The organism is Desulforhopalus glucosivorans (assembly GCF_054397165.1).
Map to the genome: position 1 here is coordinate 403,701 of NZ_AP044854.1, position 115,343 is coordinate 519,043.

Sequence of the window (115,343 nt, forward strand, 5' to 3'; positions counted from 1 at the left end):
AATGTGAAGTCTGTGGAGTGATATTTGAGAGATATATCAAATTCCAGAAGAAAAAGAAGGAACAGGAAGCAGCAGCAACTGAGAAAATGAAGAGTGATAAAGGTGGCGCTTCGGTATCAAAAATCATACAGCTTGTGCTACTTGTTGTTGCTGTCGCTGGGGGTACTTACTATTTTACCGGCTATAAACCTCAGCAAAAACAGCAGATTACTCAGTCAGAACAAATTGTGGTTCAAGATCCTGAAAATACAATTGCAAAAGCTAGCAGGCCGCAGAAAAGGTCAGTTGGCGTGCAACCAGCAGTAATAAAATCCAAATATAACACAATTGAGAAGGCACGTAATGCCACTGTCTCAATCGAAACCCCCTGGGGGACTGGGTCAGGTTTTTTTATTAGTAAAGACTATATTGTGACCAATAAACATGTGGTTGAAATTGATAAAGGTAAAATTGACGAGTTCAGGAATCAGGTCGTTAAATTCCGCAAGCTGATAAAGCTAGAAAAACAAAAGATCGCTGGATATCGGCGTGATATGCTGTCTATGCCTCTGGGCCCTCAACGCAGCCAACTCAAAATTATTATCAAAGATCTTGAAACCCAACTGGCTGAATTCATGCCAAAGTATGAAGAGATGGAGGAGCGACTGTCTAAGATGGAGGAGCGGGTTACTGCATCAAGCATTAAAATAATCTTAGCTGATGGAGCTGAGCATTATGCCAACTATCTTCTGGTGAGCCCCGACCATGATCTTGCCCTTATGTCGCTTTATACACAGCAGTCAGATTATTTAAAAAAAGCACCGGGGGGAAATAGTCTCCATCAGGGCGATAAAGTTTTTGCAATAGGTAGTCCTGTGGGGCTCCGCCATACGGTAACCTCAGGAATATTCTCCAGTTATAGGCAGGTTGGAGAGGATGGTCCAGTCTACCTTCAAACTGATGCTGCAATTAACCCGGGTAACAGTGGAGGCCCACTGGTTGATGAAAACGGCTATGTTTGGGGTGTTAACACAATGATTCTCCTCAACACGGAAGGAATTGGTTTTGCCATACCCATGACCACAGTGTACGAAGAGTTCAGTTCCTCCATTTACTGATGCATTAATTATAACTCCGATAAACGGGATACGTGCCTTGTTGGCAACAATCAACGTCACGATTTTAAATATTGTTCCTGAGTTTCTTGGAGTCTACGTTACCTGTTTTTTTGCTGAAGTTCAGGAGTAGGGCACTCATCATAAGGTTGAGGTGTCATTTGGATGGATGCAGATCTCTGACATTGTAATTGTAAAATATCGGTGATATGTGCAACGCTTGACATTGATTCTTGCTTCAACTATGTTCACCTATTAATACTTGCAGGGGTGGCCATGGGCCTGAGATGATACCCGTTGAACCTGAACTGGCTCGAATCAGCGTAGGGAATTGCAGGAAATAACTTTCTTCTGATAGTTTTCTCCCCACTCATCTTCAATCCATTACCAGTCTCTGTTTTTCTGTAATTCTATTGTCAGAAAGGGGACTGTTTCATGACGAATCTAGTCGAACAAACTACTGAAAACATAATCAAAATACGCTCAAGCAAACCTCTTGTACATAATATCACTAATTTTGTCGTGATGAACTTTACAGCCAATGTTCTTCTGGCGACAGGGGCGTCACCTGTGATGGCTCACGCCATTAATGAAGTGGAAGAGATGGTTGGTTTTGCAGGGGCTCTGGTTCTTAATATTGGGACTTTAACTGATACCTGGGTTGATTCCATGGTGGTTGCGGGACAAAAAGCTGCTTCCACTGGAACTCCAGTTGTCCTTGACCCTGTTGGAGCAGGAGCCACGGCACTGCGCACTGATGCGGCAAAAAGGATTCTCCATGAGGCAAGAGTCAGTATTCTTCGGGGGAATAGCTCTGAGATACTTGCCCTTGCTGGAAGTGAAAGTGAGACCCGCGGCGTTGATGCCGGTAACTCTGTTGATGAGGCTACAGGGGCTGCCAAACTGCTGGCAAAAGAGCTCGGAACTACCCTTGCCATAACCGGCCCCGTTGATTGCATTACCGATGGTGATCGTGTTGTTGAAGTTGCTAATGGCCATGAGTTGATGCCCTATGTTACGGGGACAGGATGTTCTGCAACAGCCATGATTGGAGCCTTTGCTGCAGTAGAAACTGATATGGTCGCAGCAGCGGCAGGTGCTCTTGCATTTTTTGGTTTAGCTGGCGAAAAGGCCGCTGCAAAGGCGGGAGGTCCTGGTACGTTTATGATCGAACTCCTTGACGCTTTGTATAATTTGTCACCGGACGAGTTCAAAGCAGGTGCCAGGATTACTCAGCAATAGATGATGTCCCCAGACTATTCATTATATCTTGTAACTGATAGAACTCTTTCGCTAGGACGCACCAATACCGCTATTGTGGAACAGGCTGTTGCCGGTGGTGTTACCTGTGTGCAGCTTCGGGAAAAAGACTGTTCAACAAGAGAGTTTGTTCAACAAGGACTTGCCCTGCGAGAGCTTCTTACACCCCTTGGTATTCCTCTTATTATTAATGACCGTTTGGATGTGGCGCTTGCGGTTGGGGCACAGGGCGTCCATCTTGGTCAGGATGATATGCATATAGTGGATGCCCGTTGTATCTTAGGGGCAGATGCTATTATTGGTATTTCTGTGGAGAGTCCTACTGACGCTAAAGATGCAGCTGTTGCAGGGGCTGATTACTTAGGTATAAGTCCTGTTTTTAGTACTCCAACGAAAACTGATACGGCCCCTCCTCTAGGGCTTGAGGGCGTTCGTTTGATACGGCAGGAAGTCGATCTTCCTCTTGTTGCAATAGGTGGCATTAACGAGGGTAACTGCGCCGCTGTTATTGATGCCGGAGCTGATGGGCTCGCAGTGGTTTCGGCACTGGTGAGTTCTGCTTCTCCCAAAGATGCTGCCATTCGCCTGCGGCTTGCTGCAGGCTTACCAGATAAAAGGATATGATTATGGAAAAGGAAATGAACAAAACATATAACCGTGTCCTGACCATCGCTGGGTCAGATAGCGGTGGTGGTGCTGGTATTCAGGCTGACCTTAAGGCCATCGCGGCCAATGGTTGTTATGGGATGTCTGTTATTACAGCCCTCACTGCCCAGAACACTCAGGGTGTTTTTGGTATTCATCCCGTCCCCGTAACCTTTGTTCGGGATCAGCTACAGGCAGTGCTCTCAGATATTGGTAGTGATGCCATTAAAATAGGGATGCTGTTTTCTTCTGAACTCATCGAGATGATCGCAGCAGAACTTAAAAGTCTTGCCACAGGGAATATTGTTCTTGATCCTGTTATGGTTGCAACAAGTGGCGATAAATTATTAAAAGATGAGGCGGTTACTTCTCTTAAAGAGAGTCTTATTCCAATGGCAAATCTTATTACCCCTAATCTTCCCGAAGCATCTGTGCTTTTGGGACGGGAGATTACCACAAATAAAGAGTTAGGTGATGCTGCCGCAGAACTTAGTGAACTGGGCTGCCCCAATGTCCTTATTAAGGGTGGACACCTCGAAGAGGGTGATTGTGATGATCTACTTTATATGGCCGGCAGTAAAGAGGTGCGAACCTATCCCGTAAAACGGATTGAAACCCAAAATAGTCATGGTACAGGCTGTACGCTTTCTTCTGCAATTGCCGCAGGGCTTGCAAAGGGTTTACCCATTGAGGCCGCGGTTGCTGCTGGAAAAGAATATATCACAGGAGCCATAGAGTCGGGTGCAAAGTACAAGATTGGAGAAGGGCACGGGCCTGTGGATCACTTCTATACGTTCTTTTAATGGTTTGTATTTCAGAAGAATCCCAAGAGTATGGTGTGTCATGTCGAAATATTAATGTTTCCTATGACACGACTCCTCTTTTTCAGAATTTTTCCCTGAATTTTCCTCCTGGTAAATGCACCTGTCTGCTTGGGGCAAGCGGTTGTGGTAAGTCTACGCTTATTCGTATTATATCGGGGACTAAGGCCATAGCGCATACGGGTGAAGTACGGTTTCATGGCAATAGTGGTAGCGGGCAAGCAGTCGCCTGGATGAGTCAAAAAGACCTGCTTCTTCCCTGGCTTACAGTAATCGATAATATCTTACTGGGGGCAAATCTCCGTGGTCAGGTTGATGAAATTCTCCGGTCAAATGCACTACAGATGTTACGAGATGCAGGGATGGAAAAATATGGTGATAAGTATCCGGCTGTTCTCTCCGGTGGAATGCGTCAGCGTGTAGCACTTCTGAGAACACTCATGGAAGAGAGGCAAGTCATTCTGATGGATGAACCGTTCTCAGCCCTTGATGCCCTGACCCGTCTTAAATTACAAGATCTTTCTGCGACACTTACCCGTGGTAAAACGGTCATTATGGTCACCCATGATCCCATGGAGGCACTGCGGCTCGGTGACAGGATTATTGTCCTTGGTGGCAGTCCGGCTACGATCGTAGCAGACATGACTCCCGAGGGCCCTGTACCAAGAAAGACTGATAGTGGAATCCTCACTGAGGAATATCCCCGATTGCTCAAAACCCTAATGAATGGGGCAACTACATGAGGGTTTTGAGAGGCCTTGTTCTATTTTTTTCTCTTCTCATCTTATGGGAGGTTCTTGTCCGTCTGACCGGGGTGCCGCATTATATCCTGCCAGGCCCCGTCAAGGTGTACCATGCACTGTGTGAGCAATGGTCCGTTCTTCTTGGCCATATGCTTGTTACCACAACTGAGATACTACTTGGGCTTATTATAGGAACACTGCTCGGCTGTATCTCTGCACTTATTATGATTTTATCACCTGTATTGAAAAGGTGGCTATTGCCGGTTCTGGTCATGAGTCAGGCGATACCGGTTTTTGCCCTGGCCCCAATACTTGTCCTCTGGCTTGGTTATGGTATGGCGTCAAAGGTCGCCATGGCTGTTCTTATAATTTTCTTCCCGGTCACTTCTTCCTTTTATCATGGCATGCAGCGAACTGAAGAAGATCTGTTGGAGCTTTCCCGGATCATGGGTGCGGGATATCTCTCTATTTTACGATTTATTGTAATTCCAAATGCAATGCCCTCTTTTGCAGGTGGTCTTCGAGTAGCTGCTGCGGTGGCCCCCATTGGAGCGATAGTAGGGGAGTGGGTTGGCTCGAGTAAGGGGCTCGGTTTTTATATGCTTCACGCCAATGCGAGAATGCAGGTGGACAGAATGTTTGCCGCACTTTTTCTCCTCGCAGTCGCCTCTGTGGCGTTGTATTTTATTGTCGATTATCTACTGCTAAAAATTATTTATTGGGAGAAACCCAAGGAGCTGTATCATGAATAAATTCTTAAAGAAATGTTGTTGTGCGTTCATTCTCTGCCTGCTTTGCTCTTCAAGTGGTATTGCTGCAACCAAAATGACCGTATTGCTGGATTGGTTTGTTAATCCAGATCACGCACCACTGTTCGTTGCCCTTGAAAAAGGATACTTCACCGAGCGCGGACTTGATGTCGAGTTTATTGCTCCTGCCAATCCAAATGATCCTCCCAAACTAGTGGCTGCCGGAAAGGCTGACATCGCTGTTTCTTATCAGCCGCAGCACCATATGCAGGTGGATCAGGGACTTCCACTTGTGCGCATTGCTACCCTTGTTGCAACACCTCTTAATTCTCTGGTTGTGCTTGAGGATAGCGATATAAAGACAATTGCTGATCTTAAGGGTAAGACAGTGGGCTACTCTGTGGGAGGCTTTGAGACGGTGCTTCTTAAGGTGATGCTCGAAAAGGAAGGTCTAACCCTTGAAGATGTAAAACTTGTTAATGTCAACTTTTCGCTTTCTCCATCACTGTTTACGGGAAATGCGGATGCGGTGATAGGGGCTTTTCGAAATTTTGAACTGAATCAGATGGATATCGAAAAACGTCCCGGCCGGCCATTTTTTGTTGAAGAACTTGGGGTCCCTGCCTATGACGAGCTGATTCTTGTGGCCCATAAGGATAGAGTGGCAGATGAGAACCTGCGGAAATTTGTTGATGCTGTAGAAGCTGGAGTACAGTTTCTGGTAAATCACCCTGATGAAAGCTGGAAACTTTTTGTCAGTAAGGATCGAAAAGACCTTGATGATGAACTGAATCGTCGTGCCTGGAGAGACACCCTGCCGCGCTTTGCTCTCCGCCCAGGTGCCCTTGATCAGAACAGATATCTGAAATTTGCTGAGTTTTTACAGGAGCAAAAGGTTGTGGAGAAGATCGGAAAACTGAGTGATTTTGCAGTGGAGCTGCAATGAGCTCAAATTGAGCTGAAATTGACCTTAGATGAAAGAGTAAGCGGGGAACCTGCTGGTTCCCCTCCTATAATCTGTAACTATGATGTATAACAATGCATCTGGAGTCTTTACTGCGTAATGGGGGATGGAGGCTGTTTTTGAGAAGACTTCTTGAAAACATATTATCCATATCATACAATTGAGTATGGATAGCGTGTTACGTACTTCCTGCCACAACTCTTGAGGCAACTGTGATCTGAGTAATAGCTCCAGTGAGTCTATCTCCTTTGTAGGAAATGGGAGATAATTTTTGCAAGAGTTACCAAGCCTATTTTGGGTGCTAATTTCTTGAAGGTGAGAAGCCTATGTCATCTCAAAAAACATCCCCGACTATTTCCGCAGAACAACTCCAGCAACAAACGAAGAATGAACTGTTCAGCGACATAGAGAAGGCGATTCATAGTAAAAAATTTCAGGAAGCTATAATCCTTCGGGATAAACTGCTCGAAGTTGATCCCATGGCCCTGAGTGAGGTGATTAAAGCAGCTGAGTTGATTGAAAATGCTATGGCAGCAGCAATTGATAAGGATCATGTAACGACATGGCCCGAACTCTATGAGCCGCTTTCTAAGGAAGAAAAAAATTGTCTTTTCCATAGCATGACGAGCCATCGTATACAGGAAAAGCGGGCATTACTCAAATATGGTGCACTGAACAATAGATTGTTTTTTATTGAGAAGGGCACTGTCGTGGTTGCCATCCCCCAGGAGGGGAGCGAAAAACTTAAGGTGTTTACCGAACTCAACAGGGGAGATGTCCTGGGTGAATATAGTTTTGCCACCCCTGCTCTCTGTTCAGCCACTGCAGTAACTAAAACTCCGGTGCAACTTCGCTGTCTTGAAGGAAAGGTCGCCGAAAGCTGGAATGATACGCATCCGGGGCTTTACGCAAAAGTACTGGATTTTTGTCAAAAACATGGTCAGATTGATCAGATTACAAAGAGAAAGGAGCAGGAGGTCCATCCTAATCCTCGTTACTTTGTGGAAGGGCGGGTAAAGGCTACCTTGCTTAATAAGGACGGACAGGATGATGACCTTGTCTTTCATGGAGAAGTGGGGGAAATATCTCGGTCAGGATGTTCTTTTGTTATTCACTGTAATCAAAAGGAAACTATAAGAAATCTGTTAACCAGATCATTCTCTTTGGATTTTACCTGCACAAACAAAGAAGAAGATGTGGTTTTTTCAAGTGTTGGTCGGGTGGTCCGTGTTTCAGTACTCCTCCACAGTGACTATCTGCTCCATATAGGCTTCCATACGTTTCTATCAAAAGAGCTGGACGAACAGTTAGCCCCTTGAATGGTGATAATCACCTTAAAGAGGAAGCAGCAAGCCACCCCGTAGAAAAAGCCGCCTGGAGATTAAAGCCTCCGGTATCGGCGTGAAGATCCAGAACCTCTCCTACGATATATAGACCTTTGATGAGTTTGGACTCCATTGTTCTCGGATCGACTTCTTTCAGGCTGATACCGCCTGCAGTTACAATTGCCTCATTCCAGGATCGGTAACCGCTGACTTCAAAATGAAGTTCCTTGCACCAGCGGACCAGTTTCTTCCTTGCCTTACCGGGAAAGGCTTTGGTATCGATATTTTCAGGAATCTGGCAGGCATCAAGGCATACAGGAATACACTCTTTGGGTAATAAACCACGAAGAATGGAGGTAATAGATTCTCCACGCCGTTGTTCAAGGTCCCGTATGAGTCGTGCATCGAGTTTCTTATCATCAAGTGCAGGCTTGAGGTCAACAGTGATATGTACTTTTTGGCCATTATCTAACGCTACCACAGCTTGTTCACTAAGGCTCAGTACCGTGGGGCCTGTGAGACCATGGGCTGTAAAGGCTATCTCTCCAAAGTCCTGCGCTTTTTTCTTTCCATCGACAAAGAGGTGTATCTGAACATTTCGTAACTCAAGTCCTTTGAGTTGGCTCAAGCATGGTTCAGGGCTTGATAGCGGAACAAGGGCTGGTCTAAGGGCTGTGATTGTATGGCCCAATTTTCTCGCAAGTTTATAGCCATCGCCACTGGAACCTGTGCGGGGATAGGATTTTCCACCGGTTGCGAGAATAACGTTGCCTGCCATAATTTTTCGATCGTTACAGACAACACCTGTGACGACTCCGTCCTGGACAAGGATTCTACTCACATGGGATCTTTTTCTGAGTTCAACACCCTGGTTTTCAAGCCACCCATTAAACACTTTAACAACGTCAAGCGCTCGGCCGCTCTCAGGGAAGTATCTGCCTCCACGCTCTAAAGTGAGTGGTAGATTATGATCTTCAAAAAAACTCAGCAATTCACCACTAAAATAGTGCTGAAAACATTGACGCAGAAATTTCCCATTCTTGCCAAAGTGGCTCATGAACTCGGTTAATTCGGCGCTGTTGGTGACGTTGCAGCGACCTTTACCGCTGATGCCGATCTTTCTGCCATTTTTTTCCATTTTCTCAAGCAGCAGCACTTCTCCACCTAATTGGGCTGCTCGACCTGCCGCCATAAGGCCAGCGGCTCCTCCACCTATAATTATAGTCTTACTGTTTTTCATATTGTGTCTGCAGTTGAAGTGTCTTGCTTAAATTTTCGATACGTTGAAAAGATTAAAATATAAGTCCATTGTGCTTAAATCGAATCTTGTACCAGGTCTCAGACCCTACTATAGGGATCTTTAAAGAAAAAGTGTAAAAGAGTCATGCAATCTCTTTAACTGTCCGATGGAACTGAATGAGCACGAGCCATGTTTCATTGGGAGCAGTAGCTCTTTGAGTTTGTATATTTGAGCTTGTATATTTATGTTTGATGTTTATTAGTACCGCCTGAGTTTGTAATTTCAAAATCCTTTGCCACAGGTCGTTGGCTGGGGACGCTATATGTTAATGATTAAGGGCAGCTTTAGCCCGGAGGGTGACCATGACTGAAGTAAGAAGAGGCGATAATGTAAAAGTGCACTATACTGGAACCCTGGAAGATGGTTCTGTATTTGATAGCTCAGAAGGTGCTGAGCCTCTCTCTTTTGCAGTGGGCAGTGGACAGGTTATTGTTGGTTTTGACGAAGCAGTAATGGGCATGAAGGTTGGTGATACTAAAACTGTCGATATTCCTTGTGCTAAGGCCTATGGAGAGCGAAATGATGAGATGATTATTCAGGCCCCTATAGATCAGGTTCCACCTGATATGGATCTTGAAATTGGAATGCGTCTTGAAATGGGGGGAGCCAACGGAGAGATTCTTCGTGTTGTGGTTGCTGAAATTGAAGAAACCCACGTCACTCTTGATGCTAATCCACCCCTTGCTGGGAAAGATCTGAAGTTCAAGCTTGAATTAGTGGAATGTACAACTCCATAATTGAGTTGTATTCTGCTGAAAATAAAAACCCCCAAGTATATTAAATATACATGGGGGTTTTTTTTATTCAAAAAAAAGGATTATGCTGCTTGTTCCATCTCTTCTTCTTGTCGCTCCAGGTACTGCTCAAAGGTCATCATCAAATCAGTGTAACCATCTGGCTCAAGTTCTATAATTCTATTGGCAATAGTAGAGACAAATTGATGATCATGGGATGCAAAGAGCATCACTTCACTAAAGGCCATGAGTCCGTTGTTGAGTGAAGTAATTGACTCGAGATCAAGGTGGTTCGTTGGTTCATCAAGGATCAGAACGTTGGCATGGGCCAGCATCATCTTTGAAAGCATACAGCGAACTCTTTCCCCACCAGAGAGAACCTTTGTCTTTTTGGTTGCTTCTTCGCCAGAAAAAAGCATTTTCCCGAGAAAGCCACGGATAAATGACTCGTCGGATTTGGGCGGAGCAAATTCCCGCAGCCAGCCGATGAGGTCAATTTCGTCCTTTTCAAAGTACTCTTTGTTTTCGAGTGGGAAATAGGCATTACTAATGGTAACACCCCAGCGAAAATTCCCCTCATCTGGGTCCATTTCTCCTGCCAGTATCTGAAAAAGAACTGTTTTGGCTAGGCTGTTTGAGCCAAGAAAGGCGATCTTGTCACCTTTATTGACAGTGAAGGTGAGATCTTTAAACATCACCTCGCCTTCAATCGTTTTAGAGAGACCTTCTACTTCAAGGATGATGTCACCACAGGGGCGTTCTGGATTGAAGACAATGTAAGGGTATTTCCTGGACGAGGTCGGCATCTGGTCGATGGTGAGCTTGTCCAATAATTTTTTTCGTGAAGTAGCTTGTTTTGCTTTAGAGGCATTTGAGCTAAAGCGCCTGATAAATTCTTTAAGTTCTTCGGCCTTTGCTTTGGCCTTTTTGCTTTCGGTTTCTTTTTGTCTGAAATGGAGTTGACTGGCTTCATACCAGAAGTCATAATTACCTACATAGACCTGAATTTTACCGTAGTCAATATCCGCCATGTGGGTGCAGACCTGATTGAGGAAGTGCCTGTCATGGGATACGATGATGACGGTGTTATGAAACCGTGAAAGAAAGTGCTCAAGCCACTGTATAGATTTAATATCAAGATGGTTAGTGGGCTCATCGAGCAGCAGGATGTCCGGGTTGCCAAAAAGAGCCTGTGCAAGAAGGACACGAACTTTTTCTCCACCTTCTAGTTCTTTCATTTTTTTTTGCAGCATCTCTTCAGTGATACCAAGACCATTGAGAAGAACTGCGGCCTCGGCTTCAGCCTCATAGCCATTCATCTCACCAAATTTAACCTCCAGCTCTCCGGATCTGATCCCATCTTCTTCTGAGAAATCCGGTTTTGCGTAGAGTGCATCTCGCTCTGACATAACCTTATAGAGCTTTTTGTGGCCCATGATGACTGTATTAAAGACAGTGTGTTCGTCAAAAGCAAACTGGTCCTGATTCAACATGGCCAGGCGTTGGCCGGGGCCCTTGCTGACTTCGCCTTTATCTGGATCGAGTTTTCCAGCTAGAATTTTAAGAAAAGTCGATTTTCCTGCACCGTTAGCACCGATAAGGCCATAGCAATTGCCCGGGGTGAACTTGATGTTTACATCTTGGAAGATGACTCGTTTGCCATAGGCGAGAGCGACATTGGTTGCGGTGATCATGAGATGAGTTCCCTCAAAAAAAGCCAAAGGAAATAACCCATGGCAACTACTATTGAAATTGTTCTTTACCATTCCCCGTGAGTCGGGATGGTGAAAAACAGCTTAAACAAAAAAAGCCCCCGCTAAAAAGCGGGGGCTTAGGACAATCAAAAGCGGGTCTTACTGCTGAACTACGTTCGCTGCAGCAGGACCTTTAGGACCATCTACGATTTCGAAGGTTACTCGAGCACCTTCTTCAAGAGATTTGAAACCATCTGCTTGAATTGCTGTGTGGTGAACAAATACATCGTTTCCACCATCTTGCTCGATAAAACCAAAACCTTTCGCGTCATTAAACCACTTAACTGTACCTTCAGCCATCTTGTACTACTCCTTTGTGCTTGGCTCAAATATGAGCCACTTTGTTATAAAGCCGAACTCGCCTTTTTGACAGTCCGACGGGTCATCTGGGGTTCCAGAAATTACTATAATTGTTTTCTACTGTTATTAATACCAAAATCGAAGCCTTGACTCTTTTTTTGGTTATTTTTTTTCCGAGGTCTCGAAATACCCTTGTTTTTAGGGGCTTCAGGACTGTGAAACTTTTTTTCGCCAGCGTGCTGTGAATCATTTACAGAGGCAGGTGCCTCGGCTCTAACCATTTTCTTGCCAAGATTTCTTTCAATTTGAGAAATCATTTTAAGATCATCTCGATCTGCAAAGGTTATTGCCATGCCGCTTTTTTCAGCCCGGCCAGTACGGCCCGTTCTGTGGGTGTAGGTTTCTGCAGTATCAGGCACGTCGTAATTAATGACATGTGAGATGTCAGAAACATCAATTCCACGGGCTGCAATATCTGTTGCTACAAGAACAGAGAAGGTTCCATCACGGAAGCCATCCATTGCTCTTTGTCTGTTATTTTGTGATAGGTTACCTTGCAAGGATGCTGCTTTGTGTCCAGCTTTCTGCAACTGTATTGCAAGACTTCTGGCCTTATGCTTAGTCCTTGTGAATACCACAGTACTTGTCATCTCTTGATCCACAATAATCTTCTTGAGAAGTGCAGTCTTTTGAGGACGGCCTACTTGAAAAAGAGTGTGTGATATCGTTGGAGCTGGCAGGGTGTGGTTAATCTGCACTTTAACAGGCCTATATAGAATCTCTTCTGCTAAGTGAGAGATTTCCTTAGGCATTGTTGCAGAAAATACCAGTGATTGTCGTTTACGTGGAAGTTGTTTAACTATCCGTTTGATGTCAGGGAGAAACCCTTTATCAAACATATGGTCTGCTTCATCCAGTACCAGTGTCTCTACTGTCTTTATACTCACACCTTTTTCTGTGAGAATGTCGAGTAGACGACCAGGGCAGGCGACAACGAGTTCAACGCCAGAGCGAAGTGCCTTAATTTGAGGATTGCGGCCAACTCCGCCATAGACCACTGTACTTCTCAGGTCGGTCTTGGCAGACATTGTTACAATATTCTCGTGTATCTGCTCGGCAAGCTCCCTTGTTGGAGCAATGATGAGAGCGCGTATTTGTTTTCGAGGACCATCCAATAACCGCTGAAGAATAGGAAGTACAAAAGCTGCGGTTTTTCCGGTTCCGGTCTGTGCAAGACCTAAAATATCATTTCCGGCAATAATTTGAGGGATTGTCTGCTGTTGAATAGGGGTGGGGCAACTGTATCCGCAGGAATTAATACCCGCTTCTACTTTGGGGTGAAACTTAAACTCTTTAAAACTCATTAAAACTCCGATGTAATTCATCTAAATGACCCGGTTGGTAACGAGAATCATTTAGGCTGTAAAATCATAGCTGATTGTACAGTTAAATACACTGCTATGTAGAGCATTTTGCAATATGTTCTACAGAAGTCGCTCTAAGGTTCTGCAGTAGCTAATGTGGTATTCACATCAGTTATACGTTATATGTGTTCCTGTCAATGTAAGCTGCATGGACTTCTATGGAATTAATGACACTCGATAACGATGAAGTTAATGAGGACAACCTGAAGGACTACGCTTTCATGGAGTTGGTCTACATGTGAGCGAGACAATAACCTATTGCCGAGAATGTGCAATGTTTTTGTTTAGTAAAATATAAAATAGTTTTGTGTAACCACTTTTGAAGTAGTGTATTTAGCTGTAAAATTATGGGGATAGACGGATTGTTTGCTATTTGCTCAGGACTTGTTTTTTCTGGAACCATTACCTTCTCGATTTACTTCGTCCATGATTATGGTAAGGAATTGTTCAAAAAACATTGATTGCTGGCAGAGTGACTTGTGTTTACTTATAGTAGATAGGCGATGATGAGTAATGAATCTGAATTGTACCAGAAGTTAAACAGGGTAAGTGCAATATAAGCACAAGGTAGTGCGTAAGTTTTGAACTTTAACTTTTTCAGGAAGATTATGCTTTCAATAATGCGGGTTACTAAAGCTTTTTTGAACACAGTTTACACTCTGCTTTTTATTACTTTTATAACGCTTTTTACCGTATCAGCAGGTAGTGCCGGTGAGGTCTCCCAGGTTTCAGGTGAAATTAAGTCTGGTTTTAGAGTTTTAGAGATAGACCCGGCAGTGAGTACCCATAGCTTTGTTGTGTATAGGGGGGATTATATTAAATTTCGTTATCCACAAAGTCTAGGTCAATTACCTTTTGAGATGGATTCTCTTCACTATTCAGGTGTTTTGTTTCCTGATCCTGATAAAGCTCCTTTTTATAAAATGAAAAAGGCTGGGACCTATTCATTTACACTTGGTGAAGGTGGAGGCTCCATTAAGGTTATTGAGCTTATACGTCCAAACTATATTGAAGTTACAGCTGATGAGGCCTTTGAACTCTTAAATAACCGTAAACTATTTATACTTGATGTAAGGACTCAAAAAGAATATGAGCAGCTTCATTTGGCGAATACTCACTTGATCCCCATCCAGGAGTTACAGCAGCGCATCGGAGAGCTTGAAGAGCAGAAACATGAAGATATTTTTGTCTATTGTGCCACCGGAAACAGATCTACTGTGGCAGCAAGATTCCTTGCGGACTCGGGTTTTAAGCGTATCTATAATTTACGGTACGGGGTGTATGATTGGGCCAAAAAAGGGCACCCTTATGAAACAGGTAAATAAAGGTTACAAAAAACACTGTTTTTTATCACACCATAAATTTTCTATCCAAAAACTGCATCTTAGCGTATAGCCGCTTGCTAATATCTTAATAATAAGTTGTTTTTTATAAAATTTGACTCCATGGAGTATGTACTGATCTGTACTGAACAGCTCCTTGGGAACAATATAAAAAAATTATAAAAACAGTTTGCTACTACCAAAGCACTGACGGTACCACGATGTGGCATGTTTTTGAATCTCGGTTTAGGTCCTACCAAGATCCAAGGCGGCAATTTTCGCCATCTTGTTATTTTTTAGTAACTACTATATTGTTCCTCCAAAAGCACATTAAAATAGTATCTTGTGTAGGTCGCGAGGTAGTGTGCTGATGCTCAAATATTGATTGGTGCAAGATGATTTTGTGGTTTTTGTTGTGCCATGTGGAGTTTTGGAGGAATTATGCGTTTTGCAGTGTTGCAGTTAACCGGTTGTGCGGGGTGTGAAGTTTCCCTGCTCAATGCTGGCGAGGATCTTGATTTGGCTGGCCTTGCTTATATGCCGCTGGTCGTAACAGCCCATGATGTTCCAGAGGTGGACATTTTACTCGTTACGGGTGGGATACGGACCGATGAAGATTTATTGAAATTAAGAGAATCGGCTAGCAGGGTCAAAATTATTGTGGCGGTAGGAACCTGTGCTATTTCCGGAGGAGTTGCTGGACTTGGTGACCGGACAGATATCAGGGAACATTTTCTGGCCCACGCAAATCAGGGGAGGGTGCCTCGAATGCTCCCGACCTGTAGTCCCATCGATACAGAAGTAAAGATAGATTACTATCTGCCAGGATGTCCTCCCGTTCCTCAGTTGTATGTTTCCTTGCTCAAAGACCCGAAGGCGATGAAGACGACAAGCATTGTTTGTAAAGAATGCGGTCGGCGTAAGCCCAAAGACATTCGCCCGAATACTCTTTCTGAGGTATCCCATAGTGATATTGACCCTGAACTTTGTCTTGTTAAGCAAGGTCAGCTTTGTGTGGGCACCTCCACTCGGAATGGTTGTGGTGCCATTTGTCCAAGGGCAGGATTTCCATGTGTGGGGTGTCGTGGTCCTTCCAATAACCTGATTGAGAAAGATGCAAATGCATGGTTTGAGAGCTTGATACGTGTGTTTGAGAGGATGACCGACATCGAACCCGAAGAGATCAGCACGGCATTAAAGTCTCCACATCTTGCCATGTTTTTGTTCCAATTTTCCGACTATTCTGACACTGAGATGGAAAGTCGCCCCAAAGAGAAGGTGCTGTAAAGATGACAACGACAATTCAATTTCCCATATCAAGAATAGAAGGCCACGCCAAGGTTGTGGTTGATATTGACAAGGGAGCAGTACGTAATGCACGGTTTTTAGCCCAGGAATATCGTGGTTTTGAACAATTCTTAAAAGGTATGCCCGCAGATCAGATGCCTGTGATTGTGCCACGGGTGTGTGGGGTCTGTTCTACCTCCCATCATCTGGCAGCTGTGGAAGCCTTAGAGGATGCTTACGGAATTACAGCTCCTTCTTTATCAAAGAAAATTCGTCATTTAATGATGGTTGGACAACTTGTTCAAAATCAGGCGACGTCACTGTTTTTCTTTACCCTGCCGGACAAGGTCAAGGCGGACTCTATTTTTGCTGTGGATGAGAAGTCAGGCAAGGACACGATGTCCGATATCACCCGAAAGGCAATGGCTGTTCGTAAGATTGGTACGGAGTTAATTTCTGTTGCTGGTGGCCAGTTTATTCATCCTGTTAAGGCAGTTGTCGGCGGTGTTGTCTCAGGAATTGAGACAAGCGCTGCCGAAAAAATGAGGGAAAAGATCAAAGAAGCACTGCCTCTTGCGTGTAGTCTTTTTGATGAGTATTGGCAGCTTACCCAGAAAATGAAGAAAGCAGTTGGCGATTGGGAAGGTGATAATCCTTTTTACTATATGTCCGCTGTGGATAAGAATGATCCGACCCTTCCATTGGATGAAATAACCATGCAACGTTCTGATGGTTCGGAGACGGTAACGTTTAAACCATCAGAATATAAGAAATATCTTGAGTTTCACAGAGTTCAGGATAGCTACTCAGGAAAGACCAGTTTTAATAGCTTACCCATACGGGCCAACAGTCTTTCCCGCATTAACCTTGCAGAATCTATGGGTACACCAATTGCCGATGGGTATCTTCAGCGATTTAAAGTTGAATTTGGGGATCCAGCGCATCATGTTATTTTGTTTGATCTGTGCAGAGGGATTGAACTTATTAATGGACTGGAGAGGGCGGATGCAATCCTTTCTGAAAATCTAATGGATGGAGAAATGAACGTTCCGGTTGTGCCTCGAGATGGTTATGGGTTTGGGTTGGTTGAGGCACCTCGCGGTCCACTAATTCACCATTATCAGATAGAGAATGGGCTTATTGCCAGAGCGGAGTTCGTTATTCCCACAGTTCACAATAACTACTCCATTGAACAGGCACTCACCACAATGGCTAAGCGTTATGTTCATTCCGGGAAAATCGATCTCGGTCTTGATGCGGCCATGGGGTGGGTAGTTCGTGCCTTTGATCCTTGTATTGCCTGTGCAACTCACTGATCTGCAATTACCGGGTAAAGTTGAGAGGTATAAGGTGATTTTGCCCAAGCGTTCAAGCGAATTGTCACACTCTTAATAAGAAGATACTATGCATGAAGCGTGTTTGTCTCGCTTCATGCATCTTTCATGGCAATAAGAGCAACGCTTTTTTCAAATTTTCCTGAACCCGGAATGTCACTTTCTGCATAATAGACAATGTGCAGTGAGGAGAAGGCTTGGAGTAACTCATTGGGGCCAAGGCAGTATTTGGATGTTTTTGCTCCAGTAAAAGATTCAAAGATGAGAAGACCACCCGTTTGTAATCCCGAAATAATATAAGGAAATAATCTTCGATCCAGAAAATTTGCATTAAGGATCAGATTATAGTGTTCCTCCTCGATAGTGAATTCATCAAGGTCCCTGCACATTGCGTTTATCTCGGGGGCTTTTTCTCTAAGGTTTTCTATGGCAACCGACGAGATGTCCACAGCATCCATGTCGAAACCTTGTTGCGCAAGAAATATACTGTTTTTGCCATTTCCGCAGGCGATGTCAAGGGCCCGGCCAACCGTTGCCTGATGTATATGTTTTTTGAGTAGGCTTGACGGCGTGAGGTTACCGAGGTCTTGACTGTACCTGTCATCCCATTTCTTTTTATCTGTTTCTGCCATACTGTTTTGTCTTTTTCCTCGTTGTTCAAGATCTATTTTATATAACTAAGTTTCTTCTCTATGTGTGACGGGAGTATGTAGGGAGAATAGTCTGAAGGAGATGGAGTTGACATAAGGGAGGTAAATTCAGTTATAATTTTTTAGTTATACAAATGATTAATAGACATTATAACCAGACCAAAAACTATAAAAATCGACGCATTTTTGTCAGGGTGACTCGTTTTTTTGAGTGGGATATTGTATAGAGGTGGGTGTCGATAAATGATACAGATTGAGAAATGACAGTAATGCTTTCCTAACCCAGATAAACGGGATATGTACCTTGTGAATTACTCGAAACAATGAATGTACCATAACTCAGTTTCTTGGAGTCTATGCTACCTGTTTTTTATGACAGGCATTCAGGAATAAGGCACTCATGAGTATGGGCTCTCTTGTAAGTTAGGAAACTCTATTCAACTTTTACCTTGATAATCGCATGAAACTCAGCATCATCATCCCCTGCTATAATGAAGAAGGAACCATAGAGAAAATCATCGAAGCGGTCCATAGTGCGCCTTACCCAGATAAAGAAATAATAGTTGTCAACGATTGCTCTATGGACTCAACCCCTGAAAAGCTAGAAGTATTGTTGGGGCAAAAGAAAATAGACAAGGTTTTTCATCATAGTATTAACAAGGGTAAAGGCGCTGCATTACGTTCTGGGATAGAAGCTGCCACTGGAGATATTGTCATAATTCAAGACGCGGATCTGGAATATGATCCTCAAGAATATGAACGCCTTGTACAGCCAATAGTAAATGGTGTTGCAGATGTTGTGTATGGTTCCCGATTTGTTAGTGCAGGGCCGCATCGGGTTCTTTATTTTTGGCACAAGGTTGGCAATAATGTACTTACACTTTTGTCAAATATGTTTACCAACCTCAACCTCACAGACATGGAGACCTGCTACAAGGTTTTTCGTCGCGAAATTATTCAATCAATTGAAATTAATGAAAACCGTTTTGGTTTCGAACCAGAAATAACTGCAAAAGTAGCCAGAAGAAAATGTCGGATATATGAAGTAGGTATCTCTTATTATGGTCGCACCTATGAGGATGGGAAAAAAATTGGTTGGCGTGATGGAGTGAGGGCAATTTATTGTATAATTAAATACGCTTTCATAAAATAAGTGAGATTACTACATATGCGAGCGGTGTATGAAACAAAATGGTTCCTTGTCATTTTTCTCTTTCCTATCGCTATCACTTCTGTTTTAGCGTGGATTTTCTTTATTTCGTTACCCATTGCTGATTACTGGGACGTTTTAGCGAGTGCTCTCACACTCAAAGATCCATCGGGTTCTGAATTGCTTCAATATGCCTGGGTGCCATTTGTTGATCAGAAAATGGTGTTTCCAAAGTTGTTAATCAGATATCTTGCTGCTGCGACTGACAATAATCATTATGGTATTGAAATTCTACTAGGCATTGCAGGGCAACTATTAATACTTTTTCTTATGAGTTTTTTGCTTAAAAAGACTCCACGGTTATCTTCTTCTGCCAGAAGAGGGTTACTACTCACATTTTCGTGGCTTCTCTTCTGGCCAAATATCCTGGTCCGTTTTCAACATCATTGGTACTCGACCCAGTACACATTTGTTCTTGTCTTTGCCTTGCTGTCAATTGTAGTGTCTGTACATTTTTGGGGAACATGGAGGGGAGTTGTTTTGTCCTTTCTTTTTGCTGTTTTTTCTTCTTTGTCCCATGGTACAGGGCTGATTTATCTTCTGTGCTATATTTGTGCCATAGCTGTGGTAAGCGGGTGGTCCAGGTTGAAAAAAATCGTTGTAATCATCGCTGGTATTATCATTGTGTCGATAATAGTATCTCAAATGCCCTCAAGGGAAAACATGAACCTCCCGCCTATGAACTGGTTTTCTCAGGATCCTATTGGAGAACTTGTTTTTATGTTTCGATGTTTTGGGCCAGATGGCGTTCTGAGAGCACAGACAGGTTTTCTTACTTTGATATTAGGGCTATTGAGTTGCTGGAAGCTCTTTACTATGAAAAAGTTGTTAACCAGAGATTATTTTGGATGGTTGCTGATTTTTTTCTGGGGTGGGAGTGTTGCGTTTTTAACTGGTGTTGCGAGGTCATCTCTTTCAAGTAGTCCATTTCGAGTGTATTTTTATTTTTTTGTCATTGTGCTGATCAGCGTCGTTGTGCTGGTTGTTGTGGTCTATCCTGAGTTATGGTTGGCACGAAAACAACGTAATTGGAAGTTTGTAGGAATTGTGGTTGTTGTGTTGTATCTTGTGGGCTGTGCTGATGGTGTGCATGATGCTGCCAAGCTTCATACTCGTAATGCTATTTCAGAAAGTAGGTTGTTGTACTTCCCACTATTAGCACCCGGTGATTACCATTATCTTTATCCAGATATCCGAATTAAAAAAATCATTAATGATCTGCATAAACAAAAATTTCTGCCACAAGTTGACAATCGTCCTTTTAGCCCAAGGGAAAAAGTCCACTTTTCCAAAGTAATTCAGCAGGACACAATATTTCTGACTCCTGATAATGTAATTGAGTCAGGGGATGTGCTTGCCTTTCCAGCGAATGAGTACGATCAATTACCGGCAACATGTTCATGGAATTCAGGGGATGGTTGGGTTGACGAACAATCCCAAGCACTCGAGACTCGATTGAGTGATGGAAAGTATTGGGTCCTTTTCATCAGTGAGTCAGGAGAAGATACAAGTGCAGATATTAAAGAGATTAGGATAGAGTTTTCTGAGCCAGTAGATGATAAGCGAATTGCTGATCTTTCTCTACCCACAATCTGGTCACGGTAAGAACGAAGTTTTTTAGTCTCTCAGCCCTGGAAAATAAAAAACTTTCTAACCGCATAGTTGATCATTACTGCCGTAATTATGTTAGTTCCAAAGGCGTAGGTGGTCATTACTCCAAAGCGTTTTATGAGAAGCCCCATAAAGCTGGTGCCAATAACCATGCTTATTCCGGAGACCGCGTAAAAGAGCAGAATTTCGATGAAGAAGCTATGTCTTCCTCCTTCAAAGACCCATAATATATTAGTGATATATGCCACAAGGTTTGCGACCATAAAAGCGAGGAAGTTGCTGATCATAGAGTTGCGTGCTCGATGGAAGTCGTTGATTGGTGCGATGTTAATATGGAGCAATTTTACAACTGGATCATTTGCTTGCAGGGCTGGGAACATTTTCCAGGCAAGAAGGTTAAATAACAATATATGACAAAGCGTTGCCAGGCCACCGGCAAGTGCGTATTTAATAAACTGGATCAGGTTTTCGTTTTCAAGTAGGAGAGACATGTTTACCTTTTGACGGTTAAAAAAAAGTGGAATATACTATTTATTTCCCATATAGGGAAATAAAAGGGGCGTGGTTGGATGTGAAAAATGGTGGATCATTTTTCATTATAGGTGCAATGTCTGGAGACCTTTTGAAAGATGAATCAAGAAAACGCCTGATCTTTCCCCTGTTCCATCCTTTTGGGTGTTCAAAGTTTGAGTATATAGAGAGATCTCCCTCGTAAAAGCTGGATATTGTCAGCTGTTTTGTCTGTTCGCTGCAAACAGGAAGGTTGAAGATTGCAAGATTAAGGTAGTTGATTGCGTGATGGTGTTGCTCTACAAAATCCTGGGTTTTAAATGCAGACTCATGATCTTCTGCCGGGGTGCCAAAGAGCAGGTAGATATACGTTGCGATTCCAACCTCCTGAAGGTTTTTCAGAACTGTTGATGCAAGCTGAAGATCAATTCCTTTATTCATGGTATCAAGGACCTGCTGGTCTCCTGACTCAAGACCCAGCTTAAGCATGGTACATCCCGATAGCTTCAGCTTATTGCAGAAATCTTTATCTGCCAGATGTTGACTGAATCGTGCAAAACCGTACCAGGGAGTGCGGAGAACTGAGTCTTGTATTGCCTTAAAAGTAGAAGAGCTTACGGCATTGTCCAGAAGGTGGATTAGGCCAGGTTGTGTCTCGCCCAAAAGAGCCGTGAGATCTTGGGTGGTTCTGGCAGGCGGATTATGCTCGTAAGGGTTATCTTCGCTGGTTTCAGGGCAGAAGTTACATTTTTTCCAGAAACACCCCCGAGACGTTGTGTATGGAAGAACAAAGCCGGGAGAGAGATAACTGTTGTTGAGCTGTTGATACTGGGGGCGTGTCTCTTCGTTTGTCGGTTTTAGACCTAAAACGTTAAGGAGCTGTTGTTCTCCTTTACCTCCAATAAACGTGTCAATCAGGGTGTCAAAGGGTTGGGTCCAGCCGGGATGACTCAGCCATGTGGTAATCAGGCCGCCCCCTGTAATAATTTTGAGTTTGGGGTGATATTTTCGTAGATAGCCGATTATTGCAAAACTGCAGATTGCCTGACTTAAATAATTAATTGAGATCCCGATATGACCGGTGTGGCTTGCCTCGAGTAGTTCTTCCAAGCGTTTAGAAAAATAGGGATAAAATATATTATCAGAAAAATGTAGAGCCGCATCCCTGAGGTCACTACTTTTTTGTGGTGAGTATCTCTCATCCACATAATTGGCAAGACTCAGGTCAATTCCGTGTCGCTTCCCCGCAATTTCCAGTACACGGTTTACATCGGCCACAGCTCTTTTGTATTTATCTCTGTTTTGGTATGTTGTACTTGTCTGCAGGGCTTCTATATTTCTCGATACATTTTTAATGGCCCGTCTGCTCCAGGTATCGTCCCCATTGGTTGTGTTCTCCATCAGGTAATGAAACCCTTCAATGTTCATGTCACATACTGTGGTGTTTACCCCGTGGGATACAAGCGCTCCAGCTAGATAGGCAAGGGCTGCCGGTGGCTCGCAGGGCTTAGTGAGAGGGGGATGGATGATGAGCATAAAATTTGTTTTGTTAATTGTTTGTAGTTCTTCTGGCATCTGCAACAAGGTGTACTATAATGTAGCCGTGAATTACCTTTAATCAATATGATGATCTGGGGATATGCACTGCTTTTTCCTGGACCATCTTAACTTTTTGAACATACTCCTGGTGGGGGATGTCAATTTTACAATGGATATGAGGATTATGAAGAGACTGTATACAACATTAGCACCGGTTTTTTTACTGCTTATTGCGTTTAGTTTTGTTGGTGCCGGAATATCAACGGACCTTGCGGAAGCACGATCTATGAAGGGTGGGCGTTCCTTCAAGATGGCTCCGTCGTATAAAAAAACAACTCCAAAGACCAATAAGGCAACTACCAGTCAACAAAAGAAGAACAGTTCCGGAATGGGACGCGGTCTCATGGGAGGACTTATTGGCGGGGCTCTTGGTGGTCTTCTTTTTGGCTCTCTTTTTGGTGCAGGAGGTTCCGGTATGGGAATTTTACCGATTCTTCTCCTGGGAGGTGTTGCATTTTTCCTTTATAAAAAATTTACCAGCGTAAATCAGGGCCAGGGTGCCTATTCTTCCCCAAGGCCAGCGGCTGGTGGTATGCCTAATAATATGTTTGGTGGCGGTGCGTCAGCTGCTCCTGAGTACGAAGAGCCCGAAATAGAGATCGGCGGTAACCTCCTTGAAGACGGTTTCGAGCAGATACGAGAGCACGACAGAGGATTTGATGTAAACTACTTTAAAGAAGTTGCTTCAGATGTGTTCTTTCAGATCCAGGCTGGATGGATGCGAAGGGATTTAGATTCCTATAAACATCTTCTTGGAACTGAACTTGCCGCTGAGTATGACCAGCATTTTAATGAGATGCGGGAAAAAGGGCATATTAATAAGCTTGAGTCCATTGCCATCCGTACTGTAGAAGTTACCCAGGCAGGCAGTGATGGAAAGGAAGATTTCATTACTGTTTTATTCAAGGCAAATCTGCTTGATTATACAGTGGATGACAAGAGTGGTGATCTGATCGATGGCAGTATGACGAACCCCGTTAAGTTTGAAGAAGAATGGACCTGGGCACGGCCAGCTGGAACCCAGGATTGGAAGCTTGAAGGGATTAAAGAACCATAAACCCACTCATCATGGTCTAGATTGTAATAGTAATCCCGGTAAATGGAAAAAAGCTGGGATTGGTGTTTAAACGAAATTCATTGACTACAATCAGCGGATAAAGAAGGTTTTCTTAGGTGCTTCTGTGATATGTAAGGAGAACATGTTGTGGATTTAAGTGATTTTCGACGGGAATATTTAAAGGGTGGGCTGACACGTTCAGATCTTAATCAAGATCCAATTCTTCAGTTTACCCAGTGGTTTGAACAGGCACAAAAAACTGATATTCCCGATTCAACCGCCATGATTTTAGCGACGGTGAATGGGAAAGGTCAGCCTAGTCAACGCACCGTACTGCTAAAGTATTATGATGAAAAGGGTTTTGTTTTTTTCACTAATTTTTCAAGCCGTAAGGCCCAGGAAATTAAAGAAAATCAGCAGGTAAGTTTGATTTTTGTCTGGTTGGAACTTGAGCGACAGATCATTATAAATGGTACTGCTGAAAAGGTGTCGACGGCAGAGTCTGCGAAGTATTTTATGAGTCGGCCTAAAGACAGTCAAATGGCTGCCTGGGTTTCCAGCCAGAGCCATCCCGTTTCATCACGACAGATGCTTATGCAGAAGTTTAATGAGATGAAGACTAAGATCGGCGAAGGTAAGGTGCCTCTACCTTCATTTTGGGGTGGGTACCGGGTTCATCCTGCTGAAATTGAGTTTTGGCAGGGCAGGAAAAATAGACTGCACGACCGTTTTCTCTATACCAAAGATAGTAGTAGTGGGCTCTGGGCCAGCGAAAGATTAGCCCCCTGATTATCTCTTGCAAAAGCGATTTCCCAAGTTATTGGAACATCGCTTTTTTGCTTGTGAGATCCTTGTGCATTGTATAACAATGGACGTTTAGCTCTACCTCGTTTTACACAATTGCTGTAATATTATTGTCATAGACTCATCTTCAGGCAACCTGCTTTTACTGAGTATGGCAGCGTTGTAATATATAAAATTAAAAAATTCCTCCTCCTATGTCTTCCTCCACTGCGTTACAAAAGAAAAGTCTGCTTCATAAAAGATGGTTTCAGGTTTGTGGGGTCTGTCTGCTCCTGTTGCCGGTTCTTTTTATTGCTGGTCTCTACGGCGTTAAGTCGTATCTGGTCGATTGGCTTAAACAAAATGGTGCTGAAACCGCCTCAATTGAGAAATTGAGTTTAAATCCATTTATTGGTCGTCTCACCTTAAATGGCCTTGATGTGCAGGTGGAGGGCAACTCTCTGTTGAAAAATGCAGAGATGGTGGTGAATGTTGGCTTTACATCCCTTTTGAGTAAAAATATTGAGGTGCAAAGTGCACTCTACTCAGGCTTTGTCCTGGATCTTGAGCAGTTTGAAGACGGCAGCCTGCGCATTGGCTCCTACACTATTGAAAAAAGTGGGGAAGAAAAAGCCGCTGAGGTAACTGAGGAGAAAGTATCGAGCTGGGCATTTTTAGCAGATAACGTCGATCTTAAGAATTGTCTGGTGAAGGTTAAAACGCCTGACCTTGATCTGCAGCTCATGGTAGAAAAGGCGGAGCTACGACAATTTACCACAAGAGAAGGTCAGGCCAGTGCGACCTTTCTGCTTATTGGGCAATTGGATGAACAACCGATCAGGATAGAACTCAGTGAACTACAGGTGATCCCTTCGCTGCAACTTAAAGGGGATGTGGAGGTGACTCAATTCCCATTGAGTGAAATTGCAAGTTTTCTAAAAGATACCTTACCTGTTTTTGCAGGAGATATTGGACTCGATGGAGCCGTTGAGTTTTCAACTGGTGGAAGCGAAGGCATGGTGGTTGATTACACTGGTTTGATAAAGGCTGTGCAGCCGGATATTGGTTCCGGGGACTTTGCAACTCGCGCAGAGGAGCTGAGCTGGCAGGGTGCTGTTCACTTTAGCAGTGCAGATGGCAAGCCAATGAGTGTTGTCACGGATGGTGTGCTTGCAGCTGCAAATTATGCACTTGAAGTACCTGGAGCTGATTTTAGTACCAGTGAATCACTCATCGAGCTACAGGGTAAAAATACGGTGACCATTGCAGAGAATGTCCTTGTTGAAAATGATGGAAGGCTATTCATTGAGAAAAGTGAAATACTTGTTCCAGGTAGTGAAATTCGTCCTGATGAATTTCTCTGGCAGGGGACGGTGACATATGACTCAAATCATTCAGGTGAAGGGCAGTATGTTGCAGCTAAGGGTGAATTACAACTTGGACCACTTGCGTTTATCTCAGGTGAAGCTGATAGTAAGAATATCATTCAGAGCCAGGATCTTGGTTGGACTGGAGATATAACTTATGGTCTGGGTTCTGAAAGGAAAGGCTCATATGTTCAACTTGCAGGTGAATTGAGTGGCAGTGATGTTGGTGCCGACCTGTCCAGTGCGATGAAAATTGCTCAGCAGACAGTTCAACTTACGACCGATTCTACGATAAATTTTGGCGATAGTTTCGACATTAAAGGAACAAACTCAGTTGTACTTGGCAGCTTTAGCTTTGATGGAGGAACAGATGGTCCCAAGGTTGCCTTGGAAAAACTTCAGATACAAGATCTTGAAGGTCTTGGGAACCAGAACCTTCGTCTTAAACAATTAACATCAGAAGGACTGGCCATCACTCTGGCCGGGAACCTTCCCCTTGATATCACTGTTCCTGCAATAGAGCTTAATGGTTTTGCAACAGAAGATCTTGCAAGTTTTAACGTGGAGTCAATTGGACTTGAAAAGCCTAAAATTGTAGCAAGCCATAATGGAGAGGATTTTCTCCAACTAGATGAAATCAAGGCAAGTGAATTACTCATTGATGAATCGCAACAGGTCTCAGCTGGCAGTTTTAACCTTGTAAACCTCATATTTCTTGGCGGGGAAAAAGCAGCGAATATTGAACCGTTTCTGAGTCTTGGAGAGGCAAAGTTGTCAGGCATCAAGTGGGCTGGAGTTGATGGTTTTACTGGAGAAACCTTACATTTCAATGACCTTGTGACCACCGTTATTAAAGATAAAGAAGGTGAACTGAATATAAGTAAACGTTTAGCTGCAATGCAGGTACCGGGTGGTGAAGGAGTAGCCCAGGAAGAGGTTGAAGAAGCTGCAGAAGAGGGTGATGAAGCAATGCCAATTCGCCTGGGTGAGATTGCTGTAACTGGAGAGAGTCATGTGAATTTTGAAGATCACACCTTGGCCGTTCCCTATATTACTGATCTTGCCATCACAAAAATGGAGTTGAGCGATCTTGATTCCACAAGGCCTGAGACCAAAAGTCCATTTGTGCTTAATGCGAAACTCGAGGAGCGGGCTCCATTTGATGTGACTGGCGATATATCACCATTCATGGCTCCAATAGCTCTAAAATTAAAGCTTAAACTTAAAAACTATCCACTTTCCAGGCTCTCTGCTTACACCGTGCAGTCGGTTGGTACGGCCCTTGCCAGTGGTCAGCTCAAACTAAAAACTAAAATTGATCTTGAAAATGATAATCTTGATATGGACAACGAGATTATCCTTAAAAAACTTGAGACCGAAACAATTTCACCGGAGCTTGCCCAGGAGCTCAATAACCAACTGCCAATTCCACTTGATGCCGCACTTTCCATTCTCCGTGACAGTGACCGGAATATTACCCTTGATATTCCCCTAAGCGGGCCTGTTAGTGATCTCAGCGTTGGGATTTCAGATGTGTTGATCACGGCACTCAGTAAGGCCATTGTGCCTGCAGCTTCAGGCTATCTCATGTATACCTTAGGGCCATATGGGGCGCTTGCCTATGTTGGAATGAAGGTTGGCGAGAAGATGTTAAAAGTAGAACTTCCCCCGGTAGAGTTTACCCCCGGGGAGACTACGATTACCGATGAGCATAAGAAATATCTTGAAAAGGTGGCTGAAATATTAAAGGGCAGACCAGAGACGGATGTGACACTTTGTCCACAAGTCACCTCATGGGAATTTATGGATGAGAAGGCGATTTCTGAGGTGGAAGGTAAGTCCATTGAAGTGAGTGAGGATGATAAGGAAAAGCTTATTGAACTGGGACAAAAAAGAGCAAAGGTCGTTCAGGACTACATGGCAACTACCTACGAACTTGAAACCTCAAGACTACTTATTTGTGACACACTGATAGTTAATGAGAAATCTGATAAACCGCTGTTAATGCTCAATCTATAATAGGTACATATCCCAGGTTATATGCGTATAACCTGGGCTTGTTGTTACAGTGAAGTGACTCTGTTTTTTGCCTGTTCCAGATCAAAAACGGCAGGGTCAAAGTCAGGCCTGCCCGTTATTTCATAGAGCCTGTGATAGTCTTTGTTGTTGGGATCTTCAAAGGCTGTAATGAGGTGATGATATTCGTGTATGTCACCCACATCTTCCGGGGGGCAGGCCCGCTCTCCAGCAAGGACCAAAGGTGCTTGTAGTGGGGTGGAAGGTGGTACAACTTCTTCCAGATGTATCTCGTGTTCCCAGCCTTCTCCTGCATCATATATATAGGAAAATAAAAACCTCATACCTTCTTCCAGGGTGTGGAGCTGATACTTGTCTTCGTCAAAACGTTTTGAGACTCTTGGTGCATTGGTTTTAATAGTGGGTTCATAACTAATTTTTCCAACGATGAACTGGTGTTGGTGAGAGTCACTCCAGCCCATGCTTTTCTGAATTACTTCATGAAGATCAGCAAGAGTACTTGTGCCGGGAATCTGAATGCGTCGCCAAATCAAAGGTTCTGAGAAGGTAATTGAGATCTGGAGAATATAACTTGGAACGGGCTTGTCGTCTGTTGCAGGACCTTCTTTTTTTTTCGTCGGAAAAACGCCTTGTATAACTTCTGCCATAGAGGGCTCCTTTATCGATAGACACCAGGGTTTGGAGGAGTACTATTGGTTCTTTGTGTTAAAGGCAAAACAATAATGCAGGTACCTTGTTCTGGCTAGCCTGCAAATTTCAATCGTTCTAGCTACGCCTATCTTATCGTACTATTTTCCCATGGTTTCTTTCAAGGCCTCTAGGAGCAATTCTCGAAAATCATCATTGGCTTTGAGATTTGTACTACTTTCTTTTTGGATTGTTTTAAAAAACGAATGACACACCTTTATACGGCTGGCATGCCAGTTTCTCGTGAACCCCTGAGTATTTACTCCAGTAACTTCCTGTTCAAGTGTTTCGTAATCTCTTCGGCCATGGGCCCAGTTGCTCGTGTATTGATAAAACAAAAGTGCTCGGTTAAGAAGGACGAATAACAACTCTATGGATTTGCTTGGTCCTATTTGAATCTGGTTGCCACCAAGGGACAATCCAAGAATCTCGGCCTGGCGTGAAAACTTTTCGCCTCCCAAAAAAGCACCGAGGGCTCCAGCCATGCTTCCGACGGCGGTGAACATGCCCAGTCCATGGCCAAGGGCTGCAATATCCAGGCTTGCACCAAGGGCTGCCCCACCAATTCCTCCAGCTACGACAACCTGCTTTTTGGTCAGTCCCATCAACTGCCATGTTTTTTCGTTGAATAAATCTTCATGGAGCAGGGAGTGGGGTGGTAACTGATAATTGAATATATTATGCTTAAACAGCTGCTTGATCTGTTTTTGGCAGTGCATTTCCTGCTGTCTAATTTTTTCACTATAGCGGATGAACAGTTTTTCCTGGGCTTGTTTACTGTTGGTGGTGGGGCTTATGTTCTCGCTGATTTTGAGACTAAGGGAAGCTCGGATAAGATCTGCAATAAGGTCAACGGTGACATTGTTTCTGTTTTGCCAGTCCTTTTTGAACACAGAGACAACCTCACTTAAGGGTTCCTGCCAGTCCTGATCGATGGATTTCAAGGCCTCTAAAAGAGAAATCCTTTCTATGTAGTTTGCTCTGTGGGCATTAAATTTTCTGTTGGAATTAAAATTTTTACGAAACTCGATTTTCCATGATTCCAGGTACTGTTCATCGTCGTCTTTGCAGTTGATAATGGCCATTCGGGGTCTGCCTGAGAGACGAAGGATTTCCATTTCTGCACGGTCGACGTTGCGCACGGGCCTTGAGCCATCAACGATATAAATAATCCCTGCTCCCCGTTCAAGGGGTTCGAGTAATTCGTAATCATCATGGAGTTCGGTAATAGACGATGCGTAGGTACGGAAATCTTTTATGGGATTTTGAGTTTCTGAAAAACGATTTTTTAGTTCGCTCAGAACTCTACCAGGATTTTGAAATCCTGGAGTATCTGTAAAACGGAGCATCTCCCGACCATCAATGATCACCGGAAAGGTGCGGCAAATTGTGGTTTCACCAGGGGTGGCGCTAACCCGTACAGAATCATCTTCGGCAAGGGTCGACAGAACAGACGATTTACCTTCGTTGGGGTGACCAAGTATTGCAAACTCAGGTATCATATTCATTTACGTATTCCAGTAATTGGCAAGACCTGTATATAGGGATCACCTAAGGATTCAATTTTTTTTCGCCATATATCCATATCTGATGCCTGAACTGATGCAAAGCAGGTCTCAGTCGATTTCCCTGTGAGACCTATCTCTATGTTTGTCATTGGGTCTGATATTTTCCGAAGTTCTCGTAAAAAGACAAGAAAACTGACAAGAGGCACCATCCATGATTCCATTATGATAAATATCCCTTCTCCATTGGTCCAATGTCTTTTAGCAAGTTGTGCGAGGATTTCCAGATCTTCATCATATCCTAGCATAAAATCGTACTGCTCAATGGCTTCTAAGCCTTTAAGACGTAACATCGTATCAAACTCTGTGTCGGGAAAAGAGTCGTGAAGTTCACCTGGAATAAGAAGAACTTGTGGTTCAGGGATTTCCTCATTGGTCTCGTTTTCTATACAGACAGAACTGTTCTGGATGGATTCTCTACTGTCAACTTCTGGTTCTGCCTGGGTTGTAATAACTGGAGTGGACATACGGCGAATCAGTGCGCGGGATTCAGGTGATTGGAATTGCACCTGGCTTAGAGAATAATGTTCCATCAGTCTGCCGCAGATATAAAATAGGAGCCTGGTAAGAAGGCCGTACACCAGGAGACAGAGAAGGAGAAAAGGCCACCAGGCAATGAGGTCAGCTGTTGTCAGGTGGTAGATACCATCTTTTAAGATGATGTGACTGCCTTCAATTTGTAAAAGAGTCGGTGTTCCAACTCCCTCAGGTAGTAACCATGTCCAGGGAGTGGCCAGAAACTGCACCATATTGTTAATGGCACTGCTGGTGAATTGCAGGGTCGATTGCCAGCCAAATGCAAGGTCACTGGTTATGATCTTTAGAAAACTGCTGCCAAGGAGGCCAATGTTAAAAGCGATACCAAAGAGCTGGGCAAGAGAAAAAAGTACCCAGTAGAATAGAGAACCATAGAGCCTGTGGTTTCGTTGAATAACTCCAAAAGCATGACGGAGAGAATCATGTTTTTCCCTTGGAAAGTTTGAAAGCCATTTTTTATGTATGAAGACAAATGTTTTCTTCCCCATTGTGTACAGCATATAAAAACTGGAGCTAGGAAGTTTTAGGGCAGGGACGACTCTTCTTGCGAGTAGTCCGAGGAGCAATAGTAGTACGATGAATATCTGGGAAAAAACAAAAAAAATGAGAAACTCTAGTACGTTGATTGGTGTTGTTCCAGCGTAGGCAAAGAAGGCAAAACCTGTAAAAAGACCGGCGAGCAAGCCTTTAACTATGGTTAATGTGGATGCAAGGGATCGGCTCTTTAAGAAAATTGTGCCGGGGCTATCCAGGTTTTTCTCTGAAAATAGATCATTTCTGCGACTCAAGGTCCAGCCAGAAATTAATTCAGATTTTGTCGGTTGTTCACTGCTGTCACTGGTGAGTTGAAGCCCGATTTCACGGTCGCGCAGATGCAGCTCTTCTGGGGATTTTGTAGCATCTTCATGGAGAAAATACTCAAGATCTATAATCTGGTCTATGGAATGTGCTGTTTTCATGTGTGTACTATAGCAGAAGACTCAAATGAAAACATCGTAGTGTAATAATTTTTAAGGAAGTTTTTTCACAATTAATAACCGCTCTGTATTGGAGCTGTAAAAAGATGGGCAGGTAATAGCAGAGAAAAGAGCCGGAGAGAATGAAGACGTGAAAAAGCCCGAAAAAGATATGCTTTTCCGGGCCCTTGAAAACTTACTGCTTTACAACGTTTTGTGCAGCTGGACCTTTCTGTCCATCTACGATATCAAAAGTAACACGCTCGCCTTCTGAAAGAGATTTGAATCCCTCAGCTTGAATAGCGGAGTGGTGTACAAAAACATCTTGTCCCCCATCTTGCTCAATAAAGCCAAAACCCTTAGCATCATTAAACCACTTTACTGTTCCTTCTGCCATTGCTACTACTCCATGTGTAATGGGGGTACTCCCCTTTTTCTATAACCTGAAAGTAAAAATTCAGGTGATCCGGTTTTTTGTCGAACCGGGTTTTTGCCAGAGAAAGGTTCCCCAGCACAAATCTACTATAAGAGTTATTAATGAAAAATCATGTAAAATCAAGTTTTTTAGCTCAGATATACTTAAAATACGTTCAACGGACAGTAGAGCTACAATCGACTTCAAGGAGAAGTAAGGCGCAGAAATACAGTGCAGGTACGTATTTATTTTTTATCAATAACTTTAAGCTACAATATAAAACTGATGAATACAACAAATATCCAGAAATATTAGTAGCGCAGGCGTTTTTACGAAAGTATTGCCTGGTAGGGTTTGCGCCTATTTTGATAACGTGAAAATGAGGGATTAGTTAAAATTATTCGGTTCTATATATCTTTTGAGTGGTTAGGTGAAAGACCACGTAGTTTTTGTTTGACCTCCCACCTTATTTTTTCTAGTTGGACGTTTCCCGCAGGTAGTAGTCGTAGTTCCCTTCATAAATGCGGAGCTCTCCGTGGCTTATTTCAAATACTCGAGTGACAAGGGAACGGAGGAAATGACGATCATGGCTTACAAGAATTACAGTACCCTCAAACTTCTGTAGAGCGGTGAGGAGGACGTCTCGGGATTGAATGTCAAGGTGGTTTGTCGGTTCATCGAGTACCAAAAAGTTAAGCGGTCTTCCAAGGAGTTTGGCCAGAACCACTCTGCTTTTTTCTCCTCCGGAGAGGTTTTCTATTTTTTTATCCACATCATCACCTTGAAACAGAAAAGAGGCGAGCAGGTTGCGGATGGTACCGATATTCTCTGTAGGCAAAATTTCCTGAAGGGCATCAAAAACAGTCTGCTGTGGTGAGAGGGTGTCCATGGCATGCTGACTGAAGTAGCCGGTGGTAACTGAGGCCCCTGTGACGATTTTTCCATCTGTGGGCTCGGTTTCTCCGGTGATGGTTTTAAGTAGAGTCGATTTACCTGCACCGTTTACACCAACCACAGCAATTTTTTCAAGACGCCTGATCGTGCCCGATAGCCCTGAAAAGACGGGAATCAGTCTTCCATCATGGCCGGTCCACTCTTTTTTAAGATTTTGCAGATGCAGCACATCATCGCCGCTTCGAGGGGGGACGGGAAATTCAAATTTTATTTTTCGTTGTTCAGGGGGGAGGATAATACGCTCAATCTTGTCCAGTTTCTTTATCCGTGACTGCACCTGTGCGGCATGGGAGGCTCTGGCGGCAAATCTTGCGATAAATTCTTCTTCTTTTGCAAGCATATCCTGCTGCCTGCGGTAGCTTGCCTGGAGCTGTGTTCTGCGGATTTCCCTTTCTTTCAGGTGAAAGTCGTAATCTCCATTATAGGTGGTAGTGCCACCGTTGGCGACCTCGATAATACGTGAGACAATCCTGTTCATGAACTCCCGGTCATGGCAGGTCATGAGCAGAGCACCTTTAAAATCGTTTTGTAACCAGTTCTCAAGCCACAGTATGGATTCTATATCAAGATGGTTAGTTGGTTCATCAAGCAGCAGTACGTCCGGGTTGATGGTGAGAATTTTTGCAAGGGCAATACGCATTTTCCAGCCACCACTAAAGCTTTCAACAGGGGTAGAAAAATCGGCGGGATCAATACCAAGGCCTGTAAGAATTGCCTGTGCCCGAGGCTCAAGGTCGTATCCACCACGTTGCTCGAAAATTTCAACCTTTTCCCCATATTTTTCAAGAAGATCAGCCATGGCGTCGTCCTCCATGGGCTCGCCCATGGCAGCTTCCATCGTGGCAATTTCTGCACCGAGTTCTACTATGTCTCCGGCAGCTGACATGACTTCGGTGAGAACAGTACGTCCAGCCATCTCTCCGACATCCTGAGAAAAATATCCGATAACCGTCTTGCTGGAACAGGAGACATCCCCTTTGTCCGGAATTTCCTCCCCGGTGATGATACGGAACACAGTGGTTTTCCCTGCACCGTTTGGACCAACGAGTCCTGTTCTTGTATTGGGTAACACCTGTAGGCTCGCATTATGGAAAATAATCTGTGAGCCGTGCTGTAGCTTAATATTTGTTAAATGTATCATTATATTGTGATTCTGATAGGTACTTTGAAGGTTGTCTCAGTTGCGGGGGATGATTGTATTAAATAATCTGTTGGAGGTTCTTTGTAGCAAAAAGTAGTCATTAACAACAGGAGAAAAAGCAGATTACCTCATTTTGTTGATGTTTTGCTCATGCATCTACATTAGTGTAGGGCGCATATATTACCTTATCCATGAAAATCGTAACCGAAATAATGTCCCATGCCTACCTTATCTCCCCTCACTGCGGAAGAGTTTAACGCTCTTTTTGTACAAGCCTGTGAAGACCACCAAAATAAGAAATATCAGGAAGCCCTGACAGGTTATAGCACGCTCATAAGCTATTTTACCGACGCCCCGATATTACATTATAATCTTGGTTTACTCCTCTTTGAAGTAGAGCAGTATGATGATGCTGTGAAGTCATTTGAAATGGCAGTGAAATTAAGTCCGGAGGACGCTGATATTGTTTTTAACCTGGCGCTCTCCTATAGACGAAATGGTAATATTGATTCTGCAATCAAGAGCTATATCAGGGCGCTGGAGATAGAGCCGAACAGCCTCGATGCAATGTACAATCTTGCAGGCTGTTACCGGGACCAGAAGAATTACCAGTCAGCTATTCAGATGTATGAAAAGGTTCTGCAAGGGGACAGCGAGCATCTGGCGGCAACCAATAGTCTTGCCTATGTGTATCAGCGCCACGGGGATAATGATAAGGCAGTTCTATTTTATCAAAAGGTTCTGCAACTGAATCCTGAACATCAGGCAGCAGCACATATGCTTGCCTCCCTCACAGGGGCAGAGGTCACGTCATCACCTGATGATTATGTGCAGGAGGTTTTTGATAACTACTCAGATCACTATGAAGATAGTCTTGTAAAAGAGTTGGAGTACGCTGTTCCTGAAAAGATTCAAGAAATTGTAATAACAGGGACGACGTGGAAAAAGAAGTTTCACTATGGACTCGATCTTGGTTGCGGGACCGGGCTGAGCGGAGAGGCCTTTTTACAGAATGTTGCAGGGTTCGATGGTGTTGATCTGGCACCTAAAATGGTTGAAATAGCACGAAGAAAGGAAATCTATAGTTCCTTATATGTTTCTGGGATTAACGAGTTCCTTTCTCAAAATGTTGGGCCCTATGATTTTGTTCTCGCAGCCGATGTTTTTGGTTATCTAGGGGATCTTGAAGAGACGTTTTCTCTCTTATACAACAGAACCACAGAAGATGTGCTCTTCTGTTTTTCAACAGAGGCAACAGCAGGTGATAGCTATACACTGCGGCAAACAGGACGATTCGCCCATAGTGAAGCCTATATTAAAAATCTGGCGGGAAAAACTGGCTGGACGATTAGTGGCAGTCATCCCACTTCTCTAAGAAAAGAGCAGGGAGAGTGGATTCAGGGCAATCTCTGGTTTCTAGGAAAGTAGTATCAGAGCAGATACGTTCCATTCTAGCATTATTACCCTTTGTAATCCTGCAGCCCGCAGAGCATAAAACCGAGGATGGGGGCACATTTTTCAAGGCAGGGGGAAGAGAAGTCCCCATGTTTATGGCTGCCTGATTTTGTCTGTCTCCCGTAAAAAAACTCACATATCCCTGTGGGGATGAGGCCGTTTTTAGCGGCATGATTGAGGAGTTTTGGTGCGCAGCAGTCCCCTGTGCCTGTAGGGATGTTTTTACTTGCCTTAAACACCTCCTGGAGCGTCTTCGTCTCCCCTCTAAAATTTGTTAGTCTGTAAAGTGAGTGTATATCTATCATGAGCTGGCGGGATTTGTTCCTCCGCAGTTTTCTCAAATCAAGCCATCGCTCGGTTTGAGCAGTAGTTTGTTCAATTTCATAAGTGAGAGCTTTTATCTCTTTTTCTCTCTGGTCGTTTAATGCATGAAAATCATCCACATTAAAAAGAGGTGGTACCCAACCGTCAACCTGCCACTGGCCATTAAATTGTCCTGAAAAAGCGTAGAGCAGAACAGGTTTTTTCTTCGCTGTAACACATTCAAGTATGCCAAACATCTTTCCCCGTGGTTCCCCCCAGAGTGGTTGAGTGGATGCGAGGTTATTCTCTCTGCTTGACCCCTGTGACAGATGAATAGTCTCATTTTGGGAAAGCTGTTGTATAAGCTCAAGGGCGCGGGTATTACTTGTGCCCATGGGTAGATGATGTGTACAATTACAGGCAGGGCAATGGCCGCTTGCGCCTGCGTGATCTGCTGTTGATGGGGTTGTGGGCATGGGCTGATGGGAAGGGATTTTCTTTGGGTGATTTATAGTGTTAGCTCAATTCAAAGATACACCCATGGCCGATAATTATATAGAATTATTTATTCCATCATTGGAATTTGCCGGTGAACAGTATAGAAAAGACTGGCTAGGTTTTTTATACAAACTAATCTGTAGTGCATGAATATCTTATCATAAATTGTGTGAAAAATATGACAAAAATAAGACGACTGCTTCCCTTTGTATTCCCCTTGCTTGGCTTTGTTTTGATCATTATTGCAATAAATGGTTACCAGTACTTCAAGCTTAAGCGTGAGGTGAGTGAAGGTCTTATAAAAGGTATTGGAGAGGCTGAATTAAGTGATCTGAAACAGTTCTTTACTGAGACCGAAGATATGCTGCTGCTGCTTCGCGACTGGGGGCAAAATGACGTTTTACTGGGAAAAGGAGTAGAGCCGCTCAATAAAAAATTAATTCCACTGCTGAGTCGGCAGCCTATGATTAGTGCTATCTCCATTGCAGGTGATAGTGGAGGAGAATATCTCCTCTATCACACTGACGATCATTTTGTTTCCCGCTACTCAATGGTTGATGAAGGACAAGATAGTCAAAATTATAGAGAGTGGGATAGGGATACTGTTGAAATTCGCAGTTGGGAAGAAAAGAAACCATATGATCCGAGGAAGACAGACTGGTATCAAAATGCAGGTTCGGGGGAGAGGGTATATTGGACTGAGGTGTATAAGCTACCAGTAATCGGAAAACCTGGGCTGACCGGTTCTATTGCCTGGGAAAAAGAAGGAGACGGGGCAAGGCATATTGTGAGTGCCTTACATGTATCTTTTTCGAGGATTGAGAAAATTCTCAGTGCGAGACGGGAGGAACGACCGGGGCAGCTTTTTCTTGTGCGTCCCGATAAAAGTTTTCTTGTTCTGAGCGCCACAGATACGCTGAAGGATACGCCGTCAGTGACGCTTGAAGCAATAGAAAAGGTGATTGCCAAGTGGGATGAGAAAGGACAGCCAATTAAGGATATGGTCCGGCTCCATAGAGATACAGAAAACTGGGTCGCATCTTTTTATGATGTTGGACGAGATGAAAACCTCTTCTGGGTGGGAGTGGTTGCAAAGGATAAGGAGCTTGTTGGCTGGTTAGACCGCTCACTCATCTCTGTTGACATAGTAGAGTTCTTAGCAGCTATCTCAGGTGGTGTTATAATACTGTTATTTATGCGTCGGCATGGCATGATTCGGCTGGGCAAGGCCAGGAAGACTCGGTTGATACGTCTTATGGAATATATCGAGCGTGGGGAAGGGGCTGGTGTTGAATTTAAGTCCACCATCCGTATGAATCTTAAAAGTGGCAAGGTCGGAAAGGAAATTGAATTTGCCTGGTTAAAGGCTGTTGTGGCCTTTCTGAACAGTGACGGAGGTAGTTTGGTACTTGGGGTAAATGATAGGGGCGAGATATGTGGTGTAGATGCGGACGGTTTTGAAAATAACGACCGTTGTCTGCTCCATGTGAAAAACCTGTTTAATCAATATGTGGGCGTTGAATTTTCAAGTTGTATTAATATTTCTCCAGTGGAACTGTCGGAGGGAACTGTTGTAATGATCGAGTGCCAAAAAGCGCCGGATCCTGTGTTTCTAAAAATTGGAAAAAATGAAGAGTTTTATATACGTTCCGGTCCATCATCGGTTAAGTTGAGTCCGAGTCAGATTGTGAACTTTGTCCAGAAGAGTGCATAAGGTTGGGACAAGCCACTTAAATAGTAGCACACACACTTGGAGAAAATTTCTTGGATGAAATGATAGATACACCAGATAATGATTTTCAGCAGTTGACCCCGGATAGGGTTCTGACCCTCATAGAACAGCGAATGGGGGTACGCTGCAATAATCTGTTTCGTCCAATGAACAGCTATATCAACAGGGTTTTTGAAGTCGAAACAACTGACCAGACCCGTCTCATAGCTAAGTTTTACCGACCCAACCGGTGGACGAAAGAGGCGATTTTGGATGAACACCAGTTCCTTCTAGACCTCAAAGAGCAGGAAATTCCTGTTATTGCACCGCTCACGGCAGAAGACGGTTCTACATTAGGGACAATTGGTGACCTGCATTTTACCGTTTTTCCAAAATGTGGGGGAAGGAGTGTTGATGAATTTACCGACGATCAGTGGCTTCAGCTGGGCCGCCTTATAGGAAGAATGCACCAGGTAGGTGAGACAGCTGTAGCGAAACATAGAGTCACAATGGGACCGGAGTACTCTTCAGCCCAGCAGTTGCAATATCTTTTGGCATCACGCTGTGTGCCTGAGGATTTAAAACGCTCTCTGGAACAGGCTGTGACCTCTATTTTAGGCGACATAAACCCTCTTTTTGCCAAGCGTAAAAATATAAGAATTCACGGGGACTGCCATTTTGCAAATTTCATCCACCGGCCCGGGGAATCCCTCTATATCATTGATTTTGATGATATGGTGATGGGGCCCCCTGTCCAGGATATTTGGATGCTCTTACCCGGTGGACTCGAGGACACCTTTGTTGAGCTTGATCTTTTTCTTGAAGGGTATGAAACTTTTCGACCTTTTGACCAGAGTTCGTTACGGCTTGTTGAGCCTCTCCGGGCAATGCGATTTATACATTATATGGCGTGGTGTGCTCATCAGGTTGAGGAAGATGGCGAGACCAGGGCCATTGATGGTTTTGGCTCAAGGGAGTATTGGCAACAGGAAATAGCCGATCTGCTTGATCAAGCTGATCGGATCGCTAAAATGCCTACCTCTTTTGGCGGAAACTGTTAAGTTACATTGTGACTAACGACGCCCCCTAAATAACGATTTGAGCAGAGTCTTGAGGTGTCCATTATTCTGCTTAGCAACTCTTATTAGTTGACTGAAATTAAGCCCCAGGCGGGTTGAGATAGCTTGAATATCGGTTTGGGGTGGATCTATTTTTTCCCAGGGAGTTTTTTGGTTCATGGTGACAGCGATCACGTTGCCACGGTCTGGTACAGGAAGGAACAGACAGCTTGTAAAAGTGTTCACAAGACTCTTTTTGATATTGCTGAAAATTGTCTTATCTGAGCTCCAAAGGTTGAAACTGATGGAGCCATCGTCTTTTAACATTGTCTGTACCCTTTCAAAAAATGATACATTATAGATTGTTGGAGCCATGCCAATGGCATCAAAGGCGTCTACAAGTATCAGGTCATACTTTCTGCTGGCCTGATGACGCACAAAATGAGCGCCATCTGCGCAGGAGATTGTAATGTTCTTTGTCTCAGGAAGTCTGAAATAGCCCTTAGCCAGATCTATAATGTGTTGAGAGTAATCCACCCCATCAATATGGCAGTGAGGGTAGTAGTGGTTGAAGAATCGCACAAATGATCCAGAACCAAGGCCTATGATAAGAATATCCTGTGGCTGGTCATTAATAAGCAATCCTAGGAGCATATAGCGGGTGTAGGATAGAATAAGTTCCTGAGGGTCAAGAAATGACATAGCGCTCTGCAGGTGTTGCTTATCAAAGAAGAGGGAGCGCTGAATTGCCGTGTCTCGTATTTCTATGAGGTGATCATTATGAAATTCACTATGAACTATGCCAGTTTTTTGTTTATTCATGCCTAATATTGGGGAGATTATAACAATTTGGATTAGTAAAAATATTCTAGCCAAACAAACTATATTGTACAATGTTTTGCTTCTTTTGCTCTAATCCCTTGACTGTTAACTTTTCTTTTTGGCATACTAGAAGTAGTGTATTGAACGATCAAAAAGATATGAGGAAATTTGGAGGCTTTATCTTTGAGTAACGATGAAACAAGAAAGAAGATTCTCATCATGGATGATGAAGATATGGTGGGGGAGATAGCCTGCCAGATGCTCGATTATCTTGGATATGATTCATTACATGTCTTTGATGGTAAGGCGGCTCTTCAGGAGTTTCAGGTGCAGAGAGAAAAAGGTGATCCGTATAGTGCTGTTATTATGGATCTGACTATTCCTGGTGGCATGGGCGGTAAAGAGGCTGTTAAAGAGATTCTTGCCATTGATGAAACTGCTCAGGTTTTTGTTTCCAGTGGTTACTCAACCGATCCTGCAATGGTGAACTATAAAGACTTCGGTTTCTCAGGGGTGATTGTCAAACCATTTGATTTGGCGGCGATTCAACAAATTCTTGATAAACTACTCTAAATATCAGCTGATATAAGGTACATGGGGCACCTGTGGTGGCAGATTTTTCAGGAAGGTCCATCTATTTTGCCACAGCAGTAACATTTTGTTCTCTCTACGCTGCCCAACCTATTCAACCGCTCTTCCAGACTGAGTTTGGACTCTCTGGCTTTCAGGCCATTCTTTTTACAACCCTAATGATGGCTCCCCTTGGAGTCGCACCTCTGTTTTACGGTTTCCTGCTTGAAGCAGTTTCTGCACGGAAGATGGTGCGCTGGGCACTCTTGCTTCTTGGCCTGCTGGAAATCCTTTTTGCTTTATCAGAAAGCTACATGACACTGCTTGCTATTCGGGCTGTTCAGGGATTGATGATTCCTGCAATCCTCACCTCAATTATGAGCTATATCAGTTACAGTAGTCGTGATGATAACGTTCAGCAGGCTATTGCTTCCTATATAGCAGCAACTATAGCGGGTGGTTTTCTTGGGCGGCTACTCTCTGGTCTTTTTACAGATCTCTTTGGTTGGCGGTTCTTTTTCTTCTTTCTCGGTGCGCTTCTTCTTCTCTGCTCGTTTCTATTGAGATCCATGGTTCGTGATGTGAAACTGAACTATGTGCGGCCGGGGCGCCGTGATGTGAGCAATATTCTCAGAAAGCCGGCGTTTATATGGCTGTACCTGAGTATATTCTGTCTGTTTTTTGTGTTTGCAGCGCTGATGAATTTCCTCCCCTTTGAGCTCAAAATAATCAGTCCGTTAAAGGGGGAGACATCAGTTGGGTTGCTTTATCTCGGCTATAGCATGGGGATTCTGGTATCCCTTAATACAAAACGGCTTATCACATTTTTTGGAGGGGAGATAAATGCCATTCAGGGAGGGATTGTTGTCTTTGCTCTGGGGGCAATGCTCTTTTTTATAGAGAGTTATGGCGTGATGTTTATGTCGATGTTTGTTTTTTGTGCAGGCCTGTTCACTGCCCATTCGTTACTCTCAGGCTATTTGAGTACTCTTGCGAAAACCAATAAGGCCATAGCCAATGGATTGTATATTTGCTTTTACTACACCGGTGGTACCCTTGGTTCGATATTACCCGGTGCTGTGTATGAAGCGTGGGGCTGGAGTGCCTTTTTATACTTTTTACTCTTGATGATAGCCGTTGCTGCCGGCTGTACATTCTTTCTTAAGCGTTGTGTTCTAAAAAATAGTTAGACAGTCTCCTCAATGACTAGCATTTTCTTCCACTTCCCCTGGCGATACCGCATCCAGGAAACGAGGTTGAGGGTGCCTATGAAAAACAGTATCCATAACCAGGCTCCACTTACTGAAATAGCAAAATATTCAATTCCGATATAGACAGGAAAAACCAGGCAGACGGGTGCTGCTACAGTGGCTGCAATCATCATAAAACGGGTATCTCCCGCACCACGCAGCGCACCAGTATACATCATGTAAAGAACATCGCAGAAGAGATATACAGCAACTATTTTCAGAATATCCCGCGCATGGGCGAGAACGGTAGGATCGACACCACTTCCTGTTTCATGGAAAAAAGGAGCAAGCACAAAATCGGGTGCCAATATGAACATCAGATCAATAATGAAGGTGTAGAAGAGCAGCATCTGTACACCTGAACGCACATATGTTGTGGCAAGTTCCGGGGATTTTCTGCCAAGGGCCTGACCGACCAGAACACTGATTCCCTGGGAGGCACCCATGGATGGCATAAAGGTAAGGGCGTTGATGGACAGGACAATGTTGGTCGCTGCGAGTTCTGCTGTACCAATACGTCCAACCAGCAGGACAAAAAGGGTAAATGCCAGTATATCCATGGTGAACTGAAAGGCGGCAGGTACTCCAAATCGCAAGAGTCGTTTCAGTAATGCCCACTGAATTTGAATTTGTGTAAGTACATAGTATTTCTCCTCATGTTTTTTTGTGAATATTAGAACTATCAGAAGAACCACATTGATGGTCCAGGCAATTACAGTTGCAATGGCTGCTCCACGTATTCCCATCTCGGGCAGTCCCCATACCCCAAAGATAAGTGCATAATCAAGAGGGATGTTAACAAGAACTCCCACAAAGGTAATGATCATCACCGGTCGTGTGAGTCCTCTTCCTGTAAAGAATGTGGATAGAGTGGCCATGGCAACATGGAGGATACCGCCTTTGCAGAGGATCGAAAAATAAATCGCTTCAAGTCGTTGTACCTCATGTTCGTGGCCTGCCAGCATAAAGATGGCATCGGTTGCAAAGACGGCAATCAGATACATGATAAGACCAGCAAGCAAGGTAAAATAGATCGCCTGCCAAAGCACAGCGCCGATTTTTTTATGGTCTCCTTTGCCACTGTACTGGGCTATGAAAACTCCTGCATAACTTCCAATACCACCAAAAAAAGAGAGGAAGAGATACGCAGTTATACCTGCAGGAAGGGATGCGGAGATGGCCTCAATGGAGTAGTTTGCAAGGAAGACTCGATCTGTGAACTCCATGAGTGTTGTCGCAGAAAGGCTGAGTACAAGCGGTAGGCAGACCCGCAATACTTCTCTGTAGTGATTTTCTGCCAGTAGTTTCTTTATAATTTGCATGGAGTGGTGGCTGAACTCAGTTATGGTTCATTGTCTGATTTTTATAGGGACAGAAGTATTACACCACAATAATATCTTCGAAAAGAATAAAGCGCGTGAACGCATTTTTAAGAGGCGGTTACCTCTTTTATACACTTAACATCTGTAACTACAATGAAACCAGTAATCATAAATAAAGAACTATGCACAGGGTGTGGGATCTGCGTCGTGGTCTGCCCATACAAAGCGATTGAAGTTGAAGGTGGCAGTGCAGAGTACCTGCTCGACAATTGTTTTTGCTGCGGCCATTGTCAATCTGTATGCCCTGAAGGTGCGGTGAGTGTTCCGGGACTTCATTCTCCTGTAGATACGCTGAAAACCTTTGAAGGTGAACAGAGTATTGAGTCAGAATCTGCGAGATCACTTATACGTCTTATGGCAGGACGCAGGTCGTGCAGGAATTACAGGGATAAAGAGGTGCCTGTGGAGATTCTGAACGACTTGATTCAGATTGGTATTACTGCACCATCAGGGACCAACTGTCAGGATTGGAATTTTGTTATTCTTCCGAGCCGTGGTGATGTGATGGAGTTTGGTTCACTTGTCGGACGCTACTTTAAAAGGCTCAATAGACTTGCAGAGAGCGGATTACTTCGGTTTTTCACTGGTTTGTTTACAGATGGAGGACTGAATCGATACTATGAAAATCACTATGATAGTGTAAAAGAAGCAATGGAGGACTGGGACAAGAAGGGCGAGGATCGTTTGTTTCATGGGGCAAAGTCTGCAATACTGGTGACGGCAAAGAAACATTCAAGCTGTCCCGCCGAAGATGCAATGCTTGCTACCGGTAATATAGTACTAGCTGCCCATTCCATGGGGCTTGGAACCTGCCTGATTGGTTTTGCTGTTGAAGCTATGCGCAGGGACAAGAATATTGGCAAAAAGCTGTTGATCCCAGATGATGAACAACTCTACGCTGTCATTGCACTGGGATATCCGAAGATCTCCTATCTTCGTCCCGCAGGTCGAAAAAAAGTTACTCCACGGATTTTCAGGTTTGACAAAGCGGAGGAAAGTTAAGAAGATGGCAGGGCGATGACAACGACCAATCACACGTTTATATGAAATGATCTTTTATCTCTATGGAGAGTAGAAAATGAGCACCGGGGAAGCACTGCATATTGTACTATTTTCATTCGGTTTTAAGTATGGGACTCCGGTGGATGTTAATTATCTAATGGACATGAGGTTTTTGCCAAACCCCTACTGGGTTCCGGAGTTAAAAGAAAAGACGGGTACAGAATCCGGTGTTGCAGACTATGTTCTTCAGAGTGAGGCCGGTAAGGCAACGGTGGCTCAGCTCACGTCATATTTTGATTTTATAATTGCGCAAAACCTAGCCGCAGGCAAGAAGACACTACGTATAGGTATCGGCTGTACAGGAGGCAGGCATCGATCAGTGGCCATTACCGAAGAACTGGGTCGGTATCTGCGTGCCGAGGGTACAACGCTCAGAGTCTTTCATAGAGATATGTATAAGGATGGTCCTGTAACCGATTGTTAAAATACGGAATTAACATCTTAATAATTACAGGCTTCAGATTATTGTGCAGAGTGGAGCTAAAGAGGGTAATGTTGAATGTGCTGTGGCCCCTACAACTGCTCGTATGGCCAGTGTTGATAAAGAATTTTAGGAGATAATTATGCATAGCCGTTTTATGATGACCGCGTTTGGAAAAGACAGAGTTGGTATAGTTGCCGATGTAACCAGCCTGCTGTATGAATACGATTGTAACCTTGAAGACACAACAATGAATATGTTGTCCGATGAGTTTACCCTCAACCTACTCTTTTCAAGCAAGAAAGATAATATTGAAGATTCACTACTTCGTGAATGTCGTCGGCTCGAACTTGAAAAAGGTGTCTCAGCTTTTGTGAGACCTCTACCCGATGTTGAGCAAAAAGGAGCCAACGGTTATAAAGCATGCACGTTGCGTATAGAGTGTCTGGATCAGGTTGGGATTGTTTATAAAACCAGCAGATTTCTTGCGGACAATAAATTTAATATCGTGCATCTCAATTCTACTGCAAAACCTTCCCCGGAGAGTGGTGCGACAATCCACTGTATGGATATTCACATCCAGATTCCTGCCGACGTTTCTTTTGATAAGGTCGAAGAGGATCTTGGTGTGATGGCGGACGAATTACAAGTGGATATCAATATCTCTCACTGATCCTATATTTCCCATGCACATTTTGTGAACAGATAAAGTGTTCATGGGAATTGAAGTTAGCCCATGATCTATGTGGTCATTGGATGCAGAAAATCAGCGATGTGCAGGAAGCGTCTTACCCTGAGTGAACTTGCGACCGTTTCTTATGGGCAATGCAAATCTCAAATCCAAGGGGGGAAGGTGATCTCGTGCTATCTTCTTTCCCAATGCAAAGTTTAAAGCCCCCTAACTCTAATTCTTTAAATAAGTTTTTTAAGTATAATCGGCTCAGTAACAAGGTTGAATGTAAGGTAATACCTATAAATCAACCTTGTTGTTGAGTTGTACCCAGGGGCCTTTGACAACAGAAAGAAATTGGCAACTGGTTATCACCATAATTACAGATATGGATCAAATCTCATCCGCAATATCTACTGTACAACGGCTCTTTAATTTCGTCGAAGGTTTGGAAAAGCTGATATCTTAATTTCCGATAATTTTTGCTTCTGCCATTTTTATTACATCATTTAACTCTCCACTTGCCTTCATATCTTGAATAGCTGCATCTACCTTCGGTACAATATCCTTGCGACTTTCATGGATATAATTAAATAAATCTAAAACAGCTAAGGGCTTATCTATCGGTACAATATCTGTTATTCCCATTTTTTTGAGGACAAGCAAGCCATCAACTGTATTAGTTAATGCAACATCAGCCCTTCCCGATTGCAGAAATTTCATCATTAATTCTGTATTGTTGATATTATGCACATTGGGCATTCCAACAGAAATATTATTCGTATGCTTGACACCTGCCACCTTAACAAGCTTATACTTCGCTAGATCTTCTTTGCTATTTATCACAATTCCACTACCTTTCTTTATGAAAGCCATTGTTTCTAATTGGTAGTAAGGGGTTGGTACTCTAATGGTGGTGGGATTCTCCTCGCCATACGTCCATATTCGCATGATCTCACCATCTTTTTTTCCTGTCGTGGCTTCCTGTTGTGCTCGCTTACCCGGAACTGGAGTGATGGTAACTGTTGCACCAATTTTTTTGTATATTTCAGGAATAATCAGCTGGCCAACCTCCTGTTCGATTAAGCCTTTTATCGATACGAAATTGTATTCCTCTGCCAAGCCTGAGATGGGAAAAGTTAATATCAAAATTAATAATCCTATAATTCTCATGATTCACCGACCTCCATCTGTTGCATATTTTTACTATATTACCTACAAAATTCTGCACTATTACAGAATCACTAATTGTCTCACATGAGTTATTGAGGTACAAGAAAAAAAGTATTGGGGTCGGAATGAGTCAATTTCAGGTTGTCATTGATTCACGCAAGCATATCGGAACTCAGCGATTCTGAAATAGTTAAGCATGTCGATGGTTGGGACGCGGTAGCTTCCTGTTTGGGACACAGTCTGAATTTCCAAGGTACTTATCCCGTTTATCGGGGCTAGCTTAAAAAAGCTTACGGATTCGTTCATAACCGGCTTTGATTTCATCTGCAGCAAGTCCCAGGGCTGCTCCTGCATTCTTAGCTGTCGTTTCTGCTTCTGAAAGAACAGGTTTATATTCAGAAAGAAAACCCTCCCATTTTTTCTCAAGTCGAGCAAGTTCATCTTTTGTTTCCTGTTCCCCAAGATGTGCTTTCAGTTTAATCTCATCTCGAAGTTGTTCGATGGATGTTTTGATATCATCAAGTGCATTTGTTGCTTTTTTCATCTTTTCCTCCATGAATTTCTGCTATGAGTCTAATAGCCTGGGGTATCGTGCGGGCTTGTTTCTAACAAGAAAAATATGCATTTTTTGCAGTAATGCGAGAAGGAACATCAGGCTTTTCTTATATATTTTTGTTTTTTCAGCTATAATAAAAATAAACATTATTTGAAATGAGACAATTCTTCTCCCATTGCCTGGGCTTATTTACGATCCTCTTTGTTGTTGCTGGCAGTTTTGTAACCAGTGTAACAGCAGAAGAATATCATTTTACCTCTATTGAAGGACTGCTTGAGCAGGAGATAGGTAGGCTTATCCTGCCAGAGGTGTATAGCAGACTTGGTCTTACTATTACGATCACTCCTATGCCGGGGAAGCGTGCGGAAAAAGAGGTGACTTCAGGTCGTATGGATGGCGAAGTAATGCGGATCTGGAGCTATGGGGAAGAGAATACAACAACTATAAGAGTTCCTACTCCCTACTATCAACTGGAAACCAGAGCCTTTATTAAAAGAGTCAGCACCATTGAAGTAAATACCAAAGAAGAGTTAGCAAACTATTCTCTGGTTAAGGTGCGCGGAGTAAAACACACCAACAATATTACGAAAGGGCTTGCCAATGTCCAGGATGTCGAGAACACTGCTCAGTTGATGGGCTTTTTGCGGGCTGGACGGGCTGAGATTGCTCTTACCAATACTGCCGATGGTCAGTATGAGTTACAAAAGACTGGTGCAACGGACATTGTTGCGATGCCTGCTCCCCTAGCTGTTTTGGATCTATATCACTATCTCCATGTGGATCACAAGGATCTGGTTGGGAGGGTTGATGCTGTAATTAAGGATATGATTGATAGTGGAGAAATGAAGTCTCTTGTACAGCAAGCAGAATTAACAGTTAAAGGTCATCGCTGATACGGTTTACCCCAACTGGGGAGTTTTTACCGTAACACCTCTTTTACCTGGGTAATAATTACCTAGTTGGTCTCACTTATATTTCTTTCTCAATTGTGTTTGTTCTTTTTATCTGTTTTAAAAACAGTACTATAGGTCTGTTGTGAGTGGTTTGGCACGTCTGTTGCTTCAATAAAAGTACAACTGATGAGACAAGAGTGTAGCGCTCTCGAGGTCTCAAACCTATTAAGAGCAGTGAGATAACCAACATAAGGAGACGTGATCATGAAAAAGAAGATTGCAGCAACAGTATTGATATTAGGTTTGACTATGACAACCGCAGCAACCGCAAACTGGAACGGTCAACGAGGTAATTGCTACCTGAATCAGATGCAGACAATGCAAAATGTTGACCCGGCTATTCAGGAAAAAGTAAAACAATTTCATCTTGATAATCAGGCTATTTTTAAAGAGATGGCGATGAAGCGCGCTGAGAAAAGGGCATTTATGCGGAGCAACAATCCTGATCCAAAAGCGGCTGCACAACTGGCAGGTGAACTGTTTGACCTGAGAACTACTATACAGTTGAAGGCTGAGGAGGCTGGTATTGCACAGTACATAGGACCAATGAACATGGGTAATGGTAAGAGTGGTCGCGGGAAAAATGGTGGAAGAGGACAACAGGGACAGCAGGGACAAATGGTAAATTAAGCTCTTTTTTACAACCCAATTTCTAGAAATCTCTCTAACCTCGATTGCTCCCTGCTAAGCTTTGGCAGCGGAGTAGTCGAGGTTTTTTTTTGAGTTCTCTTTTTTTGTTGTGATTCTGTGTTACTGTTCTTTTATCTGCAATACAAATGATGCAAAGTACAAGTTGATTGAGAATGTAAAACGAGAGAGGATAGCAATGAAGGTTGAAATTATTCCATGTCATTTCGATAATTTTTCCTACCTGCTCATTTGTGAAGAGACGGGTACGGGGGCCATAGTTGATCCTGCTGAGTACTACCCTGTATCGAGAAAGATCAGTGAGTTGAATATTGATGTTGTTGCCATATACTGCACCCACCACCATGCTGACCATATTGGGGGACTGGAGGAGATGTATAAGGAATATCCAGGAATTGAGGTGGCTGGTTTTGTATCGGATGCCGCCCGAATCCCTCATTTGACAACTCAACTCAAAGATGGCGATAGTGTACAGTTTGGTAATGTTAAAGGTAGTGTAAAACACACGCCCGGGCACACCTCAGGAGGAATCTGTTATCTTTTTGGCGATCATCTTTTTACTGGTGACACGCTTTTTGGTGGTGGTTGTGGCAGGCTCTTTGAGGGCACACCTGAGCAGATGTATAATTCACTCCATGGTGTAACAGACGGTCTTGCTGAAGATGTGAAGATCTACTTTGGTCATGAGTATACTATTTCAAATCTTAAATTTGCTCAGTTCATTGAGCCTGAAAATGAAGATATTGCCTGCCGTTTTAAAGAGGCCAATGCTACACTTGAAAAAGGAGGGGCAACAACTCCATCAACGGTAGGTCTTGAAAGACAGACTAATCCTTTTCTACGCAGCAGGATTGATTCAGTGCGGAAAGGACTGATTGATAAATTACTACTGGAAGACAGTGATCCTGTCTCGGTGTTTACCGCAATACGACGTTTAAAAGATAGTTACTAAACGGTCTTTAGTTCTGACAATCAGGAACAATAAACGAATACCAGACAAACACTGACCGGCTTCTGTGGTGCTTGAATTTCCCATATTACCCATAACAGTCGACGATCGTATGGACTGCCCATAGGACTTATTAAAAAAGGTTCGTTGACCTATTAATAATTTTCGGCTAGATGTCTTCTAACCCCGATAAAAGGGATAAGTGCCTTGTGGATTACTCGAAACAATGAATTGACCTTAATTCAGTTTGTTGTTTTTTATGACTGGTTTTCCTGAGTAAGGTACTCAACTTCATTTGTTTCATACTGCTGCATGCTGTGGGCAGGACTAATAAAGAGCATTTTTTAAGGAGAAGACAATGTTGAAAAAACTATTACTTCCAACACTCGTTGCTATCGCTTTGATGGTGCAGGCAGTAACTGTCCAGAGTGCCACAATTTCTGTCAGTCAGTTTGTGGAGCATCCTGCTCTTGACGCTGTGCTTAAGGGGTTTCAGGATTACCTGAAAGAAAAAAACATAGATGTAAAATACAATGTCCACAATGCCCAGGCAAATATGGGGACAGCGACCCAAATTGCACAGCAGATGGTCGGTGAAAAAGCGGACCTGCTCGTTGCCATTGCCACACCTTCAGCCCAGACCTGTGCCCAGGCTCTGAGCAAGGCTCCTGCAGATTTAAAACGTCCCTTTCTCTTTACCGCTGTAACCGATCCTGTGGCGGCAGGTCTTGTTAAGGATCTGCAAAAACCTGCAAACGGAATTACGGGTGTATCTGATCTCCTTCCGGTTGAAGAGCACATTAAAATGGTGCTTGCGTATGATAGCAATATCAAAACCCTGGGAGTTCTTTATAATTCAGGCGAAGCAAACTCCAAGGCAACGGTAGCATCTATAAAAGCTCTGAGCCCAAAGCTTGGTATAAAAGTGGTTGATGCAACTGCGTCTAAGACCGCAGATGTGTTCCAGGCAGCCAAAAGCCTTGTTGGGAAAGTTGATGCCGTATTTATCCCCACCGATAACACTATTATTTCCGCACTTGAATCGGTGATCAAGGTGGGCGTACAGAATAAATTACCTATCTTTGCAGCAGATGTTGACTCTGTAAAACGAGGTGCTGTGGCAGCCATGGGTTTTGATTATTATAAGCATGGCTATCAGACCGGTGCCCTGGCGGAGAAAATTTTAGCTGGAACCGCACCTGAGGATATCCCCGTTGAATTTCAGAAAGATCTGCAGTTGCATATCAATGCCAACTACTCAAAACAGATGGGGCTTACTCCACCCGAAGCACTGCTGAAAAAGGCAACACAGGTTTACGAATAAGGCTACGAAACTGTTATGACATTATATGCTGCATTAGGTGCCGTAGAGCAGGGGCTTGTCTACGGCATTATGGTGATTGGAGTTTATCTCACCTTTCGAATACTTGATTTCCCAGACCTTACCGTTGATGGTTCCTTACCCCTTGGCGCGGCCATCTCTGCCGTTGCAATAACAAATGGTGTGAATCCATATGTTTCTTTACTGCTTGCATTGGCTGGCGGTTTTATTGCCGGTATGGTAACAGCCTTTCTCAATACCAAGTTTAAAATCCTGCATCTGCTGGCCTCTATCCTTACCATGATTGCCCTCTATTCGATTAATATTCGAATAATGTCAGGGCCTAATGTGGCACTTCTTGGGGTGGATACTGTTTTTGATTCGGTGATTGCATTAGGTGTTCCCGCCCACTATGCAGGGCTTATTATCTTCGGTAGTTTTGCAGCCCTGGTGCTGTTGTTTATTATCTGGTTTCTCTCAACAGAGATTGGACAGGCGATCCTCGCCACCGGGGACAACCAGCAAATGATCAGGAGTCTTGGAGTAAATACCCACACCATAATTATTTTAGGTGTAGGTTTATCCAACGGTCTCGTTGCACTAAGTGGCGCACTGGTGGCTCAGAATCAGGGCGCGGCGGATGTCGGCATGGGGATCGGTACCATTGTAGCAGGTCTTGCATCGGTCATTATTGGTGAGACGGTGTTTGGCCATAAAACTATGGCAAGAGCCTTTATTGCGGCACTTCTTGGTTCTATTGTTTATCGCCTGGCCATTGCACTGGCCCTCGGTCTTGAGTTTGGTGATTTTCGTTTTAACCCAAGTGATCTAAACCTGATAACAGCACTGCTGGTTATTACAGCTCTGATTGCTCCCAACCTTAAAAAGAGATTGATTGAACGGTGATTAGTTTAGAGAACATTACAAAGTATTTTCACAAGGGCAGTGTTAATGAAGTCTTTGCTCTGGATTCAATCAGCCTGAACATTGCTGAAGGTGATTTTGTGACGGTTATCGGTTCAAATGGTGCCGGGAAATCGACGCTACTTAACTGCATAGCGGGTGGTTTTTTTCCTGATACGGGTACTTTGACCATTGCAGGTAATGACGTGACCGCCTGGCCTGAGCATAAGCGCGCTTCACTTATCTCAAGGGTTTTTCAGGACCCTCTCTTGGGGACCTGCCCGTCAGCAACCATTGAGCAGAACATGGCCCTTGCAAGTCTAAGGGGTAAGCGTCGCGGCTTTGGTAGAGGTGTAAAGGCGAAGGATCGTACCCGTTTTAGAGTAGAGCTCAAAAAATTGAGCTTAGGGCTCGATGAAAGGCTGCTTGATAAGGTCGGTCTACTTTCAGGTGGTCAACGGCAGGCACTCACCATGCTTATGGCCACCATGATTAAACCTGAAGTTCTGCTGCTTGATGAACATATCGCGGCTCTCGATCCCAAGACGGCTAGCCAAATACTCCACCTGACGCAGGATATTGTCGGAGAACAGAAACTGACGACCCTGATGATTACCCATAATATGAAACATGCGATATCTTTTGGTAACAGGCTGATCATGTTACACCAGGGCAGGATATTGCTTGATGTTCAGGGGGAGGAGAAGAAAAACCTCACGGTCAAAGATCTTCTTGAGCAGTTCTATAGGGCACAGGGAGAAGAGCTGGCTATGGATTCAATGTTGTTGAGCTGATTGTAATGTAGTCTCAAAGGGGCACTCACCCCGATAAAAGGGATATGTGCCTCGAAGGTCTCCCTTCGGTCGCTATCTGGAAATGGTGTGATATCAGCAAGTTTTCCAACACTCAATTTCTTGGCGTCTCTGCTCACCTGGTCTGTTGTCTGTAGCAGGCCCTTTTTTTGTCCATCAGTTTAGAGCGTAGCAAAAATGATTGAGCACGCTCTATCAACGGAAGCACCTTCAATTATTTTTACCTTTATAAGCGGGCCCATCGAAGATATAATTAGAGACCGATTGCGATGCTGACGATTTCATCATCAAAGAAAAATGATTGTAAAGAGGTCTGAAGAGGAACTGGAGGAAATTTCAAAATTGATCATACCTAACTATTTGTTGCCTAAACTATCTGTGGACAGGTGATCGCGTGAATGATAGTCGTGACATACGTAAATTATCTGCCTACGGCGACATCTCAAAAGGAGACTTTCTGTTTGAAAACAGCATAACGGCCATGATGCTGGTAGATGAGAATCGTAGGATTATTGTTGTAAATAAAAGGTTCTGCAGATTGTTTGGTTATGTCTCAGGAGAAGTTATCGGCCTTCAAACCTCTATTTTGACACCAAGTTTGTCTCATTTTGAGGAATATAAAAAGTTCTTCGAAAGAACGAGAAGCGGTTCAATAGAAAGCAGTGAATTGCAGTATAAAAAGAAGACCGGTGAGCTGTTTTGGGCAAAGCTTACAGGAGTCTCTCTTTCTAATAAATCCGAAAAATATATTCTCTGGTCCTTTGATGATATTACTGCAGAGGTAGAGGCTCGTATGGAAATACAGGACCGCTACCATGAGCTTGATATTATTTTTAATAAGGTTCCATCCGGCCTTATTTATGTGGTTGGTAATGTGATTGAGCGTGTTAACCCATCCTTTTTAGGCATGGTAAATAAGCCGATACAGAGTGTGCTTGGGAGGCTTATCTCTGATTTTTTAGAAGATTTTGAACAGGAAAAAAAGCGTAAGACAAAGAAACTTGTCATGTTTTATAACGGTCGTGAATCAATAACCGTAGAACGGGAAATCGAAGAAGTCTCAGAAGACAGTTATATTGTACTTCTAATGAATGTTACAAAGCATATACAAGAGAAAAAGGTACTGTTGACATTAGCCCAGACCGACGGCTTAACCAAGATATTCAACCGCAGTGCATTTCTTGAAATGGTGCAGGAAATGATAACTGATCCATCACGTGAATCTACAACACTCGTGATGTTTGATATAGATAATTTCAAGCAGGTAAATGATACCTATGGGCATAATATCGGTGATAATGTGCTTGTTGAGTTGTCAGATTTATTCAAAGGCCATTTGCGTGAAGATGAAATATTTGGTCGTTTGGGTGGTGAAGAATTTGGTATCGCCTTCCCCGTTTCAAAAGAAAAAACGATACTGATCTGCAGGCGATTGCTTAAACTGATTCGGAGTCAGCTATTCACAAGTAAAAAAATTAATGTAACCATAAGTATGGGCGTGTCGGATAGTACCTTCTCAAACGTGTTAGAGTCGGTGTATGAGGAGGCGGATCGTCTTCTATATCGTGCAAAGCGTGCAGGTCGTGATCGTTTAGAATTTTGAAGTAACAGCTCCTTATATGGGGATCAGAATACATATTACATCTGTTCTGGCGGGACAAGGGTCGATAATAAAACTGTAGGGTCGAGTAGGCTTTTCCAGTCTAACTGATAGAAGCTGTTATGCAGCATATGATCGTCATCACATATCCAGGTTATGGGATCAGAGAAGGTCCTGGCGGCAAGGCCGAGTACAGGATCCATGGGGGTGATATCATCATGTCGGCCGATAACTATTAAGACGGGAATATCCAGAGGCTTCGTTGGTGGAGTGTACTCCCCAAAATTGAGAGCTGGTGCCATGAGGATGAGTCTTGTAACTTTTTGTCTGTTCTTTTCAGCAAAACAACAGGCCATTAGTCCGCCAAAGCTTGAGCCTACTAGAATCAATTCGTTCTGATTCTCACACATGAACTCAAGCTGGGTAAGCCTCTCTTCTAAACTTCCTGAAAAGTCAGGACATTTCATTAAGGGAAAGTGTTCTGAAAAGTATTGTCCCTTCGTTCCTTTTCCTGAAGATTCCAGGCCATGTAAAAAAAAGTGACTTTGCTCGATCTGTTCCATACGTAGCTCCAGTTCTATTACCCTTTGGGGGGAAGAAAGAAACGTGTCTTTAAAAAGACCCAGGCGATAGGATAACGTCGTTTACCGAAATCTTCTCCCACAAGCGTAACTGAGTAGTCACTGAGACTTTTTTGCAGAGGAGCCAGGTCAATTGTTGGATATTCGCTGTTGTTGTCAAAATTGGAAAGCCCGCAGACATGGGCCTTTCCTTCAATTGAAGTGGGAGTTCCATATGTTCTGCAGTTGATGGGACGAAATTCATGGGCCAGGCAGAGATCAGCATCACCCAGTAATGGACAGCGAATTCGTGCCTTGGAAAGATCTGACTTTTCCTGGAGGAGTTGTTCAAATTCCACGGCAGCCTTTGTTGCATGTTCTTTTTGTTGCTCCAGGATTTCTTTATGTTCTGAAAGGTGCTGTGCCAGGTAGGCGGCTTCAATAAATGATATATCAAATACAGCGTGGCAACAATCGGCACAGCCCGGCACGCAGAGGACCTGTTTGGGAAACTGGTCTTGAATTTTTGAAACAGTGTTGTCAACAAATTGGTACAGTTCTATAAGTCTTGAAAACATATTTATTCCGAAAAAAATAGTGTTGGTATCTTGGTTACAATATGGTTTCCAAACTACTGAATATTATGGATGTGGGCAATGACTTTTCTCTGGAGATGTGATGCCTCAGAACAAAAATAGGGTGGTGGCACAACGCCACCACCCTTGAGCAATACATTCACTGAGTTTTTTTGTTTTTTTAGTGCCTTACTCCTGAAAGCCTGTCATAAAAAACAAGAAACTCAGGAATTGAATCTGAAATAGTAAGTATAGTCGTACCACCAGATAGTGAGAGTAGTGAGACCTTCGAGGCACTTATCCCGTTCATCGGCATTAGTTTATAGTGATCTTCTTTGCAACCTGAGTTTCAGGTTTGGTTATCGTTAGTGTAAGGACTCCGTTATTAAAGTTTGCGCTGATGTTCTCAGCCTCTGCCTCAAAAGGAAGGCTGAACTTTCTCTCAAACGTTCCATAACTTCTTTCTTTGCGATATCGATTCTCTTCAGCCACCTCCTCATTATGTTTTCGTTCAGCACCCAGGGTTAGAATCTTTCCCTTAATATCAACTGTGATGTCTTCTTTTTGTACCCCTGCAAGCTCAGCTTCAATGATGATGTTCTCATCCTTTTCAAAGATATCCACCTTAAGACTGTGTGTTTCACGATTGTTCAGCACATTGTTTGCAAAAGATAGTGGGTTGAAAAATCCATCAAAAATATCAGCTGAAGGACGATTGGTAACTGCGGTTCTACATTGTGGGTTATATCGTACGAGGTTCATGGTAAATTCTCCTTTTAGATTATTTTTTCACTTATGAGTACATCGTGTCCTTGTTGTCTCTTTGTGCTTGATATGGTAATGATGAATGTAGTGGTGTCAATAAAAAAATATTACTAAAAATATAAAATATAAAAAGTAACAGAAAGAGGTGGGGAATGTGTGCAAAAAGAAGAACCTTGATTCGGTTTGAGATTACTGAAGCATCTACCGTGGATTTACGGGGAAGGCAGTCTGTCAGAACAACGTTCAAGCTCTCAGAGCGAGCAATAGATGCTCTGGGGGTGTTAGCTGTTCAGCTTGGTATCAAACAGAAGTCGCTTTTTGATCATTTAATGGAAGACGTGGATACTCTGCGCCATATAGCACGGGAGTTTGATGAATTTGACTCCAGGCTGCAACGGGTTGCAAAAACCTTTGTTATATCGAGAAAAACTCTGGAAAATCTAGAGCGAATTTCTCTACAGTATGGAACTCCAAGGGACGCTCTGGTGGAATACTCAATAGAGAGAATCCTGCCGCTTCTCAAAAAGGAAAAGATAAAACACCAAAAACGAAAAGAAGTAGATGAGCTTATTCAACACTATCTTAAAGATGGTTTAGCTCTCATGAATAAGGTTGAGGAAGAACTCGGCGAGGATGATCCGGTGTTTCTGGAACTCCTAGCCATGATGCGTAGTGTTAAAAATTGCGCCGATAATATTTCTGATCAGGTCGAGCGGGGGCGGAAAATTGAAGATTTTTAGATAAAGGGGGGCTTTTCTTAAGCTAGTATCCTTAGGCATGAAATTATACAGTTTCCAAATTTTTCTTTTTAAAGAATTTGTGCTAACATTTTTACAATACACTGTATAACAGGCAATATTCACAGGTAAAATATTAAATGGATGTTTCTCCACCATTAGCGGCTCTCACACGGTTACCAAAAGCCTCAACAGCAAAAATCTTTCGAAGGTTTGCTGTAATTTTTCCTGCTGGTTTTCTTCTTATTTTCATTCTCTGCTACACGGTCGCTCAGCTCGAATTTAAAAGAGTGACAGCAACAACAATGCAGGAAGAGCTCGGTAATATCGAATTGTTACGGTTTGTTGTACGTAATGATCTTGAAATCCTTGCCTCGGATTTACTACTGCTTGCTAATAATGAATCCCTTGAGCACTACTTTGAAGAAGAGTCCGATGAAAATTTACAAGCCTTGGCTGAGCGGTTTAAGAACTTTTCAAGGGATAAAAAAATCTACACCCAGGTTCGCTATTTTGATGTTGATGGACACGAAGTTGTTCGTGTTAATATGGAAAAGATGCTGCCTACAATTGTTCCTGAAGGTGAATTACAGGATAAGAGTAAACGATATTACTTTCGTAAGACCATGGAACAGGGGTGGGGAGAGGTCTTTGTTTCTCCTCTTGATCTTAATATAGAAAACGGAGAAGTGTATCAACCGTTTTCACCGGTTATTCGTGTCGGAAGCCCGGTGGTTGATCGCCATGGTCATAAAAAAGGTATAGTACTTCTTAATTGTAATGCCGAACAAATTCTGGATAGATATTCCCACGCCTTTCCTGGTAAGGATGCAAGTCGCTTTAGTTTTCTAAATAAAGACGGCTATTGGCTGCGTTCAGGGAATCCTGAAGATGAGTGGGGTTTTATGTTCGGCAACAAAGTGACCCTGAAATCCAGATTACCTCAGTTATGGGAAAAAGTTCGTACAGAGGACGTGGGACAGATGCGCCTGGCTGAAGGCCTTTATACCTATAGTACAATCCATGCTGAAGATGAGGTAAAGAGAAGCGCAAATTTTTCTGGCGACAATGGGCTTTTTGCAGATCATTCCCATGGGGATGATAAGGTGATTTGGCATCTTATTCTTCATATTCCTGATGAAGAACTCTCTTTCTCATTTTTTATTCGGACCTACTCCCATCTGTTCTGGTTATTTCCATTACTGTTCTGTGCACTTATCGCTGCCAGCTTGTATCTAGCCATTATCAGGGCTAACAAAGATATTAATGCACGTAGCTTACTACTACTCTCTGCAGGTATTGAGCAGAGTCCTGCAGCTATTGTTATCACCGATACAGACGGTACTATTGAATATGTTAATCCTAAGTTTGCCGAGATGAGCGGCTATGATAGTCGTGACATTATCGGAGAAAATCCCAGGATATTAAAATCGGGAACAACGAGTGATGATACCTATAAAGATCTCTGGTCAACTCTCGGGCAGGGGGAGGTGTGGGAAGGATCGTTTGAGAATAAAAGAGGGGATGGGGCGTCATATTTTGTTTTTGCTTCAATTTCGCCAATTATCAATAAGGCTGGTGTCATAACTCACTTTATTGGTATCCAGGAGGATGTGACGGAAAAGAAGCGAATGCAGGAGGAACTGGAGAAACTGGCCACCACCGATGCTCTTACAGGAGTGAGTAATCGCAGCCATTTCATGACCTGTTTCGAGCGTGAAGTTCGAAGAACAATTCGATATAAGCATGCCATGACTGTTCTTGCCTTTGATCTTGATTTTTTTAAAAAGGTGAATGACACCTATGGCCATCATGGAGGCGATCTCGCTCTGATTGGTTTTACTGACGTGGTGAAAAAAGAGCTCCGTGACAGTGATTTTCTTGGAAGACTTGGTGGCGAAGAGTTCAGTGCAGTCCTTGTGCAGACCGATGAGGCGGGCGCAGTTCTGCTGGCAGAACGATTGCGTCAGGCTGTTGAGCAACTGAAAGTTACCTGTGATGATAGAATAATACAAATCACTGTGAGCATAGGTGTTGCAGAGTGGCGTGCTGATGATAAGGACACAGAAGATCTCCTTAAGCGAGCGGACAGGGCATTGTATGCTGCTAAAAATGCAGGACGTAATCAGGTAAAGGTTTCCGGTAGAGAGTCATATAAGGTGTGATCTGTTAATTACTCTTCCAGCAAAAGAAAGATTGCATCAAAGATCTCTTTTCGTTAGGTTTTCCATCAAACCTTTGTGCCCTTGTGGTGCCTATTTCCAACTGTTTAGGAGAATGTAATGAACTATCGTCTGCTCTTTTTACTCGTCTGTGTAATCGCCCTGGGAGGTTGTGCAGATAAGCCTATGCCTCCTGTGGCCTTTGAGGCGCCCGCGCGAAATATCGACTACCTCACCGAGGTAAAACCTATTCTGGAAAAGCGGTGTGTTGTATGTCACAGTTGCTACAACTCACCCTGTCAACTTAAGTTGAGTTCCTATGAGGGGCTTGATAGAGGTGCGACCAAAATGGCCGTTTACAATGCTTCCCGTCTTTCAACCATGGAGCCTACACGACTCTTTATGGATGCTGAGACCACCGCGCAGTGGCGGGGTAAAAGTTTTCATAGTGTAACTGAAAACAGTGCTCCAACTGGTCAGAACGATTCCCTTATGATGCAGTTGATATCCCACAAGATAGATAATCCAATTCAACATAGAGATGAGTTTTACCCCGAAGCAGCTGATCTTACCTGTCCTGAAAATAGTAGTGAAATTGGTGCATATCTCAAAAAACATCCCAATAGAGGAATGCCCTTTGGCTTTCCTCCCTTAACCGATGAGGAGTTTACATCAATAGGAGGGTGGCTGGTGCAGGGGGCCAAAGGCCCGACTGCTGAGGAACAGGTGATGCTTAAGGCGATTCCTGCCAGTGATCTTGAAAAAATCAAGGCATGGGAAAGCTTTCTTAATAGAGATGACGCCAAGCATAAAATGACAGCAAGGTATCTGTATGAACATCTCTTTCTGGCCCATCTGAACTTTGGTACGGGAGAAAAGAACTTTTATGAACTGGTTCGATCAACCACTCCAGCCGGTCAGCCTATTAAGGTCATCGCGACGACTCTCCCCTATGACAGTCCCGGTGATGCACCTTTTTACTATAGGATGCGTAAGATCCATTCGACCATTGTGCATAAAACTCATATGGTTTTTGACATGTCGGATGCACAGCTAGCCAGGTTTAAAGAACTTTTTATTGAACCGGACTGGCTTATAGAACCAACGGTAATGAGTTATGAACAAGGTATTAGTGCAAATCCATTTAAACTGTATGAGCAGATTCCACCTAAATCCAGATATCAGTTTTTACTCGATAATAGCCACTATATCTTAATGACATTTATCCGTGGCCCGGTTTGTAAGGGGCAGGTTGCGCTGAATGTAATACAGGACCATTTCTGGGCAATGTTTCTTGACCCGGAGTATGATTTGAGTGTTCAATATCCTGGGTTTTTGCAAACCTTCAGTCATCTTCTTGAGATGCCTCTGGTTGAAGAGAGTGATAGAGATTTAGCAAAGAGTGTGTTCACTAGAAAATACAGAAAAAAGACCACTCAATTTGTTGAGAATCGCAGTCGGTTCTACTCAATGAATTACAGGTACCAGGAGCTGGACGATACGGCAATCTGGACTGGTAATAAAGATGCAGATACGCCGCTGTTGACTGTATTTAGACATTTTGACAGTGCGACTGTTATGGCAGGAGCCATCGGGAATCTGCCCAAGACTGTCTGGGTGATCGATTATCCATTACTTGAACGTATTTATTACTCACTTGTGGCCGGTTTTAATGTGTATGGCACTGCAATGCATCAGCTCACAATCAGGACCTATATGGATGAGCTGCGTCAGGAAGGTGAAACGTATTTTCTTGATTTTATGCCCCGTGAAAAGCGAAGCGACATGATGCAGGAATGGTATGGTGAGATGGATATCCACAGTACCAATATTAACTACTATCCTTCAGATCTTGAACCCGGATTCAGCTATAAGACAAGTGAACCAAAGCGGGAATTTATTGAGACCCTGGTCAAGAATCGCTTCAAACCAGAACATAATATCAGTTTTGATATGAATTATCTGCATGAGGGTGAAGCTTTCCCCCCCCTGCCAGAGAAATATGAGACCACAGCCGATTATATGCTGGGTTTCAAATCAGTTTCAAGACCTGGCTCCTCTTTTTTCACCCACGTTCTGGATCATAATGCAAATCTTGCATATGTGAGGATCATGAAAAATGATGATCCGAAAGATGATGTGTATATTTCCATCGTGATTAACAGGTGGCACGATGATGTCACCACGCTTTTTGGTGAATCGAATAAGCTGCGACCGGAAAAAGATAACGCCACCTTTATTAAAGGATTTGTTGGGTCATATCCAAACTATTTTTATCAGGTGCCTCTGGGAGATTTGCCACAGTTTCTCGCTGTGCTTCAAAATTTTGATGGATCACCTGAGTATTGGAATATTTTAAATAATTTCGGTGTAAATAGAATGGATGACAAGTTCTGGGAAGTGTATGACCGTTTTCAGGATCGTTTTAATGACGAAGGCGGACTGCAGGCTGGCTTGTTTGATCTCAATCGCTACTACTATCTGGCGGTGAAAAGAGAGGCGAACTAGACCGCATTTCCCATGACAATTTTGTTAGAGTTTAATATATTTGAGTAAAATCAGATCATTATTGTCACTTTAGCTTCACTGGTGTTTTGACGAAATGTTCACCAAAGGTCAGTCAATACGACGCCATCTTCGTCAGTATTTTGGCAGTAAAAAGAGGACGATGAATTTTCATCGTCCTCTTTTTTTTGAGTGAACAGTGGAACTGGATATCTGTATTACTTCTTCTCTTTTTTACTGCTTCCTGCAAGAAGAGGAAAGGGCTTCCAGTAGAGCTCTGATATCCTAGAGACTACTTTCTGTCGTATTGTGTCCATTCGTTCAAAAGAGTAGTAGAGGGTCGGTACCACAACAAGGGTGAGAAAGGTTGCAACCACCAGACCGAAGACTACCACGATGGCCATTGACTGCCACCACTGACTTGATTCGCTCACCCAGGAAAAGGTCCACTTATGAAAATCAAAGGAGATTCCGGTTATCATGGGAATAAGACCCAGAATCGTTGTAACAGCGGTAAGAAGAACAGGGCGAAGTCTTGTGGCACCTGCAGCAATTACGGCATCTTTCAATGCCATTCCTCTGGATCTAAGGCGATTGGTGTAGTCGATGAGGACGATTGCATTATTTACCACAACTCCTGCAAGAGAAATCACTCCAACCCCTGTCATAATGATACCAAAGGGCGACTTGAAAAGGGCGAGACCTAAGAAAGCGCCCCCAAGAGATAATATGACCGAGGTCATGATAATAAATGGCTGGGTGATAGAGTTGAACATGGAGACCAGAATAAGAAAGATCAGCAGCAGTGCCACCATAAAGGCCTTGCTGAGAAAATCCTCGGACTCCTGCTGAAACTCGAATTCACCAGTGAACGTGATCTTATACCCAGGCGGCAGAGGTAGATCCTTTAAGAATTCAGCAGCCTTTGCCCGTGCCACTGGCCCCGGGACCTTTGTCTCATCAACATTGGCCTGTACTGTCACCACCCGTTCGTTATCGATTCGGTTAATATCTCCCAGGCCTCCTGCAAAGGAAACGTTTGCAATGGTGGATAAGGGTACCATCTGTCCCGAGGGAGTTGGAAGCATTAACTCATGGAGGATATTTACCATTTCACGGTCAGACTCAGCGAGTTGAACAGTTATATCATAGTCGTCGTTTCCATCTCGAAATGATGAAACCTCTATGCCGTTGTAGGCACTTTTCAGGGCAAAACCTATCATGTCTGTGGTCAGGCCAAAGAGAGATGCTTTTTGCCTGTCTATGAGGACCTGCACCGATGGAATACCCTCAACATAATCATCGCGTACATCCTCTACATGGGGTTGCTTGCTGAGAACGTCTTTGATCTCTTTGGCAATTGCTCCAAGAATGGCAAAATTATCCCCGGCAATCTCAATATTGATGGGTGCACCGGTGGGGGGACCTTCTGCTTCCATTGCGATGGTGATTTTACCACCTGGGATGTCAGCCACTCTATTACGAATATCAGCTACCGTATCATGGGTGGATCTGTGTCTGTCTTCAAGGTCGAGAAAGCGGACCCCCACGTGGTTTGGGGTGTTAGCCGAAAAGGCAGAACTTCCACCGGCAGAGACCACTCCCTTCATATAGATATTTTTAATGTTCTTTAGGTCGCTTGGGCCGGAGTACTCCTCACCATCCGGTTTAGTGTAATTCTTGGGACCAAGGGCTTCTGCAAGGGATATTTGCTGACTGCTGTTCGCATCATCATGGCCTGCAAGACCACGCTCAATACGCTGGATTACCTTATCAATGTAACTCAGACCAGCCCCTTCCGGGATATCAATATTGACATACATCCCCTTGGGCTCTATCTCAGGGAAAAATTCCACAGGCTTTTCAAGGCCCACAACTAGCAGCCAACCCTGAACCATAATAATGAGAATACAAAACGCAGTGAGGATAACGGTTATGGGTTTTGAAAGTGCACTACTCAGTAGGACTGAATATCTTTTGAGTAAAAAACCATCTATTCTGGCAGGTTGTTCTACGGCTCTTGCTACTTCTTCCATACTCTTTGCTTCTATGGGGCCGGTTTGCTTTACCTCCATAAACATTGAGGCAATGGCGGGATTAATGACAAGAGCCACAAAGAGGCTTGATGAGAGAGTAATGATGAGAGTAAGCGGCAGGTAGCTCATGAATTCTCCCATGATCCCCGGCCAAAAAAGCATGGGCGAAAAGGCTGCAACCGTTGTGAGTGTTGAGCCAATGACAGGATAGGCCACCTCTGAGGTCGCTTTCATAACCGCCTCTCTTCGCCCGGCCCCCTGTTCCATAAAGCGGTAACAGTTTTCGATGATGACGATGGCGTTATCCACCAGCATACCAAGTGCGAGGGTGAGGCTGAATAGGACGACCATGTTGAGGGTGATCCCCATGAGGTAGAGGATGGTAAACGTCAGCAGCATGGAAAATGGAATTGCCATACTCACAAGAATGGCGTTGCGTATCCCCATGGCAAAGAATATGACAATGAGTACAAGCACCAGTCCCGAGAGAATATTGTTCTCAAGATCCGCCACCATGATGTCGATATCCTTTGCCTTGTTCAGCACCTTGGTGATATCTGTTCCGGTCGGCCAGCTCGGTTTATCCTTATCAATAATCTTATCAACGGCTTTCGAGATGGATAGAATGTTTTCTCCAGAGCGTTTTTTCACGGTGATGTTGACCGCTTCTCTTCCGTCAAGCCGTGAAATAGAAGTTTCCTCCTTAAACCCGTCGACCACTCTTGCCACATCTTTCAGGTAGACCGGTTCTCCGTCGTGGACAGTGAGAACCAGACCGTAGATCTCTTCGGGTGTTGAAAATTCTCCCGGGACTCTTAACTGGAACCGACCATCTCCAAGCTTAATATTTCCACCGGATGTATTGGTGTTTTCACTGCTGACCGCCGACTGAAGGCTGCCGATACTAAGACCATAGTACGCAAGTTTTTCGGTGAACACCTCTATTCGTATTTCCCGCTCAAGGCCGCCGGTAACTTCAACCTCCAGTACCCCGGTCACTCCTTCAATATCATCTTTGAGGTCATCTGCAATATCTTTAAGGCAGGGTAGACCACAGGTTCCGGAGAGGGAGTAGATGACAATGGGCATCTGGGAAAAGTTTACCTCAAAGACCGTCGGGTCGTCTTCAAGATCGCTTGGGAGGGAACCCTTTGCCTCATCCACCTTGTCTTTCACATCCTGAACAGCCTTATCGATGTCTGTACCAGTGACAAATTCAACGCTAATTGAAGATAAACCTTCAGAACTCACCGATTTAATTTCTTTTAATCCATCAAGGCCTTTGAGCTTTTTTTCAATCTCAATGGTCACAGCCGTTTCAATATCAGCCGGGGAAACTCCTCTGTAATCGGTTGAAATAAATACATTAGGAATAGTAATGTCAGGATCACTTTCCCTTGGCAGGGTGATGTAACAGTAGACCCCGAAGATAACGAGCATCACGGCAAGAACCGCCACCGAAACACTCTTTTTGACTGCGGTGTCAGAGACAATCATAGATTCATCTCCTCAATATTCTCAAGGGTTTTGATGATTTTGATTTTTTGTCCGTCTTCAACGTCCCTGTGTCCTTCTACTATGAGATGGTCACCCGGTGTAAGGCCATCTGTCACTTCAACCATCCAGTTCTCCATGATGCCGACGGAAATGGGCCTTTTCGTGGCGATACCATCTTTTTCAAGGAAGACATATTGCTCGTCATTTCTTGAGATAACGGAGTAAAACGGAATGGCGATACTGTTTTCAACCTGTTTTTTAATGATGTCTGCCCGGACAAACATCCCAGTTAATATTTCCCCTTCAGGATTATCGATTTTAAGCTCCAGGTTATAGAGTCTGGCAGTGGTTTCAGGGGCGGGTGAGAGAAAATGTTTTTCTGCCTTAATCGTTGTGTCACCCAGGGCCTGGATGGTTAGGTCTACGGTATCAAGCTTTCTGACTGCACTGACATCTGATTCGGGAATGCCAATGATTGCTTTTACCCTGTCCATGTCGAGAATTTCAGCGATGGGATCTCCAATGGATAATTGTAAGCCGACCTTTGCATCGAGTCTTCGTATGATGCCATCCATGGGAGAGGTAACAACCGTTCGCGAAAGCATCAGCTCTGCATTGTCAAAATCAGCCTTGGATGTTTCCATCTTAGTTCTGTTGATATCGAGAGTCGCGGTGGGGATGACACCTTTTTTGTAAATTTCCCTGTCCCTTTCAAAGTCTCCCTTTGCAAGGTTATAGGCGGCTTTTGCACGGTCCGATGCAATTTTGTAGTCCACATTCTCAATTCGGGCTATGACATCGCCTTTTTTTACCGAGCTTCCGTCTGTGACCATCACTTCTTCAATAGTTCCGGCTATTTTAGCCATGAGTTGCAACCTGGTCCAGGGTTCTATATGTCCAGGTAAATTGATGCGATCGGAGATGGTCGTTGGTCTAAGACCAAGAGTCACCACATTGATTGGTGGTTTTTCAGCTTTAACTTCACTATCTTTTTTAGCAGCAATTGTTTTACTCTGCTCTCCGATTGACATGTAGAGAACAACAATAAAGGCAATCATCAGCATAAGAACAAAGCGAGGGAGATTGTTCCAGATGAAGTAGACAAATGTTCCTCGAAAAGTGTGAGGGGGGATTGGTTTAGTCATTGCTGTTTTCACCTAAAGATTGGGTTGCAGGCGCAGGACGTAGTCCATCAAGAACCTGTGTAAAGAGCATTTCCATGGAGGATTCAACCTCGTCTGTTTTGATTCTTCCGCTGTACCAGGCGTGTATAAGTATAATGAAAAGACTGTAAAAGTGAGCTGTGATATGAAGAGGCTCTAATTCTTTTCGCAGTTCACCACGCTCCTGGCCTCTTTGTAATATAGGAAACAGGACATCAAAATAATTTTCATCCATTTCAGTTACGCTTTGTTGCTCTTTGTCACTGGGGAATAACGCTTCCCGCATATAGAGTCTTCCAAATTCCGGGTTTTGGGTTACGTGGCGAAACTCAGTCATATAAATAAGCAGCATCTGTTCAAGGATGGTTGCATCTGGATTTGTCTGGGCCACGAGCTGGTGGTGAATTGTTTCCAGTTCAAATTCACAAAAACCTTTAATGATCGATTTCTTTGTACTGAAGTAACTGTATACCGTACCTTTTCCCACCCCGGCCTTACGAGCTATTTGCTCAATGGATGTGTTATCGTAGCCGTTTTCGTTAAAAAGCGAAATTGCTGATTCAAGAATGGCCTTTTTATTGTTCTGTTTCTTAGCTTCTCTAAGGGACATGCATGCTTCTCCTGTAAAATTGACCGCAGTCGAAATCTATAACTCTATAATTTAACATGGGCAAGATAAAAACTGACTGCGGTCGAAAATAAAGAGAGGTGGCTTAAATGAGTATCAATTGAGCAGACGGGTGAAAAGTGCTAGAAAAATGGGAATTGGTGTCTTATGGTTGCCTCTGTACTTGTTGGTTACGGAATTACAATAATTTGTTTTTTATAAGGTCGTGAGAATGGAAGCGCAGGTTGAAGTGAGTCAGTGGTTAGGGCAGGTGGCAGAATTACTCCCGTTTGGATATGCCTTTGGTGCCGGAATGGTCTCTGCAGTTAATCCCTGTGGTTTTGCCATGTTACCTGTTTATCTCACCTTATACCTTGGCGCTGAAGACGAAAACTTTAGAAAACAATCGCTTTGGACCAGGTTACTGAAGTCTTTCTGGATTGCTCTTGTGGTAACTGCAGGGTTTGGTCTGCTTTTTGGAGTTGTGGGGGCCATTGTCTCTGCCGGTGGCTCGTTTCTTATGGGACTTATGCCCTGGTTGGCTGTGCTTGTGGGGGCCGGTTTATTTTTACTTGGTATCTATATACTATTAGGAAATACCGTAGCCTTTCACTCCATTGCAAATATTGCTGGTAAAATTGGTGATCCCAGGCAGATGTCTGTTCTTGGGTTTTTCCTTTTTGGTTTGGCCTTTGGCGCAACATCGTTAAGTTGTACTCTGCCTATTTTTCTTATGGTTGTAGGAAGCTCGGTAACAGCAGGAGATTTTTCAGGAGGACTGTTGCAGTTCTTTAGCTATGTCCTTGGTATGGGGGCGATAATGCAGTTGCTTACCCTGGGAATAGCCGTTGTAAAAGAAGGTGTAGTTGTAGGAGCCCTACGTAAGATATTGCCCTATGTTCAGAAGATTTCGGCGATATTTCTCATTGTGGCGGGCGCTTACATCGTTTACTACTGGTTATCGAGTGGACTGTTGTTTTAACTCAAGGGTAGCCTCAGAAGTGTCCCAACTCTTAACTGGGCGAAGATCCTACTTCGATGTATTACCTGCAATTGGAGTAGAAAAAGAAAAGGTCGTGCCGTCAGGCTCTCTCGAGCTAAATGTCACCTTGCCTTTTAGAATATTTTCTCCGAAGTATTTGATCGAATAGGTTCCAAGTCCGCGGCCATCATTCCCCTTTGTACTGAAGTTTCTTTCAAAAACCCTATCTGCCACTTTTTGTGTCATTACTGCTTTATTCCATACCTTAAACGTGAGATTGTCTCCCTCTCTGTTAAACCATATCCGAACAGTATCACCAATATCAGATGCTTCAAGTGCGTTGAGGAGCAGGTTGTGAAGGATTCGCCAGAGTAGAGAGCCATCTGTAACGAACTGAATACGCTCCGGAGTGCATTCTGTAAACTCCACATATCTGTATGTACACAAAGGGTGCATGGCAAAAAAATGTTTAAGATCATCAAGGATATCTTTGGCGGAAATCGTTTTCCAGGCTGGGGTATAGGTGCTGGAATCCGTTTTTGACAGACAGCGCTGAATTGCGATTTCATCCTGAAGGCGAAGAGATGCCTGATAAATGGTTTGGGGTAGTGGGGATTTATCTTGGGATGCAAGGAGTTCGCTTGCTCCGACAAGCATCTGCAACATGTTGTTCACATCATGGAAAAATGTCCGCTCCAGTGCGGCACGTTGTTGGGCAGCTGTAATGTCTTGAAGAAAGAGAAGTACAAACTGTTTTTTTTGGAGTTTTAGCGGATGGGCCTTTACTGAAAAAAACAGATCATTTTTCGTGCCATTTACCTCGGTGGAAATGGAGCATGTCTGTTCAACAGGTATCCCTTTTTCAAGTGAAGCAACTATGGCAATGACTGCCCCGCAGGTTGAACAATATTTTGATGTACCGCAACCTGCCTTTTCCTTTCTTGCATGGATACAGTGAACCGCCTCGCCGGGCCGCAAACCAAAAACAGTTCCCGCATCTTCTACGCCAAGAATTTCAAGGAAGGTGTCGTTTAAAGCAACGATCTGTCGATTTTCGTCAAGTACTGCGAGTAAGCCTCCAACCGACTTCAGCATCTTTGTCACAACCTGACTCTTACCTACCAGGTCAATTTCTATACTTAAATTTTCTGCTGTTGCTCTTGAAGGTGAAGCAAAATGGGTTTGCATTATCAACGAGTCCTATATGCAAAAAAATGGGTTGGTTTTTTATATTACCATGCTAGTATTTTACCAGTAGAGAAATTCATATGCAAAGGAAAATAAATCTTAGATGTCTCCTGTTTTTTTGTGGTGATAATTGTTGTTAATATAGAATGTTAGGTTATTATGGTCAGGTGTGTGTATGGGTTAGGCTATCTGCCTGTACCTTTTGTGGTTTTCGCATTGAATATAAAATACTAATAAAACAGTCGCTGCAATAAAATGTTATGTTGATGGAGGGAGAGTGACTAAAGAAAAGGATGTGAACAATGATGTGACAAAAAAACCAAGTTATGGAGAGTTAGAAGCATACGGTGCTGAACTTGAAAAACAATGCAGTCGCATGAGAAAAAATGAATGTGGAACAAACGATAAGAATAACCATTGTTTGACGTTGTCCCCGCTACTTCGATTGACACTTGATAATATACCGGATCTTATTTGGGCTAAAGACATGGATGACAGGTATATTTTTGCGAATCAGGCGGCCTGCGACGTATTGTATAAATGTGAACGTACACAAGATGTTATAGGGAAAGATGATTTATACTTTGCAGAGCGAGAACGTTCTGCAGGTTATGAGCATACCTTTGGGGAGCTTTGTCTTGATTCTGATATAGTTGTAAAACGTACAGGGAAATCCGGTCGTTTTAGGGAGTTTGGTAAGGTAAGGGGTGAAGAACTCGTTCTTGATGTGACAAAAACTCCTATCATTAACGCTGACGGGGTCATGGTGGGAACTGTCGGTTGCGCACGAGATATAACAAGGGCAGAAAAAACGGAACAGGCTCTGAAAAGTGCAGCTACTTTTATTCGCGATCTCAGTGATGAAATCGTTGGAGTGGCCGTATATGGATACAATCAGGATAGGGTCGTGACCCTCTGGAACAAGGCAAGTGAAACCCTTTTCGGTTACAGTAAGGAAGAAGCAATTGGTAAAAAGTTAGAAAACCTGATTATCCCAGCTGATCTGAAGGAACATGTGGTCCGAGAGCACAAACGATGTTTGAAGTTGGGTGAAAAAATGCCTTCGGGGGAGTTGACTTTATGCAATAAGCAAGGAGACCCTGTTCAGGTTTTTTCCTCCCACATCGTAAAAGAGACATCATGTGGTATTGAAATTATCTCTGTTGAGTTTGACGTTACTCCACTAAAAGAAGCAGAGGAAAAACGGAGAGCATTAGAACTCCAACTGCAGCATGCTCAGAAGATGGAAGCAGTTGGGGCTCTGGCTGGTGGTATAGCCCACGATTTTAACAATATACTTGGTGTCGTGCTAGGGTATGCTGATATCGGTCTTGAAAAATGTGGGAATGATCCTTCTTGTGCCGAGGAGTTCGAGCAGATACTTGTGGCAGGGGAACGGGCTAAAAAACTGGTGACTCAGATTCTTGATTTTAGCAGGCAAAAAGAGGTGGATGTTGTCCCTGTCTTGCCGGGCCTTGTTGTTAAAGAAGCGCTTGGAATGTTGCGTTCATCACTGCCTGCAACAATTGAGATTGAGAGTGATATAGATATGCATTCGGGATATGTTCTGGCGGATCCAACTCAGATTCATCAACTCTGCATGAATCTGTGTACTAATGCATACCAGGCCATGGAAAATATGGGTGGCATCCTGCGTGTTACCATGAAAAGAGTGAGCGGGATGATGGATAAGACCTCAATCTTACCGGAAATGCATTCTGAATCGTATATTAAGCTATCGGTTTCAGACAATGGTCCTGGTATGACAAGAGAGGTTAAAGATAAGATATTTAACCCTTATTTTACGACTAAAAGCGTCGGTGAAGGGACAGGGTTGGGCCTGTCAATTGTTCATAGTATCGTTAAAAGCTGTAAGGGTTTTATTGACTATGACAGTAATGTAGGTGAGGGAACTGTATTTAATATTTATCTGCCAATTATGCCTGAATACGAGGCGGAAAAAATCAAAGAGCCGAAAAAGGTAGCCATTGCTGAAGGCGATGAGACTATTCTTTTCGTTGATGATGAAGTGATGTTAGGAGAGATGGCAAAAGCTATACTTGAACGTTTTGGTTATACGGTGGTGGTCATTAATTCTGCAGATCTTGCTTGCACGTTATTTGCAAGGCAGCATGATGATTTTCATCTGGTTCTGACAGATTTCGCCATGCCCGGTATGAATGGCCTGGAGCTGGCTCATAAGATTCGTGGAGTCCGTCATGATATTCCGGTTATTTTATGTACAGGTAACAGTAGTCGGATCACGGAAGAAATGGTCAGAGACGCCGGCGTCACAGAAATTGTATCCAAGCCATTCAGTGGTAGGGCCTTAGCTGTGCTGATACGAAAGGTTCTGGATGAGAGAAAAAAAAGGATTCTTCGCTGCTAGATTCCAGATATATTTCGACGAGATAACCTGCTTTAGGGGCGACCATGCAAGCTATCAGCGCTGATAATATTGAATCAATTCAGATCGAAACCACCAGCAGATGTAATCTGAATTGCGTCACCTGCCTTAAGCCTGCTTACAGTGAAGTTTGGCAGCACAGGGACCTTGATAAAGCACTCTTTCAACGAATTGTTACAGAAATTGGGGATATTAAACCAAATGTTCATCTGCAGGGCTGGGGTGAGCCATTGGTACAGGACGATTTCCTTGATTATGTAAAAATACTAAAAGACTTCGATTTCTCTGTAACATTTACCACCAACGGTACGCTGATGACCAGTAGGCTTGCCGCTGATATTATCGAGGTCGGCGTCGATGGGATAACCTTTTCCATGGCAGGAGCTACGCCAGCAACCCATGATGAACTTCGAGGTTCTTGTACTTTTAAAGGCGTATCCGAAGGGATTACAGCCTTTGTAGCCGCCAAAAGAAAGCATCAGGCAGACGGACCTGTGGTTGCAATAAGTTATCTGCTCACCGATACAACAGTAAAGGAGCTGCCAAAAGCGATTACATGGTGCAGGAGACAGGGAGTTGATGTTTTTGTGACAGTTGCTCTTACCCAGGCCGGAGGGATGCGGCAATTCAATTTGCAGTTCTTACCAGATGCCCTCGCGGCAAAACGATTTTGGCTTACTCGTGTTGCTGCAAATCTTGCAGGTTTACCGGGTGGGATAACTCTTAAGATGAAGTCTTTTGCCCCAACGCTCACATCTGTTTGTGATAAAAATCCCATAAATAACCTTTTCATTTCTGCCAGCGGTGATGTCGCTCCCTGTGTTTTCCTGGCACCTCCTGTGAAAGGTCCTGTTAACTGGTACGGTAAAGATGGAGGAGCAACTCAGAATTCTGTGTCCATGGGCAACCTGAGAACACAGAGCCTGAAAGAAATATGGGAAGGAGAAAAATATCAGCGTTTTAGAGAGCAGTTTAGAGTGCGTCGCGAGTATCATGAAAAACGTCTTAGTACGGTGAGCTGCTCGCTTGCTGGAGCAAGTCAGCTTGAGTCCGCAGTAACTTTAACTCAGAATTTTTTAACGACTCATCCACCGCCGGGTGAATGTCAGTATTGCTCTAAATTAGATGGTTATTGATAGTTGTCGAGTTAGTTTTCAGCCTCTTTAAGCAGCCAGTTACGAAAGGCCGCAATGCGTGGGGAGTTGCTATACTCATGCATGGTAACGATGTAATAGGCCTGATTGGTTAACAGTCTATCATCAATGGGAGCAACAAGGATTCCGGCATCAATGTCCAGTTGAACAAGTCGGTTACGGCCTATAGCCACTCCCACCCCTTTAGTTGCAGCAAGTACTGCAGCAATATTCTGGTCAAAACTAATACCTGATTGAGGTGTAAAGTCTTGCAGTTGTATGCGTTCAGCCCATAATTTCCATTCTGAAAAGTACTGTGCATGGGGCCAGGGCTGACTGTCGTGAAGGAGCAGGCAGTCATGAATCCCTTGGGGATTGTTCCAGAGAGAATATTGGTCCGCATATTCCCTTGAGCAGACGGGGAAAAATAACTCATCCATTAAAAACGTAACATTAAGATCAGGATAGGGACCTGTCCCGTAGTAGATTGCGAGGTCCACATGTTCACTTTCAAAGTCAACCAGATCATTTCGACAACGGAAATGAATTGATATACCGGGGTTTTTATCAGTAAAACTTTTCAGGCGGGGGGATAGCCATTTGCTTGCAAGGGATGGTGGGCATGAGATATTAAGATTACCATTAAGTTCCTTGCTTTTAATACTCTCTACTTCGCCGTTTATCTCCATTAAGGAATATTGCACTGTTGAAAGCAGGCGTTCTCCCTTGTCAGTAAGAATAATACGTCGAGTCAGGCGATGGAACAGTGAGAAGCCAAGCAGGTCCTCAAGTTTACGAATACTTTGACTGACGGCACCTTGCGTTACGCAAAGCTCTACGGCGGCTTTGGAAAAGCTTTGATGTTTGGCGGCACAGACAAATATCGGCATGAGAGGAAGTGTCTGGCGAAGAGATAATTGGTCCATGGATTAGTCCTGCTAATGTGTAGATTGCAATTATTCGGTTGTCGATGTCACGGTACAGTGCTATGGATATGCCATTGCTGGTATAAGTCGTAACCCCATAAACTACATGAAGCGGCCTGTAGAGGAAAGATTTTTTATCTGTTGATCGTTCTAACACGGGAAAAGCGAATGAGTGGTATAAGCGGTATTGGTCGTTTGTGGATGTTTGTTTGATTACCGGTTTAAGCTGCAGATTTTCTTATTTAAGATGCCGGGTTTTCCGGACAAATGCTCTGAAGATACTGGTGCAGGTGGGATTAGCATGGGAGAACTCATAGGAGGGGAGTCAGTAGAAACCTGGGTGGCAGAATGTCCGGTTTTAAACGATATCATCTCCTTGCGGCCGACTCTTTGGCTCAATCAAACGCTGCAGTCCTTTGATCCCGATTTTTCCTATGGTGGTTTTTCCATAGACGACGTAGCAGATGCTTCCGCACGATTGGAGCGTTTTCGACCCTTCCTTGTAGATGCTTTTCCTGAAACAGTAGCGGCGGGAGGGCTCATTGAATCGCCCTTACAGCATTTACCCAAAATGCAGCAGGAGCTCGGTAAATATAATGACCCAATGGGTGGAAAGCTCTATGTAAAACTTGACAGTCACCTACCAATTGCAGGCTCTGTTAAGGCAAGAGGCGGAATCTATCAGGTCTTAAAACTTGCTGAAACCATTGCTCTTGATAGTGGACTTCTCAGTAAAGGCACAAATTATAAGGATTTTGCATTACCAACCTTTAAAGAACTGTTTTCCAACTATTCAATTGTAGTCGGTTCCACTGGGAATCTGGGCTTGAGTATTGGAATTGTTGGCATTGCTCTCGGTTTTAAAGTAACTGTTCATATGTCAGCAGATGCCAGGACGTGGAAAAAAGATCGATTGCGCGGATTAGGTGTCAATGTCGTGGAGCATGATGCTGACTATAGTGTGGCGGTAGCCGAGGGGCGTATAGAAGCAGAAGCTGATCCAAGGTGTCATTTTGTTGATGATGAAAATTCCCGGGATCTCTTTCTAGGCTATTCTGTTGCAGGAGAACGGCTGCGTACCCAGCTCCAAGACCAAGGAATAATTGTTGACCAGGCGCATCCTCTCGTGGTTTATCTACCTTGTGGTGTTGGAGGCGGTCCCGGTGGCATAACCTATGGTCTTAAACAGGTTTTTGGTGATAATGTACACTGTTTTTTTGTGGAACCCACTAATAGCCCTGCACTTCTTGTGGGGTTGGCGACAGGATTACATGACGCTGTGTCTGCAAAGGATTTTGGGGTGACCAATAGTACAATTGCCGATGGTCTTGCTGTGAGTAGACCCTCAGGTCTTGTCTGCAGGGCAATGAAGTCTTTGCTTTCGGGTGTTTTTACAGTAGATGATGATGAGATGTTCCTCTTACTGTCTCTGCTTGACCAATGTGAGAGTTTGCGTCTTGAGCCTTCAGCACTCGTTGGATTTTCAGGGTACTGTCGAAGTAAGAGTGCGTTAAACAGTAAACTGACTTCTAGGGATCAGCACAATGTAACACATCTGGTATGGGCCACTGGGGGAAGTATGGTGCCTGAAGATGTGTGGCTTGAATATGATAAACATGGGATTGACCGTATTGAAAATAGGAGGTTTGTTTAAACCCGTTATCCGGTAGCGGATACTGGTTTTTGTTGTGTCCCCGGTTTACGGGGGCATTGGGGACAATTTATATTCTGGAGGAATTATGGAGACTTTAGATGCAATAGTGGGCAAAATTAATGCATTTGCCTGGGGACCACCAATGCTCATCCTGCTCGTCGGTACAGGATTTTGGCTGACAATTAATCTTCGAGGTTTACAGTTTACAAAGCTTGGACATGCTTTGTATCTCGCACTTGTAAAACGTAAAGAAGACAGTGATGAGCCTGGAGATATTACCCACTTTCAAGCGCTGATGACCGCTATGGCAGCAACAGTTGGTACTGGTAACATTGCTGGTGTTGCAACTGCAATCGCCATTGGTGGACCGGGAGCACTGTTCTGGATGTGGATTACCGGTCTTGTCGGTATGGCAACCAAATATGCTGAAGCAATTCTGGCTGTAAAATACCGTGAAGTCGACGAAAACGGGGAAATGTGTGGTGGCCCTATGTACTATATTTCCAAGGGCTTGAATATGCCTTGGTTAGGAACCGTTTTTGCCTTGTTTGCTTCTATTGCAGCTTTTGGTATCGGTAATATGGTCCAGGCGAACTCTGTGGCTGACGCCGTAGAGGCGACTTTTCACATTCCTTTTTGGGTTACCGGTGTAACACTGATGGTTCTTTCTGCTGTTGTTATTCTTGGTGGAATTAAATCCATTGCAAAAGTAACCAGTTTACTTGTTCCGGTTATGATTGTTTTTTATGTAGCCGCTGCTCTCTTTATCATTTTTTCTCATATCACGGAAGTTCCAGCTGCACTCGCGTTCATCGTTAAGCAGGCGTTTAACCCAACAGCTGCTGTTGGTGGCTTTGCCGGTGCAACGATCATGATGGCAATTCGTTTTGGTGTTGCCCGTGGTGTCTTCTCCAATGAGTCTGGACTTGGTAGTGCTCCAATCGCTGCAGCTGCAGCTCAAACCAAGACCCCAACTGCACAGGCATTGGTTTCAATGACCCAGACCTTTATTGATACCATCCTTGTTTGTACCATGACCGGTCTTGTTCTGATTTTGACCGGTGCCTGGTCTAATGGTCAGACTGGTGCAGAACTCACCACAACTGCATTTAATGCAGGTATAGCAGGTGGTGGTTACATTGTGACCCTTGGTATTATTCTCTTTGCTTACTCCACCATTCTTGGCTGGTGTTATTATGGTGAAAAGTCTATTGAATATCTCTTTGGTATTAAGTCAGTTATGCCATACCGTGTTGTATTTATCCTTTTTATCGGTGTGGGATCTGTTGCCAAGTTGAGCCTTGTCTGGAATATTTCTGATACACTTAACGGACTTATGGCTGTGCCGAACCTTATTGGTTTGCTTATGCTGACCCCTGTAGTGGTTTCTGAAACCAAGAAGTATTTTGAAGATAAGTAAGATGTATTGAATGTGGCGAAAGCTTGTTCTTCAGCGGCCCCCTTCACGATGTGAAGGGGGCCGCTGTTGTTTTAACTAGACGTTGTTGTTGTGGATCGTATAACTTATACTGTTAGAGGATTTAATTGTTGTTCTGAAACATCAGTTTTTTAGTAAGCAATATTTTTCTATTTTTTTGGTTAAGTTGGCAACATGGGACGACTTTTCGCAGTGGGAGCCGATCTTGGGATTGCACTCTAAGAGAATGGTCATGACTTTGTCGGCTGTATCAAAACAGTCAGCATCTTCAAGTCGAGCCAGCACGTTTGACATCAATTTACTAAACTGCTCACACTGGGCGTAATCTGATGTAGCGCGTTGGTGGAGGGATATTGCTTTTTCGAGGTCTTTTTTGATATCTTCTGGAATTTGTTCCGTCATAGTCTCTTTTTTATTGCCAATTTAAGTATGTAATGTATTACCGTAAAACGTATTAGATATATTACCTCAATGTTGTATTTGTACCATGGTTGATATGCAAGATTGAGCCACTAATGTAGCGTATCGTATTTGAAGAACCACCATTAACTGCTCTATATTATTATGTCAGATTATATTGAAAAGCAATGCTCGGAATGTGGACAGCAGTTACGTTTTCCCAAAAATGTGGGAGGGGTTGTCATGGCTTGCCCTACCTGTGGGAAAAAATTTGGTTCAGATTTTAAAATAGGTAGGGTGGGTAAGAGTTGCAATAGTGGCTTGGGAGGAACAATTTTTGAATTACCCTCAACACTTATTGAACGCATTTGCAGTTATTTTCGTTCGAAGTAACAGCGGTTGTCTTCATCAGATTAATTTCATCCATACTGATTAAATAATGACCAAGACAGATTCTGAAAAAACACCAGAAATTGCTCCTGAAGACAGGACAATCCTCGTTGAATTTGCAGAAAAATTCAGCTTTTTCCTTCCGCCTGAAGCAGCAGTTTTAATTCCAGGACTGATGCTCACCATGTGTATTGCAGCTATTGCTCTCTATACAGGGGCACAACTCGCCTATGTGACCCCTCTGATTGTGGCCATGGGTATAGGAATTCTCCTCCGTAATGCCTTTATTCTTTTGCCGGTATATAAGTCTGGTATAACCTATTCTATCCGTACTGTACTCCGTTTTGCAGTGGCACTTCTCGGGGCCAGAATAACCTTTACTCAGATTGGAAGTTTAGGCTGGGAAGGGATTGTGCTTGCCACAGGACCGCTTCTCATCACTCTATTACTCACGGTCTGGTTTGGCCGAGTGTTAAAATGTGATCATTCGCAAACGCTCCTCATTGCAACCGGTACTTCAATCTGTGGGGCTTCGGCCATTATGACAGCAGGTGCTGTAACCCAGGCCAAAGAAGATAATGTCGTTGTAGCGATCAGTTCTATCACAGTATTTGGTACGATACTGATGCTGCTCTATCCCATGATACATAATATGGGATTCCTGCATCTGACAGCCAAGGAGTATGGAATCTGGTCTGGGGCTTCGATTCACGAGGTTGCCCAGGTGATAGCAGCAGCCTTTGGAGGAGGCGAGGAGAGTGGTGAAATCGGCACGATCATAAAGCTTACCCGTGTTGCCTGTCTGGTACCGTTTGCCTTTGCCATCTCTTTTATGTCGGCCAAAGGTATGATACGCCCGGGAGGAAGCTCAGAGAAGGGTGAGGTGAAGTTTCCACTGTTTCTCTTTGGTTTCTTGGGTATGGTGATTTTAAACTCAAATGATTTTTTCACTGCAAAGGCCATCGCCTCCATTGAAACCTTTGACATGTTCCTGCTGACCATGGCCATGGGTGCCATGGGCCTTGAGACAGATTTTAAGAGGCTCTTGACAATAGGTTATAAACCACTTGTTCTCTCAATTTTTGCAACGCTTACTATCTCTATAGTGAGCCTGATACTGATCTACATTCTCTATTAGTTCGTGTTCAGGGGAGACCGTTTGAATAGTTTGATTCTATTCATGAGGGGCGATTATTGAAAGAGTCGCCCCTGTGATGCCGTAGCATTTTAGAGTGTACTGGGTGTTATATATCTTTTAGCGATAGGGCGATTCTATTTCTGCTGTTGTCAATCTCAACGACCCGAACAGTCAGTTTTTGACCAAGGCTGACTATTGTCCCAGGATCCTTAACAAATCTATCGGCGAGCTGGCTGATGTGAATAAGGCCGTCAACCTTAATGCCAAGATCCACAAAGGCTCCAAACTTTGTAATGTTTGTTACAATAGCAGGTAGGCGCATTCCCGGTTCGAGGTCCTCCATAGTGCGGATATTTTCTTTAAAATGGAACTGCTCGAACTCTTTACGCGGATCACGACCCGGTTTGGCAAGTTCGTTTAAGATGTCTTCAATGGTGGCACGCCCTGTGGTCTCGTCGATGTAATTATCTGGGACAATCTGCTGCTGTGCCTCTTTACTGCTCAGCAGTTCCGAAACAGAGATACCACATGTCTTTGCCATTCGGGTCACAAGGGTGTACCGTTCAGGGTGGACTCCACTCGCGTCAAGTGGATTTTTCCCATTATGAATGCGGAGAAAACCGGCGCATTGCTCAAAGGCCTTGGGGCCAAGCCTGGGAATCTTGAGAAGTTCCTTTCTGGTATTGATTCTGGTTACACTGTTTCTGTATTGGACAATGTTTTCAGCAAGGGTCTTGCTGAGGCCAGCAACATGAGTGAGTAACTCGACACTGGCGCTATTGAGTTCAACTCCGACACTGTTTACACAGCGTTCTACAATTTGGATCAGTGCTGTCTTTAACTTGGTTTGCGATACATCATGCTGATATTGACCAACCCCAATCGATTTTGGGTCGATTTTGACAAGCTCAGCCAACGGGTCTTGAAGTCTTCTGCCAATTGAAACAGCACCACGAACGGTGATGTCGTAGTCTGGGAATTCTTTTCTCGCGGTTTCTGATGCTGAATAAATTGATGCACCATCTTCATTGACGAGGGTAATGATAGGTTCAGGTCTAAGATTAAGATCACGGATAAAACGTTCCGTTTCTCTTCCGGCAGTTCCATTGCCTATGGCGATAGCTTCGGTTCTATGTTGTGCAACAAGCTTTTTGATGGTCTCAGCGGCTTCCAGTTGCTGGCTTTTACCGAGGGTAGGGTAGATAGTTGTATTTGCAACAGGGTTGCCCTGGGTGTCAAGGCAGACGACTTTTCCTCCGGTTCTAAAGCCTGGATCAATTGCCAGAACACGTTTGGCACCCAGGGGGGCTGAAAGAAGTAATTGCCTGAGGTTCTCACCAAAGACCTCTATTGCCTCGTCATCAGCTTTGGCTTTCAGTGTTTTAGCAAGTTCTGTTTCAAGCGAGGGGGCTAGAAGGCGGGAGTAGCTGTCTTCTATGGCAAGGGAGAGCTCTTGTTGCCAGGGGCCAGAGGTGAGGTGATTTTTCTTGAGCAGGCGTAGGGAACTCTCCTTTGGAGGTTGAATGGAAAGCTTTAGTATCTTTTGCTTTTCACCTCGAAACATTGCAAGAAGTCTGTGTCCAGCAGCCTTTGACGCGGGTTCCTGCCAGTTGAAGTAGTCCTTGAACTTCTCTCCCTGAGCCTCATTTTTTTGCACAAGGCGCGATTCAACAATAGCCTGGGACGTAAAGATATTGCGGAGTACAGCTCGGGTGTCGGCATTTTCAGCAATTTCTTCGGCAATGATATCGCGGGCTCCAGCAAGGGCCTCAGCTGTCGTGTGGATTTCTTTTACACTGTTTACAAAGGATGAGAGGTTTATCTTAGATGACTTGTTCTCCAGAAGGATACGGGCAAGGGGGGCTAACCCTCTTTGCCTGGCCTGTTGTGCCCGTGTTTTTCGTTTAGGTCGATAGGGAAGGTAGAGATCTTCAAGGATTGTCAGGTTTTGAGCTCCTTGGAGTTTCTTTTTTAACTCAGGTGTCAGTGTATTAGTTTTTTCCAGTCCTTCAATTATATAAGATCGACGCTTTTCAAGATCAATAAGTTTTTGATAACCATCCTGGATTGCGCTTATAGCGACTTCATCGAGAGACCCTGTTGCTTCTTTTCTATATCTGGCAATAAAAGGGACAGTTCCACCATCTTCCAGCAGTTGTAACGTTCCACTGACTTGTCTCTGGGGGAGGTTGAGTTGCTGAGAGAGTCGGCCACTAAAATCAGGTTGTGTTGTGGACATAGTTAACGAGTAGGTAGTGATGAATTAGATAAATAACGATGAAATCCAAAGAAAAGGCATTGGTTCGATGGAGATTACAGAGCGCTTTCTATGGCTGCACTGAGCAGAAGGGCCTGTCTGGTGGCAGCTACATCATGAACCCTCACCATATCTATATTTTTGCTGGAGCAGATTGCGGCAACAACTGCTGTTGCAAGGTCCCGCTGCTGTTCATTGGTAACCCCTGTGATATCACCAAGAAATCGTTTCCTGCTATGGGCGAGAAGAACTGGCACTCCAAATTGTGAAAAGGTGTTCAGGTGTTTAAGGATGGAGAGATTGTGGTTGAGAGTTTTACCAAACCCAATACCAGGGTCAATGACTATGTTGTCTTTGGAAACACCATTGGCCTGCAAGTAGTTGAGGCGTTCGTCAAAAAACTCGACCATCTCCTGGATGATATCAGAGTAGGTTGGATTGACCTGCATATCAGCAGGTGTACCCTGCATATGCATTATGATGATAGGAGTTGATGTCTCTTTAATAACACCGAGCATTCCGGGGTCGGTTCGAAGTGCAGATATGTCATTGACGTGGGTTGCACCGGCCTTTAGTGCGGCTGTGGCCACCTCAGCCTTGGTCGTATCAATGGAGATCGGAATGGAATGACTTGTGCGGATACCTTCAATCACAGGAATCACTCGCTTGAGTTCTTCCATGGTTGCGACCTTGTCGGCAAAAGGGCGTGTAGACTCTCCGCCGATATCTAAGATATCAGCACCGTCTGCGATAAGTTTTTCAGCTTGGAGTAGTGCAGAATCGACGGTGGCAAACTGGCCACCGTCTGAAAAAGAATCGGGCGTCACATTAAGGACGCCCATTATCTTTATGGAGGAGCCATTCATCAGGCTTCTGGTTCGCTCTTCTTCTCTTTGGCAGGCTCTACTGGAGCAACATCTTCTGTTGCGTCTTCCTGGGCTGCTGGTTCAGGAGTTTCAACAGGCTCTTCAGCAGGCTCTTCAGCAGGAGCTGGTTTAGAAGGCTGAGGTTGCGGTGCTTGTTCTGCAGGTTTAGACATCCGATCTGCGTATTGGCCGGGGCGTAATTCCTCAATTATATCTTCCATGTCTTTTAGGACAATGGTCTCTCTTTCGAGGAGTTCTTCAGAGATACGGGTGAGGATGTCTTCGTTTTCGCTCAGGATTTGAGTGACAGTATCCATTGCAGTATCGATGAGCTTGCGCACGGCAAGATCAATTTGTCTTGCAGTATCATCACTGAAATCCCTGCTCTGGGAAATGTCTTTTCCAAGGAAAACATTGTCATCTTTCTTGCCGTAGGTAAGAGCACCAAGTTCCTCGCTCATTCCCCATTCGCAAACCATCTTACGGGCAAGACCAGAAGCCCGTTCAATATCATTACCGGCACCGGTAGTGATTTCATCAAAGATAAGTTTCTCGGCAAGTCGGCCACCATAGAGGATACAGAGTTGATTTTCTAAATATGTCTTTGAGTGGGTGTACTTATCATCGGTTGGCAGCTGCATGGTAAGCCCAAGCGCACGCCCACGTGGAATAATTGTAACCTTATGAACCGGATCTGTATCGGGTAGCATCCATGCAACAAGAGCATGGCCCGCTTCATGATACGCAGTAACCTTCTTTTCTTTTTCATTAATGATCATGGTGCGTCGTTCAGCACCCATCATGATCTTATCTTTAGCTGCTTCCAGCAATTCCAGATTAATTTCTTTTGCGCCGGTACGGGCAGCCATAAGCGCTGCTTCATTAACAAGGTTCTCAAGATCAGCACCGGAAAAACCAGGGGTACCACGTGCTAAAACATCAAGATCTACCTGGGCAGCCATCTTGGTCTTGCGGGCATAGATTTCAAGAATCTTCTTTCTACCACCTACGTCCGGAACAGGTACAATGACCTGACGATCAAAACGACCTGGACGAAGTAGTGCAGGATCAAGGACATCAGGACGGTTCGTCGCAGCAACAATGATAACTCCATCGTTGGTCTCAAAACCATCCATCTCAACCAGTAACTGGTTAAGGGTCTGCTCACGTTCATCGTGTCCACCACCAAGACCTGCTCCACGATGACGTCCAACTGCATCAATCTCATCAATGAAGATGATACAAGGTGCACTCTTTTTGCCCTGGGCAAACATATCGCGTACCCTTGAAGCACCAACACCGACAAACATTTCTACAAAATCAGAACCTGAAATGGAAAAGAATGGAACATCAGCTTCTCCGGCAATGGCCTTTGCAAGGAGTGTCTTACCGGTACCTGGGGAACCAGCCAGAAGAACACCAGTTGGGATACGACCACCAAGTGCGGTGAATTTACCTGGATCCTTTAAAAAGTCTACGATCTCTTCAAGTTCTTCCTTGGCCTCATCGATTCCTGCAACATCGTCAAAGGTGACTTTATTGTCGCTCTGCTCAATAAGTTTTGCCTTATTTTTTCCAAAGGAAAGAGCTCCACCTTTACCGCCACCCTGCATTTGTCGCATAAAGAAAACCCATACACCAATAAGCAGAAGCATGGGAAACCATGAGACAAAAATAGTCATGAGCCATGAGTCTTTCTGGGTCTCTTTTACAGTAATGTTCACGCCAGAATCACGAAGGATTGTCATGAATTCGGTATCATTGACAGGAATTATGGTCTGAAATGTTTTTCCATTTTGCAGAGTTCCTGAGACGACGTCTCCGCTAATGGAGACACGACTTACTGTTTTGTTTTCAATACTGGACATAAAGTCACTGTAATTAAGTGACGTTGTGTTGCCCTGGGGCTTATTGAAAAGGTTAAAGAGGAGGATCATGGTAAGACCAATCACCAGCCACATACTCAAGTTTTTGTAGAAAGTATTCAACGAACCCTCCAGTGGTTCCTGGTTTAAAAATACATTAAATAGCCAGAGGATATCACCTCAAGCTTTTGATTTATCAAATAATAAAACAATAACAGTTATCCTGTAGTAGTCCCATGCTCTGTTACGTTAAATCTTAATATGAGAATGTCGAGTATAAACCAATAATTATTTTACCCTATCACACTGATCATGTAAAGTACTGGACAGGTTGAACTGAAAGCTCATTTTTTTTCAGCTCCTGCATTCCTTTCACAAGTGCACCGGCACCACTGGCCGTTGTTGTGTACGGAATGTGGTAGTCGAGCGCGGCTCTACGAATCATGTAAGAGTCTTCAGTTGTGCGCTTACCAAGGGAAGTGTTCACCAGCCACGAAATTTCTTTGTCGTGGATTTTATCGAGAATATGAGGGCGACCCTGGGAAATTTTATTAATAAGGGTACACTCAACTCCTGCTTCTTTGAGGTAATTTGCGGTTCCAGTGGTTGCGAAAATTGTGAAATTAAGTTCCACAAGAGCCTTTGCCACAGGAAGAATGCTGGGTTTATCTCCATCACGTACACTTAAGAAGACGTTACCATCTGCAGGAATATGTGAACCTGCCGCAACATGGGCCTTTGCAATGGCGAGGCCGAGATTATCGTCAATGCCCATGACTTCACCTGTGGATTTCATCTCAGGTCCGAGCAGGGTGTCAACCTTATCAAAGCGATCAAATGGGAAGACCGCTTCTTTTACCGCCCAGTGCTTGATCTCTACTTCTTTCATGAGGCCGAGATCATCAAGGGTTGCACCCATCATTACCTTCGTTGCAAGTTTTGCAAGGGGCACACCTGTTGCTTTACTTACAAATGGAATGGTTCTGGATGCTCTTGGATTTACTTCAAGAATATACAGGTCATTGTCTTTTACTGCGTACTGAACGTTCATAAGACCCACAACCCCAAGTTCTAAGGCCATGGCTCTACTGGCCTCTCTGATCTCTTCAAGTAGAGCTTCAGAAAGGGTATGTGGTGGAAGTACACAACAGCTGTCACCGGAGTGGATTCCTGCTTCTTCAACGTGTTCCATGATGCCGCCGATTATGGTACGTGTGCCGTCACAGAGTGCGTCTACGTCAACTTCAATGGCGTCCTTTAGAAACTTATCAATGAGAATAGGATGCTCAAGATTGGTGCCACCAACGGCCTTCATAAAGTCCTTAATACCCTGGTCAGTATAGACAATACGCATGTCACGACCACCAAGTACATACGATGGACGGACAACCACAGGGTAGCCGATTCTATTGGCAGCAGCCACAGCTTCGTCTAAGGTGTAGACCGTATCGTTTTCAGGCTGTCGTAGATTGAGTTTTTGCAGGAACTGTTGAAATCTCTTTCTGTCTTCGGCACGGTCAATGGCATCGGGCTGGGTTCCAATGATCTTTACACCGGCCTCGGCAAGAGGAACAGCCAGGTTCAATGGTGTCTGACCACCGAACTGCACAATTATTCCGTCCGGCTTTTCCTGATCAATGATGTTGAGGACGTCTTCTCGTGTAAGGGGCTCAAAGAACAACTTATCCGAGGTATCATAGTCAGTGGATACGGTCTCAGGATTGGAGTTAACCATTATCGATTCCACCCCGATCTCACGCAATGCAAATGCAGCATGGACACAGCAGTAATCAAACTCAATTCCCTGGCCAATACGGTTTGGTCCGCCACCCAGAATCATGATTTTTTGGCCTGTGGTGACGGTGGCCTCATTTTCCTGTTCGTAGGTTGAATAGTAGTATGGAGTATACGATTCGAATTCAGCCGCACAGGTATCCACCAGTTTGAAAACCGGGGTAACTTCAAGTTTTTTACGGAGCTGACGAATGTCCTCTTCTGTTGTTCCTGTGAGGTAGGCAAGTTGCTTGTCGGAAAAACCACGCTCTTTCACAAAGCGCAGAAATTCGGCATTAAGGCCCTGGAAGCCACGGTCAGTGATCTCAAACTCGGTCTCTACTATCTGCTGGAAGTTGAAAAGAAACCATGGATCAATCTTGGTGAGCTCAAAAAGTTCATCAATGGTCATGCCTCTTTTTAAGCCTTCATAGATCTGAGCAAAACGTTGTGAGTTTGGAGACCTGAGGCCTTGTTCGAGATCTTCCTGTTCCACATCAACAAGTATCTGTTTGCCATCACCGCCGAAACCGTCTCTTCCGGTTTCAAGGGAGCGCATTGCTTTCTGGAAGGCTTCTTTAAAGGTTCGTCCCATGGACATGGTCTCACCCACAGACTTCATAGCGGTGGTGAGAACGTCATCTGCTTCCGGAAATTTTTCAAAGGTCCATCGTGGAATTTTTACAACGCAGTAATCGATGGTTGGCTCATAGGCGGCCAGGGTCTCACGGGTAATATCGTTTGTGAGTTCATCAAGGGTGTAGCCAACTGCAAGTTTTGCCGCAATCTTTGCAATGGGAAAACCTGTAGCCTTTGAGGCAAGAGCTGAACTTCTGGAAACCCGTGGGTTCATCTCAATGATCATAAGCTCGCCATCTGCAGGATTGACGGCAAACTGCACGTTTGATCCACCGGTCTCAACTCCGATCTCACGGATGATGGCAATCGCCGCATCGCGCATATCCTGGTATTCCCGGTCTGTTAGGGTCTGGGCTGGAGCTACTGTGATACTGTCACCTGTGTGAACACCCATGGCATCAATGTTTTCAATGGAGCAGATGATGACCACGTTGTCGTTTTTATCACGCACCACCTCAAGCTCGTATTCCTTCCAGCCAAGAAGACTTTTTTCAACCATGATCTCTGTGGTCATGGATAGATCAAGGCCTGCTGTACAGATTTCTTCAAGTTCCTGGCGGTTATAGGCAACACCTCCACCTGTTCCACCAAGGGTGAAACTTGGGCGGACAATGATTGGAAAACCAATCTCTTCGCCGGCGGCCATTGCGTCTTCAAGGGTGTTAACAATGTAAGATTGCGGAACCTTGAGACCAATCTTGGTCATGGCATCACGAAATTCTTCCCGTCCTTCAGCCTTTTTAATAACCTCTATATCAGCTGCAAGTAGTTCAACGTTATATTTCTCAAGCACCCCAAGCTCTGCAACCTTAATGGCTGTGTTCAGTGCGGTTTGACCACCAAGAGTTGGCAGCATGGCATCGGGGCGTTCTTTTTCGATGACCCGTGCTACAAATTCAGGGGTAATTGGCTCTATGTAGGTTGCATCGGCCAGTTCTGGGTCGGTCATGATGGTTGCAGGGTTGGAGTTTATGAGGACAACCTCATAACCTTCTTCTTTCAACGCTTTTACCGCCTGTGCTCCGGAATAGTCAAACTCACAGGCCTGGCTGATAATGATAGGACCGGAACCGATGATGAGTATTTTCTTTATATCTGTTCTTTTCGGCATGATCTGATGTATTGGCTCTGGGTCGCTATGACCCGTGGATCTTGGGTTACGTATTTTTTTTGATGTCGTGTTACGCGGCTTGCATCATGGCAATAAACCTGTCAAACAGGTATTTTGCATCATGGGGACCGGGGGCAAATTCCGGATGGTATTGTACCGAAAATGCGGGGAATATTTTGTGTTGCATTCCTTCAAGACTGTTGTCATTAAGGTTGATATGGGTAACCTCAACCTCGTCTTGAGGAAGTGTTGAGCCGTCGATGCAAAAACCGTGGTTTTGAGATGTGATCTCTACGTGGCCTGTGGTGAGGTCTTTCACAGGCTGATTACCGCCCCTGTGACCAAACTTGAGTTTATAGGCAGAGGCCCCGTAGGCAAGAGCCAACATCTGGTGGCCAAGGCAGATACCAAAAATCGGCTTTTTACCAAGGAGTTCTCGAATAGTCTCTACAACTCCTTCAACTCCCTCAGGATCTCCTGGACCGTTTGAGAGGAAAATTCCATCAGGATTCATGGCAAGAACTGTCTTGGCGTCAGTTGTGGCTGGAACGACCTGAACCTGACATCCTTTTTCCTGAAGAAGACGAAGCTGGTTGTACTTGATACCAAAATCAAAGGCCACGACCTTAAAAGAATTTTCACCGGGATTTTTTGCGGTCTCAAAGTTTGTTCCATTTACAGGCTCGTTGTCACCCCAACCATATGGTTCAGTGCAGGTTACACGTTTAACCATATCCTGACCCACAAGACCGCTCCATTCTTTTGCCTTTTGTACAAGGCTTTCGTGGTCGAGGTCTTTGGTGGAGACGATGCCTTTCATGGCACCCTTGGTGCGAATATGTCTCACTAGAGCGCGGGTGTCAAAACCCTCAACTCCTAGCACGTCATACTCTTCAAGAAACTCAGCTAGAGGTTGAGTGGAACGGTAGTTGGAGGGATACGGGTTGTACTCTTTTATGAGGAAGGCTTTTGGATGTGCTCCGGCTGACTCCATATCCTCTGGATTGGTGCCGTAGTTTCCGATGAGTGGGTATGTCATCGTAACAATCTGTCCTGTATATGAAGGATCTGTTAACACTTCCTGATACCCGCTCATTGACGTATTGAACACGATTTCGCCAATGGCTTCTCCGTGGCCAGTGAATGAGCGGCCTTCAAAGGTGGTCCCATCTTCCAGGGCGATTATTGCTTTCATGGTGGTCTTTCCTCTATGTTGTGCTGATGGCCGGTAGGGTGGCATCATTTGAAAGAATTGGGGAGAGCAGGCTCTCAGTTACTGTGTATGCCGCACGCATGGACCATTCTAAATTCGTTGTAATTCCATACATAAGGAGAAAACAACTCATCTTGAGTGAGTGGAGGGGGTGTTTTTTTTGTCCCTCGTAAATATGCAGACAAAACTTCTCATTAATAGCTGAAAAAGGCAGTTTCGTCAACCAAAATCGGGGTGTGGTAGTGTGGATCAAGTTGTTAATCCGCTGTATTTTGGCTAAATAACAGAGAAATTACTGTTGAGGGCGCGGATTGTTGTGACACGTAGGGGATAGGTTGTCTTTCATCTGATTTGAGTCATTCAGGTCCTTATGACTATGAGGACGTTTCACTGAAAGGTCGTGTGGAGTCACAGGTTATAGACGAAGGTAACCCGAACCAGGGAAACTGAAATTGATGAGTCCGTATTTCTCATGGGCTTTTTGATTTCAAACGAAAAAGCCCATGAAAAATAAGGCTTAGGATGAGTGAGGACTATTTAGATAGTCCCCCTTCATGGATCGCTGTAACAATGGTTATCTGGAAAATAAAAGAAAGAGAACAGCCCCAAAGCAGCTCCAGGCGAGTGCAAGCAGAGTTATTGCCATACAAAAGATAGCAAGGCTTTTGTGGCTGAAGGTTTCTTTCTTCTTTTCTTTATAGCCAAGTATGAGGGCGATGACAGCACCACACACAAGACCTCCTCCGTGACCCCAGTTATTGATACCTGGAACTAAAAATCCAAATATTGCAATGCCAAAGGCCCAGCCGCCAATTTGGCTGAAAATAGCCTGGCCATAGTTCCCCCCTCTGTTTTTACCATAGTAGAGCAGAGCACCAATGAGGCTGCAGAGTGCTGCTGATGCCCCTATTGTTAAACGTACTCCGGCAAAGGCCGATATGGCAAATCCCCCAATACCACCAAGTATATAAATAGATATAGTCCTGTACGGACCAAATTCCTGAATCACAAGAGGGGCCAGTTGACGTACAGCGAGCATATTAAATATGAGGTGCAGGGCGCTTCCGTGGAGGAAATTTGCAGTGATGAGAGTCCACCATCTGTCGTACTGAAAGAGTGGTATTGAACCTGTGGAGCCGAGGATGAATAAACTCTGGCTGCTGGGAGAAAGAAAGCTGAATGGACTGAAGTTAAATCCTGTTTTGGTCGGTGTCAGGATTACAGAAACTAAAAAGAGTATTACGTTAAGTGTTATGAGAAGAGTGGTCAGCTGGTCGGCATCTCCAAGGCTTCTGGTGAGTGCGTTATTTTTTAGCCTTGATGAGGGGTTTTTTAGCCCGCAAAAGGGGCAGTTCGTCACTGAGCCAGAGATCAGTTTGCGACAATTTGGGCAGAGGAGTGAGTTTCTAGTTGTTGAAGTGGCCATAAGTCGTTTGTCCAAGTGCAGAGGTCTGTTTTAAAACTAACATCTTTTGTTTATTGCTATCTTTCCAAAACTTTACTTGACCAAGTGAGTTATGGTAAAATGCGTAAGTTATTTGTTATGATTAGCGTGCAATTATCATTAACTTTAGTACCTTACTCTAGAAAAGCTGTAATAAAATATGAAAAATTCGAAGTATATATTGAAATCAGAGGCTTAGGAGAAACATTAAGGTAATTATCCTGACTAAATTTCCAGTTTACCAGGGTTAACTGTGGGAGCCTATATGTCAACTATATTGTATGAAGATGCAGATCATAAGTGTATAAAATTTGATGGATTAATGGGTGAGGGTGAGATACCATCTAATCAGTTTCTTATTGTTCATAAACGTCGGGGACTGATGCTCGACTGCGGTGGTTACCGTGTTTATAAAAAATTACTTGGTGAGCAGTCAAAGTATCTGCCTGCAGGAGCTGTTGATTACATATTTTTATCCCATCAGGATCCGGATATAGGTTCCGGACTTAATTTATGGCTTCCCATATGTAATGCCAAGGTGATGATTTCTGCACTGTGGGAAAAATTTATTCCAGCTTTCTGTATTCGGGGCATTTCAGAGGGGTTGTTATTCCCTATACCTGATCAAGGCGTCCGGTTTGAGTTAAGCGGCAGTCCCCTTGTGGCGATACCGGCACATTTTCTTCACTCTCCAGGCTGTTTTCATTTGTATGATCCTGTGGCAAAAATTTTGTTCACAAGTGATCTTGGTGCATCCATTACTCCCCATAAAGCAGTTATCGATACCCCAGAAGATTTTATCCTCCATAAAACAAATATGAAGGGGTTTCATAATCGGTATATGGCAACGAGTCGTGCGGCTCAATGTTGGGTGACAATGGTGAGGCAGCTTGATGTGGAGATGATTGTACCGCAGCATGGAGCACATATTGTTGGCAAGCCCCTTGTGGAAGAATTTTATACCTGGGTTGAAGAGGAAAAAACTGCAGTGGATGATTTGGCGGATAGTTTGTATCGATTGCCAGACGATACAGTCGTATCTATTTAAAAAAATAAATGTATACGGGGGCAACCGTATGAAGGGTTATTGCTGATTATGGGGGCGCGTAAAAAGGTTGGACTGGTCTTAGGCAGCGGTGCTTCTCGAGGCTGGGCACATATTGGTGTGATAAGGGCTCTGGAAGAGGCAGGAGTTCGTATTGATTATATAGCTGGATGCAGTGTGGGGGCATATGTTGGTGCCGTATACGCTAGTGGAAACCTTATAAGTCTTGAAAATTTCATCCGTAACATGGATGGGAAAAAGATATTTTCCTATTTTGATGTGGTGTTTCCCAGAGCAGGACTTTTAAATGGTAAAAAAAGGGTTCAGGAGCTGTTCTCAATGCACACGGATGCAGAAGATTTTGCTGATCTTGCAACGCCCCTTATGATGGTTGCAACCGACCTTGAACGTGGTAAGAAGGTTGTCTTGAAATCAGGGAGTATCTTAAATGCTCTTCGTGCAACTATGTCCTATCCGGGCTTGTTTGAACCGGTCCGGATGGATGGACGGTGGCTTGTGGATGGTGGACTTGTGGACCCGGTGCCCGTTGGCCTTGCAAGGGTCATGGGAGCGGATTTGACAATCGCAGTGGACCTGAATAGTAGGATAGTGTCTCGGTCAACAGATTGTCGGGATAGAGTAGATCTGGCAGTTCCCGAAAAGATCGATCATTCTGAGCCTCTGAGTGAGGGGGGAAATATGCATGATCTTGTGAAAAAGATGAGTGATTATTATGAAAATATAGAAAAGCGATTGCTTCAGAAAACAACAGGATTACTACACAGGGAAACTGCCGCCCCAGATATTATAGATACAGTGATGACTTCTGTTGGGATCATGCAGGAGCGGATAACCAGGATAAATTTAGCCGTTGATCAACCGGATATTTTGATCCAACCCCGTTTAGGTGAGTTGAAGATGATGAACTTTGATCAGGTTGAGCATACAATTGCTGAAGGTTATATTGCTGCAAGAGAGCAGGTTGAGGATATTCTGCCTCTGCTTCAGGCGCCTAAGGAGAAGAGTGTGTAGGGAGGCTGTGTTCCGGGACTGGTTTTATTATAGAGTGGAGGGAATTAATTGTGTTGAACAATCAGGTCAGTTTCGGTGCAAGACACCGGCCATACGTTTGTTAGTGTTAGCAGTAAGCTCAACCAGTACCTCTATATTTATTCATGAAGTTGAGGCAAGTTGGGTTACTCAGAATTTGTATATTATACCAAGCATTGGCCCGTGGGTGACGGTATCGTAAACAAAGTAACCAGGTCGGCCTTTATTGCCACTTTCATAATCAACCCAAACTGCTTTGTATCCAATATCAATGGCCCAGCTGTCATTCAAATTCCACCTTACGTTGCCATAGAGTTGTCCTGTTAATTCAGACTCCAAACCAAAACCACCAATATCACCACGAAGCATAAAATCCAAACTGTCATTAATATGGGTAATCCACCGAGCACCAATAAAAAGATCTATCCAGTCCTCTTCCACACTTGCGTGAACTGAACCTGGTAAAACAGTGGTGTCAACTGTTAGGTCGATATCGTTATCCCACCAACGGACACCTGTGATCCAATCAATATTCCCTTTATGTATCGGCATTCGGTACAGGAGGTCAACTTGTAACACTCCCTGCCGTACCCCTGCATCAGCAACTCCTCCTTTTGGACCAGTAAGATCAGCACTCAGATCCATGAAACTGTAATCCAGAGCAATGCCCCATCGACTTGCATGGATTGCTTCGAAGTGGACCATGCCTGCAAGATCGAGGTTTTCCAGGATTGTGTTAAAGTCCACATTTACATCAACCCCTTGAGCACGGCCAATAGCGGCATCTCCGTCAATAGATGTACCCATGAGATACAACTGAGCCTCAACATCCCAACTCTCAGCTTGGGCACTTAAGGGCAACAAAGAGCAGTAGAAAATTGTTGTGTATAAGCAACATTTTATTAAACTCATTTTCTTATCCTTACATGTCGTTGTTATGCTTGCTGAATGTATTTTGTAGCATGGTAGAATGTCATTCGAGTCATAACTCACAACCTATGGGGTACTGGGAGTTATATGGTATATTGGTATCATACGGCAGCTTAATGATATTTTCTAGATTTAATCTGGTTTATGGTACGCAAATTTCGGAGACTGAGCACTGAATTCAATATTTCCAGAACCGAAGATCATCAATATTTTCAATTACCCCAATGGAATGTGCTTTTTGTCTCTTCCTTATCTTATGCCAACCAATCGTCCAGGCAGATAGGCCTTTATACTGTTAACGCTACGAACGAATAATTGTTCAAGTCTCGACCTTGAAAAAAAATCCAATTTTTGTAAACGGCTCAAATGTAAAATAATTTCACAAAAACAGTCCAGCAATCATACCACCTTTGCGATAAAGTGTATTCCACTCTACTTGTATAATATTTCTGTAATTATGATTGATGAGAAGGGGAGAAACAGGTGAACTAAAATTACCGAAAAAGCTGAATGAAAGAGAGGTGAATCAAATTAGTAGTATAAATATTGATATGTTGCGCTAGATCTTCCGATTTTCAAAAATATTTTAATTTAAAAGAACCATTCCACCAATCGCATCCCTATGTTTTTGTATAAAGAGGGCCGAAATTTAAAAACTTCAAGCCCTCCTTATGTAGCTTTTCAGCTCTGTATCTATATATGGGGAGAAGAACTACAGCATGCCCAATACATGATTGTTACCCTGAGTCCGTATGACTAAGAGCGATATAATCTAGTCATCAAACAGTAGATCTCCAAAGTAGTCATCATTGCAGTAATTCCCTTCAGAAAGAGATAACTTCACTGGGTTTTTGGAGCTGAGTATGTATTCTGTCCCACACTCATAACAAACAATAGAATCACCTTTATTGAAGTAATATTCAATTGAAATGTATTCCATACATATTTGACACTTTCCAAACCTGTCTCTGTCTGTTTGATGTTTATTGAATTTGCCCATTTTCAATCTCCTTAAATTTTTATTAAAATGGAAACCAGACAGAGATCATATTCCAATAATCATGCCAAGCTAAAGACAGTTTTTTTGACGATATCTTTCTGTTATTGCACTGTATTGTGAGCAGAACAAAGTCTATGGAAATGGGGGGCGAATTTCCGAAAATATACGTGTTGGGAAAAGCGTATAGGGGTAATTGCTTGGAATTTTAAGTGTTTTCAATCATATTTCCGATTTTTTACTTTTATTCCGATTTTCTAAAATCTTCTTTCTTTAGTCCGTGAATTTTCATTTTATTATACAGGGCTCTTGGGGTTAATCCGCAAAACTGTGCTGATTCACCAATTCGTCCGTTGGTGTATTCGAGTAACTCAATAAGATATTTTCTTTCCGCAGCTTGGTTAAGAAGATTTTTATAGGATTTTAATGTTGTTCCAGGACGGAACGCATGGTCAGCCAAATTGGCAGTGTCGATAGAAAATTCTGCTAAAGGGTTATTGGGAATGTGTATAAGGTCGGCAGTTATTATATCCCTATTGGCAAGCATTACGGCTCGTTCGATAACATTTTGAAGTTCTCGAATGTTACCAAACCAGGGGACAGAACGAAGAATTTGCATAGCCTGTTCATCGACACCCTTTACGTACTCTCTGCCATTCCTTCTTTTTTTATTTACAATATGCTGAACTAAAAGAGGAATATCTTCTACTCTATCGCGCAATGGGGGAATATTCATTTCAAATACAGAAAGACGATAATAAAGATCGGATCGCAGTTTGCCTGAATTTAATAGCTCCAGAGGGTCAGTGTTTGTTGCGCCGATAACTCTGAAATCGACATTAATTTCTAGATTTCCGCCAAGTCGCTGAAGAGATTTTTCCTGTAAAACACGCAATAATCTAACTTGCATTGCAGGAGACATCGACTCAATCTCGTCTAAAAATAAGGTCCCACCAGAGGCGTGTTCAATCTTGCCAATATGTCTTCTGTTAGCGCCTGTGAAAGCACCTTTTTCAAAACCAAAGAGCTCAGATTCCAATAAACTGTCCGGAAGTGCTCCACAGTTTACAGCCATAAAAGGGCCGGATCTACGACGTGACTCATTGTGGAAAATATTCGCAAGTAGTTCTTTGCCCGTTCCGGTTTCCCCCAGGATAAAGATTGGTGAATCGGTAGGAGCGACATCTTTCACAAGATCGAGCAAGGTTTCCATTAGAGGACTTCTTGTGAAGATTGCTTCTAGTCCGGGTTGATCCTGAACAAAACCCGCAAGATATTTCTTGCGATTGTGGTCTCGTTTGTCATGCATGATTTGAGAAAAAATTTCGACACTTTTGGGCAAATCGCCTTCTTTAATGACCGTAGCCCTTTCAGGCTGTAGATTATCAATCGAGTGATTAAAAAGGAAAATATGAGGAGAATTGTGAGTCGCCAACAATTCAGGAAGGGCCATTTCAGAGATCTCTGGATGCGCTGATTCAATGATCCAGAGATCAAAAACACGGGAAAATGCAGTCGAATAGAATTCAGATGCACTATTTATGTGAATAAAATTACAAGAGAGGGAGGAAAAACTATCAACGAGCTCCTTGGAAATTGTATTTAATCCAAAAACAAGAATATTATACATTGTATGAGTGAAAGTTTTTTTGTCATTAAAATGACATTGAGTTCAAGTAATTATTTTTTGGGTGTATTGTGTTCTAATATAAGTAGGTTACACGTCATTACGCCCTGAAATTAACTGTATGCTACTACGCATAGTTATAATTGCTATCCGCAGCGTAGGCCAGAGATTTTATATGAATTATAACTTGAGCTTTTTGCAAAAGTGTCTTTTCACCCAATATATTCGTTTTGTTCTAAATTTTATCCTCGGAATATTAACCATATGCCTGTGGTAAAATTTTTCACAGGCCTCAATCTTGGGCGACAATCCTATTTTTGCAAAACGCTCACTTGTGGTTTAAAATCCTAACCCCGATAAACGTGATAAGTGCCTCGAAGGGCTCACTACGTTCACTTATCTGGAAGTAATTTTAAGTTCGCAATGTTAAAAGGTTCTCCTGTTTTGAAGAGTTAGTCGTTGATCTCGAAAGTAGCTGACACACCAACCAGGGAGAAGTGATTATCAGCTTTGAATGGTACATCACCAAGAGAGCTTTTCCAACGCTTGACGGATATATGTTGAGCAGTGTGACTTGAGTCCTATTGCTGGATTCAAGCAATAAGGTTTGGCTTGGTAGGGCATTTTACAAGGCAGCATTAAAACGGCCCGGCTAGTTAACTAGTCGGGCCGTTTTTAATTCAATAATTCAATGATGCTTCATTTACCAGATTTCAAATTCTCCGGACAATTCGCATTCACATTCAGCATTAAGGAATTTTACCGCATATCCCTCTTCTTTTAGGATGCGATAACCAATTTCACCACGGCCACCGGTTTTGCAGTGGACGACGATGAACTTGTCTTTTGGTATTTCGCTGAGACGGGTTTTCATCTGCTCAAGTGGTATGGACACAGAACCTGGAAAGTGACCCGAAGAAAACTCTTCAGGGGTTCTGGCATCGACCACATAGATAAGATCTGATTTCAAAGACTTCGTGAAGTCGCCGATACTGATTTCACCAGAGCCTAACTTTTTCTGCCAGTCGATCGGAGTGTCGTCGCTTGCTGTAAGGGCGGGACCTTTTTGCAGTTTTTTTCCAGCCGCTTCCCACATGGCAATGGCGCCGTAAAAGCCGTTTACATTTTTATATCCCCACTCTTTGACCATTTTACGAGCAGTTTTGATGTCTGCATCGTTGTCGGAGTAAAGATAGATAGGAGCGCCAAGGCTTTGTGGAAATGCATCTTCTGCATCTTCGAGATCAGTCATTGGGATGGTATAGGCTCTCGGGATGTACCCGGCTTCAACCTTTGCATTATCTCGCAGATCAACAAGGACAATGTTACCTTTTTCTATATGATCAACTGTGGGTACTGTTGCTTTGCCAGATTTCTTCCATGCAGGAAGACCATCAACATAGACGCGTGGGTTTTTGTGACCCCATTTAACCGCCAGACCGGCGGATTTAGGACTCATGGTTCAGGTGGGGCCCCCGCAATAGAAGACCAGTTGTTTATCTTTATACTTGTCAAAAAGGGTTGATCCTTTGTCGCCCATCTTGGTGAGTTTAGAAAACGGAATGGAGATCGATGATGGTATATGACCCTCGCCATATTTCACAGGAGGTCTGGCATCTACGATGACAAGATCCTTATTCTCAGTAATGAGTTTGGCAAGTTCATCTGTTTTGATTTCAGTTACACCCTTTGGTAGCTTTACGATAGCTTTTTCAAGGGAGGTGGCAATGTTTTCAGAGTCTGAGACGGTATAGTTGACTATGATAGCCTCACCAACCTTGAACTCCTTGGTGGATTTAACCCCTTTTAATATGGTGTCGTCGCTGAATTTCAATAGGAAAAAGCTCTTGTCTTTTTTAGATAGAGCTATAGTTTTGGCTTTCTGGGAAATGTTGGTGATTTTTCCTTTAACCATTTGAACTTCTGCCTGAGCTTTTTGGGTTTCTGCGGCAAAAACAACTCCTGTGGTTGGGGGTAAGATATTACCCGCAAGGAGAAGATTTACAGCGAGTAGGCTTCCTAAGCCCACTTTGAGTACACCCTTTTTCATTGTACACCTCATTGTTGAAGAAACATTTCAGGTAAACCACCTGTTTGTTGGACAAGTGTTTATGGCGCAGTGGAATAAATTCATAGCCATAAATTCTGTAATCAATGAATTATCTAAAAAAAGGCACCGATTGTCCAATATCTGAGAAAAAAACTAAATAATAATCAGTTAATTAAATAGGTATTGTTGTAATATTAAGCCCTTTGAAAGATAATGACCATTTAACTATTAAACGTAATAGTAATGTTTGAGGTGTGCAAATGCAACATTTTTCCTGTTCCTGTCAAGGAGATGGTGTTGGTGAAAGGGGGGGATGGAGCGGTAAAAGAGGCGGCCTACCGGCAAATATATTCGCCGGCAGGTCGTAATTCAGTTGTTTATTCCTGGAAAGAATCTTTGAAGAGTTGTTCAATAGCTTCACGGCCAGCATCACTCAAATAGCGGGTTCCACTACCGACGAAGGTTTCATATTCGATCTTTGGAGAATCTTCCTTCCATTCGTTATTCCAGGTGAACCACTTTTTTTGCGGTTGGTCGAAAACATGAAGGGGGCGGTTAAACATCTTTGCAAGTTCTACAGCCCAACCTGTACCACCTTTAACCGATCCGTCTTCCTGTATGGATCCTATGACAAATACCTGATGACCACTATTGACCATATGGAAAATAGTTTGGAGAACCTTACGAATTTTTTCAGTTTCATAGTAGGTACGGTTCAACATGCGGGATGCCAGTTCCATACTGATATCACCACGCTCAAGCTGTTCCTTATCCAGAATTTCAACATTCTTTTCTCTGGAAAGTTTGTGGCCATCAAAAGAGTAAACAACCTCCCTTATTCCAGCCTTCTCAGCCTCGTCACCAAATGTGGATTCTGCTCCTTTGAGTCCGCTACTGTACAAAGTGTATTTCGATAAATCCATAATGTCTCCTTAGGTCAGGAAATAAGAATAAAAAAGTTCTACCGCAGTGTAACCACAGTTCTCTTGAAAGGCAATAGTAGGAATAGCATAGATCAGGCTTAAACTACTCTTTTTTATCACCTTTGAGGTAAATTCTGCAAGGGGCAGGGTAGCCTTCTATTGTAAGGCTTTGATTTTCCGTCTGGATAAAGTCGTTGTACGATTCAAATGTCATCCACTCTGTCTGCCGTTGCTCTTCATCTGACATCGGGTGGGAGCAGAAAAAATCTATGTTGGTAAAGCCAGCTTTTTTCATCCAGTTGTATACGCATTGTCCTGTAGGGACAAAATAAGTGCCTGGAACCTTAGCATAGGTATTATCTGGAAACAGAGCATAGGGCTCATCACCTGGAATTGCCTGGGATTCAAGGATTAACGATCCGCCAGGTGTCAGAGATGACAGAATATCCCGAAGGGTATCGATGGGGGAGGGGCGATGATAGATGATGCCCATGAGAAACACCATATCAAATGTGTTTTCAAACAGATGGAGGTGCTCTATGCCCAGAAGGTCAATGTGAAGATTTTTGAGGCCGGCCATGCCGTTGAGCGCATTGAAACAGTAGTAATGTTGGATGGATGGTTCAAAGCCGAGCACCATTTTGGGATCAGCGTCAGCCATCCGAAACATGTAATAGCCGTTATTACAGCCTATATCGGCAATGATCTTCCCCTTTAGATCCGGAAGTACCGGGACCACCCGATTCCACTTACGTTCACTGCGCCATTCAGAATCAACATGGTTGCCAAATACTGAAAAGGGCCCTTTTCGCCAGGGCATGAAGCTTTTCAAGTGTTCACGGATAATTGCATTTTCTTCACGGCTGAGTTGTTTGTCATCGCCTATTGTAACAGCATCGACACCGCAGTTAACATAGTCTGCTTTGAATTCGCTTAAGATTTTTGCAGGATTTCGATAGCGGAGGAAACCTTTTTTGTCCTGATTAATCCATTTTTGCAGTCTCTTATGTTCGGAGACAATGGTGTCCATCTGCGCGGATTGCGGGATTGTGTCAAAATAATTCATGTTGTGTAAGGAGAATGGGTTATTCAGGTTTGAGAGCAATAAAGGATGCGAAGTTAAACCATTGAAAGTAGGTTTCAACAGATTCAAAACCGCAGGTTTTGAGCATGTTGCGGTTTTCATTGATGGAAAATGGGATGAGGATGTTCTCTAATGCCTCTCTTTTTTTTGCAATTTCAAGCTCAGAGTAACCTCTGGATTTTTTAAAACTGTGATAAATATCAATATATTCTCTATTGAGTCTACTGTTGTGACTGAGAACTTTTTCACTGACGAGGAGAATCCCGCCCGGACGTAAATTTTGAAATAATTTTTTGAGGAACTGTTCTCTTTGCAGAGGACGAATGAACTGCAGGGTGTAGTTGAGAATTATGGCTCCTGCGCCAGAATGTGAGAATTCTGTAATGTCTTCGTGGGCAAAAGAGACGACATCTTTTTTTCTATGGAGTTCAGCCTTTAAGGTTGCTTTTTCAAGCATGGGAGCTGAGTTATCTATGCCGACAAACGTGAGCTCCCTGCCTCCTAAAATGCGGGCACACTCTAAGATACTACTTCCAGTAGAGCAGCCGAGATCGTAGATCACGTCATTTTCTCTGGTGAAACGACCAAGCAGCTCGGCTGAAGATTCAATGACCTGTCTGTAAAATGGTACAGAACGGTCTATCATATCATCAAAAACTTCAACTACTCTCTGGTTGAAGACAAAGTCCTCTTGGATGGTGTCCACGTCAAAGAGAGTGTCTTTTGCAGAACTGCCCATATTCTTATTTTTTATACCAGCTGCCATCTTGCTTCTGAAACCACTGTCCAGCCTGTCCGTTTTGAACAATCATTTTTGCCCGTCGTTGTCCTACGAGATCAGCGGATGCGCCCTGCTTTTTAGCGATTGCCTCGTATACTATGTTGCGGTCTTTATTTTCGTCGGCCACGAGATCTTCACTTTTTTTAGCTCCTCTGAATTCAAGATAACCCTTGTTGTTTTCTCCAACTACACCACTGTTTTTGAGCTGGGTGATTGCTGGAATTCGCGCTGCCATGCGATCCTTTATCGATGCGGAACAGGCGGGTCCTGCAAAAAACAATACGGTTGCAAGGAGGATGACTAGTGAAACGGATAGAGTATGTTTATGCATGATTAACCTCACTGGATCGTTGTGTTATTCTGTTGGAGCGTCGTCGAGATCGCCAAAAAAATCATCAAGGGCCCTGTCCACTTTGACGTTAATATCAATTGTGATGTGGATCGGCTTAATTTCAACAGGTTTTACCTCCACCTCGTGCTTAGTACATCCTGAAAAGATTAGGATTACGACTGCACCAAGTAGTAAGAAGCTATACTTCGAGGGTGATGTCATCTTACATATTCTCCATTAAGGATTGAAGGCTTTTCCCGTACTGAAACAGTTCCTGTAAGGGCAGCCGAAAGTTCATATCAAGGCGTACCGGATGTTGGAGGCCGGGCCCTTTGTCTGTGCCCACGATCTGACCATTTTTATAGCCAAAAGGCAAGGGCTCAGCAGGTTTTCCGTCGAGTTGGAGGGCGAGGAGAAGGTTGTCGTCCTCTGTGTTAAATGTTAATTTTGTCCAGTTATATGCAAAATTTTCAAGGGATTTAATAGAATAGTCAAGGGTTGCACTTTGGCCAATGTCAGGCATGCCCTGTTGTAACTGATCTGTATTGGTAAAGCGAACTATACCACTATTGCCGGGGGTGGAAAATAGAAAACCATCATCAAATAAAATTCCCTGTTTATTAAAGGACACTGGAAGCCTGCCATTAAGAGACCCCTCACCTTCGGTGTCTTCAATGCCAAATTGTTGTAGTAGTGGTGCGAAGCCGAGCCTGTCACAGTAGAGTGTAGTCTCAAGGCCATCCATTTTGGAGCTAAGAGTGAGACTGCCTGTTTCAATTTTGCCACCACACCAGCTGAGTCTTACCTTTTCAAGAAAGAGTTGTTGTTCGTTTTCTATGCGATAAATGATCTTGCCTCCCTCAACGAGTATTTTCCCGGAGTGTATGGAGCCAATAGTTGCAAGCTGGCCAGGTGCGCTCTGGATGGAAGGCAGAGCAGGGATGTGGATTGTTGTTTCGATACCGGTAACTTCTGTTTGGCCGCTGCTGAGGCTGCCATCAGACAGCTGAAGGTCGAGGTTTCCTGTAGGAGCGCCCTTATTAATAGTGATCGCAGCACTCGCATTTATGTTTCCTGCAAAACTTGTCTTTTCAGGGATGGGGATAAAGGATGGAAACAGGCTACTGTCAATTGGGGTTACAGGCAGGCTGCAGTTTGCTGTGGTTGGCCTACTGTAGTGAGCAAGTCCACTGCAGTGAACAGTACCCGGAATATCCATTTCACTTTTTATATCAGTATTGTAGTTAAGGGCATCTTCTTCTTGGGTAAAATGAGCTGTAAGGCTTGCTACTTTTTCATCTTTAAAGTGGATGGCCCCTATGGTGAGGATGCTTTGTTGGTTATCAAAACCATTATGCTGCGGATATTTAAAGAACAGATCCCAGTTAATAGCCTCTGCTCTTAATTGACGAGCACTCATCTGAATTCTATCGATATTACCAGTCAATCGGGACTCCAGGACATCATTACCATAAAAAATATTTCCATTGAGCTGTATTGGACTGGTAGTGATATTTGGATTAATGGTCAGTTTGTCACTGATAAGATCAACGCTGGCGTTGAAGGATTGGTTTTCATAACGTCCTGAACTCTTAAGTGTAAAGGTACTTTGTAATTGTCGGGAGTATAGGTCGGTCACGATATGAAAGGTTTTAGAACTGGCCTCTATGGTTCCTGAACTGTTGCAGTCAAATCCTACCTGCGAAGTCTCGATTGACAGGTTGGTAAGGTTGAATTTGAGAGTGTCCTGGTTGCCGGTTATGGAAACCTGTACAGGTACGTCTCTCAGGGTTTGCTTTGTAGCAACACCATTAAAAGAACCACGTACGTTGTCTATGTGAGCGTTGAGGTTGAACGTGTTGAGTGCAAGGGTTTCTGCCTGCACGCTAATATCTGTTGTGGAGTCCAAAGACCCCCCAGGCAAGATTGTCTGGTCGATGGCTGTTATCTGGCTTAAATCTGTTATATTTGGAATATGTATGTCAGCTTTAAGCAGTATTTCATTTGGCTCAAAATCTGCTCTGATGGAGGATGTGAGGTTGAGGTCGCCAGCTGTCTCTATTTTGGCAGTAATGTCAGTAAGTTCATATTTTCTATTTACTCTACGGCTATCTATTTCGAGCAGGGCGTCGACAGTGAGATCTTGCTCTGCTTTTTCAGTTTGTATCCTGAGGTGACTGTCGCGGATCACGATTTTATTTACTGTAATGCCTAGACGAGTGGTGATCGAACTCTTACTTTTCTTCTTGGAAGTGGTTTTTTCACCACTTTTAGAAAAGACAATTCTCTTGTCTTTTTGCATTAACTGTAACGTTGACCCATCTATGAGTAGTGTGTCAATTTCTCCCCGCATAAGAGTAAGTGGGCTGTAGTGGAGTTCAAATTTTGGTATGGAAGCTACCAGGGTGTTATCTTCACTCAGGCGAAGTGTACCTATGGTTTTCCATGGGGAAATCCTGGAGAGGCTGAATTCTTTTTGGCTAAACGGCAGGTCTTCAATGAGTCGTGGGAGCAGGTAGGTGTTGCAGAGAAACGGGAGCAAGAGCATAAACAGAAGGGTGATACCAAGAAATGAGAAAAGAACTGTTTTCAGAAGAGGGATTTTTGATTTCATTGTAAAAATTGAAAAGAGTTGTTTTATCAGTCTGTTATCTGGGGTATAGCAGGGTTTAAAAAAAATATAACCTTGCCTTGATCCATTTCTGCCAGTATAAACGTATTGCTCAGTAGTTGCATAATAATTTGGTGCATTACTCGATTTCCCGTTTATCGGGGTTAGGTAATAATAGATCAGACGGTTGCCGGCTGATCTAATGATTAAAGGAAAACAGGTTGTTCGTATGGCAAATGAAATAGATTTTGATGAATTACTAACGAAATATAAGTCAGACCCTTATGATTATGTGGATATCTTTGCGGTGCATACCGGGATAGTATCCTTTAAAGTCATGGAGGGAGCTGAAGTCGAAGCAGCCAGTGGCAAGTGGGGACAAGTTCCAGGCTCTACAATATATGAGATCAATCGGGAAAGGAACCCGAAACTTATATCAGCCCAAACCAACGGAATCATTTCAAATATTAACAGTGAAATTGATGGTCAGTTTGTGGAAGCTGGTGAGAAGTTAATGACGATTAAGCACCCGCTTAAAAAGAAAGAAATTATCGAAAATATCTTAAAAGAAGTACTTTCTCTCTTTATTGCTCCGGAATCGGCAAAATACTTCTTCGCCATGGATATTCAGTCCCGAATTGACAAGAAGGGGCCGGGCTCTGTTACCATTAAGTCTGGTGATGAAGTGTTGACAATGTCTCTTATGAAGCGTGACACCCCGGTATATTACAATGGGGAAGAGGGTGTTATTCACTCTGTCTATTTCAAGCCTGGCGTCTCAGTTGCACAGGGCGAACCGCTGCTTGGAATATGTGCATCAGATAAGCTGCCGATAATTCAAAAAATTATCACCAAGGTTAAGGCAGATTGGGATACTGATCATTAATCGTCTTTGTAACACCGTTATGGTAAAGAATAGTCCCAGCCCTGAGATGGTGCTCAGCTATCTCAGGGATGAGCAGCAACTGCAAACATCTTGTCTTTTATCCAGTAGTGAATCCTTAGAAATTTCCCGTTACGGTTCATTTGTCGGCGCGAGCATTGAATCCCATGCAACGCTTCCCCGTGCCATGGAGCATGGACGTAAGTTAATTGTTGATCTTGCCGAAAAGGGACGGTCTGTTGAGAGTGGGACTGTCATTTTAGCCGATACCATGACTCATTCAAAAGGCCGTTTCACCAGAAGTTGGCACGCACCTGTCGGTGGGATCTGGGGGTGTCTTGTCCATGGAAATAATCTGTTACCGGAATCGAGGCAGTTTATCCCCATGGCAGTGGGCCTGGCCTGTTGCGAAACAGTGCGGGAATACGCAGGAGAAGAGGTGAGCCTGCGCTGGGTTAATGATGTTCTGCTGTGCGGTCAAAAACTTGCCGGTTTTCTTGTTGAAAGTTACACTGAACCGACCCACAGGGAAGAGTTTACCCTGGTGGGCTTTGGGATAAATATTAATAACTGCTGTTTTCCAAGTGAGTTAGAGGGGATTGCGCTATCTCTTAAACAACACCTTGGCCACTCGGTTGATCTGTCCGAATTTACTGCTCGTTTTCTGGCAAAACTTGCCTGGAATTTTGGAACCATCTATTTTGAAGAGGCGAAGAATCTTGCAGGGGACGGTTTTTCCGGGAAGGACGGGACACATTTGATACTGAGTCGATGGAAGGATGCTTCCGATACAATTGGTAAGGATGTCGTCTACGGTTTTGATGTAATAACTGCACCGCAATATCAGGGAAAGGTTGTTCGGGTAGATGAACTGGGTGGTTTGGTGATCCGTCTTGAGGATGGTTTTGAGAAAACTGAATATAGTGGAGAGGTTCGCTATATAGGTGGACAACAAAGCTCTCCCCTACCTCAGGGTTTCAAGGTAGAGGAGTAGTCTATTTATATGTCAAATACTATAGTGCAAATCGTATTGCCATACCGAGAAAGACCGTATCTGTATCAATATCTGTGTCATCGTCATCAAAGTCCGCTGTGTCGTTAAACCTGTAGTTCCCATAGATATCCCAGAATAATCCTGGGAGTACTTCAAGGTTAAGACCCGCCTTAAGAGCAAAGAACGGCTCATCAGCAAAACTTCCATCGGTATATGTTGTTCCTATACCAACTCCGCCATATATTGCTTTACCTATCAGGAGGTAGGCCTGGGGAGCGATAGCTGACTCGCCAAATCTGTCCGGTAGCCATTCAAGATCAGCCTGCACTCCAAAAAGACCGGTCCAGTACTGGTAGGAACCAAAAAAACCTAATCCATCATCGTCAAATGAGTCGTCACCTATTTCGATGTCATCAATGGAAAGCCAGTAATTTGCACCACCGCCGATACGATGTTCTCCTGCAATTGCACTGCCTTCTGAGAGAAGTGTGATTACTCCAAAACAGAGTAGAGCCAGTAATGTTTTCTGCATAATATTCCCCTAATCTCTTGTATTTTGTATTTGGGAAGGGACAAATCTCAACCTTCCTTATTGTTTGTTAACCTCTTTTTACAAATGGTGAAGGTATACCAAGGATTTTGTGTTGTTGCTCCAAAATCTGCCATGAGGTTATCTCTCTTTGAAAAATTTGTCTACCGAAATTATGCAGTAACTGTAGGGATTCTGATAGGATAGCGCCAGTAAACTTTAAACGGTGTAATCTTTCAATGGGTTGGACCTGGCAATTTTGGATCATTTTGATAGTGCCATATGAGAGTGGGCGACCTGCTCTGTTATACTCGGTACAATTTGAACAGAGCAGCTGGCCACTGCCACTGTTGAAGCGATAGCTGTGCGACGGGTGAACAGTTGAGTGGCAGTTGCTGCAGTTATAAAAGTCCGGGCGATAGCCGATGTAGTCATAAAAATGGATAAGGAAAACGACAAGCACCTGGGAACTCTGCTTTTGGTTGTCAAGTTGCTGGAACGCCCAGAGAGAGAGACGGAATATATTGGAATCGGGCTCCCCCTCTTTTACTCCGATAAGAAGAAATTCTCTTATTATCGACGCAATTATATAGGGCTCGAGCTGATGACGGATATTGGGGAAGCTGGTGTGGATTTCAGCCTCACTCAAAAAAGCAAGGGCACGTTCGTTTTTTTGCTGATAGTGTATCTGCAGGTAGGTGAAAATCTCCAGTTTATTGACAAAGCGCTTTTTACTTTTCTTGGCGCCTTTAGCAATTGCAGAGAGTCGTCCCGAGTCTTGGGTGAACAGGGTGAGTATTATATCAGATTCCCCATGGTCTGTGGTATCGAGGACGATAGCATCAGCTTCCATTTTGCCTGCATGTCAGCTCATCAAAGGATATCATTTGGAATGGAAACCGTCAGGGTCGCATTGTCTGTTTTAGGAAGATGAATTGGTGTTTTGTTGAGGCTGAGAAGAGTTGTTGTTTTTCCTGGAAGGGTGATATTTATCTTGTCCTGTGCTGACCACGTTGCAGAATCCCCCTTTTTATAGATGCTGTCAAAGACAGGTTGGCCATCAATTGAAAGGGTCACCTTGGTGTTTTCTTTAAATTGAGCCGTGATAAGATATTTATCTGTTGCAACAACGGGCGCAAGAAACTGCTGTTTGATCTCTGCAGCATTCGAGCTTGTTGGTATGCTGAGCATATTATACAGTTCGAAAAATTCCTTTTCAGGGCTTTTAAGAGTGTTGTTTATGCTGGTCTCAGGGCTTTTTCGTATTTTTTGACTGAGATATGTTGCCGGGTTGAAGGAGAAATACCAGCAAAGAAAAGCACCAAAGCCTAGGAGTAGCATAACGATGAGGCCAAGGCAGGAGAACGGCATCACATTAGGGCGTTCTGCCATAGTTCCGTAGTTGCGATCGTAGGAAATAGAGCTTTGTAGGCTATTATTATTTTTGCGAGCCAGGGACTTCTCATTATCATACTGCCTGAGGATTGTTGTGGGATCAAGGGTGAGTTGTCTGGCGTAGAGGTTGTAAAAGCCTCGAGTAAAAACCTCAGCTGGGAGTAAATCATAATCATTGTCTTCCATGGCTTGCAGGTTTTTAACTGAGATCTTAGTCGCCTTACTGATTGATTCATAATCAAAGCCGAGGGACATTCTCGTTCTGCGGAGAAGCTCGCCTAGAGTTTCTCCTGTGCTGTCTATTGGATCAGATGACATTATTTAACAGTATTTTGTGTTTGACGTTCAGTTGTAAAGAATATGTACGCTTACTCTATGACACCCTGCTTAGAGCTTTTGAATATAGGCACTCTGTTTTAACTCTTTTACCCAGACCTGGTAGGCCTCTTTCATCTTTATATCGTATAGTTTCTCCTGAATTTCCTCTTTACTTGATTCAAGTGAGGAAGTGACCACCTTGGCTTCATCATCGCTTGAGAGGAGCTTGAAAAACTGGTAGCCCGATGACAGTTCAACAATAGGGCTAATCTCACCGGGTTGCAGGTCTTTTACAGCATTTTGCATGGCAGAGGCCATTTCATCGAGTGTGAAGATACCTATGTCACCACCATCAGATGCTGATGGCAGATCTGAAAACTTTGTGGCAAGTGTTTTGAAGTCCTGTCCGTCTGTTGCGAGTTTATGGATACGCTTTGCGAGCTTTAAAGACTGATCTTTTGTTGTGGCACCACTTTTAGAACTATCATTGTCCCAGGAAAAACCGATTTGCAAAAGGTAGTAATCCCCATCACTGACCCGGGAGGTGTAATGTTGGTCATAGTACTCCTGTATCATTTCGTCAGTGATGACTATTTTTGAACGTACATCGACACTGAGGATTTTACTTTGAAGAATGTTGTCGCGTAATTTTACCCTGTATAGCTCTTCATTAAGCCCTGATTCTTCAAGTTTTTGTCTAAACTCAGCATTACTTAATGACATCTTGCTTCGGGTGCGCTCAATGGCCGAATCAATCTCCGCTTCTGATACAGACACATTAAACTGATTCGCTTTTTGTTCCATCAATGTGCGCTCAATCATCTTATTAAGCGCAAGGTCCCGGGCCTCATTCATGGTCTCTATTAATTCTTGCGGACTCTTGTCTGTGGCAAGTGCTTTATACAGCGAGCTTGTCTCAGCCTCAAGTTCACTGAGTGTGATAATGTCATCGTTGACAACAGCAACAACCTTGTCCACCACTTCCCCCATGACAGGGTGAGCAAGCTGGATAAAAAAGAACAAAAAGATAGCTACATAATTGAGAAAGTTAATCATTTTAAAGGGTAGCAGATGTTGTTTCATACCGTTCCTGAAAGTGAGAGGTAAAACTTTTGCAAAAAAGTGTAAGTGAGGTTATGTGTACCCTGATGAAAAAAGGTGCCAGGTCGCCTTGCTTGCAGTCTCTTTGATGAATATAATATAAGCTATTGTAATTTCAGTGTGTTAGCTGTTGTTTAGTGCTCTTTCTGAATTTTGTGGCAAGAGTATATCATAGAAGAGTTAATATTGAAATCTCCTAGGGAGTGGGTTTATGAAAAACCAGTCACGTTTTTCGCTGACAGTTATTTGTGCAGTTATATTGTTATCGTTTTTAATAGTTGTTGAGAGTGGGGCTACCACAAAAATGCCTGCTTTTTCTCTGAAAAGTGTTCAAGACGGTAATATTGTTGATTCCAGCTCTTTTAAAGGAAAAGTACTACTTCTAACATTTTTTGCAACGTGGTGTCCTCCCTGTGCACAGGAAGTTCCGGTTCTTAATGAATTGCAGGAAGAGCTTTCAGACTCTGGTTTTTCTGTGGTCGGTTTGTCGGTCGACCAGCAGGGGCCTAGGGTTGTCGCAAAATTTATGGAGAAAAAGGAAATCACGTATCCTGTCTTGATGGCTGAGGCCAAAACTACCTCGGATTTTGGCGGTGTTTACGGTATTCCTGTTGCGTTTTTAGTGAACAAATCAGGAAACGTGGTGAAGAAATATACGGGCTATATACAGCGAAGTATTTTAGAAAAAGATGTGAGAAGCCTGCTGAACTAATTGATCGATGTTGCATTTCAGTGTAAATTGAAATAATATGGTTTCGTTCATATGTTTGTAGTAACGAATGGCTATTATGGGAGGCCACCTCCCAATCAACTGGAATTATAAGGAGAAATCTAATGAACAAGAAGATCGCATGTTTCGCATTGGCAATGGTTTTTGCTCTTGGTACTGTAGGTACTTGCTTTGCTGCAAAGCTCAAATGTACCGTTGATGCTGTTGATGGAGAAAAAGTTACCATGACTTGCAAAAAAGCAGACAAACTTGCTCCTGGTGACAAGGTCAAAGTATCTCCTGCCAAGAAAGGAACCGTTGAGGGTTGCTAATTGACAGAACAGTACTTTTTAAGTATTGTCACGGGTCGGCTGATTTCATATCAGTCGACCTTTTTTTTTGATGAGTTTGGTGATGCTATATATCTCCGGCTTATTTTCTGTTTACCGGGGTTAGATTTTCTACTTGGCTCATAGAGTGTAACATAGACAGCACAGAGGCATTTCGTGGAATTAGTCAAAGCAATTGTTCTTGGTATTATTCAAGGGTTAACTGAGTTTCTTCCTGTTTCAAGCTCAGGACATCTGGTTATCGGTTCTGAATTACTCAACTTTCAGGAGCAGGGTGTTGTCTTTGATGTCTGTTTGCATCTAGGGACCCTGGTTTCTGTCATTATTGTTTTTCGCAAGGAAATCCTTGCGATGATACGAGCTCCTTTTCAATATTATTCCGGTAATACAGATCCTGAGGTTCGACAGTTTTTCCTCTGGGATATTTATGTGATTCTTGCCACACTTCCTGCTGTGGTTGTTGGTCTCTTTTTTAAAAGTCATATAGATTCGTTTTTTGGCTCAACCTTGATCGCCTACTGCATGCTGATAGGTACTGGTACAATCATGGTCATAGCTCAATATATACCAGAACGAAATGAAAAGATGACCTGGTGGAGGAGCATTCTTGTTGGTTGTGCCCAGGCCTTGGCTATTATGCCTGGTTTATCCCGTTCTGGGTCCACAATTTTTGTCGGTATGCTTCTGGGAATTCCGAGGGAGACAATCGCCAAATTCTCATTTATCATGTCTATTCCCGCAATTGTAGGCGCTGCAGTTTTACAGATGGGTGATTTTTTTCAGAATCCCCCCACGGCTGATACTGCACTGAGTCTCATTGCCGGCATGTCTATGTCCGCTGTTGCCGGTTATCTTGCGATAAAACTACTTCTTGATATCATTCGTAAAAACAGATTGCAGTGGTTTGGTTACTACTGTCTGCTGCTCGCCAGTGTTGGTCTAACCCACCATTTCTTTTTTGCTGCCTGATATATACTTTTCTAATACTAAATTTCGGTTGTCTACTATGGATATTCGTACTCTTCCCGAGAATGAACGGGAAATATATAATCGCATTCGGGAAAAATACTCCCTTACCTTTGACAGTCTCACTGTAGGGAAAAATAAGATTCGTCTGCTCAAAATTGCTGATTTGGAGCAGTTTCTGGATGGTAAAGACCCTTTTGCAGATGTTTCGGAGTTTCCGTTCTGGATACGTTTATGGGATGCGGCCATGATACTCTCCTATGTTCTTGGTGCGCAGACGGAGACAAAGGGGAAACGATTGCTTGAGCTTGGTGCTGGTCTGGGCGCCCCTGGACTTGCCGCAGCAGCTGCAGGTTTTGATGTTACGCTCAGTGATTATGAAGATATGATAATGGATTTTCAAAAGGTAAGTGCTGCTGCATCTGGATTAACCAATGTCAAATTTAGCCATCTTGACTGGTTGAAACCAATTGATATAGAACCATTCGATGTTTTGGCGGGGGCTGAAATTCTTTTCAGGGATGAATTTTTTGAACCATTACTTACTATATTCAAGACTTGCCTGAAGCCCGATGGTATGATTTATCTCGCGCATGATTCAAAAAGGCAGAGCCTCGGAAAGTTTCTAAAACTTGCCCAGAATGATTTTGATATAGCTCTTAAAGAGCAGAGTTTTATGCGCGATGGTAAAAAAATCACTGTCATTGTTAACCGTCTTCGCCATAAGCGGTGAGGTTGAGGGCTTGGTGAGTGACTCAAAAGTATAGTTTTTAATTAGTCTTACAAGTTGAACCAATATGTCTCTTTACCCCGTAAATCTTAAGATTGAAAACTGTCTCTGCCTGGTTGTCGGAGGAGGTTTGGTTGCCCTGCGTAAATGTCGTGGATTGCTTGAGGCAAAGGCAAAGGTTCGGGTAATAAGTCCGGAGCTTGTGCCGGACCTGCGTTTGCTTGCTGATAATTGTGAGGTTGAGTGGTTTGAACGACCATTTGTTGAAGGTGATCTGGAGGGAGTCCGTCTGGTATTTGCCGCAACAAATAATAGGAAGGTTCAGCTACTGATTGAGCAAGAAGCACGTAAACATGCAGTGCTTCTCAATAGTGCAGACGCCCCTACGGAAAGTGATTTTCACGTCCCTGCCCACTTCAGGCGAGGGCCAATGATTGTTACTGTTTCAACAGGTGGGGGGAGTCCAGCGCTCGCCAAAAAGTTGCGAAAGCAGCTGGAAAAGGAAATTAGCCCCGGTTATACTGCTGTCGTGGGCTTGATGGGCCTTATCAGAGAGAGCGTAATCGCACATAGCAGTGATCCCCAGGTAAGCGGAGATATCTTCCGTCGCCTCATTGATGGTGATCTGGTGGACGCTGTACTTGAAGAAAATTGGTTTGATGTGCAGATGCTGTTGTTGCAGGAGTTACCCGAGACTGTGGATAGTGTCGCCTTGATGAAGGTTTTTCTTGCAAGCCAGGATCAGAGTTAAGAAATGAAAAAAAATGCAGGTTTGTGTGGTACATCCGTCAATAATTTGCTGGAGAACGCATGGAAGAGTTAAATTATATCCTCTATTTCTCAGTGCTGGGAGTGACAACTGTTGCCATGGCGGCATATGTTGTGTTTTTTGTCAGCCAGAATAAAAAGGTACGAAAAATTGCTCGCGCAATCCTGGTGCTCTCCGGAATTTTGCAAACCTGTTATATTATTTCCCGTTTTTTTCTCACAGGCCACACTCCTATTACTTCTCAGCATGAGACGGTTATCTTTTTCGCATGGGCTACGACCTGGGCCTATCTTTCATTCAGGTGGCGTTATACCGTTAAGAATTTCGGGACCTTTGTTGCCATCCTGATTTTTTGTATGGTGTTTATCTCATTATTTTCCAGTCGAGATGTGACTGTACTGGTTCCTGCTCTGCAAAGTGCCTGGTTGCCTGTTCATGCAGGAGTTTCTCTTGTTGCCTATGGTTTTTTGTCCCTCGCTTTTTGCGGTGGTCTCATGTACATGCTCCTGGAACGAGAACTTAAGGCCAAAAAATTCGGTTATTTCTTTGAACGTCTTCCATCCCTTGATGCCCTGGATCAATTAAACAGTCATTGTATTACAGCGGGTTTTGTTTTTTTAACCCTTGGCATTGTGACCGGATCAGTGTGGGCACGTCAGGCCTGGGGGACCTATTGGCAGTGGGATCCGAAAGAGACCTGGTCGCTTATCACCTGGTTCATGTACCTTGTTATGATTCATCAACGCTTCACTGTTGGTTGGAGAGGAAAGAGAGCCGCTGTAATGGCAGTAGTTGGTTTTCTCTCAGTGCTTTTCACCCTTTGGGGGGTGACGTTTTTCCTTGGAGGAGTGCATAGTTATGCCGGCTGAACGAATACTGCTCCTTGGGGTAAATCATAAAACTACACCGGTTGAAGTGCGCGAGAAAATAGCACTTTCTGGTGGGTATGATGAACCGCTTACTGCTCTTAAAAAGGTACGAGGACTAAAGGAATATTATCTGCTCTCAACCTGTAATCGGGTGGAGTTTCTTGTTGTGGAGGAAGCTGGAAGAGATGTTGAAGGGGCTATAATAGAATTTCTTTTTGGTCAAGGTACTAAAAAAGAAGATGTAATACAGTATCTCTACATATTCGAAGGTCAGGAAGCTGTGAACCATCTATTTATGGTGGCAGCAAGTCTTGATTCAATGATTGTGGGAGAGGCTCAGATTCTTGGACAGTTGAAAGTTGCCTATCGACATGCTTCTGTGCTCGGTTGTACCGGACCGCTACTCAATAAATTGTTGCATAAGTCCTTTTCTGTGGCTAAGCGGGTTCGGACAGAGACCGCAATTGGTTCGTCAGCGGTCTCTATCTCCTTTGCTGCCGTTCAGCTTGCCAAAAAAATATTTGGTAACCTTCAGGAGAAAAACGTTCTACTGGTTGGTGCCGGAGAAATGGCGGAACTGGCTGCCGAACATCTTGTGGGGCAGGGGGTGAACTCTGTTGTAGTTGCAAACAGGACACTCACCCGTGCTGTAAACCTTGCAAAGTGTTTCAACGGTAAAGCTGTTTCCATGGATGAACTGGTCCCTCAGCTTAAGGGGGTGGATATTATCATATCTTCCACTGGGGCAACAGACATCATTCTTCATAAGGATGAGGTAAAATCCGTGATGCGCTCACGGATGAATAAACCTCTGTTTTTCATTGATATTGCTGTGCCAAGAGATCTTGACCCTGGACTGAACGACATTGAAAATGTGTATCTTTACGATATTGATGATCTCAGTAGTGTCGTGGAGATGAACCGCGCAGAACGGGATAAGGAAGCAGTTAAGGCAACACGAATTGTTGATGAGGAGAGTTTAAAATTTGAGGCATATTACCAGGGACTAGCAGTAACACCAACGATTCTTGAATTAAGGAATAAGGTCGAAGCCATTGGGGAGCTGGAACTGGAAAAGACCCTGTCCAAGTTATCGAACCTCTCAGAAGCCGATAGAAAGCACCTGGAGAAAATGATTTCGGCTATTAACAATAAGGTTCTTCATAATCCACTTATGTATCTTAAGGCGGATTCATGTATGGGCCGCGATAACCGAGATAAAAAGGTCGCAACGATCCGGGAGATCTTTGGTCTTGGAAGCTGAAATCGAAGAATCCGTAGAAGAACTTATCGATAATGAGTGGTACATTGTTCGCCACTCAGGAGAGACGCCTGAAATTGCTTACAATTCCTCCATTTATTTTCTTGAAAGAGCTGCCGACGGGCCGGGCGTTGTCCTCACAAAAACTCAGCAGGATATCCTGAAAAAAGCAGCCATAGAGAGGTACGAAGAGATTATCCTGCGTGATATGTATCACGATAATGTTTGCAAGTCGATCTACCGTGGGATTGTTCGCTCCATCTGTAACTATGAGCGGTTTTTAAACTATTGCAGGCGGCAAGATCTTGATCCCTGCTCAGTACAGAAGAACGCAGCAGACCTTTATTCTCGATTTCTTCAGCAAGAATTTCTCAATATCTCAACTGGTCATACGTCCACTATTATTAACTGTACCTATATTGAGCTGGAAGAATTTGCCTCAGCTCTTGGCGTACAGTTTCTTCCTGAATACATCCTTTTTAAGCAATACTGCCTCTGATCAACCGTTTTCATTTATGGTTCCGGATATTTAATTCCGTTTTTAATGATCTTTTTCTGAGCTGCAGTTATCGGATCCATGTGGAATTGAGTCGCAAGTGTTGTGAGATAAATCATTATGTCTCCGATCTCTTCTTCAAGGTGATTGAGGGTTGCTTCGTCAAGGTTGGCACTTTCCTTCGGTGTTAACCACTGAAATATTTCAACGAGCTCAGCGACCTCAACACTTAAGGCCATGGCCAGATTTTTGGGAGTGTGATACTGACTCCAGTCTCTTTTATCTACAAAAGCTTCGATTTCTTGCTGTAAATTTTCCATGCTTACGTATTTGTAATGGTATTTGTTTATCTGTTCTGTTATCACTAGCAGGGTTGGTGTCACCAGCCTGCAGGGTGAAAACCATACTTTTGGTGGAGGTGCAGGCTATCACCAGGACTTTGAAGATACAATCAAGTCTAACAGCTGGATACTATACTGTATTATTGTTTTTGAGCTTGGCCTTTCATGAAATATGTGGGCTAACGTTTGTTCCACGATCATGAATCATTAATAATGAAAATTATGAAAAATATAAAGATCTTCTCTGCATTGAGTCTAGTGGCTTTTCTTGTTGTATCGACCTCTCTTGCAACTGCAGCAATCAATCCAAGTACAGAAATAGACAGGAAACGAAACCGGCTTATAGGCTATATCCTGAGTAAGCAACTGCCACCGCTACACTTTAGTGATAAAGAACTGGATAATGAACTATCTAAGGCGGCCTTTCATCTCTATATCAAACAGTTGGATGTTCAAAAGCGTTTTTTGCTTAAAGAGGACGTCAAACAACTTGAAGCGTTTGCCCCGTACATTGACAATAA

General features: G+C 43.6%; 102 protein-coding genes (2 of these 102 cut by a window edge). 54 read left to right on the plus strand and 48 right to left on the minus strand.

Going from position 1 to position 115,343, the window contains the following annotated elements:
* From ACX6CI_RS01750 to ACX6CI_RS01785, 8 genes are all read left to right on the plus strand, one after another.
* Positions 1-1,097 carry the 3' portion of a S1C family serine protease gene (locus tag ACX6CI_RS01750; RefSeq protein ID WP_458776462.1) on the plus strand. 43 nt of this gene lie to the left of the window's left edge, so 1,097 of the gene's 1,140 nt are visible here — the last part of the coding sequence; its start codon lies beyond the left edge, outside the window; its stop codon occupies positions 1,095-1,097.
* 432 nt (positions 1,098-1,529) lie between these two features.
* Positions 1,530-2,336: a hydroxyethylthiazole kinase gene (gene thiM, locus ACX6CI_RS01755; RefSeq protein ID WP_458776463.1), complete on the plus strand. Its 807-nt coding sequence runs from the start codon at positions 1,530-1,532 to the stop codon at positions 2,334-2,336.
* On the plus strand, positions 2,337-2,978 hold the full coding sequence (gene thiE / locus ACX6CI_RS01760; RefSeq protein ID WP_458776464.1) for a thiamine phosphate synthase: 642 nt from the start codon (positions 2,337-2,339) through the stop codon (positions 2,976-2,978).
* Between the two features lie 2 nt (positions 2,979-2,980).
* Positions 2,981-3,802, plus strand: a complete 822-nt coding sequence (gene thiD / locus ACX6CI_RS01765) for a bifunctional hydroxymethylpyrimidine kinase/phosphomethylpyrimidine kinase (RefSeq protein ID WP_458776465.1) — start codon at positions 2,981-2,983, stop codon at positions 3,800-3,802.
* A 35-nt stretch (positions 3,803-3,837) separates the two neighbouring features.
* Positions 3,838-4,563: an ABC transporter ATP-binding protein gene (locus ACX6CI_RS01770; RefSeq protein ID WP_458776466.1), complete on the plus strand. Its 726-nt coding sequence runs from the start codon at positions 3,838-3,840 to the stop codon at positions 4,561-4,563.
* A complete protein-coding gene (locus ACX6CI_RS01775; RefSeq protein ID WP_458776467.1) occupies positions 4,560-5,315 on the plus strand; it encodes an ABC transporter permease in 756 nt (251 codons plus the stop codon). Before ACX6CI_RS01770 ends, ACX6CI_RS01775 begins: the two co-directional genes overlap by 4 nt.
* On the plus strand, positions 5,308-6,258 hold the full coding sequence (locus ACX6CI_RS01780) for an ABC transporter substrate-binding protein (RefSeq protein WP_458776468.1): 951 nt from the start codon (positions 5,308-5,310) through the stop codon (positions 6,256-6,258). Before ACX6CI_RS01775 ends, ACX6CI_RS01780 begins: the two co-directional genes overlap by 8 nt.
* Positions 6,259-6,602: 344 nt before the next feature.
* Positions 6,603-7,595, plus strand: coding sequence for a Crp/Fnr family transcriptional regulator (locus ACX6CI_RS01785; protein ID WP_458776469.1), 993 nt, complete (start codon positions 6,603-6,605; stop codon positions 7,593-7,595).
* A gap of 10 nt (positions 7,596-7,605) precedes the next feature.
* Here ACX6CI_RS01785 and ACX6CI_RS01790 read toward each other — a convergent pair whose 3' ends face one another.
* On the minus strand, positions 7,606-8,841 hold the full coding sequence (locus ACX6CI_RS01790) for a BaiN/RdsA family NAD(P)/FAD-dependent oxidoreductase (RefSeq protein WP_458776470.1): 1,236 nt from the start codon (positions 8,839-8,841) through the stop codon (positions 7,606-7,608).
* A 362-nt stretch (positions 8,842-9,203) separates the two neighbouring features.
* On the opposite strand from ACX6CI_RS01790, the gene ACX6CI_RS01795 reads away from it, so the two are divergent.
* On the plus strand, positions 9,204-9,638 hold the full coding sequence (locus ACX6CI_RS01795) for an FKBP-type peptidyl-prolyl cis-trans isomerase (protein ID WP_458776471.1): 435 nt from the start codon (positions 9,204-9,206) through the stop codon (positions 9,636-9,638).
* Positions 9,639-9,718: 80 nt separating this feature from the next.
* Here the strand turns inward: ACX6CI_RS01795 and ACX6CI_RS01800 are convergent, their stop codons facing one another.
* The 3 genes from ACX6CI_RS01800 to ACX6CI_RS01810 all read right to left on the minus strand — a co-directional run bounded on the left by ACX6CI_RS01800 (position 9,719) and on the right by ACX6CI_RS01810 (position 13,053).
* Complete coding sequence (locus ACX6CI_RS01800; RefSeq protein ID WP_458776472.1) at positions 9,719-11,329, minus strand: ABC-F family ATP-binding cassette domain-containing protein; 1,611 nt, start codon at positions 11,327-11,329, stop codon at positions 9,719-9,721.
* 159 nt (positions 11,330-11,488) lie between these two features.
* On the minus strand, positions 11,489-11,689 hold the full coding sequence (locus ACX6CI_RS01805) for a cold-shock protein (RefSeq protein WP_136876210.1): 201 nt from the start codon (positions 11,687-11,689) through the stop codon (positions 11,489-11,491).
* Positions 11,690-11,793: 104 nt separating this feature from the next.
* Positions 11,794-13,053, minus strand: a complete 1,260-nt coding sequence (locus tag ACX6CI_RS01810) for a DEAD/DEAH box helicase (RefSeq protein ID WP_458776473.1) — start codon at positions 13,051-13,053, stop codon at positions 11,794-11,796.
* Between the two features lie 668 nt (positions 13,054-13,721).
* Between ACX6CI_RS01810 and ACX6CI_RS01815 the strand changes: the two genes are divergently transcribed.
* The 3 genes from ACX6CI_RS01815 (at position 13,722) to ACX6CI_RS01825 (ending at position 17,038) form a co-directional block, all read left to right on the plus strand.
* Complete coding sequence (locus ACX6CI_RS01815) at positions 13,722-14,438, plus strand: rhodanese-like domain-containing protein (protein WP_458776474.1); 717 nt, start codon at positions 13,722-13,724, stop codon at positions 14,436-14,438.
* 438 nt (positions 14,439-14,876) lie between these two features.
* On the plus strand, positions 14,877-15,722 hold the full coding sequence (locus ACX6CI_RS01820; RefSeq protein ID WP_458776475.1) for an NADH-quinone oxidoreductase subunit B family protein: 846 nt from the start codon (positions 14,877-14,879) through the stop codon (positions 15,720-15,722).
* 2 nt (positions 15,723-15,724) lie between these two features.
* Positions 15,725-17,038 (plus strand): Ni/Fe hydrogenase subunit alpha, encoded by a 1,314-nt coding sequence (locus ACX6CI_RS01825; RefSeq protein WP_458776476.1) that lies wholly within the window; start codon positions 15,725-15,727, stop codon positions 17,036-17,038.
* A gap of 113 nt (positions 17,039-17,151) precedes the next feature.
* Here ACX6CI_RS01825 and ACX6CI_RS01830 read toward each other — a convergent pair whose 3' ends face one another.
* The gene (locus ACX6CI_RS01830; RefSeq protein ID WP_458776477.1) at positions 17,152-17,688 is read right to left on the minus strand and encodes a class I SAM-dependent methyltransferase; all 537 of its coding nucleotides are present in this window, start codon (positions 17,686-17,688) and stop codon (positions 17,152-17,154) included.
* Positions 17,689-18,166: 478 nt separating this feature from the next.
* On the opposite strand from ACX6CI_RS01830, the gene ACX6CI_RS01835 reads away from it, so the two are divergent.
* A complete protein-coding gene (locus tag ACX6CI_RS01835) occupies positions 18,167-18,859 on the plus strand; it encodes a glycosyltransferase family 2 protein (RefSeq protein ID WP_458776478.1) in 693 nt (230 codons plus the stop codon).
* 15 nt (positions 18,860-18,874) lie between these two features.
* Complete coding sequence (locus ACX6CI_RS01840) at positions 18,875-20,521, plus strand: hypothetical protein (protein ID WP_458776479.1); 1,647 nt, start codon at positions 18,875-18,877, stop codon at positions 20,519-20,521.
* 20 nt (positions 20,522-20,541) lie between these two features.
* Here ACX6CI_RS01840 and ACX6CI_RS01845 read toward each other — a convergent pair whose 3' ends face one another.
* Both ACX6CI_RS01845 and ACX6CI_RS01850 read right to left on the minus strand, forming a co-directional pair.
* Positions 20,542-21,018, minus strand: coding sequence for a GtrA family protein (locus ACX6CI_RS01845; protein ID WP_458776480.1), 477 nt, complete (start codon positions 21,016-21,018; stop codon positions 20,542-20,544).
* A 40-nt stretch (positions 21,019-21,058) separates the two neighbouring features.
* On the minus strand, positions 21,059-22,573 hold the full coding sequence (locus ACX6CI_RS01850; protein WP_458778419.1) for a B12-binding domain-containing radical SAM protein: 1,515 nt from the start codon (positions 22,571-22,573) through the stop codon (positions 21,059-21,061).
* A 187-nt stretch (positions 22,574-22,760) separates the two neighbouring features.
* On the opposite strand from ACX6CI_RS01850, the gene ACX6CI_RS01855 reads away from it, so the two are divergent.
* The 3 genes from ACX6CI_RS01855 (at position 22,761) to ACX6CI_RS01865 (ending at position 27,862) form a co-directional block, all read left to right on the plus strand.
* Positions 22,761-23,693, plus strand: a complete 933-nt coding sequence (locus ACX6CI_RS01855; protein WP_458776481.1) for a Tim44 domain-containing protein — start codon at positions 22,761-22,763, stop codon at positions 23,691-23,693.
* 147 nt (positions 23,694-23,840) lie between these two features.
* On the plus strand, positions 23,841-24,482 hold the full coding sequence (pdxH, locus tag ACX6CI_RS01860; protein ID WP_458776482.1) for a pyridoxamine 5'-phosphate oxidase: 642 nt from the start codon (positions 23,841-23,843) through the stop codon (positions 24,480-24,482).
* A gap of 209 nt (positions 24,483-24,691) precedes the next feature.
* Positions 24,692-27,862, plus strand: coding sequence for a DUF748 domain-containing protein (locus ACX6CI_RS01865; RefSeq protein ID WP_458776483.1), 3,171 nt, complete (start codon positions 24,692-24,694; stop codon positions 27,860-27,862).
* Between the two features lie 44 nt (positions 27,863-27,906).
* Here the strand turns inward: ACX6CI_RS01865 and ACX6CI_RS01870 are convergent, their stop codons facing one another.
* From ACX6CI_RS01870 to ACX6CI_RS01890, 5 genes are all read right to left on the minus strand, one after another.
* Positions 27,907-28,527: a plasmid pRiA4b ORF-3 family protein gene (locus ACX6CI_RS01870; RefSeq protein WP_458776484.1), complete on the minus strand. Its 621-nt coding sequence runs from the start codon at positions 28,525-28,527 to the stop codon at positions 27,907-27,909.
* A gap of 141 nt (positions 28,528-28,668) precedes the next feature.
* Positions 28,669-30,075: a GTPase/DUF3482 domain-containing protein gene (locus ACX6CI_RS01875; RefSeq protein ID WP_458776485.1), complete on the minus strand. Its 1,407-nt coding sequence runs from the start codon at positions 30,073-30,075 to the stop codon at positions 28,669-28,671.
* The gene (locus ACX6CI_RS01880; RefSeq protein ID WP_458776486.1) at positions 30,072-31,628 is read right to left on the minus strand and encodes a DUF2868 domain-containing protein; all 1,557 of its coding nucleotides are present in this window, start codon (positions 31,626-31,628) and stop codon (positions 30,072-30,074) included. Before ACX6CI_RS01880 ends, ACX6CI_RS01875 begins: the two co-directional genes overlap by 4 nt.
* Before the next feature lie 193 nt (positions 31,629-31,821).
* Positions 31,822-32,022 (minus strand): cold-shock protein, encoded by a 201-nt coding sequence (locus ACX6CI_RS01885; protein ID WP_458776487.1) that lies wholly within the window; start codon positions 32,020-32,022, stop codon positions 31,822-31,824.
* Between the two features lie 493 nt (positions 32,023-32,515).
* Complete coding sequence (locus tag ACX6CI_RS01890; RefSeq protein ID WP_458776488.1) at positions 32,516-34,135, minus strand: ABC-F family ATP-binding cassette domain-containing protein; 1,620 nt, start codon at positions 34,133-34,135, stop codon at positions 32,516-32,518.
* A gap of 219 nt (positions 34,136-34,354) precedes the next feature.
* Here ACX6CI_RS01890 and ACX6CI_RS01895 point away from each other — a divergent pair, with 219 nt between their 5' ends.
* Positions 34,355-35,563 (plus strand): tetratricopeptide repeat protein, encoded by a 1,209-nt coding sequence (locus tag ACX6CI_RS01895; RefSeq protein WP_458776489.1) that lies wholly within the window; start codon positions 34,355-34,357, stop codon positions 35,561-35,563.
* 32 nt (positions 35,564-35,595) lie between these two features.
* Here the strand turns inward: ACX6CI_RS01895 and ACX6CI_RS01900 are convergent, their stop codons facing one another.
* Positions 35,596-36,369 carry a hypothetical protein gene (locus ACX6CI_RS01900; protein WP_458776490.1) on the minus strand — a complete coding sequence of 258 codons (774 nt, stop codon included), beginning with the start codon at positions 36,367-36,369 and terminating at the stop codon, positions 35,596-35,598.
* 200 nt (positions 36,370-36,569) lie between these two features.
* On the opposite strand from ACX6CI_RS01900, the gene ACX6CI_RS01905 reads away from it, so the two are divergent.
* Positions 36,570-38,105 (plus strand): AlbA family DNA-binding domain-containing protein, encoded by a 1,536-nt coding sequence (locus ACX6CI_RS01905; protein WP_458776491.1) that lies wholly within the window; start codon positions 36,570-36,572, stop codon positions 38,103-38,105.
* A 59-nt stretch (positions 38,106-38,164) separates the two neighbouring features.
* Positions 38,165-39,163 carry a serine/threonine protein kinase gene (locus ACX6CI_RS01910; RefSeq protein ID WP_458778420.1) on the plus strand — a complete coding sequence of 333 codons (999 nt, stop codon included), beginning with the start codon at positions 38,165-38,167 and terminating at the stop codon, positions 39,161-39,163.
* 12 nt (positions 39,164-39,175) lie between these two features.
* On the opposite strand, the gene ACX6CI_RS01915 is transcribed toward ACX6CI_RS01910, so the two are convergent.
* Positions 39,176-39,982, minus strand: coding sequence for a spermine/spermidine synthase domain-containing protein (locus ACX6CI_RS01915; protein ID WP_458776492.1), 807 nt, complete (start codon positions 39,980-39,982; stop codon positions 39,176-39,178).
* A 183-nt stretch (positions 39,983-40,165) separates the two neighbouring features.
* Here ACX6CI_RS01915 and ACX6CI_RS01920 point away from each other — a divergent pair, with 183 nt between their 5' ends.
* Positions 40,166-40,555, plus strand: a complete 390-nt coding sequence (locus tag ACX6CI_RS01920) for a response regulator (protein WP_458776493.1) — start codon at positions 40,166-40,168, stop codon at positions 40,553-40,555.
* A 35-nt stretch (positions 40,556-40,590) separates the two neighbouring features.
* Complete coding sequence (locus ACX6CI_RS01925; RefSeq protein WP_458776494.1) at positions 40,591-41,742, plus strand: MFS transporter; 1,152 nt, start codon at positions 40,591-40,593, stop codon at positions 41,740-41,742.
* Here ACX6CI_RS01925 and ACX6CI_RS01930 read toward each other — a convergent pair.
* Positions 41,739-43,124, minus strand: a complete 1,386-nt coding sequence (locus ACX6CI_RS01930) for an MATE family efflux transporter (RefSeq protein ID WP_458776495.1) — start codon at positions 43,122-43,124, stop codon at positions 41,739-41,741. The two genes, ACX6CI_RS01925 and ACX6CI_RS01930, sit on opposite strands and share 4 nt — an antisense overlap.
* A gap of 153 nt (positions 43,125-43,277) precedes the next feature.
* Here ACX6CI_RS01930 and ACX6CI_RS01935 point away from each other — a divergent pair, with 153 nt between their 5' ends.
* The 3 genes from ACX6CI_RS01935 (at position 43,278) to ACX6CI_RS01945 (ending at position 45,340) form a co-directional block, all read left to right on the plus strand.
* Positions 43,278-44,186 carry a nitroreductase family protein gene (locus ACX6CI_RS01935; protein ID WP_458776496.1) on the plus strand — a complete coding sequence of 303 codons (909 nt, stop codon included), beginning with the start codon at positions 43,278-43,280 and terminating at the stop codon, positions 44,184-44,186.
* A gap of 76 nt (positions 44,187-44,262) precedes the next feature.
* On the plus strand, positions 44,263-44,670 hold the full coding sequence (locus tag ACX6CI_RS01940) for a RapZ C-terminal domain-containing protein (protein WP_458776497.1): 408 nt from the start codon (positions 44,263-44,265) through the stop codon (positions 44,668-44,670).
* A gap of 139 nt (positions 44,671-44,809) precedes the next feature.
* Positions 44,810-45,340, plus strand: a complete 531-nt coding sequence (locus ACX6CI_RS01945; protein WP_458776498.1) for a glycine cleavage system transcriptional repressor — start codon at positions 44,810-44,812, stop codon at positions 45,338-45,340.
* A gap of 462 nt (positions 45,341-45,802) precedes the next feature.
* Here the strand turns inward: ACX6CI_RS01945 and ACX6CI_RS01950 are convergent, their stop codons facing one another.
* Both ACX6CI_RS01950 and ACX6CI_RS01955 read right to left on the minus strand, forming a co-directional pair.
* Positions 45,803-46,510, minus strand: a complete 708-nt coding sequence (locus tag ACX6CI_RS01950; protein WP_458776499.1) for a substrate-binding periplasmic protein — start codon at positions 46,508-46,510, stop codon at positions 45,803-45,805.
* 280 nt (positions 46,511-46,790) lie between these two features.
* The gene (locus ACX6CI_RS01955; RefSeq protein ID WP_458776500.1) at positions 46,791-47,054 is read right to left on the minus strand and encodes a hypothetical protein; all 264 of its coding nucleotides are present in this window, start codon (positions 47,052-47,054) and stop codon (positions 46,791-46,793) included.
* A gap of 167 nt (positions 47,055-47,221) precedes the next feature.
* Here ACX6CI_RS01955 and ACX6CI_RS01960 point away from each other — a divergent pair, with 167 nt between their 5' ends.
* The 7 genes from ACX6CI_RS01960 (at position 47,222) to ACX6CI_RS01990 (ending at position 54,255) form a co-directional block, all read left to right on the plus strand.
* Positions 47,222-47,959: a substrate-binding periplasmic protein gene (locus ACX6CI_RS01960; protein ID WP_458776501.1), complete on the plus strand. Its 738-nt coding sequence runs from the start codon at positions 47,222-47,224 to the stop codon at positions 47,957-47,959.
* A gap of 264 nt (positions 47,960-48,223) precedes the next feature.
* Positions 48,224-48,649 carry a hypothetical protein gene (locus ACX6CI_RS01965; RefSeq protein WP_458776502.1) on the plus strand — a complete coding sequence of 142 codons (426 nt, stop codon included), beginning with the start codon at positions 48,224-48,226 and terminating at the stop codon, positions 48,647-48,649.
* A 196-nt stretch (positions 48,650-48,845) separates the two neighbouring features.
* A complete protein-coding gene (gloB, locus tag ACX6CI_RS01970) occupies positions 48,846-49,619 on the plus strand; it encodes a hydroxyacylglutathione hydrolase (RefSeq protein ID WP_458776503.1) in 774 nt (257 codons plus the stop codon).
* A gap of 355 nt (positions 49,620-49,974) precedes the next feature.
* Complete coding sequence (locus tag ACX6CI_RS01975) at positions 49,975-50,940, plus strand: ABC transporter substrate-binding protein (RefSeq protein ID WP_458776504.1); 966 nt, start codon at positions 49,975-49,977, stop codon at positions 50,938-50,940.
* 15 nt (positions 50,941-50,955) lie between these two features.
* Positions 50,956-51,843, plus strand: a complete 888-nt coding sequence (locus tag ACX6CI_RS01980; RefSeq protein WP_458776505.1) for an ABC transporter permease — start codon at positions 50,956-50,958, stop codon at positions 51,841-51,843.
* On the plus strand, positions 51,840-52,634 hold the full coding sequence (locus ACX6CI_RS01985) for an ABC transporter ATP-binding protein (RefSeq protein ID WP_458776506.1): 795 nt from the start codon (positions 51,840-51,842) through the stop codon (positions 52,632-52,634). Before ACX6CI_RS01980 ends, ACX6CI_RS01985 begins: the two co-directional genes overlap by 4 nt.
* A gap of 412 nt (positions 52,635-53,046) precedes the next feature.
* Complete coding sequence (locus tag ACX6CI_RS01990) at positions 53,047-54,255, plus strand: sensor domain-containing diguanylate cyclase (protein ID WP_458776507.1); 1,209 nt, start codon at positions 53,047-53,049, stop codon at positions 54,253-54,255.
* Between the two features lie 35 nt (positions 54,256-54,290).
* Here ACX6CI_RS01990 and ACX6CI_RS01995 read toward each other — a convergent pair whose 3' ends face one another.
* The 3 genes from ACX6CI_RS01995 to ACX6CI_RS02005 form a co-directional block, all read right to left on the minus strand.
* On the minus strand, positions 54,291-54,815 hold the full coding sequence (locus ACX6CI_RS01995) for a serine aminopeptidase domain-containing protein (protein ID WP_458776508.1): 525 nt from the start codon (positions 54,813-54,815) through the stop codon (positions 54,291-54,293).
* Positions 54,816-54,832: 17 nt separating this feature from the next.
* Positions 54,833-55,390, minus strand: coding sequence for a YkgJ family cysteine cluster protein (locus tag ACX6CI_RS02000; protein ID WP_458776509.1), 558 nt, complete (start codon positions 55,388-55,390; stop codon positions 54,833-54,835).
* Between the two features lie 312 nt (positions 55,391-55,702).
* Positions 55,703-56,149, minus strand: a complete 447-nt coding sequence (locus tag ACX6CI_RS02005) for an Hsp20/alpha crystallin family protein (protein ID WP_458776510.1) — start codon at positions 56,147-56,149, stop codon at positions 55,703-55,705.
* Between the two features lie 155 nt (positions 56,150-56,304).
* On the opposite strand from ACX6CI_RS02005, the gene ACX6CI_RS02010 reads away from it, so the two are divergent.
* The 3 genes from ACX6CI_RS02010 to ACX6CI_RS02020 all read left to right on the plus strand — a co-directional run bounded on the left by ACX6CI_RS02010 (position 56,305) and on the right by ACX6CI_RS02020 (position 61,559).
* A complete protein-coding gene (locus tag ACX6CI_RS02010; RefSeq protein WP_458776511.1) occupies positions 56,305-56,892 on the plus strand; it encodes a hypothetical protein in 588 nt (195 codons plus the stop codon).
* Between the two features lie 137 nt (positions 56,893-57,029).
* Positions 57,030-59,054 (plus strand): sensor domain-containing diguanylate cyclase, encoded by a 2,025-nt coding sequence (locus tag ACX6CI_RS02015; RefSeq protein ID WP_458776512.1) that lies wholly within the window; start codon positions 57,030-57,032, stop codon positions 59,052-59,054.
* 117 nt (positions 59,055-59,171) lie between these two features.
* Positions 59,172-61,559, plus strand: a complete 2,388-nt coding sequence (locus tag ACX6CI_RS02020; protein ID WP_458776513.1) for a fatty acid cis/trans isomerase — start codon at positions 59,172-59,174, stop codon at positions 61,557-61,559.
* A 215-nt stretch (positions 61,560-61,774) separates the two neighbouring features.
* Here the strand turns inward: ACX6CI_RS02020 and ACX6CI_RS02025 are convergent, their stop codons facing one another.
* The 3 genes from ACX6CI_RS02025 to ACX6CI_RS02035 are packed head-to-tail and all read right to left on the minus strand — an operon-like array spanning position 61,775 to position 66,862.
* Positions 61,775-65,089: an efflux RND transporter permease subunit gene (locus ACX6CI_RS02025; RefSeq protein ID WP_458776514.1), complete on the minus strand. Its 3,315-nt coding sequence runs from the start codon at positions 65,087-65,089 to the stop codon at positions 61,775-61,777.
* Positions 65,086-66,234: an efflux RND transporter periplasmic adaptor subunit gene (locus ACX6CI_RS02030; RefSeq protein ID WP_458776515.1), complete on the minus strand. Its 1,149-nt coding sequence runs from the start codon at positions 66,232-66,234 to the stop codon at positions 65,086-65,088. Before ACX6CI_RS02030 ends, ACX6CI_RS02025 begins: the two co-directional genes overlap by 4 nt.
* Entirely contained in the window at positions 66,227-66,862 is a 636-nt protein-coding gene (locus ACX6CI_RS02035; protein ID WP_458776516.1) for a TetR/AcrR family transcriptional regulator, read from the minus strand. The genes ACX6CI_RS02030 and ACX6CI_RS02035 overlap by 8 nt, the downstream gene beginning before the upstream one ends.
* A 229-nt stretch (positions 66,863-67,091) precedes the next feature.
* Here ACX6CI_RS02035 and ACX6CI_RS02040 point away from each other — a divergent pair, with 229 nt between their 5' ends.
* Complete coding sequence (locus ACX6CI_RS02040) at positions 67,092-67,841, plus strand: cytochrome c biogenesis CcdA family protein (protein ID WP_458776517.1); 750 nt, start codon at positions 67,092-67,094, stop codon at positions 67,839-67,841.
* 48 nt (positions 67,842-67,889) lie between these two features.
* On the opposite strand, the gene ACX6CI_RS02045 is transcribed toward ACX6CI_RS02040, so the two are convergent.
* On the minus strand, positions 67,890-69,029 hold the full coding sequence (locus tag ACX6CI_RS02045) for a sensor histidine kinase (RefSeq protein WP_458776518.1): 1,140 nt from the start codon (positions 69,027-69,029) through the stop codon (positions 67,890-67,892).
* Between the two features lie 277 nt (positions 69,030-69,306).
* On the opposite strand from ACX6CI_RS02045, the gene ACX6CI_RS02050 reads away from it, so the two are divergent.
* Both ACX6CI_RS02050 and ACX6CI_RS02055 read left to right on the plus strand, forming a co-directional pair.
* Positions 69,307-71,418 (plus strand): PAS domain-containing hybrid sensor histidine kinase/response regulator, encoded by a 2,112-nt coding sequence (locus ACX6CI_RS02050; protein WP_458776519.1) that lies wholly within the window; start codon positions 69,307-69,309, stop codon positions 71,416-71,418.
* A gap of 44 nt (positions 71,419-71,462) precedes the next feature.
* The gene (locus ACX6CI_RS02055) at positions 71,463-72,572 is read left to right on the plus strand and encodes a radical SAM protein (RefSeq protein ID WP_458776520.1); all 1,110 of its coding nucleotides are present in this window, start codon (positions 71,463-71,465) and stop codon (positions 72,570-72,572) included.
* 11 nt (positions 72,573-72,583) lie between these two features.
* On the opposite strand, the gene dsdC is transcribed toward ACX6CI_RS02055, so the two are convergent.
* Positions 72,584-73,495 (minus strand): DNA-binding transcriptional regulator DsdC, encoded by a 912-nt coding sequence (gene dsdC, locus ACX6CI_RS02060; RefSeq protein WP_458776521.1) that lies wholly within the window; start codon positions 73,493-73,495, stop codon positions 72,584-72,586.
* 301 nt (positions 73,496-73,796) lie between these two features.
* Here dsdC and ACX6CI_RS02065 point away from each other — a divergent pair, with 301 nt between their 5' ends.
* Together ACX6CI_RS02065 and ACX6CI_RS02070 are read left to right on the plus strand one after the other, a co-directional pair.
* Complete coding sequence (locus ACX6CI_RS02065) at positions 73,797-75,149, plus strand: D-serine ammonia-lyase (protein ID WP_458776522.1); 1,353 nt, start codon at positions 73,797-73,799, stop codon at positions 75,147-75,149.
* An 85-nt stretch (positions 75,150-75,234) separates the two neighbouring features.
* Positions 75,235-76,569 (plus strand): alanine/glycine:cation symporter family protein, encoded by a 1,335-nt coding sequence (locus ACX6CI_RS02070; RefSeq protein ID WP_458776523.1) that lies wholly within the window; start codon positions 75,235-75,237, stop codon positions 76,567-76,569.
* Positions 76,570-76,710: 141 nt separating this feature from the next.
* Here the strand turns inward: ACX6CI_RS02070 and ACX6CI_RS02075 are convergent, their stop codons facing one another.
* Positions 76,711-76,989, minus strand: a complete 279-nt coding sequence (locus ACX6CI_RS02075) for a hypothetical protein (protein WP_458776524.1) — start codon at positions 76,987-76,989, stop codon at positions 76,711-76,713.
* A 436-nt stretch (positions 76,990-77,425) separates the two neighbouring features.
* Here ACX6CI_RS02075 and ACX6CI_RS02080 point away from each other — a divergent pair, with 436 nt between their 5' ends.
* The gene (locus tag ACX6CI_RS02080; RefSeq protein ID WP_458776525.1) at positions 77,426-78,514 is read left to right on the plus strand and encodes a YeiH family protein; all 1,089 of its coding nucleotides are present in this window, start codon (positions 77,426-77,428) and stop codon (positions 78,512-78,514) included.
* A 106-nt stretch (positions 78,515-78,620) separates the two neighbouring features.
* On the opposite strand, the gene ACX6CI_RS02085 is transcribed toward ACX6CI_RS02080, so the two are convergent.
* The 6 genes from ACX6CI_RS02085 to ACX6CI_RS02110 all read right to left on the minus strand — a co-directional run bounded on the left by ACX6CI_RS02085 (position 78,621) and on the right by ACX6CI_RS02110 (position 89,664).
* Positions 78,621-80,753, minus strand: coding sequence for a Tex family protein (locus tag ACX6CI_RS02085; protein WP_458776526.1), 2,133 nt, complete (start codon positions 80,751-80,753; stop codon positions 78,621-78,623).
* A 74-nt stretch (positions 80,754-80,827) separates the two neighbouring features.
* A complete protein-coding gene (folP, locus tag ACX6CI_RS02090; protein WP_458776527.1) occupies positions 80,828-81,637 on the minus strand; it encodes a dihydropteroate synthase in 810 nt (269 codons plus the stop codon).
* Positions 81,637-83,625 carry an ATP-dependent zinc metalloprotease FtsH gene (gene ftsH / locus ACX6CI_RS02095; RefSeq protein WP_458776528.1) on the minus strand — a complete coding sequence of 663 codons (1,989 nt, stop codon included), beginning with the start codon at positions 83,623-83,625 and terminating at the stop codon, positions 81,637-81,639. The genes folP and ftsH overlap by 1 nt, the downstream gene beginning before the upstream one ends.
* Before the next feature lie 187 nt (positions 83,626-83,812).
* Positions 83,813-87,025 (minus strand): carbamoyl-phosphate synthase large subunit, encoded by a 3,213-nt coding sequence (carB, locus tag ACX6CI_RS02100; RefSeq protein ID WP_458776529.1) that lies wholly within the window; start codon positions 87,023-87,025, stop codon positions 83,813-83,815.
* Between the two features lie 70 nt (positions 87,026-87,095).
* Entirely contained in the window at positions 87,096-88,220 is a 1,125-nt protein-coding gene (gene carA, locus ACX6CI_RS02105) for a glutamine-hydrolyzing carbamoyl-phosphate synthase small subunit (protein WP_458776530.1), read from the minus strand.
* Positions 88,221-88,812: 592 nt separating this feature from the next.
* On the minus strand, positions 88,813-89,664 hold the full coding sequence (locus ACX6CI_RS02110) for a rhomboid family intramembrane serine protease (protein ID WP_458776531.1): 852 nt from the start codon (positions 89,662-89,664) through the stop codon (positions 88,813-88,815).
* Positions 89,665-89,947: 283 nt separating this feature from the next.
* On the opposite strand from ACX6CI_RS02110, the gene ACX6CI_RS02115 reads away from it, so the two are divergent.
* Positions 89,948-90,730: an oxygen-binding di-iron domain-containing protein gene (locus tag ACX6CI_RS02115; RefSeq protein ID WP_458776532.1), complete on the plus strand. Its 783-nt coding sequence runs from the start codon at positions 89,948-89,950 to the stop codon at positions 90,728-90,730.
* 48 nt (positions 90,731-90,778) lie between these two features.
* Positions 90,779-91,759 carry a patatin-like phospholipase family protein gene (locus tag ACX6CI_RS02120; protein WP_458776533.1) on the plus strand — a complete coding sequence of 327 codons (981 nt, stop codon included), beginning with the start codon at positions 90,779-90,781 and terminating at the stop codon, positions 91,757-91,759.
* 168 nt (positions 91,760-91,927) lie between these two features.
* Here the strand turns inward: ACX6CI_RS02120 and ACX6CI_RS02125 are convergent, their stop codons facing one another.
* The 11 genes from ACX6CI_RS02125 to ACX6CI_RS02175 form a co-directional block, all read right to left on the minus strand.
* Positions 91,928-92,689 carry a hypothetical protein gene (locus ACX6CI_RS02125; RefSeq protein ID WP_458776534.1) on the minus strand — a complete coding sequence of 254 codons (762 nt, stop codon included), beginning with the start codon at positions 92,687-92,689 and terminating at the stop codon, positions 91,928-91,930.
* A 790-nt stretch (positions 92,690-93,479) separates the two neighbouring features.
* Complete coding sequence (locus tag ACX6CI_RS02130; protein ID WP_458776535.1) at positions 93,480-93,707, minus strand: hypothetical protein; 228 nt, start codon at positions 93,705-93,707, stop codon at positions 93,480-93,482.
* 241 nt (positions 93,708-93,948) lie between these two features.
* Positions 93,949-95,157, minus strand: a complete 1,209-nt coding sequence (locus ACX6CI_RS02135; protein WP_458776536.1) for a sigma-54 interaction domain-containing protein — start codon at positions 95,155-95,157, stop codon at positions 93,949-93,951.
* Between the two features lie 877 nt (positions 95,158-96,034).
* Positions 96,035-96,790, minus strand: coding sequence for a rhodanese-like domain-containing protein (locus ACX6CI_RS02140; RefSeq protein WP_458776537.1), 756 nt, complete (start codon positions 96,788-96,790; stop codon positions 96,035-96,037).
* A gap of 3 nt (positions 96,791-96,793) precedes the next feature.
* The gene (locus ACX6CI_RS02145; protein ID WP_458776538.1) at positions 96,794-97,381 is read right to left on the minus strand and encodes a rhodanese-like domain-containing protein; all 588 of its coding nucleotides are present in this window, start codon (positions 97,379-97,381) and stop codon (positions 96,794-96,796) included.
* A gap of 377 nt (positions 97,382-97,758) precedes the next feature.
* Positions 97,759-98,304 (minus strand): hypothetical protein, encoded by a 546-nt coding sequence (locus ACX6CI_RS02150; protein ID WP_458776539.1) that lies wholly within the window; start codon positions 98,302-98,304, stop codon positions 97,759-97,761.
* Between the two features lie 103 nt (positions 98,305-98,407).
* On the minus strand, positions 98,408-99,370 hold the full coding sequence (cmoB, locus tag ACX6CI_RS02155; protein ID WP_458776540.1) for a tRNA 5-methoxyuridine(34)/uridine 5-oxyacetic acid(34) synthase CmoB: 963 nt from the start codon (positions 99,368-99,370) through the stop codon (positions 98,408-98,410).
* Between the two features lie 19 nt (positions 99,371-99,389).
* The gene (gene cmoA, locus ACX6CI_RS02160; RefSeq protein ID WP_458776541.1) at positions 99,390-100,154 is read right to left on the minus strand and encodes a carboxy-S-adenosyl-L-methionine synthase CmoA; all 765 of its coding nucleotides are present in this window, start codon (positions 100,152-100,154) and stop codon (positions 99,390-99,392) included.
* Complete coding sequence (locus tag ACX6CI_RS02165; RefSeq protein WP_458776542.1) at positions 100,132-100,500, minus strand: YdbL family probable chaperone protein; 369 nt, start codon at positions 100,498-100,500, stop codon at positions 100,132-100,134. Before ACX6CI_RS02165 ends, cmoA begins: the two co-directional genes overlap by 23 nt.
* A gap of 24 nt (positions 100,501-100,524) precedes the next feature.
* Positions 100,525-100,722 carry a YnbE family lipoprotein gene (locus ACX6CI_RS02170; protein WP_458776543.1) on the minus strand — a complete coding sequence of 66 codons (198 nt, stop codon included), beginning with the start codon at positions 100,720-100,722 and terminating at the stop codon, positions 100,525-100,527.
* A 1-nt stretch (position 100,723) separates the two neighbouring features.
* Positions 100,724-103,114, minus strand: coding sequence for an intermembrane phospholipid transport protein YdbH family protein (locus ACX6CI_RS02175; RefSeq protein WP_458776544.1), 2,391 nt, complete (start codon positions 103,112-103,114; stop codon positions 100,724-100,726).
* A gap of 226 nt (positions 103,115-103,340) precedes the next feature.
* Here ACX6CI_RS02175 and ACX6CI_RS02180 point away from each other — a divergent pair, with 226 nt between their 5' ends.
* Positions 103,341-103,997, plus strand: a complete 657-nt coding sequence (locus ACX6CI_RS02180; RefSeq protein ID WP_458776545.1) for a hypothetical protein — start codon at positions 103,341-103,343, stop codon at positions 103,995-103,997.
* A 19-nt stretch (positions 103,998-104,016) separates the two neighbouring features.
* The gene (locus ACX6CI_RS02185; protein ID WP_458776546.1) at positions 104,017-104,988 is read left to right on the plus strand and encodes a biotin--[acetyl-CoA-carboxylase] ligase; all 972 of its coding nucleotides are present in this window, start codon (positions 104,017-104,019) and stop codon (positions 104,986-104,988) included.
* Positions 104,989-105,007: 19 nt separating this feature from the next.
* On the opposite strand, the gene ACX6CI_RS02190 is transcribed toward ACX6CI_RS02185, so the two are convergent.
* The 4 genes from ACX6CI_RS02190 to ACX6CI_RS02205 form a co-directional block, all read right to left on the minus strand.
* Entirely contained in the window at positions 105,008-105,520 is a 513-nt protein-coding gene (locus ACX6CI_RS02190; RefSeq protein ID WP_458776547.1) for a hypothetical protein, read from the minus strand.
* 67 nt (positions 105,521-105,587) lie between these two features.
* Positions 105,588-106,370, minus strand: a complete 783-nt coding sequence (recO, locus tag ACX6CI_RS02195; protein ID WP_458776548.1) for a DNA repair protein RecO — start codon at positions 106,368-106,370, stop codon at positions 105,588-105,590.
* A gap of 20 nt (positions 106,371-106,390) precedes the next feature.
* The gene (locus ACX6CI_RS02200; RefSeq protein ID WP_458776549.1) at positions 106,391-107,230 is read right to left on the minus strand and encodes a helix-turn-helix domain-containing protein; all 840 of its coding nucleotides are present in this window, start codon (positions 107,228-107,230) and stop codon (positions 106,391-106,393) included.
* Between the two features lie 69 nt (positions 107,231-107,299).
* A complete protein-coding gene (locus tag ACX6CI_RS02205) occupies positions 107,300-108,313 on the minus strand; it encodes a peptidylprolyl isomerase (protein WP_458776550.1) in 1,014 nt (337 codons plus the stop codon).
* Between the two features lie 229 nt (positions 108,314-108,542).
* Between ACX6CI_RS02205 and ACX6CI_RS02210 the strand changes: the two genes are divergently transcribed.
* The 8 genes from ACX6CI_RS02210 to ACX6CI_RS02245 all read left to right on the plus strand — a co-directional run bounded on the left by ACX6CI_RS02210 (position 108,543) and on the right by ACX6CI_RS02245 (position 114,484).
* Complete coding sequence (locus tag ACX6CI_RS02210) at positions 108,543-109,043, plus strand: TlpA family protein disulfide reductase (RefSeq protein ID WP_458776551.1); 501 nt, start codon at positions 108,543-108,545, stop codon at positions 109,041-109,043.
* 122 nt (positions 109,044-109,165) lie between these two features.
* Positions 109,166-109,372: a selenite/tellurite reduction operon protein ExtJ gene (extJ, locus tag ACX6CI_RS02215; protein WP_458776552.1), complete on the plus strand. Its 207-nt coding sequence runs from the start codon at positions 109,166-109,168 to the stop codon at positions 109,370-109,372.
* 174 nt (positions 109,373-109,546) lie between these two features.
* On the plus strand, positions 109,547-110,359 hold the full coding sequence (uppP, locus tag ACX6CI_RS02220) for an undecaprenyl-diphosphatase UppP (protein ID WP_458776553.1): 813 nt from the start codon (positions 109,547-109,549) through the stop codon (positions 110,357-110,359).
* A gap of 37 nt (positions 110,360-110,396) precedes the next feature.
* Positions 110,397-111,089: a class I SAM-dependent methyltransferase gene (locus ACX6CI_RS02225; protein ID WP_458776554.1), complete on the plus strand. Its 693-nt coding sequence runs from the start codon at positions 110,397-110,399 to the stop codon at positions 111,087-111,089.
* Between the two features lie 64 nt (positions 111,090-111,153).
* Positions 111,154-111,837, plus strand: coding sequence for a precorrin-2 dehydrogenase/sirohydrochlorin ferrochelatase family protein (locus ACX6CI_RS02230; protein ID WP_458776555.1), 684 nt, complete (start codon positions 111,154-111,156; stop codon positions 111,835-111,837).
* 59 nt (positions 111,838-111,896) lie between these two features.
* A complete protein-coding gene (ccsB, locus tag ACX6CI_RS02235) occupies positions 111,897-112,724 on the plus strand; it encodes a c-type cytochrome biogenesis protein CcsB (RefSeq protein ID WP_458776556.1) in 828 nt (275 codons plus the stop codon).
* Complete coding sequence (gene hemA / locus ACX6CI_RS02240) at positions 112,714-113,988, plus strand: glutamyl-tRNA reductase (protein WP_458776557.1); 1,275 nt, start codon at positions 112,714-112,716, stop codon at positions 113,986-113,988. The genes ccsB and hemA overlap by 11 nt, the downstream gene beginning before the upstream one ends.
* Entirely contained in the window at positions 113,978-114,484 is a 507-nt protein-coding gene (locus tag ACX6CI_RS02245) for a hypothetical protein (protein WP_458776558.1), read from the plus strand. Before hemA ends, ACX6CI_RS02245 begins: the two co-directional genes overlap by 11 nt.
* Before the next feature lie 14 nt (positions 114,485-114,498).
* On the opposite strand, the gene ACX6CI_RS02250 is transcribed toward ACX6CI_RS02245, so the two are convergent.
* On the minus strand, positions 114,499-114,801 hold the full coding sequence (locus tag ACX6CI_RS02250; protein WP_458776559.1) for a nucleotide pyrophosphohydrolase: 303 nt from the start codon (positions 114,799-114,801) through the stop codon (positions 114,499-114,501).
* A gap of 243 nt (positions 114,802-115,044) precedes the next feature.
* On the opposite strand from ACX6CI_RS02250, the gene ACX6CI_RS02255 reads away from it, so the two are divergent.
* Positions 115,045-115,343 carry the 5' portion of a carboxy terminal-processing peptidase gene (locus ACX6CI_RS02255; RefSeq protein ID WP_458776560.1) on the plus strand. 1,882 nt of this gene lie beyond the right edge of the window, so the window shows 299 of its 2,181 coding nt (coding positions 1-299); it begins with the start codon at positions 115,045-115,047; the stop codon falls past the right edge of the window.

Bases quoted from the DNA above. Each gene is read 5' to 3' on its own strand.
- thiM (WP_458776463.1), top strand. From the start codon at position 1,530: ATGACGAATCTAGTCGAACAAACTACTGAAAACATAATCAAAATACGC.
- thiE (WP_458776464.1), top strand. From the start codon at position 2,337: ATGATGTCCCCAGACTATTCATTATATCTTGTAACTGATAGAACTCTT.
- thiD (WP_458776465.1), top strand. From the start codon at position 2,981: ATGGAAAAGGAAATGAACAAAACATATAACCGTGTCCTGACCATCGCT.
- ACX6CI_RS01775 (WP_458776467.1), top strand. From the start codon at position 4,560: ATGAGGGTTTTGAGAGGCCTTGTTCTATTTTTTTCTCTTCTCATCTTA.
- ACX6CI_RS01780 (WP_458776468.1), top strand. From the start codon at position 5,308: ATGAATAAATTCTTAAAGAAATGTTGTTGTGCGTTCATTCTCTGCCTG.
- ACX6CI_RS01785 (WP_458776469.1), top strand. From the start codon at position 6,603: ATGTCATCTCAAAAAACATCCCCGACTATTTCCGCAGAACAACTCCAG.
- ACX6CI_RS01790 (WP_458776470.1), bottom strand. From the start codon at position 8,841: ATGAAAAACAGTAAGACTATAATTATAGGTGGAGGAGCCGCTGGCCTT.
- ACX6CI_RS01795 (WP_458776471.1), top strand. From the start codon at position 9,204: ATGACTGAAGTAAGAAGAGGCGATAATGTAAAAGTGCACTATACTGGA.
- ACX6CI_RS01800 (WP_458776472.1), bottom strand. From the start codon at position 11,329: ATGATCACCGCAACCAATGTCGCTCTCGCCTATGGCAAACGAGTCATC.
- ACX6CI_RS01805 (WP_136876210.1), bottom strand. From the start codon at position 11,689: ATGGCTGAAGGTACAGTTAAGTGGTTTAATGACGCGAAAGGTTTTGGT.
- ACX6CI_RS01810 (WP_458776473.1), bottom strand. From the start codon at position 13,053: ATGAGTTTTAAAGAGTTTAAGTTTCACCCCAAAGTAGAAGCGGGTATT.
- ACX6CI_RS01815 (WP_458776474.1), top strand. From the start codon at position 13,722: ATGCTTTCAATAATGCGGGTTACTAAAGCTTTTTTGAACACAGTTTAC.
- ACX6CI_RS01820 (WP_458776475.1), top strand. From the start codon at position 14,877: ATGCGTTTTGCAGTGTTGCAGTTAACCGGTTGTGCGGGGTGTGAAGTT.
- ACX6CI_RS01825 (WP_458776476.1), top strand. From the start codon at position 15,725: ATGACAACGACAATTCAATTTCCCATATCAAGAATAGAAGGCCACGCC.
- ACX6CI_RS01830 (WP_458776477.1), bottom strand. From the start codon at position 17,688: ATGGCAGAAACAGATAAAAAGAAATGGGATGACAGGTACAGTCAAGAC.
- ACX6CI_RS01835 (WP_458776478.1), top strand. From the start codon at position 18,167: ATGAAACTCAGCATCATCATCCCCTGCTATAATGAAGAAGGAACCATA.
- ACX6CI_RS01840 (WP_458776479.1), top strand. From the start codon at position 18,875: ATGCGAGCGGTGTATGAAACAAAATGGTTCCTTGTCATTTTTCTCTTT.
- ACX6CI_RS01845 (WP_458776480.1), bottom strand. From the start codon at position 21,018: ATGTCTCTCCTACTTGAAAACGAAAACCTGATCCAGTTTATTAAATAC.
- ACX6CI_RS01850 (WP_458778419.1), bottom strand. From the start codon at position 22,573: ATGCTCATCATCCATCCCCCTCTCACTAAGCCCTGCGAGCCACCGGCA.
- ACX6CI_RS01855 (WP_458776481.1), top strand. From the start codon at position 22,761: ATGAAGAGACTGTATACAACATTAGCACCGGTTTTTTTACTGCTTATT.
- ACX6CI_RS01865 (WP_458776483.1), top strand. From the start codon at position 24,692: ATGTCTTCCTCCACTGCGTTACAAAAGAAAAGTCTGCTTCATAAAAGA.
- ACX6CI_RS01870 (WP_458776484.1), bottom strand. From the start codon at position 28,527: ATGGCAGAAGTTATACAAGGCGTTTTTCCGACGAAAAAAAAAGAAGGT.
- ACX6CI_RS01875 (WP_458776485.1), bottom strand. From the start codon at position 30,075: ATGAATATGATACCTGAGTTTGCAATACTTGGTCACCCCAACGAAGGT.
- ACX6CI_RS01880 (WP_458776486.1), bottom strand. From the start codon at position 31,628: ATGAAAACAGCACATTCCATAGACCAGATTATAGATCTTGAGTATTTT.
- ACX6CI_RS01885 (WP_458776487.1), bottom strand. From the start codon at position 32,022: ATGGCAGAAGGAACAGTAAAGTGGTTTAATGATGCTAAGGGTTTTGGC.
- ACX6CI_RS01890 (WP_458776488.1), bottom strand. From the start codon at position 34,135: ATGATACATTTAACAAATATTAAGCTACAGCACGGCTCACAGATTATT.
- ACX6CI_RS01895 (WP_458776489.1), top strand. From the start codon at position 34,355: ATGCCTACCTTATCTCCCCTCACTGCGGAAGAGTTTAACGCTCTTTTT.
- ACX6CI_RS01900 (WP_458776490.1), bottom strand. From the start codon at position 36,369: ATGCCCACAACCCCATCAACAGCAGATCACGCAGGCGCAAGCGGCCAT.
- ACX6CI_RS01905 (WP_458776491.1), top strand. From the start codon at position 36,570: ATGACAAAAATAAGACGACTGCTTCCCTTTGTATTCCCCTTGCTTGGC.
- ACX6CI_RS01910 (WP_458778420.1), top strand. From the start codon at position 38,165: ATGATAGATACACCAGATAATGATTTTCAGCAGTTGACCCCGGATAGG.
- ACX6CI_RS01915 (WP_458776492.1), bottom strand. From the start codon at position 39,982: ATGAATAAACAAAAAACTGGCATAGTTCATAGTGAATTTCATAATGAT.
- ACX6CI_RS01930 (WP_458776495.1), bottom strand. From the start codon at position 43,124: ATGCAAATTATAAAGAAACTACTGGCAGAAAATCACTACAGAGAAGTA.
- ACX6CI_RS01935 (WP_458776496.1), top strand. From the start codon at position 43,278: ATGAAACCAGTAATCATAAATAAAGAACTATGCACAGGGTGTGGGATC.
- ACX6CI_RS01940 (WP_458776497.1), top strand. From the start codon at position 44,263: ATGAGCACCGGGGAAGCACTGCATATTGTACTATTTTCATTCGGTTTT.
- ACX6CI_RS01945 (WP_458776498.1), top strand. From the start codon at position 44,810: ATGCATAGCCGTTTTATGATGACCGCGTTTGGAAAAGACAGAGTTGGT.
- ACX6CI_RS01950 (WP_458776499.1), bottom strand. From the start codon at position 46,510: ATGAGAATTATAGGATTATTAATTTTGATATTAACTTTTCCCATCTCA.
- ACX6CI_RS01955 (WP_458776500.1), bottom strand. From the start codon at position 47,054: ATGAAAAAAGCAACAAATGCACTTGATGATATCAAAACATCCATCGAA.
- ACX6CI_RS01960 (WP_458776501.1), top strand. From the start codon at position 47,222: ATGAGACAATTCTTCTCCCATTGCCTGGGCTTATTTACGATCCTCTTT.
- ACX6CI_RS01965 (WP_458776502.1), top strand. From the start codon at position 48,224: ATGAAAAAGAAGATTGCAGCAACAGTATTGATATTAGGTTTGACTATG.
- gloB (WP_458776503.1), top strand. From the start codon at position 48,846: ATGAAGGTTGAAATTATTCCATGTCATTTCGATAATTTTTCCTACCTG.
- ACX6CI_RS01975 (WP_458776504.1), top strand. From the start codon at position 49,975: ATGTTGAAAAAACTATTACTTCCAACACTCGTTGCTATCGCTTTGATG.
- ACX6CI_RS01980 (WP_458776505.1), top strand. From the start codon at position 50,956: ATGACATTATATGCTGCATTAGGTGCCGTAGAGCAGGGGCTTGTCTAC.
- ACX6CI_RS01995 (WP_458776508.1), bottom strand. From the start codon at position 54,815: ATGGAACAGATCGAGCAAAGTCACTTTTTTTTACATGGCCTGGAATCT.
- ACX6CI_RS02000 (WP_458776509.1), bottom strand. From the start codon at position 55,390: ATGTTTTCAAGACTTATAGAACTGTACCAATTTGTTGACAACACTGTT.
- ACX6CI_RS02005 (WP_458776510.1), bottom strand. From the start codon at position 56,149: ATGAACCTCGTACGATATAACCCACAATGTAGAACCGCAGTTACCAAT.
- ACX6CI_RS02010 (WP_458776511.1), top strand. From the start codon at position 56,305: ATGTGTGCAAAAAGAAGAACCTTGATTCGGTTTGAGATTACTGAAGCA.
- ACX6CI_RS02015 (WP_458776512.1), top strand. From the start codon at position 57,030: ATGGATGTTTCTCCACCATTAGCGGCTCTCACACGGTTACCAAAAGCC.
- ACX6CI_RS02020 (WP_458776513.1), top strand. From the start codon at position 59,172: ATGAACTATCGTCTGCTCTTTTTACTCGTCTGTGTAATCGCCCTGGGA.
- ACX6CI_RS02025 (WP_458776514.1), bottom strand. From the start codon at position 65,089: ATGATTGTCTCTGACACCGCAGTCAAAAAGAGTGTTTCGGTGGCGGTT.
- ACX6CI_RS02030 (WP_458776515.1), bottom strand. From the start codon at position 66,234: ATGACTAAACCAATCCCCCCTCACACTTTTCGAGGAACATTTGTCTAC.
- ACX6CI_RS02035 (WP_458776516.1), bottom strand. From the start codon at position 66,862: ATGTCCCTTAGAGAAGCTAAGAAACAGAACAATAAAAAGGCCATTCTT.
- ACX6CI_RS02040 (WP_458776517.1), top strand. From the start codon at position 67,092: ATGGAAGCGCAGGTTGAAGTGAGTCAGTGGTTAGGGCAGGTGGCAGAA.
- ACX6CI_RS02045 (WP_458776518.1), bottom strand. From the start codon at position 69,029: ATGCAAACCCATTTTGCTTCACCTTCAAGAGCAACAGCAGAAAATTTA.
- ACX6CI_RS02055 (WP_458776520.1), top strand. From the start codon at position 71,463: ATGCAAGCTATCAGCGCTGATAATATTGAATCAATTCAGATCGAAACC.
- dsdC (WP_458776521.1), bottom strand. From the start codon at position 73,495: ATGGACCAATTATCTCTTCGCCAGACACTTCCTCTCATGCCGATATTT.
- ACX6CI_RS02065 (WP_458776522.1), top strand. From the start codon at position 73,797: ATGGGAGAACTCATAGGAGGGGAGTCAGTAGAAACCTGGGTGGCAGAA.
- ACX6CI_RS02070 (WP_458776523.1), top strand. From the start codon at position 75,235: ATGGAGACTTTAGATGCAATAGTGGGCAAAATTAATGCATTTGCCTGG.
- ACX6CI_RS02075 (WP_458776524.1), bottom strand. From the start codon at position 76,989: ATGACGGAACAAATTCCAGAAGATATCAAAAAAGACCTCGAAAAAGCA.
- ACX6CI_RS02080 (WP_458776525.1), top strand. From the start codon at position 77,426: ATGACCAAGACAGATTCTGAAAAAACACCAGAAATTGCTCCTGAAGAC.
- ACX6CI_RS02085 (WP_458776526.1), bottom strand. From the start codon at position 80,753: ATGTCCACAACACAACCTGATTTTAGTGGCCGACTCTCTCAGCAACTC.
- folP (WP_458776527.1), bottom strand. From the start codon at position 81,637: ATGAATGGCTCCTCCATAAAGATAATGGGCGTCCTTAATGTGACGCCC.
- carB (WP_458776529.1), bottom strand. From the start codon at position 87,025: ATGCCGAAAAGAACAGATATAAAGAAAATACTCATCATCGGTTCCGGT.
- carA (WP_458776530.1), bottom strand. From the start codon at position 88,220: ATGAAAGCAATAATCGCCCTGGAAGATGGGACCACCTTTGAAGGCCGC.
- ACX6CI_RS02110 (WP_458776531.1), bottom strand. From the start codon at position 89,664: ATGGCCACTTCAACAACTAGAAACTCACTCCTCTGCCCAAATTGTCGC.
- ACX6CI_RS02115 (WP_458776532.1), top strand. From the start codon at position 89,948: ATGTCAACTATATTGTATGAAGATGCAGATCATAAGTGTATAAAATTT.
- ACX6CI_RS02120 (WP_458776533.1), top strand. From the start codon at position 90,779: ATGGGGGCGCGTAAAAAGGTTGGACTGGTCTTAGGCAGCGGTGCTTCT.
- ACX6CI_RS02125 (WP_458776534.1), bottom strand. From the start codon at position 92,689: ATGAGTTTAATAAAATGTTGCTTATACACAACAATTTTCTACTGCTCT.
- ACX6CI_RS02130 (WP_458776535.1), bottom strand. From the start codon at position 93,707: ATGGGCAAATTCAATAAACATCAAACAGACAGAGACAGGTTTGGAAAG.
- ACX6CI_RS02135 (WP_458776536.1), bottom strand. From the start codon at position 95,157: ATGGCCCTTCCTGAATTGTTGGCGACTCACAATTCTCCTCATATTTTC.
- ACX6CI_RS02140 (WP_458776537.1), bottom strand. From the start codon at position 96,790: ATGAGTCCTAAATCCGCCGGTCTGGCGGTTAAATGGGGTCACAAAAAC.
- ACX6CI_RS02145 (WP_458776538.1), bottom strand. From the start codon at position 97,381: ATGAAAAAGGGTGTACTCAAAGTGGGCTTAGGAAGCCTACTCGCTGTA.
- ACX6CI_RS02150 (WP_458776539.1), bottom strand. From the start codon at position 98,304: ATGGATTTATCGAAATACACTTTGTACAGTAGCGGACTCAAAGGAGCA.
- cmoB (WP_458776540.1), bottom strand. From the start codon at position 99,370: ATGAATTATTTTGACACAATCCCGCAATCCGCGCAGATGGACACCATT.
- cmoA (WP_458776541.1), bottom strand. From the start codon at position 100,154: ATGGCAGCTGGTATAAAAAATAAGAATATGGGCAGTTCTGCAAAAGAC.
- ACX6CI_RS02165 (WP_458776542.1), bottom strand. From the start codon at position 100,500: ATGCATAAACATACTCTATCCGTTTCACTAGTCATCCTCCTTGCAACC.
- ACX6CI_RS02170 (WP_458776543.1), bottom strand. From the start codon at position 100,722: ATGACATCACCCTCGAAGTATAGCTTCTTACTACTTGGTGCAGTCGTA.
- ACX6CI_RS02175 (WP_458776544.1), bottom strand. From the start codon at position 103,114: ATGAAATCAAAAATCCCTCTTCTGAAAACAGTTCTTTTCTCATTTCTT.
- ACX6CI_RS02180 (WP_458776545.1), top strand. From the start codon at position 103,341: ATGGCAAATGAAATAGATTTTGATGAATTACTAACGAAATATAAGTCA.
- ACX6CI_RS02185 (WP_458776546.1), top strand. From the start codon at position 104,017: ATGGTAAAGAATAGTCCCAGCCCTGAGATGGTGCTCAGCTATCTCAGG.
- ACX6CI_RS02190 (WP_458776547.1), bottom strand. From the start codon at position 105,520: ATGCAGAAAACATTACTGGCTCTACTCTGTTTTGGAGTAATCACACTT.
- recO (WP_458776548.1), bottom strand. From the start codon at position 106,370: ATGGAAGCTGATGCTATCGTCCTCGATACCACAGACCATGGGGAATCT.
- ACX6CI_RS02200 (WP_458776549.1), bottom strand. From the start codon at position 107,230: ATGTCATCTGATCCAATAGACAGCACAGGAGAAACTCTAGGCGAGCTT.
- ACX6CI_RS02205 (WP_458776550.1), bottom strand. From the start codon at position 108,313: ATGAAACAACATCTGCTACCCTTTAAAATGATTAACTTTCTCAATTAT.
- ACX6CI_RS02210 (WP_458776551.1), top strand. From the start codon at position 108,543: ATGAAAAACCAGTCACGTTTTTCGCTGACAGTTATTTGTGCAGTTATA.
- extJ (WP_458776552.1), top strand. From the start codon at position 109,166: ATGAACAAGAAGATCGCATGTTTCGCATTGGCAATGGTTTTTGCTCTT.
- ACX6CI_RS02225 (WP_458776554.1), top strand. From the start codon at position 110,397: ATGGATATTCGTACTCTTCCCGAGAATGAACGGGAAATATATAATCGC.
- ACX6CI_RS02230 (WP_458776555.1), top strand. From the start codon at position 111,154: ATGTCTCTTTACCCCGTAAATCTTAAGATTGAAAACTGTCTCTGCCTG.
- ccsB (WP_458776556.1), top strand. From the start codon at position 111,897: ATGGAAGAGTTAAATTATATCCTCTATTTCTCAGTGCTGGGAGTGACA.
- hemA (WP_458776557.1), top strand. From the start codon at position 112,714: ATGCCGGCTGAACGAATACTGCTCCTTGGGGTAAATCATAAAACTACA.
- ACX6CI_RS02250 (WP_458776559.1), bottom strand. From the start codon at position 114,801: ATGGAAAATTTACAGCAAGAAATCGAAGCTTTTGTAGATAAAAGAGAC.